Source organism: Nocardia gamkensis NBRC 108242 (assembly GCF_001612985.1).
Classification (GTDB): domain Bacteria; phylum Actinomycetota; class Actinomycetes; order Mycobacteriales; family Mycobacteriaceae; genus Nocardia; species Nocardia gamkensis.
Window position 1 is genome coordinate 1 of sequence record NZ_BDBM01000029.1, and the last position, 114,084, is coordinate 114,084.

A 114,084-nucleotide genomic window follows, 5' to 3' on the forward strand; every position below is an offset into this window, starting at 1 on the left:
TTCGGTGCACTGCCACGGTCGGAAAGAAGCGCACGCGTCCGGACGGACACCGGCTGGAATCTCACCGCGATCCCGCCCGATACCGCGAGTAGGACCGTCAGGACGCCCGCGCGGCGTTGTTGGACGGCGGCTTGACCACGCCGACAAGCGATCCCGCGTTCATGGAATAGCTGTTGGATTTCAGTTGATCGCTGGAATTGCCTTCGATGGTGGTGATCCGGCCGGTTCGCGGATCCACGGACTCCACGATTCCCACATGGTCGGGGGTGCCGTCACCTTCCCAGTCGAAGATGATCATGTCCCCCTTCTGGGCATTCGAGATATTCGAAGCCAACCCCATGTGCTTGGCGTCGTTCCAGATGGACGGCACATAGTTCTTGTTGGTCCAGTCGACGTTGTAACCGGCCTGATCCCACGTCCAAGTGGAGAAGGCCGCGCACCACGCGTCGTTGATGTTGTACGGGGCCTTGTAGAGCTTGCCGTCCGGGCCGCGGAACATGGGGACGTTGTTGCCTCCGCTTTCGGAGACACCGAGCGCCAGTTGCTCTCGTGCCTTCGCGACGATGTCGTCCGGAGTTCCCGTACCTCGGGTCCAGGTGGCGTTGCTCGCGGTCGGCGCCCACGGAGACCGGGACCCGACATCCGGCGCGTTGCCATAGGGGTTGCGCGGGAGGTCGGGAATCATCTTGTAGATATCGCCCGCGTCCCTCTGCATACCGCTGTCCGCGTCCTCGATCGTGTCGTGCACACGGTCCACGCCCTCCAAGATCAGCTGTAACAGCCGATTCTCCTCGGCGGCGGTCAGGTGCAAGTTCCCATCGGGCAGACGGGTCAGCTGGTGCTCGCCTGGTTCGCGACTCAACTCGGTCTTGAGCCCGGCCACAATCCCTTTGACATCCTGGAACGCTTTGTTGGAGGTGTCGAAGCTCGCGATGGCGCTTTCGTTCACACCGTCGTTCTGCGCTTGCAGTTGTGACGTTTTGTCCCGGAACGCACCGCGCTTGTCGTCGTAGTTGTCGACCAGCACCGACGATCCGGGATCGAGCGTCTGGGCGCCATCCTTGGTGAGCTTGCGGCCGTCGGCGCTCAGCAGCTTCTTATCCGCCAGCCAAGCGATCATGTCCGGCTGCCCACCGTCCCACCCGGACGCGAACAGCACGACCGCGTTCTGCATGTACACACTGGCCGCGTCGACAACCGCATTGAGACCATCGCTGGCATAGGCGGGATGTGGAAGGTCTTCGAGATCTATGTCACTCAGAGTAGTCATGCACGCCCTCCACCCGGCGCGGTCGACACGGCCGTTCTCCGCAGGCCGACAAACAGCATCCGTAACCTCACTCGGCCGAGACCGCCGGACGTTGTGGCGGCACACCCATCTCTACGGCCGAGTATCGGGCATTCCCGGCATTGGCAACTCGCGACGCCCTCGGTGGCCGTTTCTCACGGCCGCGAGCACTCAGCTGCGTTTGGTCGCCGAGGCTCGCAGCGCCGCCACCGACACCCAGTCGCGCGATTCGACGTGTCACCGCACGAATGTTCTGTGAACAGCGGGAAGCCCGGCTCAGAGAGTAAGGCGCACCATGTCCGCCGTGCGCGCCAGACCCGGGAAGGCCTGCGGAGTCGACCTCGGGTGCAGCGCGTGCACCGCGAGCCGGAACATGACCGCGCGCAACAACATCTGCGGCCACTCCGGCAGGTCCGCCCAGCGTTCGAGCAACCCGTCGTCGGCGCCACCCCAAGCCAGTGCGTCCACCACGATCACTCCGGCCGCCCAAGGCGCGGGCCGCCAGTACGGCGTGATGTCGGTGAGGCCGGGGATCTGCGGGCCCGCGAACAGCACGGTGCCGAACAGGTCGCCGTGCACCAGCTGCGGCGGGGTCTGCACCGGTTTGCGGAGGGTGGCCAGCTGACCGATCAGTTCGATGCTGCGCCGCCCGTCCGGGGACGTCGAGAGCGAAGCGCCGCCCGCGCGGAGGCTGCGCAGCGGCACCGGCTCCCAGGCGGCGCGATCGGCCGCGACGAACACGTCCACGTCCACCCACGGCACGACCGGGGGCTGCGCGAGGAAGCGCGGGCGCTCCAGATGCGCCGTCGCCTGGTGCAGGCGCAGGGACACCGAGACCACCTCGTCGTGCCGCGGCTCGGGCGCACCCTCGAGATAGGTGTCCGCGCGCCACCCGGACACCACGTAGCGGCCATCCGTCGCCCGCACCGGACGCGCCAGCCGCAGCCCGTCCACCTTCAGCGTCTCGCGGATCTTCGCCGACCACGCCGCGCGCGCGTGATCGGCGACCGGACTGAGCACCACGTCACCGAAGCGCCAGCCACCTTCCCAGTCGCCGATCGGAACCGGGGTCACTTCGCGCAGACCGAACGTGGCACGCACATGCTCGGGAGGTTCCACAGAAGTCACGGCCGTACGGTACGTCGTGTCTGATTTGGCGCGCCTTCGGCGCGCCGTGTTCGCCTCAGTACACCGGCAGCGACTTGTCCACCTGGTTGGCCCAGGCGATCACGCCGCCCTGCAAGTGGGTGGCGTCGGAGAAGCCCGCGCGTTTGAGCGCGGCCAAAGCCTCGGCGGAGCGCACGCCCGTCTTGCAGTGCAGCACGATCGGACGGTTCTGCGGCAGCTCGGCCAAGGCCTCGCCGGACAGGATGCGGTCCTTCGGGATCAGCCTGGCGCTTTCGATGTGCACGATGTCCCACTCGACCGGCTCGCGCACGTCGATCAGCTCGATCGGCTTGCCCGATGCCAGCAGTTCCTCGAGTTCGCGGGCGGTGATGGTGGACCCGGCCGCGGCCGCCTGGCCCTCGTCGGACACCACGCCACAGAACGCCTCGTAGTCGATCAGCTCGGTGATCGGCTGACGCTCCGGGTCACGGCGCAGCTTGATGGTCCGGTAGTTCATGTCCAGTGCGTCGTACACCATCAGCCGGCCGAGCAGCGGCTCGCCGATGCCGGTGATCAGCTTGATGGCCTCGGTCACCATCACCGAACCGATGGACGCGCACAGCACGCCGAGCACGCCGCCCTCGGCGCAGGACGGAACCATGCCGGGCGGCGGGGCCTCCGGGTACAGATCGCGGTAGTTGATGCCGCGCCCGTCCGGCGCGTCCTCCCAGAACACCGAGACCTGGCCCTCGAAGCGATAGATCGAGCCCCAGACATACGGCTTGCCCGCCAGCACCGCGGCATCGTTCACCAGGTAGCGGGTGGCGAAGTTGTCGGTGCCGTCGACGATCAGGTCGTACTCGCGGAACAGCTCGATCGCGTTCTCCGGTTCCAGCCGGATCTTGTGCAACCGGACGTCGATGCCGGAGTTGATCTCCAGGATCGAATCACGCGCGCTGTCGGCCTTGGGGCGGCCGATATCGGATTCGCCGTGGATGATCTGCCGTTGCAGGTTCGAGGCGTCGACCTCGTCGAATTCGACGATGCCGAGCGTGCCGACACCCGCGGCGGCCAGGTAGAGCAGGGCGGGCGAGCCGAGACCACCCGCGCCGATCACCAGCACCTTGGCGTTCTTCAGACGTTTCTGCCCGTCCACGCCGAGATCGGGGATGATCAGGTGTCGGCTGTAGCGGGCTACCTCATCCCTGGTCAGCTCCGCGGCCGGCTCGACAAGTGGCGGCAGGGACTTGGGTGATGACACGTCCAGGACTCCTCGAATCGCTTGGCCGATCGCTGCGGCGGTGTGACGCCCGTGTCGGGCTGGCTCAACTGTGCAACACCGGCGACCGGACCGTTCTTCCCGCCCATCGTTCCGTATACCCAGCGCGCCGCGACAACCACCCTCTCGGTGCGACGAACGCCGCCCTCCCATGCCGACGGTGTCGGGCCGGCCTCGAGTTTCGAGCGAAGCGGAGACCCAGTATCCGCCATTCGCGGCCCGGCGTGCACGCCCGAGTGACTCGCCGCACCCGCGACGAAAAGCACCCGGCCACCAACGACGGCGAAACCCAGATCATGCGATCACCGCCCTACGAGCCCACGAACCGAACTCCCGGTTCCGAGCGAAGCGAGACCGAGCAATCCGCCGTTCGCGGCCCGGCTCGCGTTTGCCGCGGCCGCCGCGTACGCACCGAAGGAGCGGCAGTCGAGCCGTGCCCACAATCGACAATCGGCCATACAACCCGTGCACCGAGCTGGCAAGCTCCGATGCCAACGTGCCCAGCGCTCCCCCACTCCCGGTTTCGAGCGAAGCGAGACCGAGCATCCGCCGTTCGCGACCCGGCTCGCGTTTGCGCGGCCGCCGCGTACGCGACGAAGGAGCAAGCGGCGGCCGCGCAAACGCGAGCCACAAAGGGGCCGCGAACACGCCGCGACGAAGTCGCGGCAAATCGAACACAGCTATCCCCGAGGGTAGGGCCAGGGGTTGAAGCGGCAGTGCTTGCCGTCCATCGGGACCACGCCGTGCGGATCGAGGGAGGCGATGTCGTCGTTCTTGGTGCCGAAGGTCTGCTGCATCATCACCGGAGCCAGCCCACCGTCGGTCTCGCACGGCTGGTGCTGGTGGTAGCCGATGGCGTGGCCGACCTCGTGGTTGATCAGGTATTGCCGGTAGGACCCGATGTCGCCTTCGAAGGCGAGCGCGCCGCGCACCCAGCGGACGTCCGACAGCACCACGCGGCGGTCGTCGGCGTTGTAGCAGGAGGTATCGATCGGGATGTCGAAGCCGCATTCCTTGCGGCTGGATCCCCGGGAGGTGAGCGAGACGCGGAAGTCGGCGTCACCCTGATCGACCCGGCGGAACGCGAACTTGGGGTCGTGCACCCAGCTCTTCGGATTGGCCAGGGTGGAATCGACCATCTTGGCGACGGCCTCGTCACCGCCCAAACCGGAGGTGTCCACGCCGTTCTCGATCTCCACGGTGTAGCGGAAGACGGTGGTGGTTCCGGTGCCGACCTGGGCGGTGGTGCCGGGCACCACGTGCCAGTCGCCCACGCCGGTCTCGGCGAACGCGCCGCCCTCTGGCAGTGCCCCGGCGGGTAGATCGGTGGAGAAGTGCCCGTCGCCCGGCGGGGCGCCGATGATGCCCGCGATGGCGGTGGCAGTACTGAGGCGCCCGAGCCCCGGATCCGAGCCCGCGATGCTGTCCGGGTCGGCGGCGCGGATCGCGTCTACCACGACCAGGACGGTGATCACGACCAGAACGGGCAACGCGTACGCCCGCCAGCCATAGGTCGAGACGAATCTGCCGAGCGCGCTCTGCTTCTTGGCGTCGCGCTCGGGTCGGCCGCGGTCCCTGCCGTCGTCGGGGGAAGTGGGATCCCAGCGGGCGCGCAGCGGCTGATGGGATCGTTCGGCCTTGTGCGAGTAGAGACCAAGCGGGTCGTAGACCTCGACGGCGTCTCGATCGGGCGGCTCCGGATCGGGCTGCGACACAACGGGTTCGGGCGGTTCGCGGCGCTTGCGCTCTTTCTTCCCGCGACCGGGTGACCCGCCGCCTGCCCCCGACCGCTCGGCCGCGCCGGTTCGAGCCGCACCATCGGATCGCGCCTCTGGCCAGGTTCTCGCCATGTGGTCCGACCCTACGGAACCGGACGCGCCGGAGCCAGCCGGGCGGCGCGCACCGCGCCGTCCGGCGGGGGGTCTCTCCGGTCGGTCGGTCACGTTCACCAGCGTCTCACAGCGGCGAATCCCCACTCACGGGCACACCTCGCGGCCCGGTCGGTGCGAGAATCCTTTCCGGGTGGCACCAGTTGCCCGGCCCCGATCCGCGGGCGGGCGACAACCGGGTATCGTTCATGAGATAACCCGGTGCACACCCCTTTGCCGGGGAATCGACTGGGAGAGCCGAAATGACTGACCTCGTGGACCGGATGACGTCCCGTAGATCGTCGTCCGAGGCCATGGCACCCGCCAAACGCGGTACCCGGCTTCCGCGCGACGAGCGACGTCAACAGCTACTCGCGGCGGCAAGCGAAGTCTTCGTGCAGCGCGGGTACCACGCCGCGGGCATGGACGAGATCTCGCAGTGCGCCGGAGTGAGCAAACCGGTGCTGTACCAGCACTTCAGCAGCAAGCTGGAGCTCTATCTCGCGGTGCTGCAGAACTACGTGGACATGCTGGTGTCCAGCGTCCGCCAAGCGCTGCGCTCCACCACCAGCAACAAGCAGCGTGTGCGTGCCGCGGTGCAGGCGTACTTCGACTTCGTGGACAACGAGATGCAGGGCTTCCGACTGGTCTTCGAGTCCGACCTGACCAGCGAGCCGCAGGTGCAGCGCCGGGTCGAGCAGGCCACCGAGGCCTGCGTGGACGCGGTCTTCGACCTGGTCGCGCACGACTCGGGCCTGGACCCCTACCGTGCCCGCATCCTGGCCGTCGGCTTGGTCGGCGCGAGCCAGTTCACCGCGCGGTACTGGCTGGAGGCCGATCGGCCGATTCCGAAGGAGGAGGCGGTCGATACCACCGTCTCGCTCGCGTGGGGCGGCCTGAAGCACGTGCCGCTGCACCCGATCGACTGAGCGGTCACGACGACGAACGAGCCCCTGTCCCCGGAGTTGTCGGGGGCAGGGGCTCGATTGCTTATGGGCCGGACCGGGAATCAGACCGCGGCGAAACCGACGCGGCCGCCGGTGGTGGAACCGATCTCGACGTAGGCGACCTTCGACGCCTGGATCAGGAACTTGCGGCCCTTCTCGTCGGAGAGCGACAAGACGCCACCGTCGCCGCCGCCGAACGCACCGGACACCAGCGCCTCGACCTCGTCCTGGGTCTGCGCGCTGTTGATCACCAGCTCGCGCGGGCTATCCGAAATACCGATCTTGACCTCCACGGCCAACCTCCGAACCTGAGAGTCCTGTGCTGTCGAGTCCAGGCTAGTGGGGGCCGCCGACGACATTCACTTCGGCTCGATGAGCTGGATCTCCAATTCGATCTTGACGGTGTCGCCGAGCATGCCGGGCAGGGGGCCGCCGACGCCGAAGTCGGTGCGCTTGATGGCGCCGGTGGCGGAGAAGCCCGCGTGCCGGTCGCCGGTCGGGCCGAAGTCCTGCACGCCGCCCCACTCGACCTCCAGGGTGACCGGCTTGGTGATCGTGCCGAGCGTGGCCTCGCCCTCGACCTCGAAGGTCTCGGCGACGACCACCGGCCGGGTGGCGCGGAAGGTCAGCGTGGGGCGGTTGGCGACGTCGAGGAAGTCGGCGGTGCGGATGTGGGCGTCGCGGTCGGCGTTGCCGGTGTCGAAGGAGTCCAGGTGGATCGTCGCGCCGATGGTGGCCGCGCCAGATTCGTCGACCACGAATTCGGTCTCGAACCGGGTGAATCCGCCACGCACCTTGGAGATGCCGAGATGACGAATGGTGAAGGCGACCGAGGAGTGCGCGGTGTCGAGTGCCCACGAACCGGTTTTCAACGCGGTGGATTCCGAGGTAGATGTCATACCTCCGACAATGAACGGACCGCGGTCCGCTAGCCAGACCGCCGTTATCCTGGACCTGACAGGGCGCGGATAACCGTCCTCGGACCGGGCACGATGGGACACATGGCTCGAAACGGATTCGCGGAATTCCTCATCGCGCGTCGCGCCGAATTGCGGCCGTCGGACGTCGGCATGCCCGAGGGCGGACGCCGCCGGACCCCTGGCCTGCGTCGCGAAGAGGTCGCCATCCGAGCGGGGGTGAGCGCCGACTACCTGGCCCGGCTGGAGCAGGGACGCGACACCAACCCGTCGGTCGCGGTGATCGACGCCCTGGCCGACGCACTGTTGCTGAGCGGCGACGAACGCCAGCACTTCGGCATGCTCGCACTCACCTCGGGCAACGAATCACGGTGCCCCGGCAACGAATCCGCCGAGGAGGAGGTGGCCCCGACGATCGAGACCATCCTGCGGGCCTTGCATCCGACGCCGGCCTTCGTGGTCGGCCGGAGGCTGAACGTGCTGAGCTGGAACCAGGCGTGGGCCGATTTCGTCGCCCCGCTGGGGCTGCTGGACGGAGCCGACCGGCCCAACCTCGCGTGGTACACCTTCGCGCATCCCGCGGCGCGACGCGTCCTGCGCAACTGGGAGCAGGCCGCCGACGCCTTCGCCGCCGCGCTCGGCCGCGCCAAACTCCACTGGCCGGGCGACAACGCACTGCTGGAGACGATCGAGGCGCTGCGCGAACTCCCGGAATTCGCGCGGCGCTGGAAACCGCATCGGGTCGGCGCCGCGGGCTCCGGGATGCTTCACCTCGACCATCCCGTGCACGGCATGGTCGGGGTACCGTTCGAGACCCTGGCAGCCGACCGCGACCAGAGCGTCGTCGTCTGGCTGGCCGACCGGGCGAGCACACACGCGCCCGGCTTGCGGCTGGTGACCGACCGCGCGGCGAACGCGTAGCCCGCGCTCAGATGCCGAGTACCGCCATGCGCTCGGCGTGACTGTCCTGCATTCGCTCGATCAGGGCCGCGATGCCGTTGAGGTCACCGGTGGCGGTGAGCACCAGGTCGGTGAGTTCGTCGCGCTGCGCCATGACGTATTGGGCCTGCGTGATCGCCTCGCCGAGCAGCCGCCTGCCCCAGAGGGTGAGCCGGTCGCGTTCGGAGCGGCTCTCGGTGACCGCGCGGCGCACCTCCTCGACCACGAACTCCGAGTGCCGGGTCTCGGCGAGCACGTCGCGAACCACCGCGGCGACATCGGGCGTCAGCGCGCCCGCGATCTCGGTATAGAAGTCCGCAGCGATGCCGTCACCGACGTAGAACTTCACCATCGACTCGAGCCATGTCGATGGGTCGGTGGAGGTGTGATAGTCGTCCAGCGCGCGCACGAACGGCGCCATGGCGTCGAAGACATCGGCGCCCCGCGCCGCCAGCGCGGACTCCAGCGTCTTGAAATGCTCCATCTCGGCCGCGGCCATCTTCGCCACCGCCACCTTGCCCCGCAGGGTCGGCGACAGCTTGGCCTCCTCGGCCAGCCGGTAGAACGCGGAGATCTCGCCGTAGGCGAGCACCGCGAACAGGTCGGTCACGCCGGGATGACTCGCGGGGATGAAGAGGTTTGCTGGGTCGGTCGACGAAACACCTGACGCGGCAGGTGACTGTGCTCCCATGTGCCCCAGCGTAATACTCACGGCGGTTCAGGCGGTCTCGGCCAGGAACTTCTCGAGATAACTCCATGTCGTGTCACGCGCGGTCGGTGCGGCCAGGATGCCCAAGTGGCTGCCGGGGGCGCTCTCGTAGCGGACCATCGCCGCTCCGGTGAGCACGCGGGCGCCCGCCTCGACGGCGGGAGCCGGGGTGATCACGTCGGAGGGCCCGCCCACGAGCAGGACCGGCGCGGTCACATCCGCCAGCTCTATCCGGCGTCCGCCCAGCACGACGACACCCCGCCCGATGTCGTTGGCGAGGATGAACCGGCCCCACAGCTGGCCGTAGAAACGGCCGGGGTACCCGGGCATCTCGGCCATGAACCGATCGATCGTCTCCATCTTGGCCAGCGCCTCGGTGCGCGCGATATTGCTCGCGACGAACCACGGCCGGGTCAGCTCGCGGTCCCAGGCGGTGACGCGGTAGCCGATTCGAGTCAGTGTCGCAGGAACGCCACCGGCCGCGCGGATGACGGTGGAGGTGGCCCGGCCGCCGGTGAGTTTCGCGACGGCGCGCAGTTGCGGCACGCCGGTCATCCGGTCGTAGTCCAGCGGTGAGCCGACGGCCGTGATGGACCGGATGGGCAGCTCGGGGTGCGCCGCGGCGGTCAGCAAGGCCAGCGTGCCGCCGAGTGACCAGCCCACCAGATCGACCGCGCGTCCGTCGCGATCGGCGCTGGTGCGCAGCACCGCCTCGGGCAGGATGTCATCGATCCAGTCCTCGAAACCCATGCGGCGGTCGGCGAAGGTGATCTCGCCGTAGTCGACGACATACGGGCTGCGGCCGATCTCCAGCAGGAAGCGGGCCAGGCTCTGGTCGGGCCGCAGGTCGAAACAGTTGGCGGGCGCGGCCAGCGGTGGGACCAGCAGGACGGCCGAATCCCCTTCCGGCGTCGTCGCGTCCGCCCGCTCGAAGCGCCGCAGTTGCCGATGCGGCTGGTCCCACAGGATCGTCGCGGGAGTCGGGTCCGGCGCCTCGATGCCGGAGCCGAAGGTCAGTGCCCACGCGTTGCGTGCGGCGAGGGTGACAGTGTCGGCAAGGCTCACATCGAAGAGAGTCTCATATGCCGGTACCGCCGGTAACAGGCAAGCCCCGGAGCGCGTTACCGCGGGCCCATGCCGACCGGGTTGAGCGGCGGGACCACGGCCTCTTGCACGCTGCGCACCAGCGGCTCGAGCGACGTGGTGAGTTCGGTGATCGCGTCGGCCGACAGCACCGCGAGCGCGCCGGTCCACGCCGCGTCGTCGGTCTCGGCCTCGACTTCGGCGAGCAGCTGCGCGCCGCTGCCGGTGAGCGTGGGCGTGACCGGTTCGCCTTCCACCAAGCCCCTGGCGCGTAACTCGTCGAAGGCATCGGCCCACTCCGCCTCCGACACCCCGCGCGCGGGACGCATCACCGATTCGGGCGCCTTACCCGCGGCCACCTGGGCGACCAGCGCTTGACGTCCACTGAGACCGTGGGTGACCAAGGCCGCGACATGACCGTCGCCGCGGTGCTCACGGAGCGAGGTGCTCAGCTGCCACAGCGCCGCCACCGGGTCGGCCGACAGCGGCAGGTCCGCGTTCGCGGCGAACAGCGCCCGGCCGGTCGGATCGGCCTCCCGCTGCGCGGGCGTGAGCAACTCCACCGCGCGAGCGCACACCGCGTCACCCGCGCCGATGCCGCGCAGCAGACCGGTGGCCAGGTCGAGCCGGGCGGTCAGGCAGCTTTGCGGCGTCGCCCGCTCCCACGCCTCCGGCAGCGCGCGCCGCACCATATCAGGGTGGAATCCGGCGAAGACCGCTTGCACCGTCGCGGGTGTCACCGCGCCCAGCGGCGCGGCGCGGAAAGCGAAGTAGGTCTGCCAGTAGCCGCGCAGGCCGATACCGACGCCCGCCTCCTTGACGCCGGTTCCGAAATAGACCACATCGTGTAGCGGTTCGAGCGTCGCCCAGATTTGCCGGGCCGGATGAATTCCCATGTGGCGCAGCGTACGTGGGCGCGCGATGCGGCGAAAGCACGCGACGGGCCCGGCGGATTTTCGGGAGCGCGCCGCAGTGGCAATTCGAGCGACGCACAATATCACGCTACAATCGCGTCGGACAACGGAAAGTTTCGCTCGACAGAGTTGCCGGACGTCGCGCTCACGCACATCGCGGAGACGCCGCTGCGACCGCTGACCGGTTTCGGGTGCGAAGTTTTCGTTGGACAGGAAAATGTGCGCGCACCAATCCGCGTCACCAGTGCGCCGCGCCGATGTTTTGCGAGGTAGCCGCCGCTTGTCGCGGCAGGCGCCCGGCATCCGGAGCGTGGCCGGGTGAAGTATCGCCTGCGGAGTCGTGGTCGTCGTGGACCGCCCGGTCCGCCCCACCTCGTGCGCGCGGGACGTGATTACGAGGAAGGCACGAACCCTGAGCAAGATCACAGTCGATCAGGAACCAGGTCTGGCGGAGACCCTGTTGACGGCCGAGCTGGACGCAACGCACACCGCCCCGACTTTCACCGAATTGGGCGTGCGCGCGGAAATCGTCCGCGCGCTCGCCGAGATCGGAATCGAACGTACTTTCGCCATTCAAGAACTGACCCTTCCGCTGGCGCTCGCCGGGGAAGATCTCATCGGTCAAGCCCGCACCGGTATGGGTAAAACCTTCGGATTCGGCGTGCCGCTGCTGCACCGCATCGCGACCGCGGAATCCGGCACGACGCCACTGGACGGCACACCGCGCGCACTGGTCATCGTGCCGACGCGCGAGCTGTGCATCCAGGTCACCAAGGATCTGGAGAACGCGAGCAAGTACCTGACCAATCACCAGGGACCGCTGCGCGTCGCGTCCATCTACGGCGGCCGCCCCTACGAGGCGCAGATCTCGGCGCTTCGCGCGGGTGTCGACGTGGTGGTCGGTACGCCCGGCCGGCTGCTGGACCTGGCAGACCAGCAGCACCTGATTCTCGGCAAGATCGGCGTGCTGGTGCTGGACGAGGCCGACGAGATGCTCGACCTGGGCTTCCTCCCGGATATCGAGCGCATCCTCAACATGGTCCCGGACAAGCGCCAGACCATGCTGTTCTCCGCGACCATGCCAGGGCCGATCATCACCCTGGCGCGCACCTTCCTCACCCGCCCCACGCACATCCGGGCCGAGGAGCCGCACGACTCGGCGGTGCACGACCGCACCGCGCAGTTCGTCTATCGCGCGCACGCCTTGGACAAGAGCGAGTTGATCGCGCGCATCCTGCAGGCCGAGAGCCGCGGCGCCACGATGATCTTCACGCGCACCAAGCGTACGGCGCAGAAGGTGGCCGACGACCTCGCCGAGCGCGGGTTCGCGGTGGGCGCGGTGCACGGCGACCTGGGGCAGATCGCCCGCGAGAAGGCGCTGACCAAGTTCCGCAAGGGCACCATCGACGTGCTGGTCGCCACCGACGTCGCGGCGCGCGGCATCGATATCGACGACGTCACGCACGTCGTCAACTATCAGTGCCCGGAGGACGAGAAGACCTACGTGCACCGGATCGGGCGCACCGGCCGGGCCGGGCGCACCGGCGTCGCGATCACGCTGATCGACTGGGACGAGCTCAACCGCTGGTCGGCGATCGACAAAGCGCTCGGCCTCGGCATCCCCGAGCCGGTCGAGACGTACTCGCGCTCGCCGCACCTGTACTCCGATCTCGGTATTCCCGAAGGCGTGACGGGCGTGGTGCGCAAGGCGCAAGTGGAACGCGACGCGGACGCGGTCGTGGTCGAACGCCCGGCCCGCGCCCCGCGCAAGCGCAACCGCAGGCGCACCCGCGCCGGCCAGCCGATCGACGGTACGCCGAACGTCACCGACGCGGCCGAGACCGACTCGCCCGCTGACGCCGAGAGCACGTCTTCGGAGCAGGCGGGGGCCGAGTCCGACGCCGACAAGCCCGCCCGCCGCAAGCGCAGGCGGCGCAAGCCGAGCGGCGACGGGACCGACAACACCGCAGGCGACGAGTCGAGCACCGAGGCATCGGACGAGCACGGCAGCTCGGACCACAACGACGCGGACGAGACCGGCACCGCCGACCGGCCCGCTCGCCGGCGGCGCAGGCGCCGTCGCGCAGGCGAGGGCGACGCGGCGGCGGAGGACGCCGGGAGCGCGGCGGAGCCCGCGACAGCGGCCTCGGCCTGACCGCTCGGATCGGCTAGTCTCGCTTTCGTGCTCGCACCCGAGCGGCGGACGCGCGCCGATATCATCTCCGCAGTCGCGATCGCGGTTCTCGTGGTGATCGCAGGGGCCTTGGTGTGGGTGCGCGGCGACGCGCACGGCACCGAGTCGGTGACCGCGTCCTCCACGGTGCCGACCCCGGCGGCGGCCGATCAACTGCCTGCCGCGCTGCGCGAACTGTGGCACGCGCCGGACGGCGCGAGCGCGCGTGCGCTCGTGTCCGGCGGCGTCGCGGTGACCGGCGACGGCGATACGGTCACCGGCCGGGATCCGCGCACCGGTGACCAGCTGTGGAAGTACCGGCGCGACTTGCCGCTGTGCGGGCTCGAGGGCCAGTACGGCATGGTGATCGCGGTCTACCGCGATGAGCGCGGGTGCAGCCAGGCCACGATGCTGGCGGGCGACAGCGGTGCCCGCCGCACGGCGCGCAGCAGCTACATGGATCGCGACCTGCGGCTGTCGGTCGACGGCACCTACCTGCTCGCGCAGGGACCGCAGCGGCTGGAGATGTGGCGCTCGGACCTCGTGCGCACCGTGGAGTACGGCTTCGTCGACGCCCCGGTGAACGTCAAGACCCAGCCGCGCAGGGGCTGCACGCTGCTGTCGTCCGGCTCCAGCCCGTCCCGGCTCGCCGTGCTGGAACGCTGCCCCGCCGACCCGGCCGAACGGCTTACTGTGCTGAATCCGGCCCCCAACGACAACACGGTGCCGGAGGAGTACGGCTCGCACGTGTTGACCGGTCCCGGAGCGGATTCCGCGGAAGCCCGGGTGATCGCGGTGTCCGACAGCCGGATCGTGCTGTACTTCCCCGGCGCCACCGCCGGTGCGGAGTCGCTGCCGCCACGCCTGGCCGTCTACGACGGGAACGGCAATCCTATTGTGGTGCATCAGCTTTCGGCACCGCTGAGCCAGACGTCGACGACCACCCGCATCGGGTCGGCCTATCTGGTCTTCACCGGTAACAGCGTGATCGCCTTGAACGGCAGCACTTTCGACCCGCTGTGGACCGCGGGCGCGGCGCTGGGCGCACCGGCGCTGATGGCGGGAAAGCTGCTGCTGCCCACCGCCGGCGCGCTCGCCGTCCTCGACCCTGCCACGGGAGCCGAAGCGGGGCGCATCCCGGTCGAGCGACCCGGCTACGGCGGCGGCCCCATCTCCCTCACCGTGATCGGTACGACCGTACTCGAACTGCGCGAGGGCGAACTGCACGCCTTCGCCTGAGGCCCGGCGAACTTGTCGGTGCCGTGGAGCACACTGGGTGCATGAGCGAAACCCCGCCCGCCGCAAGCGAAAACAGCGCTGCTATCACCTCCTACGACGATCCGGACGCGCCGTGGAACCAGCGGTACTCCGACGAAGACATCGCGCACTGGAACGACGGCGTCATCCAGGAGTTCCGCGACAACGCGGGCAAGGTCGGCGGCGCGTACGAAGGCGGTGAACTGATCCTGCTCACCACCACCGGAGCCAAGAGCGGCAAGACGCACATGGTCCCGCTCGGCCTGTTGCGCCGTGGCGAAACCCTTTACGTGAGTTCGTTCATCGAGGACCGATACCCCGCCTGGTACCACAACGTGAAAGCCGATTCCGCCGTCACCGTCGAGTTGGGGACCACCACCCATCGAGGCACGGCGCGGGCGCTGGAGGGAGCCGAGTACGACGAGTTCGCGGCGTGGGCGATGGCGAACAATCCGTTGCTCGCGGACTACCAGGCCAAGGTCACGCGGCCGCTTCCCCTGGTGGTGCTCGAACTGGGGGACCCGATCGAGTCCTAGTCCCGGCGGTGGGCGCGGGTTCGGATCCGGAGGGCGTCCGATCCAGCGCACCGCCATGATCATCGGTGGACCATCATTGAGACATGTCCGCACTCGACGATGCCCGCGTTGTGCTGCTCCGGCACGGCGAGACCAGCTGGTCCACACAGCGGCGGCACACCGGCCGCACCGATCTCCCGCTCACCGAGCGCGGCGAAGAGCAGGCCAAGGCGGCGGGTAGCCTGCTCGCCACACTGAAATTGCGAAACCCGTTGATACGCACCAGCCCTCGGCTCCGTGCGAGACGCACCGCCGAGCTGGCCGGACTCACCGGCGCCGTGGTGGACGACGACCTCGCCGAATGGGACTACGGCGCCTACGAGGGCCTGACCACCCCGCAGATCCGGGAGACCGTACCCGGATGGACCATCTGGACCGGTCCGGTCCCGGACGGCGAGACCGCCCAGCAGGTATGCGAGCGCGCCGATCGGGTGCTGGCCGCCGTGCCGCCGGTGTTGCCGGAGCGGGATATCGTGCTGGTGGGGCACGGCCACTTCTCCCGCGCACTGATCGCCCGCTGGGCGGAATTCGACATCCGGGAGGGCCGCCGGTTCGCCATGTCGACCGGTGCGCTGACCGTGCTCGGCTACGAACACGACGTGCGCGCGATCCGCGCGCACAACCTGGTACCCAACGGAGCGTCACTGTGACCCGAACCGGCCCCGCCGACCCCATCGCCGTCGACCTCGGCGCCGCCGTCCTGCGCCGCGCGGTCCCTTCCGACGTGCCCGCCCTGGTCGATCTCGTCTACGACCTGGCCGAATACGAGAAGGCGCGCCACGAATGCACGGTCACCGCCGAGCAGCTGCGCACCGCGCTGTTCGGGCCGGAGCCGAAGGTGTTCGCGCATGTGGTCGCGGACGAGTCGGGTCTGCTGGGCTGCGCGATCTGGTTCCTCAACTTCTCCACCTGGGACGGCGTGCACGGCATCTACCTGGAAGACCTCTACGTCAAGCCGGAGACCAGGGGCAAGGGCTACGGCAAGGCGCTGCTCACGGCCCTGGCGAAGGAGGCCGTCGACCACGGCTACAGCCGCGTGGCCTGGTCGGTGCTGACCTGGAACAAGCCATCGATCGACTTCTACGAGTCGATCGGCGCGGTGGCGCAGGTCGAGTGGGCGGGCTATCGGCTGGCGGGTGACGCGCTCGGCAAGCTGGCCGCCGAGGCGCGGTAGCGCATGTCCTGGCTCCCGCCGCTCGACCTCGGGGCCTGGCCCACCACCGCCGAATCGGCCATGGCGATGCAGGACGAATTGCGGCCGCTGGTCTCGCCGGTGACGCCGCCGGGCGCGCGGTTCCGGACGGTGGCCGGACTCGACTCGGCCTACGACGACACCGGCGCGGTGGCCGCGGCCGCCGTGGTCTTGGCGGCGGACACCTTGCGCCCGGTCACCTCCGCCGTCGCGCACGGCGTCGCGGACTTCCCGTACCTGCCGGGCCTGCTCGCTTTCCGGGAGATCCCGGCGACCCTCGCCGCGCTCGGAAGACTGGACAGCGCACCGGATCTGCTGGTCTGCGACGGGCAGGGACTGGCGCATCCGCGCCGCTTCGGCCTCGCCTGCCACCTCGGCCTGCTCACCGGGATCCCGACGATCGGCGTGGCGAAAACCGTGTGGGGCGAGTATGCCGAACCCGGTCCGGAACGCGGCGCGGCCACCGACATCACCATCGACGCGGTGGTGGTGGGGCGCGCGTTGCGCACCAGAAGCGGTGTCAAGCCGGTGTTCGTCTCCGTGGGCCATCGCATAGACCTCGACACCGCCTGCGCCCAGGTGCTGGCGCTGACCCCGCGGTACCGGCTACCGGAAACCACCCGCCACGCCGACCACTTCTGCCGGGCGGCGCTGCGCGCGGCGGCCGGGGACTATTCCGGCTCGACCCCGTAGTCCTGGGCCATCCAGCGAGTGGACGCGGGCGCGAACAGCAGCACCAGCGCGGCGACCGCGACGACCCCGAGCGCGGCGCCGTAGACCGGCTGATGCGAGTCGGTGAGCAGCGACCAGGTGACCGGGAGCAGCAGCAACTGCGCGATCACCGCGATCGCGCGCCCCCAGCGTTTCCCCAGCAGCAGTCCCGCGCCCGCGGCCAGCACCGCGCCGCCGAGGATGCCGAACCAGGCCGCGGTGCCGTAGCCGCTGGTCGTGGATTGATCGTGACCGAGCAGCCCGCGCACCACCAGCACGATCGCGACGCCCACCGCGACCACGCCTTCCAGCGTCACCAAGGCACCAGCCGCCCGCACCGTCGTCGGCACCACCCCCGCTTTTTCGTCGCTCACGCCAGCGCCTCGCCCGCACTCGGCTCCGTCGTGCGCGACGGCGCACGGTGTCCTCGCTTCCCTCGCTGACGCTCGTTCACGCGGCAAGCCTACGACCCGCTCGGTGCCGCCCTCGTCCTGGCGTATGCCCGCGCGACGGCAGGCGGGGCGCCGCTCGCCGCTTTTCCGGCGCGGGCCTGCGGCCAACTAGGCTGCCATCGTGCGGACGCTGCTGATCGTGAACCCGAATGCCACCTCCACCACGCCGGCGACCAGGGACCTCTTGGCGCACGCGCTGGAGAGCCGCACCCAGCTGACCGTTGCGCACACGCAGCACCGCGGCCACGCCGCGGAACTGGCCCAATGGGCGGCGACCAACGAGATGGACCTCGTCGTCGTGCACGGCGGCGATGGGACGGTCAACGAGACCATCAACGGCTTCCTGCCGTTGCCGGTCCTCGACGACGGTCAAGCCTGGTTGCCGCGCCTCGGTGTGATCCCCGGCGGCTCGGCCAACGTCTTCGCCCGGGCGCTCGGCATCTCCCCCGACCCGGTGACCGCCACCAATCAGCTCATCGACCTGCTCACGGTGGAAACCGATCGCCGGATCGGGCTCGGACTGGCCGACGACCGCTGGTTCTGCTTCAGCGCGGGCGTCGGATTGGACGCCGACGTGTGCGAGGCGATCGACGCCAGCCGCGCCCGCGGCCGCGCCGCCACCCCCGCGCGATATGTTCGAACGACTGTTCGGCAATTCTTCCGGGCAAAGCGCAACGAACCGGGCGTTCAGGTGGAAATTCCCGGCCGTGATCCGGTGGACGGGGTGCACTACGCCTTCGTAACCAACACCACACCGTGGACTTACCTGAACGCCACGCCGGTGCACACCAACCCCGGCACCCGGTTCGAAACGGGGCTCGGAGTGTTTGCGGTGCGCTCCATGGCCGTCGTCCCCACCCTGCTGCTCGCGCGACAGCTCCTCGCAGCCGACGGAAACCCCAAGTCCCGCAATTTATTTCGTGAAGACGACGTTCCCACCGTACGAATCGAGTCCAAAGAACCCATCGGCCTGCAAATCGATGGCGACTTCATCGGCAAGCGCAACGTGGTGGATTTCACTGCCGTGCCCGACGTCCTCGCGGTCGTCGCTCCGCGGCCGCACTGAGGGCGAAACACCCCCGAAAACATCGCGGGTAGTGCTGCGAAAACCCGGTGGAGCGAGTACAAAGGACCGGGCAGGCTTCCCCCTGTGGGGGCCTTCAGAGCGTGAGCTTCCCCACGGTGCACCGCGTGCCTATTGACATCTACGGTGTTCGTGAAAGCATTCACAAGCAACCGTGCGGAAACATTCGAGTCGCACAAGTGAACGAACCACAAACCCATAGGCGCCTCATGCGGCGCCCAGCAAAGGAGCAGAGGAATGGACTGGCGCCACAAGGCCATCTGTCGCGATGAGGACCCCGAGCTGTTTTTCCCGGTGGGTAACAGTGGTCCGGCGCTCGCGCAGATTGCCGATGCCAAGCTGGTCTGCGCTCGCTGCCCCGTAACCGCCGACTGCCTGTCCTGGGCCCTGAAGTCCGGACAAGACGCCGGCGTGTGGGGTGGTATGAGCGAAGACGAGCGCCGGGCGCTCAAGCGTCGCAACGCGCGCACCCGCACGCGCACTGTCGTCTGAGCCAGACGATCAGCATTACCGGGCCATTCAGCCCGGCCCGGTAACGCATTTCAGCCCGGCACCCATAGGTGCCGGGCTGTGTTGTTTATGCCGCCGGATCACGAACTGGAAATACCCGGTCTCGCTTCGCGGAGGAAACGGGAACCGACCAATGCGGTTGCGTGGAACGGCAATTGCGGCAATTGCGGCCGGGCGGCGATTCGACTCGCGAATGCGCGAGAACTGTGCGAAAGTAGTCGGTTCTCCAGCGCATGGGACGAGTAGCGAATCCGGCCCACACCTCGCATTCCGCGCGATACGGACATTCGGACGAGTACTGCACCCCGAGCCGCCGACCGCACCCGAAAGCGGCCGCCCGCGACCTCCGAGCAACAGGTCCTGGGAGTTCGCACGCGACCGGTGCCGAAGCGGCGGATCCGTCCCGTCGATCGGTCAGCGGCCCGAACGACGGCCCAGCGGGACCCGCAGGACGGCGTCGGTGCCGATGTCGGCGCCGGGATGCAGGCCGATGGAACCGCCGAGTTCGGCGGTGACCAGGGTCCGGACGATCTGGAGGCCGAGCCGATCGGAGGACTCCAGGCTGAACCCGGGCGGCAGGCCGCGGCCGTCGTCGCTGATGATCACGTCCAGCCAGCGCGCCGAACGCTCGGAACGGATTGTCACCGTGCCGTTTTCGCCCGAATCGAAGGCGTGCTCGATGGCGTTCTGCACCAGTTCGGTGAGCACCATCACCAGCGGGGTGGCGCGTTCGGCGGAGAACACACCGAGCGAGCCCGCGCGGCGCACCTTGATGCGCGTGGTGTGCACCGTGGCCACGTCGGCCATGATCGGCAGCAGCCGGTCGACGACCTCGTCGAGATCGACCTCTTCGTCCACCGACATCGACAGCATCTCGTGCACCGACGCGATGGAGGTGACCCGGCGCACCGACTCGGTGAGCGCGACCTGCGCCTCCTCGTTCTCGGTGCGGCGCGCCTGTAGGCGCAGCAGCGCGGCGACGGTCTGCAAATTGTTCTTCACCCGATGGTGGATCTCCCGGATGGTGGCGTCCTTGCTCAACAGAGCGCGATCGCGCCGCTTGACCTCGGTGACGTCGCGGACGAGCACGGCGGCGCCTGCCAGCTCGCCGTGCGGGCGCAGCACGAGGGTGCGCAGCAGCACGGTCGCTCCGCGCGCCTCGACCTCCATCCGGCGGCCGGTCCGCCCGGCCAGCGCGGCCTGGATGTCGCCGACCACTTCCTGGGCGTCGAATGGATCGGTGATCAGGGACCGGGTGGTGACGGCGAGATCCTGGCCGACCAGGTCGGCTTGCAGGCCCATCCGGTGATAGGCCGACAGCGCGTTCGGACTGGCGTAGACGACGATGCCGTCGGTGTCGAGCCGGATGAAGCCGTCCCCGGCGCGCGGGCTGGAATGGGTGGCCGCGCGATCCTCGGTGGTCGGGAAGGTGCCGTCGGCGATCATCTGGCACAGATCGTCCGCGCATGCCACGTACGCGCTCTCCAGCTGACTGCGCACCCGGGAGCGTTGCAGATCGGTGTCCCGGCTCAGCACGGCGATCACATCGTCACCGCAGCGCACGGGGATGGCCTCGCGGATGGCGTGCACCGGACGCGGGTGGTAGACGCCGGATGTCTCGACGTCGCTGTCGGCTCGCACGATATCGCCGCTGGCCAGCGCCTCGAAAACCTGCGGATGTTCGGCCTGCACAGCCGACGTGCCGACCAGATCCTCTTGGTGCACGGTGTGGGCGGTGGTGGGACGGCACTGCGCGACACACACGATGTCCGCGCCCTCCGTCACCGGGCCCGCACCGACCCACAGCAGCAGATCGGCGAACGACAGATCGGCCAGCAGCTGCCAATCGCCCACCACCCGCTGCAGATGGTCCACGGCGACCCCGGGGAGGTCGGTGTGCTCGGCCAGCAGCTCGCTCAGTGTCGACATGCAGATCTACCGCCGTAATCGATCAGGAGATGACCGCGATCAGGTGGCCCGCCTTGATCGCGTCGCCCTCCTTGACGCCGATCGAAGTCACTGTGCCGCTGGATTCCGCGACCACCGGGATCTCCATCTTCATGGACTCGAGGATCACCAGGGTGTCGCCCTCCCGGACTTCGTCGCCCTCCTTGGCGACGACCTGGTAGACGACCGACACCAGCTCGGCGAGCACTTCCTCAGCCATGGCACCCCATTCACTCGTTGGCCTGTATCCGCTGACGGTACAGCCAACCACACGTGAAAGAATGGCCTTCAATCAGAAGGGAGACTACTCATGGGTAAGCGCGGACGTAAGAAGCGTAGCCGCAAGGGGAACGCAGCCAACCACGGCAAGCGGCCCAACGCCTGAGCGCGACGCTCGGCTCGAAAAGCACGAAGCGGCACGCACTTCCAGCGGGAAGGCGTGCCGCTCACGTTTCACCGACCGGCTACTCCGAGGTGTCGACCGAGCTCTCCCCGACGACGAACGTCCGGCGGATCTCGATGGTCAGGCGCTCGCGCAACGAATCGGGCGCGCGATCACCGCCGCATTTGCGGCTGAGCAGGTTCTTGACCTTCTCCTCGATGCCATAGGCCTCGATACACGGACTGCAGTGCTCCATGTGGTGCTGCAACCGCGCCCTGGTCGCCTCGTCGCACTCCCCGTCCAGCATCAACCACACGTCGGCCAGCACCGCCGTGCAGTCGAGCTCCATGTCGGGGTCCCGTTCGGTACTCACTGCTTGACCTCCTGGCGTTCCCCCGAACGGTTGAAACCGCGCTCGCGCGCGACATCGGCGAGCAAACCCTTCAGTTGCTTGCGGCCGCGGTGCAGCCGGGACATCACCGTACCGATGGGCGTGCCCATGATCTCGGCGATCTCCTTGTACGGGAAGCCCTCGACATCGGCGTAGTACACCGCCATGCGGAACTCCTCCGGAAGTTCCTGCAGCGCGGCCTTGATGTCGTCGTCCGGTAACGCGTCCAGCGCCTCGACCTCGGCCGAGCGCAGACCCTGCGAGGTGTGCTCGGCGGTCGCGGCCAGCTGCCAGTCGGTGATCTCGTCGGTCGGATACTGGGCGGGCTGGCGCTGCTTCTTGCGATAGGAGTTGATGTAGGTGTTGGTCAGGATCCGGTACAGCCAGGCACGCAGGTTGGTGCCCTCCCGGAACGACTTGAAGCCCTGGTAGGCCTTGACGTACGTCTCCTGGACCAGGTCCTCGGCATCCGCCGGATTCCTGGTCATGCGCAGCGCGGCGCCGTAGAGCTGGTCGAGCAACGGGAGCGCGTCCCGTTCGAACCGCTGTGCCAGTTCGGCATCGTCGACGGCGCCGACATCGTCGGCCGCCACGTCATCGTCGCTCGTCACACCTGTCCCTTCGATCGCCGTACCTGCCAAATCTACCGGCATCGGCATATCGAAGGAGAATCCGCCGTCCGCCGGGGACGTCTCGGTCCATACCGGGCGGTCGTCGAGCAGCACGGGCACAGGCATCTCCTTCACGTATCCATAGGGCCTGCTCACGCGCTGGAAACCAGTCCGAGCGCGGTGTACCGGCTACAACATGCGCGACCCGTCCGGTGTTCCCGGGTTCCTCCCGTTCGCGGTGAATGCGCAGGAAATCCCGTTGCGGGCCGGGCTACGGCCGCCGTTAAGGTTTGGCCATGGCAGCAGGCTCGACTCCGGCGATCCGCGCGTTGACCCAGGCGAAGGTGTCCCATCGGGTGCACGCCTACAAGCACGATCCGCGCGCCGACTCCTACGGCACCGAGGCGGTCGACGCGCTGGGCGCCGAACTCGGCGTCGCGGCCGAGCAGATCTTCAAGACCTTGGTCATCGAACTCGCCACCGGCTCGCTCGCGGTGGCCGTGCTTCCGGTGCCGAACACCCTGTCGCTCAAAGCCGCGGCCGCGGCGCTCGGCGCACCCAAGGCGGGCATGGCGGACAAGATCAGGGCGGAGAGGACCACCGGGTACGTGCTCGGCGGCATCTCCCCGCTCGGTCAGCGCAAGCCACTGCCCACCGTGATCGACGACTCGGCGCTGCGCTGGGACCGGATGCTGTGCAGCGCCGGACGGCGCGGACTGGAGATCGAGCTGGCGCCCGCCGACCTGATCCGGTTGACCACCGCGGTGACCGCGCCCGTGACATCCGCGTAATTCGTCCACCATCGGCGCGATCTGTGCGTTACTGAACTGGCCAGATCGACCCGACTCGTGAGGATGTGATGCGAATGTCTACGCACCAGCGTGTGCGCACCGTGATCGTCGCGTTGTCCGGAGTGCTCGTCTTGGCTCTCGGTCCGGTAACGCTCCTAGCGCCCGAGGCCGCCGCCTCGCCGGGCACCTCGCCGGTCACGCAGGTCAGCGATTCCGTGTTCGACTTCGACGGTCAGGGATCGAAGAGTGATGACAAGTCCGGAAAAGCCGAGAAACTCAGCGGGAACGTCACCACCAAGCTGATCGACCTGGTCGCCGGAATCATCAAATGCGGACTCAATATCGCCTCACCGAGCGTGAAGTGCTCGCTGTAATTCTGGCCGCGACTGCGTCGCGGCGTGTTCGCGGCCCCCTTATGGCTCGTGTCCGAGCGACCACCGCTGGCGACTTCGTCGCGGACGCGGCGGCCGCTCGGACACGAGCCGGGCCGCGAACGGCGCATGCTAGGTCTCGCTTCGCTCGAAACCGGTAGTTGGGCCGGTGTGGTCGCGCAAGGCGGTCACACCGGCACCTCGGCCCGCGAGATACCGCTGGACCAGTAGTTCCGGCTACCCAGTCGGCCTGCGTAAGTATGCGGCGGCCGGACCGACGCGGGCCGAGGACTCGTTCACAACAGGCTGATCTGCTCGGCGTCCTTCTGATCCTCCACACGGGCAAGCAGTTCCGGTCCGTTGTTGCGCACGCTGTTGACCAGCGCGGGCACCGGACGGGCCACGATATCGGCGACCGCTTCCTCCGACGGCGTCTCGAGCAGGCTCGCGGGCGCCGGGTGGTCAGGATCCAGCCACGCGTCCCAGTGCTGCCGCGGCATGGGCAGCGGCATCCGATCGTGGATGCGGGTCAGGTCGCCGACCGCGTCGGTGGTGAGGATGGTGCACGACAGCAGGGGCTGACTCTCCGGCTGGGACCGGTCGCGCCAAACCGACCACAGACCGGCCATGTAGAGGCGGGAACCGTCCGCGTGGGCCATGTAGTACGGATGCTTGGCGACTTTCCCCTTCGCGCCCTTCTCGCCGTTCGGCTCCACGACCCACTCGTACCAGCCGTCCATCGGTACCAGGCAACGCCGGTACTTCACGGCGTCGCGGAACGAGGGCGTGGTGGCGGCCTTGTCCGCGCGGGCGTTGAACAGCGGCTTGCCCTTCACCGGGACACCGGGCTCGGCGGCCTTGGTCCACACCGGGATCAATCCCCAGCGCATCCGCCGGATCCGCCGCTTCGGGTCGTCGTGCTCGCCGCCGTGATCGTGCCGCTCTACCACGGTGAGGACCTGGGTGGTCGGAGCGACGTTGTAGTTGGTGAAAGAGCTCTGGTCCGCGGAGTCGGTCTCGTCGATCGCATCCAACTCGACCGCGAGCCTGCCGGGGTTGGTCGTGGTCGCATATCGTCCGCACATATCCCGATAGTCCCACTCGCCACCGACAGAGTCGGGGACAATTGACGCATAGCTGGTGACCTGTTGAGAGTTGTGGCATAGCATTCTCTCATCGGAAGGACGGGCTGCCCGTCCACTCGGACACGCGCATCGACCGTCCACCGGAGACGGCAAGAGGAGAACCACTGTGACATCCACCGACACCAAACCGGCCGATCACGACACGGCACTGACGTCGGTCAATCCGGCGACAGGCGAGGTGATCGGCACGCACGTCATCGCCGACGACGCCGCGGTGGCCGCCGCGGTCGCCAAGGCTCGCGCAGCGGCCGCCACCTGGGGCGCGCTGAGTTTCGACGAACGGCGCACGCATCTGCTGCGCTGGTCGAGCAAGCTGGTGCAGGACTCGGAGAAATTCTGCGAGTTGATCCACGCCGAGAACGGCAAACCGCTCGACGACGCCTTCCTGGAACTGATGCTCGCGCTCGAGCACATCGCCTGGGCGGCCAAGAACGCCAAGAAGGTACTCGGACCCAAGAAGGTCTCCCCCGGCGCGCTGATGTCGAACTTCAGTGCCCGGCTCGAGCAGCGCCCGCTCGGTGTGGTCGGCGTGATCGGCCCGTGGAACTACCCGGTCTACACGCCGAACGGTTCCATCGCCTACGCGCTGGCCGCGGGTAACACCGTCGTGTTCAAGCCGAGCGAATACTCCACCGGCATCGGCAACTTCCTCGCCCACGCGTTCGCCGCGGCCAACCCCGAGCTGCCCGAGGGCGTCTTCATCACGATCAACGGTTACGGCGAGACGGGCGCGGCGCTGGTCCGCTCGGAGGTCGACAAGATCGCGTTCACCGGCTCCACCGCCACCGGCAAGCGGATCATGGCCGCCGCCGCGGAACGGCTCACCCCGGTACTGCTGGAGTGCGGCGGCAAGGACGCGGTGATCGTCGCCGCCGACGCCGACATCAAGGCCGCGGCGGACGCGGTCGCCTGGGGCGCCACCGCCAACAGCGGCCAGACCTGCGCGGGCGTCGAGCGGGTCTACGTCGACCGCTCGGTGCGCGAGGAGTTCGTCGCCGAGGTCAAGCGCATCCTCACCGACATCAAGCCCGGCTCGGACGAAAAGGCCGCCTACGGCCCGATGACCATGCCGAGCCAGATCGACATCGTGCGCCGCCACATCGAGGACGCGTTGAAGAACGGCGGCACCGCGGTGCTCGGCGGGCCCGAGTCGGTCAAGGCGCCGTTCATCGAACCGGTCGTGCTGGTCGACGTGGACGAGAACTCCGAGGCGGTGGCCGAGGAGACCTTCGGCCCGACCATCACCATCCGCACCGTCGACGGCGTGGACGAGGCGGTCGAACTGGCCAACAATTCCAAGTACGGCCTGTCCTCGGCGGTCTACTCGAAGAAGAACGGCCTGGACATCGCGCGCAGGCTGCGCGTCGGCGCCACCTCGGTGAACTCCGTGCTCGCCTTCGCCGCCATCCCCGGCCTGCCCTTCGGCGGCGTCGGCGATTCCGGCATCGGCCGCATCCACGGCGAGCCGGGTCTGCGCGAGTTCACACGCCCGCACTCGATCGCGGTGCAGCGCTTCACCGTTCCCGGAATGGCGCTGCTGAGCTACAGCCGCACCGACTCCACGATGAAGCTGCTGCGCAAGCTCGTTCCGTTCCTGCACGGGCGGCACAAGTAAGAATCCGAACGGCCGGGGCCGGGTACTCGACGTCGTCGACTACCCGGCCCCGTGCCATAGGTGGTGCCCCAGCGCCCCGGAACTCCCGGTTTCGAGCGAAGCGAGACCGAGCAATCCGCCGTTCGCGACCCGGCTCGCGTTTGCGCGGCCGCCGCGTACGCACCGAAGGAGCGGCAGTCGAGCCGTGCCCACAATCGGCCATACAACCCGTGCACCAGGCTGGCAAGCTCCGATGCCAACGTGCCCAGCGCACCCCCACTCCCGGTTTCGAGCGAAGCGAGACCGAGCATCCGCCGTTCGCGGCCCGGCTCGCGTTTGCGCGGCCGTCGCGTACGCGACGAAGGAGCAAGCGGCGGTCGCGCAAACGCGAGCCGCAAAGGGGCCGCGAACACCCAGCGCCGCAGGCGCTGGAAAGACCAACACAGCCCGGCTCGCGTTTGCGCGGCCGTCGCGTACGCGACGAAGGAGCAAGCGGCGGTCGCGCAAACGCGAGCCATAAGGGGGCCGCGAACACCCAGCGCCGCAGGCGCTGGAAAAACAACACCGTGTGATGATGGACGAGTGAACTTCTGGCCAGCGCCCCATGTCGAGGTCCCCGTACACGCGACCGTGACCCTGCCCGGATCGAAATCGATCACCAACCGGGCGCTCATTCTGGCCGCCCTGGCCGAGGGCCCGTCCACGATCACCGGCGCGCTGCGCAGCCGTGACACCGACCTGATGATCACCGCGCTGCGCGCGCTCGGCGCGAGCATCGAGGGTGCGGGCGACACGGTGACCGTGACCCCGGCGCCGCTGGGGGGCGGGACGGTCGACTGCGGGCTCGCGGGCACGGTGATGCGCTTCCTGCCGCCGGTCGCGGCGCTGGCGTCGGGCGATGTCGCGTTCGACGGTGACGAACAGGCCAGGATCCGTCCGTTGCGCACCATCCTGGACGCGCTGCGCGCGCTCGGCGCCGACGTCGACGGCGACACGCTGCCGTTCACGGTGCACGGCAAGGGCGCGCTGCGCGGCGGCACCGTGACGATCGACGCGTCCGGGTCGTCGCAGTTCGTCTCCGGCCTGCTGCTGTCGGCCGCGCGCTTCGACGAAGGCCTGGTGGTGCACCACGACGGCAAGCCGCTGCCGTCGATGCCGCATATCGAGATGACGGTGGAGATGCTGCGCCGCGCCGACGTGCGGGTGCAGGCGCCCGCGGACAGCTTCAAGGCGCAGACCTGGACCGTGGAACCGGGACCGATCCGCGCGGTGGACTGGGAGGTCGAGCCGGACCTGTCCAACGCCACCCCGTTCCTGGCCGCGGCCGCGGTCACGGGTGGCACGGTCAGCATCCCGCACTGGCCGCGGCTGACCACCCAGCCGGGTGACGTGATCCGCGAGATCCTGGTGCGGATGGGCGCCGAAGCGCGGATCTTCGACGGCGTGCTCACCGTGCACGGCCCGGACCGGCTGGCGGGCATCGACATCGACCTGCACGATGTGGGCGAGCTGACGCCCACCGTCGCCGCGCTGGCGGCGCTGGCCGATTCCCCGTCGGTGCTGCGCGGGATCTCGCATCTGCGCGGGCACGAAACCGACCGCCTGGCAGCGCTTTCCACCGAGATCAACCGCCTCGGCGGCAAGGTGACCGAGACCGAGGACGGGCTGGAGATCGTGCCCGCCGACCTGCACGGCGGCACGTGGCATTCCTACGCCGATCACCGGATGGCCACGGCGGGAGCCATTCTCGGCCTCCGAGTGCCCGGCATCGAGATCGAGGACATCGGCACCACGGCCAAGACTCTGCCGAACTTCGTCGCCCTCTGGGAGCGCATGCTCGAGCCCGCGCTATCCGACGAAGGAGCGGCGCACTGAGCGGGGGACGGCGCTCCGCGGCCAGCTACGACGAATCCGATGTCCGGGTTCGGCCGGGGCGGAGTTCCCGTCCCCGCACCAAGACCCGGCCGCAGCACAACGACGCCGAGCCGGCCATGGTGGTCTCGGTCGACCGGGGGCGCTGGGGGTGTGTACTCGGTGGTGATCCGGAGCGCCGCATCGTCGCGATGCGGGCCAGGGAGCTGGGTCGCACCCCGATCGTGGTCGGCGACCAGGTGGACGTGGTCGGCGATCTGTCCGGGCGACCGGACAGCCTCGCCCGTATCGTCCGGGTCGCCGATCGGCGAACGGTGTTGCGCCGCACCGCCGACGACACCGATCCGTACGAGCGACTCGTGGTCGGCAACGCGGAGCGGCTGTTCATCGTGGTCGCGCTCGCCGACCCGCCTCCGCGCACCGGCTTCGTGGAACGGGCGATGGTCGCCGCGTACGCCGGTGGGCTGCAACCGGTTCTGTGCCTGACCAAGCACGATCTGGCCGCCGACTCCGAATTCGCCGCCGCCTTCGACGATCTCGATCTCACCATCGTCTACGGCGGCATAGATGATCCACTCGAGCCGGTCCTGGAGCTGCTCACCGACCACCTCACCGCGCTGATCGGCCACTCCGGCGTCGGCAAGTCGACACTGGTCAATCGTCTTGTGCCGGATGCGGAGCGGGCCGTGGGCGTGGTGTCGGGGGTGGGCAAGGGCAAGCACACCTCCACCCAGTCGGTCGCGCTCCCGTTGCCGGATGGCGGCTGGGTCATCGACACACCCGGGGTGCGATCGTTCGGCCTGGCCCACATCACTCCCGACGACGTGATCGCCGCCTTCACCGATCTCGCCGGAGCCATCGAGGACTGCCCGCGCGGCTGCACCCATCTCGGCCCGCCCGCCGACCCCGAATGCGCGCTGGACGAGCTTCCCGGCAAGGAACGCCGGGTGGCCGCCATCCGCCTCCTGCTCGTCGCCCTGACCTCCAACGATCCCTGGTAAGCGGGTCAGTGCCCGTCCGGCTGTCCGGGCGCGAACGGCCACTCTTCGAACCACACACAGCGGCCACCCTGGTCGAAGCGCAGGATCCACAGGTCTCGCCACCGCGCCGGGGTGTCCCGCGCGTATTCCACCTCCACCCGGACCACCGCGGTGTCCCCGTCCACGGCGACGATGCTCGATCGCAGGGCGAACTGCTCGTCGGGCCCGTCTCGGCCGCCTTCCCAGAAGTCGGCGAGCGCATCGAGACCGGTCAGCGGCCGCGCCCACGGCGAGACGAGGTATCCGGCGTCCGCGGCGAACAGGTCGGCGAGTTGTTCGGTGCCCGCCGACCGCCAGGCTCGCTCGTATCCGGCGATCCATGCTTCGACAGCTGCGCGGTCCACGCCAGGAAGATACGCCGGTCCGCCCGGCTGTTCCGGCGCGTTCGGCTCACCGCTCGCGTGTCGTGCTGCACCGGCTGGCGTCCGTGCTGGCGCGCCAGGTCGGTGCTGCCGGAGCCGTGCGAATTCCACGACACGACGAAGGCGCCCGAGGAGACCTCGGGCGCCTTCGTTTTCAGCGGTTCAGTGGCGGCGGCGGGACTTCGGGCCGCGACGGCCCTTCGCGTCCGCGCGAGCCGCCTCGCGGCGCTCGCGCCGGGTGGGCTGCGGGGAACCGTCCGCGCCGTATTCCTCGGCGTCGCTGTGCACCGCGGCCCGGCCGCCCTCGTCGGGGCCGGAGTAGCTGAAACCGCGCTGGCCGGTCTCATCGATACCCCTGGCGCGCAGGGCCGCGGGCGCGGCGTGTCCGTTGGCGACCCGAGCCTCCTCGGTGGGCAATGCCTGCGGGGCGGGCGGGGCTCCGACCGGCGAACGCAGGCCCGGTCCGACGGCGACGCCTTCCGGCTGCGGCTGCTGCACCTCGACCTGCAGGTTGAACAGGAAGCCGACCGACTCCTCCTTGAGACCGTCGAGCATCGCGGTGAACATGTCGAAGCCCTCGCGCTGGTACTCCACCAGCGGGTCGCGCTGCGCCATCGCGCGCAGCCCGATGCCCTCCTTGAGGTAATCCATCTCGTAGAGGTGCTCGCGCCACTTGCGGTCGAGCACCGACAGCAGCACCTGCCGTTCCAGATTGCGCATGCTGCCCTCGCCTGCCAGTCCGTCGATCTCGGCCTCGCGGCGCTCGTACGCGTCGTGCGCGTCGTCCAGCAGCGCTTCGAGCAGTTCCTCGCGGGTCAGCTCGCCCGCCTCGCCGACCTCGGTCTCCCCGGTCAGGTCCCGGTAGTCCAGGCCCACCGGGTACAGCGTCTTCAACGCCGTCCACAGCTTGTCCAGATCCCAGTCCTCGACGTAACCATCGGCGGTGGCGCCGTCCACATAGGCGGTGATCACGTCGGTGATCATGCTCTGGACCTGGCCCTCCATGTCCTCGCCGCGCAGGATCCGGTTGCGCTCGCCGTAGATGATGGTGCGCTGCTGGTTCATCACCTCGTCGTACTTGAGGACGTTCTTGCGGATCTCGAAGTTCTGCTGCTCGACCTGCGTCTGCGCGCTCTTGATGGCCTTGGACACCATCTTCGCCTCGATCGGCACGTCGTCGGGCAGGTTCAGCCGCGTCATGATCGCTTCCAGCGCGGCGCCGTTGAACCGGCGCATCAGCTCGTCACCCAGCGACAGGTAGAAGCGGGACTCGCCCGGGTCGCCCTGACGACCGGAACGGCCGCGCAGCTGGTTGTCGATGCGGCGCGACTCGTGCCGCTCGGTGCCGAGCACGTAGAGGCCGCCCGCGTCGCGCACCGCGTCGGCGTCCTCGGCGGTCTGGGCCTTCACCTGGTCGAGGGTGGGCAGCCAGGCGCGCTCGTACTCCTCCGGCGTCTCGACCGGGTCGAAGCCCTGCTTGCGCAGCAGGATGTCGGCGATGATGTCCGGGTTGCCGCCGAGCACGATGTCGGTACCACGGCCTGCCATGTTCGTCGCGACGGTCACCGCGCCCGGCCTGCCTGCCTCGGCGATGATCTCGGCTTCCTTCTCGTGGAACTTCGCGTTCAGCACGTTGTGCGGGATGCCGCGCTTGGTGAACTGCTTGGACAGGTACTCCGAGCGCTCGACGCTGGTGGTGCCGATCAGCACCGGCTGGCCGTTCTCGTGCCGCTCGGTGACGTCGTCGACCACGGCGGAGAACTTGGCCTCCTCCGTCTTGTAGATCAGGTCGGACTGGTCGGCGCGGACCATCGGCTTGTTGGTCGGGATGGGGACCACGCCGAGGTTGTAGATCTGGTGCAGCTCGGCGGCCTCGGTCTCGGCCGTACCGGTCATGCCGGAGAGCTTGTCGTAGAGGCGGAAGTAGTTCTGCAGCGTGATCGTGGCCAGGGTCTGGTTCTCCGGCTGGATCTCCACCCCTTCCTTGGCCTCGATCGCCTGGTGCATGCCCTCGTTGTAGCGGCGCCCGACCAGGATGCGGCCGGTGAACTCGTCGACGATGATCACCTCGCCGTCGCGGACGATGTAGTCCTTGTCGCGGGTGTAGAGCTCCTTGGCCTTGATGGCGTTGTTCAGGTAGCTCACCAGCGGCGAGTTGGCGGCCTCGTAGAGGTTGTCGATGCCGAGCTGGTCCTCGACGAACTCGACGCCCGCCTCGTGCACGCCGATCGTGCGCTTCTTGATGTCGACCTCGTAGTGCAGATCCTTCTTCAGCAGCGGCGCGATGCGCGCGAACTCGGCGTACCACTTCGAGGAGGCGTCGGCCGGGCCGGAGATGATCAGCGGGGTACGTGCCTCGTCGATGAGGATGGAGTCGACCTCGTCGACGATGGCGAAGTTGTGCCCGCGCTGCACCAGATCGTCCAGCGAGTGCGTCATGTTGTCGCGCAGGTAGTCGAAGCCGAACTCGTTGTTCGTGCCGTAGGTGATGTCGGCGCCGTAGGCCACCCGCCGCTGCGCCGGGCTCATGCCGGACAGGATCACGCCCACCTCGAGGCCGAGGAAGCGGTGCACACGGCCCATCCACTCGGAGTCGCGCTTGGCCAGGTAGTCGTTGGTGGTGACAACATGCACACCATCACCGCTGATCGCGTTGAGATAGGCGGGCAGCACCGAGGTGAGGGTCTTGCCCTCACCGGTCTTCATCTCGGCGATATTGCCCGTGTGCAGCGCGGCGCCGCCCATGATCTGCACCTTGTAGTGCTTCTGGTTGAGCACCCGCCACGACGCCTCACGCGCGACCGCGAACGCCTCGGCCATCAACTGGCCGAGCGGATCGGTCTCGCCTTCCTCGGCCATCTCGGCGTAGCGCTCGCGGAACTCGTCCGTTTTGGCCCGTAGCTCCGCGTCGCTGAGGTCTTCGTAATCCGGTTCGAGGGCGAGGACCTGGTCGGCGAAATGCGCGAGCCGCTTGACCATGCGACCCTCACCAATCCGTAGCAACCTCGTCAGTGTCAGCGCAGGCACGGGTCTCGTCAGTCCTCTGGTCGGTGTGTCAAATCGTGTCGTCGGCCCCCGGGCCGGTGCGGGCCCACGCGGTTGCGCGGAATCCGCTGCATGCTTCATGGTAATGCTCTATCTAATTTGCAGCGCCTGCGGCGCTGCGTGTTCGCGGCCCCCTCATGGCTCGCGTCCGAGCGACCGCCGCTGGCGACTTCGTCGCGGACGCGGCGGCCACTCGGACGCGAGCCGGGCCGCGAACGGCGCATGCTCGGTCTAGCTTCGCTCGAAACCGGTGGTTGGGCCGATGTGGGCGGGTGATGTGGTTCTCGTGCGATCTCGGTGTGCGCGACACGGTGGAGCAGGCGAACGGCGTCGTTCGCGACTTCATCGTCACAAGTGCGACAACCGGTAGGCAGTTTCGACGGTGCGACCCGGTGCGGACTGTGATCAGATCGAGGCCCCAGGGCGAGTGGGCGGCGTGCCACCGAATCCAGGGGTGCGGGAATAGGGTGTACGTGATTCATCGGAAATGCCGCAACGGCCGGGGTAACGGTCGCTGCGGCAGCACAATGAAGCGGGGGACGGCATCGGGAAAAGGAGTACCGGGCAGCGTGATCACGAGACTGACGCCGCAGGACACGGCCTTCTACCGGCTCGAGTCGAGTAGCAATCCGATCCATATCGGCTCTCTCGCGATCCTGCGGAACACCGAACCCGGCGACGGCGCGGACCGGGCGGTTCTGGACTACGACCGGCTGGTCGACCTGGTCGAGAGCAGGCTCGCGCTGGTGCCGAGGTACCGGCGCAAGGTGCGCGAGATCCCGCTGTCGCTCGGGCGGCCGGTCTGGGTCGAGGACAGCCGGTTCGACATCACCTACCACATCCGGCGCTCGGCGCTCCCCGGTCCCGGCACCGACGAGCAACTGCACGACCTGGTCGCCCGGCTCACCTCCCACCCCTTGGATCCGGCCCGGCCGCTCTGGGAGATGTACCTGATCGAACGGCTGTCCGACGGCCGCTGCGCGATCTTCACCAAGTCGCATTCCGCCCTGGTGGACGGGGACACCGCGCTGGAGATCGGTCACGTGATCCTCGACGCGGGGCCCGCGCCCCGCGAACTGGCCGGTGACGATTGGATCGCGCCGCGCGAACCGGGCGAGGTCGAGCTGCTGGTGGGCGCGCTGGCCGATCTCGCCGCGCAGCCGCGTAAGGCGCTGGAAGTGGCCCGCGACGCGAGCGCGGGTGCGTTCGCGGTGCTGGGGACGGCGGGCAAGGCGGTCGAGTCGGTGGTCGCCGCGGTGCGCACGGCGGCGACCGGCGCGCCCGCCAGCCCGCTGAACGCCCGTACCTCGCGCAACCGGCGCTTCGACGTGGTGCGCACCGACCTGGCGGACTACCGCACCATCCGCGGGCGTTTCGGTTGCTCGATCAACGACGCGATCCTCGCCGTGGTCACCGGAGCGCTGCGCAACTGGCTGCTCTCGCGCGGGGAAGCGCTCACCGAGTCGACCGCGCTGCGGGCGGTGGTGCCGATGTCGGTGTACGTCGAGGGAGCCGACGGCGACCAGGCGCAGACGGCGAGCGAGGTGTCGTCGTTCCTGATCGACCTGCCGGTCGGCGAACCGAATCCGGTGATGCGGCTGTCGCACATCGCGCACGCGACCGAACTGAACGGACGCCAGCGGCGCGGCGTCCGCGCGCGCACCCTGGTGCACTTGGCCGGTTTCGCTCCGGCCAGCCTGCATGCGATGAGCGTGCGCGCGGCGAGTACGTTCGCAGAACACACGTTCAATCTGGTGATCACCAACGCGCCGGGTCCGCAGGCGCCGATGTACATCGGCGGCGCGCGGATGCTGGAGATGTACCCGGTGTCGCCACTGCTGCGCAATCAGGCATCGAGCATCGGGATCACGTCCTACGACGGACGGGTGTTCTACGGTCTCAACGCCGACCGCGACGCGATGGCCGACATCGGCGTGCTCGCCACGGCGGTGCGCGATTCCATGGAGGAGATGCTCGGTGCCTGCGTCTGATCAGAACAAGCTGAGGGTCTACATCCCGGCTACGGTGCCGATGCTGCGCGAGCTGGTCGACAACCGGGAACTGTCCGCCGTCGGCGGGACCGCGTTCGCGGTGACGCCCGCGCTGCGCGAGGCCTACGCCTCCGGCGACGACGAGGAGCTCGGCGAAGTCGCCATGAACGAGGCCGCCCGCGCCTCGCTGCGGCTGCTCGCCGCCGAACGCGAGGCGATCGGGTCGTCGGAGGAGTCCGACGACGAGGCCGCGCCGGTCGCGGGCGGCAGTCCCGTCTACCGGCGCGCGGTGATCGCCGCCGACGTGACCGGCGCGAAACTGAGGCCCGACCTCGACGACGCGGTGGTCCGGCTGGCCGGTCCGATCGGCTACCAGCAGATCGCCTCGGTGCACGTCGATCTGGCCGACGCCGAACCGCAGGTGGCCAAGGCCGTCGACGTGGTGGACGCGGCCGATCTCGGCGACACCGACGCGGAGTTCGTCCTCGGGGACGCCGAGGACCATCAATTGGCCTGGTACGCCGCTCAGGAGCTGCCGTTCCTGCTCGAACTGCTCTGATCGCGCCCGCGTGCGCGGGCTCACCCACCGCGATAACCTACGATGCCGTAACCTTGCTGGCGAGGCATCCGATCGGCGAGACGGCGGCCTGCGCATCCGGACGACAGGGAGATCAACGGCAGCGATGGGTTCGAAAATTGGGAGCTTCTCCGTGCGAAGCGTCCGCGCGTGGCTGGAGGCGCCCGCCGCGAGCGTCGCCGAGCGTGGCGGCAAACTGAACGTGCTGCGCGGCGCCGTGGCGCGGGTGACCACGCCGTTGCTGCCCGACGACTACCTGCACCTGGCCAACCCGCTGTGGTCGGCGCGCGAACTGCGCGGGCGCATCGTGGAGGTGCGCAAGGAAACCGCCGACTCCGCGACGCTGGTGATTCAGCCCGGATGGGGCTTCGACTTCAAATATCTGCCCGGCCAATACATCGGCATCGGCCTTCTGGTCGACGGACGCTGGCACTGGCGTTCGTATTCGCTGACCTGTCCGCCGGATTGGTCGGTGCCGGGTCACGCCGGTAAGCGGTTGATCTCCATCGCCGTGAAGGCGATGCCGGAGGGCTTCCTGTCCAGCCATCTGGTCAGCGGCGTGCCGGTCGGCACCGTCGTCCGGCTCGCCGCCCCGCAGGGCGGATTCGTGTTGCCGTACCCGCCGCCGGAGAAGGTGCTGTTCCTCACCGCGGGCAGCGGCATCACCCCGGTGATGTCCATGCTGCGTGCGATGGACCGGCGCGAGCTGTTCACCGACGTGGCGCACATGCACTCGGCCCGGACCGCCGACGACGTGATGTTCGGTGCGGAACTGCGCGCGCTGCACGAGCGCAACCCGAGCTTCGACACCCGTCTGCATCTCACCGCCGAGAAGGGCAAGTTCGCACTCGCCGACCTCGACTCCGAGTTCCCCGATTGGCGCGAACGCCACACCTGGGCGTGCGGCCCGGTCGGGATGCTCGACGAGATCGAGGATCACTGGCGCGAGGCGGGCCTGTCGGACCGGCTGCACGTCGAGCGCTTCGAAATCGAGCGCTCGTCGGTCGGCGCGGGCGGCACGGTCACCTTCGGCAAGACCGGCCGCACCGTCGAGGCCGACGGCGCGACCAGCCTGCTCGAGGCCGGTGAGTCCGCCGGCGTGCAGATGCCGTTCGGCTGCCGGATGGGCATCTGCCAGACCTGCGTGGTCACCTTGAGTTCCGGCCACACGCGCGACCTGCGCAACGGTGAGGAGCGCCGGGAAGGCGACAAGGTGCAGACCTGTATCTCGGTAGCGGCGGGCGACTGCACCCTGGACGTGTAGTCCTCCGGGTACCCTCGAGGTGTATCGAGTAGGGAAAGGACGCCGGTGGCCATCACCGACATCAAAACATTCGCCCACCTGACAGCGGCCGATATCGAGACACTGGGACAGGAACTGGATTCCATCCGGCGTTCGGTGGAGTTGTCCCGTGGCGAGCGTGACGCGAAGTACATCCGGCGCGCGATCGCGGCGCAGCGCGGTCTCGAAGTCGCGGCTCGCGCCGTGCTGTTCGGCAGCCGAAACCGCTGGGCCTGGCTGACCGGCACCGCGCTGCTGTCGGTCGCCAAGATCATCGAGAACATGGAGCTCGGGCACAACGTCAGCCACGGGCAATGGGACTGGATGAACGACCCGGAGATCCACTCCACCTCGTGGGAGTGGGACATGACCGGCCCCTCCGCGCAGTGGCGCCGCGCGCACAACTACTCCCACCACACCTATACCAATGTGCTGGGCAAGGACGAGGATCTCGGCTTCGGCATCCTGCGGATGACCCGCGACGAGCCGTGGCGGCCGATCCACCTGGTGCAGCCGCTGGCGAACCTGCTGCTGGCCGCGACCTTCGAGTGGGGCATCGCGCTGCACGACTGGGACATCGAGAAAGAGCTGTCGGGCGCACCGCGCCGCCTGATGTCGGAGCCGAACCTGGAGTTCGGACGCAAGATCTCCCGTCAGGTGGCCAAGGACTTCCTGTTCTATCCAGCGCTCACCGGACGGGCGTTCAAGCAGACGCTGAAAGCGAACGCGACGGCGAACCTGGTCCGCAATCTCTGGGCGTACGCGGTGATCTTCTGCGGCCACTTCCCCGACGGCGCGGAGAAGTTCACCATCGAGCAGCTGGAGAACGAGACCAGCGGCGAGTGGTACCTGCGCCAGATGCTCGGCAGCGCGAACTTCAAGGCCGGGCCCGCCATGGCGTTCATGAGCGGCAACCTCTGCTACCAGATCGAGCACCACCTGTTCCCCGATCTGCCGAGCAACCGATACCCGGAGATCGCGGTGCGGGTGCGCGAGCTGTGCGACAAGTACGACCTGCCCTACACCACCGGGTCGCTGGGCAAGCAGTACCTGCTCGCCTTCCGCACGATCCACAAGCTGGCGCTGCCGGACCGGTTCCTCAAGGCGACCGCCGACAACGCGCCCGAGACCTCGTCGGAACGCAAGTTCGCCGGTATCACGCTGCCGTCGCTCGGCACGGAGTCCACGCACTGGCTGCGCATCGATCCGGAGACCGGCAAGCGCCGCGGCCTGCGTTCGGCGTTGCACGAGGCGAAGATCGTGCTGAAGGAGAAGGCGCGACAGGAGAAGGAGATGCTGCGCGAGGCCAAGGCGGCGCTGAAGGAGAAGGCCGAGCACGAAGGTCAGGTTCTGCGGGAAGCCAAGGTCGCGTTCCAGGAGCGAGCCCGGCACGAACAAGCGGCGCTGCGCGAAAAAGCTATGCGGGACAGGCGGTTTCGCTTTCTCCGAAGGGCGCGCTAACCTACCAGCCGATAACTGGGATCGCAATAGGGTGATCGACACACCCACGCGGCACACCTCGCAACCTACGCTTTCGTAACTTACGGTAAAGTAACCCGTATGGCGATCTCGGATGTCAAGGAATATGCGCACCTCACCGAGGCCGACGTGGAAGCACTCGGCGCGGAATTCGACGCGATCCGGCGGGAAATCGAAGCCTCGCGCGGCGAGCGCGACGCGAAGTACATCCGCAATGTCATCAGGTTGCAGCGAGCCCTCGAGATCGGCGGCCGGGCGGTGCTGTTCGCCAGCCCGGTGCGCGCCGCCTGGCTGGCCGGCGTCGCCCTGCTCGGCACCGCCAAGATCATCGAGAACATGGAGATCGGGCACAACGTCATGCACGGGCAGTGGGACTGGATGAACGATCCGGAGATCCACTCCAGCTCGTGGGAATGGGACAACACCGGTGCCGCCAAGCACTGGAAGCACACCCACAATTACCTGCACCACAAGTACACCAACGTGCTCGGCATGGACGACGACATCGGCTACGGCCTGCTGCGGGTGACGCGCGACCAGCGCTGGAAGCCGTTCAACCTGGGCAACCCGATCTACAACCTGGTGTTGCAGCTGTTCTTCGAGTACGGCGTCGCCATCCAGCACATGGAGCTGGGCAAGCTGGTGGCGGGCCGGTACAAGCCGGGCTCCCCCGAGCGGGCCGAGTTCGAGCGCAAGCGCAGCGAGGCGCTTACCAAGATGGGCAAACAGATCCTCAAGGATTACGTCATCTTCCCCGCCCTCACCGGCCCGGCGTTCTTCTCCACACTGACGGCCAACCTGGCGGCCAACGCGATCCGCAACGTCTGGTCCAACGCGGTCATCTTCTGCGGGCACTTCCCCGACGGGGCGGAGAAGTTCACCAAGGCCGACATCGACGGTGAGACACACGGCCAGTGGTACCTGCGCCAGATGCTCGGCAGCGCCAACATCTCCGGCGGCCCGGTCATGCACTTCATGACCGGCAACCTGAGCCACCAGATCGAGCACCACCTGTTCCCCGACCTGCCGAGCAACCGGTACGCCGACATCGCCGTGCGGGTGCGCGAGCTGGCCGACAAGTACGACCTGCCCTACACCACCGGCTCGCTGCCGGTGCAGTACTTCAAGGCGTGGCGCACCATCCTCAAGCTGTCGCTGCCGAACAAGTACCTGCGGGCCACCACCGACGACGCGCCGGAGACCGCCTCGGAACGCAAGTTCGGGGGCAGCGCCGCGGCCACCATCGATCCGGTGACCGGCCGGCGCCGTGGTCTGCGTACCGCACTCGCTCAGGGTCGGCGGCGGCTCGCCCGGCGCGGGGCGCCCGCGGCGCGCTGATTCCACTCGCGCGGGGACGTCGGCTCGGTCTCGGAATCCGAGCCGACGGGAGTCACGGGCCGCTCAGCCGGGCCGTGTGCGGTGAGTTCGCCGGATTTGATTGACTCGGACGGTGCATCCTGAGGTTCTGAGCGTCTACGAGGCCATCCGGCGGCGCCGCGACGTGCGCGCGGAGTTCACCGGCGAGGTCGTGGACGAGGTGACGCTGTGGCGGCTGCTGGACGCCGCGCACCGTGCGCCCAGCGTGGGCAATTCGCAGCCATGGGATTTCGTGGTGGTCCGCGATCCGGCGACGCTGCGCACGTTCGCCGACCACGTGGCGCGCAAGCGCATCGAGTTCCGGGACGCGCTGCCGCCCGAGCGTGCCGCCACCTTCGAGCCGATCAAGATCGAGGGCATTCTGGAGAGCGGTACCGGAGTGGTGGTCTGCTACGACCACGAGCGCGGCGGACCGCAGGTGCTCGGGCGGGCCACGGTGCCCGAAACCGGTATCTACTCCGCGGTTCTCGCCATCCAGAATCTCTGGCTGGCAGCCACCGCCGAAGGCGTCGGCGTCGGGTGGGTGTCGTTCTACGATCCCGGCTTCCTGTCCGACCTGATCGGCCTTCCGGAGGGCGTCCGCACGGTCGCCTGGCTGTGCGTCGGGCCGGTGCACGAATTCCAGCGCGTCCCCGATCTCGAGCGCTTCGGCTGGCGCGCGGGCAGACCGCTCACCGAGGCGGTGCACCGCGAAACCTATCGCGGCTGATCTCCCCGTCCCGATCGCGCATCGTTACGCAAATGTGTGGATCGTTCATGGTTCAATCGGATGCCCACTGGGTACGACAAGGGCGAAACTGCCTCTGACGCAGTGTTCTTCACGGAAGTTCGTCGGTTCCAGGAGGTTTTTGCACATGGCCAATGTCGATGCTGTTCGGCTGTCGAGCGAGCTGGGCATCGATCTGGCACAGGCGACGTTGCGCCTGCGTCGGGAAAGCGTCCCCGGCGAGACCAAGCACCAGACCTGTCTGCGGATCCTCGCGGACGAGGGACGCAAGCGGCGGGGCGCCACGGGCAAGTGAGGACGCCGGGGCGACGGTAGTCGAGGCCACCGCCGCCCGGCCCGGGACTATGGCCGGCAGGTGCGGCCACTCCCTCGCGTCAGACGCGTTCGAGCACCGCCGACGCGCCGATGCCGCCGGCGGCGCAAATCCCCAGCAGTGCCGTGTTCTTCCCCGTGCGGGCCAACTCGTTGGCCATGGTGGTCACCATGCGCGCCCCGGTGGCCCCGAACGGGTGGCCGAGCGAGACCGAGCCGCCGTGCACGTTCAGCTTGTCGATGTCCACCGCACCGACGGCGGTGTCGCGATCCAGCCGGGTCTTGGCCCACTCGTCGCTGGCCAGCGCGGTCAGCACCGCCAAGGTCTGGGCGGCGAAGGCCTCGTGGATATCGACGAGATCGGCGTCGCCCAGCGACATCCCGGCCTTCTCCAGCGCCCGAGGCATCGAGATGGCCGGACCGATCAGCACCTGATCGGCCGGATCGACGCTCACGTAGCTCCACGACCGGAACGCAGCCAGCGGTCGATACCCGAGGGCGTGCGCCTTCTCCTCGCTCATCAACAGCACCGCGGCGGCCCCGTCGGTGAGCGGGCTGGCGTTGCCCGCGGTCACGCTGCCGTCCGCGGCGAAAACCGGCTTCAGAGCGGCCAGCTTCGCGATGCTGGTATCGCCGCGCACCAAGCCGTCGCGCAGGATCTCCACGTCTTCGGGAGTGCGGACCCGCAGCACTTCGTCGTCGAACCGGCCGGACTCGATGGCGGCCGCCGCGCGATGGTGCGAGCGGGCGGCGAACTCGTCCTGGTCCGTGCGGCTCACGCCGTGGATGCGAGCCATCTTCTCCGCCGATTCGCCCATCACCTCACCGGTGGTGCGCTCGGCGATTCTGGGCCGGCTCGGCAGCAGATCGGTGAACGGCGCGAGGCGCGCGACCGCGGACAGGTAGTCCTTCGGCTTCGGCTTGCCCAGCGCCAGCGGCGCCGCCGCGTGCACGACCTTCTGCGGCAACTTGACCTCGGCGTTCGAGGTGGAATCGCTGCCGCCCGCGATCATGATGTCGTACTCGCCCCGCTCGATCGCGGCCGCGGCCGAGGTGACCGCCTGCAAGCCGGAGGCGCAGGCCCTGGTCACCGTGTAGCCCTCGCAGCCCGGATCCAGCCGCAGGTCCAGCGCGATCTCCCGGGCGATGTTGGGCGCCGCGCCGGGCAGGATGACACCGCCCCACACGATCGCCTCCACTTGCGCGCCGGGCAGGCCGGTTCGCTCGAGCAGTCCCCGTACCGCGGCGTCGGCCAGCGCGATGGAATCCATCCGCGTGTATCCGGTGAACGCGCGCAGGAACGGCGTGCGCGCTCCGGACACGATCACGGCACGGCGAGCAGCTTTGGTGGCCATGCGATTTCCTTTCGAAAGCCTCGGTCCACCAAACTTACTCTAAAGTAAGTTCACCGTCGACCCCCTTCGCCGACGGTGAACCCGACGTAGCGGCACTCCCCTCCGCCGCCGCTGAACCGGTCCGCCGCGCGCCGTTGAGCGACAGACCGGAGACGCCCGTCCCGGCGAACGCCCCTGCCCGTCCCGGAACCGCCGCAGGCCCTCCCCGGGACCTTCCGACGCAAAGAACCGTAACAAACTTTCGACCGATTTTCCAAATATTTTCTATTGATTTGCCTAAGACCTCCTAGCGGCTTACCATGAACGCACTATGCATAGCCCTTCGGAGCTGTCGCGGCAGAAGAGATTCGGGCGAATCATCAGAGAACGCCGGGACGAGCTCGGCCTCACCCAGCTACAGATCGGCGACCTCGGGGGACCTTCGGCGCCGACCATCCGGAAGATCGAAGACGGCGAGGCGACCATCAGCATGCAGACGCTGAACAAGCTCGACGCCCCGCTGCGATGGTTGCCGGGCAGCGCTGCCCGCGCCTACGCGGGCGGCGTTCCCGCCGCCGACGAACCCGCGAACGCTCCGCGCGGCGCAGGCGAATCGGTCGTGGCGGGCCCGGACGCGATCCGCTTCGAAATCTCCGATCTCACCGGTCTTCTCGCGGCTTCGGGCCGGCTCACCGACGCCGTCGAGAACGGCCGCACCACCGACCCGCAGGTGGTCGCGGCGATCGCGGAACTCAACCGGGTGGTCTCCAAGCTGTCCGCGCGCTACGCGACCGCCATGCTCGAACGCAACGGCGGACCGGGCAGGCAAGTGCATCCGCTGGTGGAGATGGCCTTCGCGCACCTGCTCGCGATCCCCGCGGAGGCCAGCGACCCCGGCGAGCTACAGGAACGCCGGTACCGCCGCTGGCTGGCCGGTCGATCGGAGGATATCGATGCGGCGACCGAAGCCCGATTCCGCGCACGGTGGCTGGCGGCCAACATGGCGACGACAACGGTTCGAAACGGTGAGTGACGAGGCAGCCATGACCGATAACGCGCCCGACCGCGCGGCACTCGCGCTGAGCCGCAAGATCAATCGGCTGTTCGCCGTCGTGCATCCGCGCGACGCACCGGAACGCAGCGTCGAATCCGTCGCCGAGCAGGCAGGCGATTTTCTCGGTCGCCCGGTGCCGCCCGGCCTCCTGACGCGCCTGCGCGACGGCGAGTTCGACGACGAGCACGCGGGCGCGGTCGATCCCGAGATCCTCGCCGCGGTGGCGCGCAGCTTCGGCGTGGCCGCCGACTATCTGCTCACCCGTGGCCCCGCCGCCGACGCGATCGACCGGGAACTCGAGTTGCTCGCCACCATGCGCGACGCCAACGTCGCCAGCATCGCGCTGCGCGGTTCCAACATCGATCGGGGCATGCTCGCCAAGATCATCCAGAGCACGGCAGGGTCGATGCCGCCGAGTCGGTAGCATGCTTTCCTACATGGGCCACTGAGCTTTTGTAGGAGACCGATCGCATGGCCATCCAGGCCCGGTTCCGGAGCTTGACCCGGGACCTCCCGATACCCCACCCATGGGATTTGCAGACCTACCTCGATGATGTCGCGGCGCACCGGGGCCGCAGCATCAGCCTGTTACCGATCGATACCGCGCTGCTCGCGGGGACCGGGTGCGGCACGGGCAGCGGCCTGTGGATCGCGAAGCAGGACAGCGATGTCATCGCCTACGGCGCCGACACCACCGAATGGCACGCCGAGCACATCATCGTGCACGAGCTCGGGCACATGCTGCTCGGACACGGCCCGGAGCAGTCCGAATCCGGTGAGGCGCCCGCGAGCGCACCGACCGTGGCCGCGGTCGCCGATCTGCTGCCCTCGATCTCGCCCGAGTCGATCGCCCACGTGCTCGGCCGCACCGACTACGGCACCCGGCGCGAACGCGACGCGGAGACCTTCGCCGACATGGTGATGCTGCACGCCATGCGTCCGCCGAGCCGCGATTCGCTGCTGCACCGCACGTTCTTCCGCGACCGGCGGCAATGACCTCGCCGGTCCCGGCGCCGATCGCGATTCCGCTGATCGTGTTCGTCGCGGTGGTCGTGCTCGGGCGTCGTCTCGTGCTGCACCACGCCACCGTCGATCGCCTCCTCAACCGGGCCATGCTGTGGGGCATCGCCACGCTGATCCTGCTCGAACGCGGCATCGCACCGCAGATCGGCAGTCTGCTGCACCAGCTTTCGATGGGCACGCTGTTGATGGAGGTGGTCGGCCTGTACGGCGCGGCCCGGCTGTGGTCCGGCGCCGAACCCGCGTCCGCGTTCGCCCGGCAGCGGGTCTACGACCTCGCAGGGCTGGCCGGAGCGGCGATCATCCTGGTCGTGGGGTCCGCGGCACGCCAGGAGGGAGGGCTGGTGGGGCAATCGCCGGACTGGCAGGCGCTGGTGGTGTGGGCGATCCTGTGGTTTCCGCTGCTGGCCGCCGGTCGGCTGTGCTGGCGCGCGGCGGTGCGCGAGCTGCGCTCGGACGAATCGACCGCCGCGGAGCGGACCGTCTATGTCACCCTGCTGGCCACACTGGTCGTCGGGTCCGCTGGCCTGGTCATCTCCGCAATACAGCTCGCAGGGCCCGGCGCGCCGGCCGACCCGGCTCTGGTGCGCTGGGCCGCACCGACTTTCGCCGTCTCGGCGCTCGGCGCGGCGCTCCTGGCCGTGCCGCTGGTCGCCTGGCTGCGGGCCCACACGGGCTGGGACCGCGCCGGGCGATACTGCCGACGCCTGCGTCCGCTGTGGCGCGATCTGACCGCGGCGGTACCGGAGGTCGTGCTCGAGCCGGACCTGCCCGCGGCCGAATCCGACGCGCGGCTGATCCGCATGACGGTCGAGATCCGCGACGCCCTGATGCACCTGCGGCACTATCTGCCCGAGGACGCCGCCGACGCCGACTACGTGGCACAGATCCAGCGCGCCATCGCCGCGAAATCGAGCGGCGCGGCGGTGCGGACGCGGCGGTCGGACCATCCCGCCGCGCCGCCGGTGGGCGATATCGACTCGGATCTGCGGCTGTTGCTCGCGATGGCGCGCGACTGGCCGCAGGGTGCCAGAGGCGTCTCCACATGATTCTCCGGGCATCCGGCCGGTGAGCCGAATGCCCGGAGAAGTGGGACGGATGGTTCGTGCCGTCAGGCCAGGCGGATCAGGCCGTAGTCGAAGGCATGGCGGCGGTAGACCACCGAGGGCCGGTCGCTCTCCTTGTCGTGGAACAAGAAGAAGTCATGACCGACGAGTTCCATCTGGTACAGGGCGTCGTCGACGGACATCGGCGTCGCCGAGTGCACCTTCGTGCGCACGATGTGGCCGGGACCGGCCTCGTAATCGTGCTCGCGCCCTTGCTCGAGGTGGGTGTGCGCGGCATCGGACTCGGTGAGCCGCTCGAAGAGGGAGTCATCCACCAGATCGGCGGTGGCCTGGGCAACCGACAGCGGCGTCTTGTCGCCGTAGTGCACCCGGCGCCGATCCTTGGTGCGGCGCAGCCGGCTCTCCAGCTTCGCGGTCACCGACTCGAAGGCGGCGTAGAAGCTGTCCGCGCAGGCCTCGGCCCGCACGACGGGACCCTTTCCGCGCGCGGTGATTTCGACGCGCTGACAATTCTTGCGCTGACGCCGGTTGCGCTCGTGGAACAGCTCCACGTCGAAGAGGAAGATCGATGGATCGAAGCGTTCTAATCGGGAGAGTTTTTCCGCGACGTAAATACGAAAATGGTCGGGCACCTCGACGTTGCGGCCCTTCACCACGATGTCGCCGCGTGGCGCACGTGGTCGTTCCGCTGCGGGTTGCTCGGGTGCTGCTTCCTGGGTGCCGGAGTCCAGCACCGAAGGAGCGGGATCTTTCACTGAAGGTCGTGAAGAAGTCGTCACGCGTACCTCCCGGATCTGGCCGCACCGACCGATTCCAGTGCGGCGGGATTGAGCCGTGCCGATCGACAATTACTCGGCACAAGTTGTCCGAGGCGCCACCTCCAAACTTGCGGTTCGGGTGTGTGTCCGCGACGCTAGTCCGCCGACGCGCTGATCGCCAGTGTTCACGCAAATTTCCCGGAGTCAAGCAACACACGTAACCAGAACGCCATGTGTCGGCAATCCGATGTGCCGCAGTGCACGCACCGATTCGCGGGCCGTGGCACCGGTGGTCAGCACGTCGTCGACCAGCACTATCTCGGCGTTCGCCGGTATTCCCCGATCGGCGAAACGACCGGGGGCGGTGCGCACCCGCCCCTCCAGGTTGCGAACCCGCTCGGCGGGTGTCAAGCCGACCGAATCACGCACCTCTCGCCCCACTCGCAACAGGGGTACCATGCGGGTGTCCGGTAGCCATTGCGCAGCTACCGCGGCCGAACGCAGCACCGGATCGCCGCCTCGGCGTCGCGCCGCCACGCCCCTGCTCGGCGCGGGGACCAGCACCAAAGGACGGCGCGGCGAACGCAACTCGGCGAGCGCGCCCGCGAGCGCCGCCCCGAGTGGCTTCGCCAGATCCCGCCTGCCGCGTTCCTTGACGGCGAGCACCGCCCGGCGCGCGGGCCCGGCGTACGGCCCGAGCGCCCAGCACGGAACGCCCGGATCGGTGCGCGGCCACACCCGCACCGGCGGGCCGGTCAGGGTGACGGCACAGGCGGCGCACCAATCGGCTCCGGAACGTCCGCAGCCCGCGCAGGCGGCGGGCAGCACCAGATCGAGCAGGGTTCGCATCGACCGAGTGTGCGCCCGTCCCCCGACAAGTTCGCTCGCTCAGGTCGACGGCGATGCCCGGGGGGACGTATGTTTCTGCGGCAGGGACGTTTACGCGCTAGGTCGCCGCTGCTCCGACCCTCGCACCCACCCATAGCGACCCCTGATGAAGCAACCAGCGATCCGGCCGGGTCGTCCCACTGGCGGGCCTCCGGCGGTCCACCATGGCCGCATACCCGGGACCGGACGCACCCTCAGCCGGGCAGGACGGGTATGGCGTTCGCGCCCAGACCCGGAACCTCGCGCCAGTACGGCTGCCCTTGGTCCGGAGCGGAGGTCAGCTCCAGCACCGCGCGTGAGTCGGCGACGTACTGGTGATCCGGGCTCGCGCTCACCGAGCGCACCGGCGCCGTCAGATTCTGTGAGGTCAGCGGGGTCGGCTCCGAGCCGTCGACCGACACCGTGCTGACCGGGTCCACATTGCCCTCACGGGCGATGATGATGGTGTCCGCGTCGAGCCAGTCCACCGAGACCGCGGCCGTGCTGAGTCCGACGCCCACGGGAAGCGCCGAGGTCAGCGCCACCTTTCCGTCCGGCTTGGGCACGACGACCACGACGTAGACCCTGCCGTCGGCGATCATCGCCGCCCGCACTCCGGACCGGGAGATCCGCAGTTCGGTGATCGGCAGCCGAGGCGAGGTGGCCGAGGATGCCGCCGTCAGCCCGGAGATGTCGACGTTCTGCACCGATACGTTGCCGCTGCCCCGGTCATTGACCGCGCGGATCACCCGGTCGCCGTCGACCACCGCCCATGCCGCGCTGCCGTCCGCGGTCCAGGATGGCCGGGTGATGGTGAAGCCCTCGGCCACCGGAAAGGCGTTGCCGCCGTAGGTCCCGACCATCAGCGTGCGCGACGGCACGCCCGGGGGCCTTCCGGCTTCCGCGACGGCGGCGACGAGCTGACCGTCCGGGGACAACGTCGCCGACTGGAGGTTGTTCACCCCGCCGAAGTAGCCGGGAGCGGGGATGATGCCACCGTTCTCGGCGATCTGCACCAATCCCCCGCCGCGCAGCGCGTGCAGCCCGGTCTGATTGCGCGCGGAGGTGGCCGGATTGAATTGCTGCACGTCGGCCACGCTCCACCCGTTCGCGGCGAACCGCTCGTCCAACGGCTTGCCGTCGGCGAGCAGCATGTACGGCCCCAGGATGTCGGCGCTGGACAACGTGAGCACCACCTGCGCGGCCAGTAGTTCGCGCTCGCGCGGATTCAACGCCGACGCGCCCGCCAGATCGATCTTGACGCCGCCGAGCCCGATGCCGACGCCGTCGGGATCACCGTTGGCCTTGGTGATCGCCCCGCGCAGCGCGATCGGCGGCGTCAGCTCGCTGCGCAGCACCGACGCCAGCGCGGGCTGCGGCCCCTCGAGCAACGAGCTGAGCAATCGCTGGGCCAGCTGGGCTTTCGGCACCGCGAGCCAGCGCAGATCCGGGACGGCCATATTGCCGCCCGGATCGATGAAGTACAGCACGTAGCGGCGGTAGGACTTGAAGAACGCGGTGGAGTCCATGACGACGCCGTCGGGCAATTCGTCGATGCGCCACTCACCGTTGATCTTGGTCAGCTCGATCTTGTTCTCGACGTAGGGGATGTCGTCGTTGGGGCGGTACCCGCCGTCGGCGGACAGCTCCCCTACCTTGCGCGCGCGGATCAGGTAGTTGGCTTTGTCTCCGGAGCGCGACTCTCGCAACGTGTCGGGCTTCTCGACGATGACGGTGCCCGCCGCGTCGTCCCATTGGGTGGAAGCCGCGGGGGTCATGTACTGCCGGGCGGCCAGATGCCGGTTGGCGGGATCGGCCGTGGCCTGGAGGAAGTCGCGTAGCAGCAGATCGGGATCGCGGTTGGCGACCGGCGGCGGCGGACCCTCGGAGGTGGGCTCCCGGTTGATGGTGCCCAGCGCCTCCGGAGCGGAGGACTCGGGCAGGCTGGCGCAGGCGGTGAGCGGTGTCACGACCGCGAGGATCGTCGCCACCAGCACTGTCAGTCGCCGCCCCCGCGCAGATCTGACACGCATTCTCATGACTGTACGTCCCCCGGTTCGCGCGTCCCGCCGCCCCCGGCTTGCGCCGATTCCGATGCCGATGCCGATGAGCCGTTCGTTGCGGACGCGTGCGCCTCGTCGGTCGAGGCGGTGTCGGTGGGCCCGTCGCCGTCCGGCTCGTTCGCGTGCTCCGAACGCCCGTTGTCGGGCGCTGTCAAGGAATCGCCCTGCTGCGCACCGGCCGGATCGGAACTGCCCGGCTCCGCGCTATGCGGCACGGCGCTCGTCCCCTGCGCAGCGCCCGGAGCGGTCGAGTCGTAGGTGGCATCGTCCGGTTCGGCGGCGATCGGCGGCGCCTTCTCCGGTTCGACGGGCGGTTCCGGCTCGACCAGGCGCATCGACTTGCGCGCCGGTTCCAGCGGAAGCGGGCTCGGGCCGAGTTTCTTGCCGCGCACCAGCGGCAGCGTCAGGCGGAAGCTGGCGCCCATGCCTGCCTCACCCCAGGCCTCGAGCTTGCCCTCGTGCAGGTTCGCGTCCTCCACGCTGATCGACAGGCCGAGACCGGTGCCGCCGGAGCGGCGCATGCGGGACGGATCCGAGCGCCAGAACCGGTTGAAGACCAGCTTCTCCTCGCCCGGCCGCAGGCCGACGCCTTGATCGCGCACTACGACGGCGACGGCGTTGGCCTCGACGTCGCCGCGCATCCGGATCAGCACCGGCTTGCCCTCGCTGTGATCGATCGCGTTGGCCAGCAGGTTGCGCAGCACGCGCTCCACCCGGCGCGGATCGACCTCGGCGACGAGCGGCTCCTCCGGCATGTCGCTGATCACCTCGACCCCGGCGTCCTTGGCCAGGTGCCGCACGGTGGAGATCGCGGCCCGCGCGCACATCCGCACGTCCAGCGACTCGACCTGCAGTTCGGCGACGCCGGCGTCGTGCCTGCTGATCTCCAGCAGGTCGTTGAGCAGGCCCTCGAACCGGTCCAGCTCGTTGACCAGCAACTCGGCGCTGCGGGCCAGGGCGGGATCGAGGTCGTCGCTGCTGCCGTGGATCAGGTCGGCGGCCATGCGCACGGTGGTCAGCGGGGTGCGCAACTCGTGGCTGACGTCGGAGGTGAACCGGCGCTGCAGATTGCCGAACTCCTCCAGCTGGGTGATCTGGTTGGACAGGCTTTCGGCCATCTCGTTGAACGCCTGGGCCAGCCGCGCCATGTCGTCCTCGCCGCGCACCAGCATGCGTTCCTTGAGCCTGCCGTCGGCGAACCGGCCCGCGATCCGGGCGGCGGAACGAATCGGCAGGACCACCTGCCTGGTGACCAGCGCGGTGATCGCGGCCAGCAACACCAGCAGCACGATGCCGCCGACCAGCATGGTGCCGCGCATCAGCGACAGGCTGCGTTCCTCATTGGCCAGCGGGAAGATCAGGTAGATCTCCAGGGTCGGGATCTCCGCGCTCGGGCTGCCGATGATCAGCGCGCGCCCGCGGTAGCCATCCGCGTCGTCGACCGTGGCGAACTGGTAACTGACCTGGTTGCGCTGCACGAACCGGCGCAGTTCGTCGGGCACCTCTTGGATCGGGCCGCGCGGAATCTGCTGCGGCGGCATCCCGCCGATGACGCTCAGCGCCGAATCGAAGCTGCCCGCCGCGCCGGTGGACTGGCCGGTGCCGCCGCGGTTGGACAGCGCGTTGCGGGCCTCTTCCAACCGCTGCGGTTGGGCGCCGATGTCGTGCACACCCGCCAGCTGGCTCTCCACCGTGTTGCGCGCACGGTCCATCTCCTCGACCGCGGCGTTGATCTTGGCGTCCAACAACCGGTCGGTGATCTGACTGGTCAGCACCACGCCCAGGATCGTGATGACGATCAGCGACAGCGTCAGCGTGGACACGATGACGCGCAACTGCAGCGAACGACGCCACAGGTGGCCTAAGGCAATGCCGACCGCTTGGAACCAGGCCACCACCGGAGCCAGCGATCGTTCCAGACGCGTGATCACGCCATGGATCACGGCGGTCCGGCCTTGTAACCGACACCGCGGACGGTCAGCACGATCTCCGGGTTCTCGGGATCCTTCTCCACCTTCGCCCGCAACCGCTGCACGTGGACGTTCACCAGGCGGGTGTCGGCGGCGTGCCGGTAGCCCCAGACCTGCTCGAGCAGGACCTCACGGGTGAACACCTGGCGCGGCTTACGAGCCAGGGCGACGAGCAGGTCGAACTCCAGCGGCGTCAGCGAGATCTGCGCGCCGCCGCGGCTGACCTTGTGCGCGGGCACATCGATCACGATATCGGCGATCGACAGCAGCTCGGCGGGCTCCTCCTCGGTCCGGCGCAGCCGCGCCCGCACCCGGGCGACGAGCTCCTTCGGCTTGAAGGGCTTGACGATGTAATCGTCGGCGCCCGACTCCAGACCCAGCACGACGTCGACCGTGTCGGTCTTCGCCGTGAGCATCACGATCGGAACCCCGGAATCGGCCCGCAGCACACGGCACACGTCGATGCCGTTCATGCCGGGCAGCATCAGGTCCAGCAACACCAGATCGGGGCGGATCTCGCGAACCGCCGCCAGGGCCTGTGTGCCGTCGCCGACCACGTGCGGGTCGAACCCTTCCCCGCGCAAGACGATCGTGAGCATCTCGGCGAGTGCCATATCGTCGTCGACGACCAGAATCTTCGGCTTCATAACTACTATGTTGTCATCTCCCAGGCCAGGATCGGGCCGCCACGCCAACACTGGTGCGAACCCACGGCACAGCCAACCTTATCGACCAACGATTTCGGCGATCCGCGCGGCCAGCTCAGCCGGACCGTCGTCGGATCGGTATGTCCACCAGGGTCCGCGCCAGTCGCGTTCGGCCAGCTCACGGTACACCGCGCCGGTCCGGTGCTGCAGACCGCCGTCGCGCTCGTAGGCGTCGAGGGCGCGCTCGGCGTCGAGTTCGCCACGCCTGCGGGCACGCTCGGCCGCGAGTTCGGTGGGTACATCCAGCAACACCTGCAGGGCAGGCACGGGCAGGGCGAATCTGCCGAACTCCAATTCGCCCACCCAGTCCACGATTTCACCGTCGGCCGACTGCCCGAGCCGGGCGGCCGAGTAGGCGGCGTTGGAGGCGACGTAGCGATCCAGGAGTACAACGTCGTTGTCGGCCAACAGCTTCGACAGTTCGTCCTGCGCGTCCGCGCGGTCCAGCGCGAACAGCAGGGCCATGGCGCTGACCGAGCCCGCGAGGTCGCCGTGCGCGCCACGCAGCGCTTCGGCGGCCAGATCGGCGTGCACCGAGACGCGGTAGCGCGGGAAGGCCACCGTCGCGACGCGCAGCCCGCGCCCACGCAGATCGGCGACAACCCGCTCGATCAGCGTCCGCTTGCCGGCGCCGTCGAGCCCCTCGACCGCTATCAGCACTCCCATGACCAGGCAGACTACCCCGCCGCCCACATTCGGCTGACATCACCTCACCAGCACATATGCTGGTTACTCGGCCGAGCGTCACGGTCACCGCGCGGCTCGGTCCGGCCAACTGCCGTCAGCCCGCACTCACCGATCCGGGTCACCCCGGGCCCGTCGGCTTGCCCATGGCCTCAGCGAGATGGGCGGAGGCCGCCGACACCTTTCGGTGCCCGCGGCCTCCGGGAGTTCCGCGGATCAGTAGCGGTAGTGGTCCGGCTTGTACGGGCCCTCGACGTCGACGCCGATGTACTCGGCCTGGTCCTTGGTGAGCTTGGTGAGCTCGCCGCCGAGCGCTTCGACGTGGATGCGGGCGACCTTCTCGTCCAGGTGCTTCGGCAGCCGGTAGACCTCGTTGTCGTACTGCTCGGGCTTGGTCCACAGCTCGATCTGGGCGATCACCTGGTTGGAGAAGCTGTTGGACATCACGAACGACGGATGGCCGGTCGCGTTGCCGAGGTTGAGCAGACGCCCCTCCGACAGCACCAGGATCGAGCGGCCGCTCTCCTTGAACGTCCACAGGTCGACCTGCGGCTTGATGGTCAACTTCGTTGCGCCGGAACGCTCCAGCGCCGCCATGTCGATCTCGTTGTCGAAGTGGCCGATGTTGCCCAGGATGGCCTGGTCCTTCATCGCCTTCATGTGCTCGAGGGTGATGATGTCCTTGTTGCCGGTCGCGGTGATGACGATGTCGGCCTCGCCGATCGCGTTCTCCACCGTCACCACGTCGTAGCCGTCCATCAGCGCCTGCAGCGCGTTGATCGGGTCGATCTCGGTGACCTGCACCCGGGCGCCCTGTCCGGCAAGCGATTCCGCGCAACCCTTGCCGACATCGCCGTAGCCGCAGATCAATATCTTCTTGCCGCCGATGAGCACGTCGGTGCCGCGGTTGATGCCGTCGATCAGCGAGTGGCGGGTGCCGTACTTGTTGTCGAACTTGCTCTTGGTGACCGAGTCGTTGACGTTGATCGCGGGGAACACCAGTTCACCCGCCGCCGCGAACTGGTAGAGCCGCAGCACGCCGGTGGTGGTCTCCTCGGTGACGCCGCGCACCGACTCGGCGATCTTGCTCCACTTGCCCCGGTCGGTCTCGAACCGCTCGCGCAGCAGGTTCAGGAAGACCTTGTACTCGGCCGAGTGGTCCTCGTCCTCGGGCGGCACCACGCCGGCCTTCTCGAACTGCGCGCCGCGCAGCACGAGCATGGTGGCGTCGCCGCCGTCGTCGAGGATCATGTTGGCCGGTTCACCCGGCCAGGTGAGCATCTGCTCGGCGGCCCACCAGTACTCCTCCAGCGTCTCGCCCTTCCAGGCGAACACCGGGGTGCCCTTGGGCTCCTCGACGGTGCCGTTCGGGCCCACGACGACGGCGGCCGCCGCGTGGTCCTGGGTGGAGAAGATGTTGCAGGAGGCCCAGCGGACCTCGGCGCCGAGGCTGGTCAGGGTCTCGATCAGCACCGCGGTCTGCACGGTCATGTGCAGCGAGCCGGAGATGCGCGCGCCCTGCAACGGCCGCACCTCGGCGTATTCACGGCGCAGCGCCATCAGACCGGGCATCTCGTGTTCGGCCAGGCGGATCTCTTTGCGGCCGAAATCGGCCAGCGACAGATCCGCCACCTTGTAGTCGATGCCGTTGCGGACATCGGCGGTCAACGACGTGCGTGCGGGAAGTTCTGAGGTGGTCATCAGCCTCTCCTGGTTCGGCAAGTACCGAGGCAAGGCTAGTCGCTCACGGCCGGGTGCGGACTACGCGGCCGTCCTCTTCGCCCGGCCCGGCGCCGACCGGGGTCGCGCCGGGGCACCGATGCGCCCGTTACGCGGTGGCCCCGCGGGCCGCCAGGATGCGGCGGCGCTTGCGCGGCTGGATGTTCGCCAGTGTGATGTCGCCGCCATAGTGGGCGAGGACGCGGTCGTCCATCATCCAGCGCCACAGCGGCGGGATGGCGGCCAGCACGATCATGGCGGCATAACCCGCGGGCAGTTGCGGGGCCTGTTCGGAGGTCCGCAGCGTCTGGTAGCGACGGCCGGGATTGGCGTGGTGGTCGCTGTGGCGCTGCAGGTGGAACAGGAAGATGTTGGTGACCAGGTGGTCGCTGTTCCAGCTGTCGCGCGGCGAGCAGCGAGCGTACCTGCCGTCCGGGCGGCGCGCCCGCAGCAGGCCGTAGTGCTCGACATAGTTCACCGTCTCCAGCAGGCCGAAGCCGATCACGGCCTGCAACAGCAGCCAGGGCAGCACTTGGTAGCCGAACGCCGCGATCAGGGAGCCGAACAGCACCAGCGTCATCGACCAGGCTTGCAGGATGTGGTTGTGCACGCTCCACCAGCCGTTGCCCTTGCGCGCGAGCCGTTCGCGCTCGAGGGCGATCGCGGAGCGGAAACTGCCGGACACGCTGCGGGGCAGGAACTCCCACAGCGACTCGCCCAGCCGGGCGCTGGCCGGATCCTCCGGGGTGGCCACGCGCACGTGGTGGCCGCGGTTGTGCTCGACGAAGAAGTGCCCGTAACCGGACTGGGCGAGCGCGATCTTGGCCAGCCAGCGCTCCATGTGCTCGACCCGGTGCCCGAGTTCGTGGGCGGCGTTGATGCCGATGCCGCTGACGAATCCGAGGGTGGTGGCCAGACCGAACTTGTCGACCGTGCTCAGTTCGTCACCGGCCCACATATAGCTCGCGATGACCAGGCCGATCAGCTGGACCGGGAGCATCAGATAGGTGCACCACCGGTAGTACCGGTCGTTGGACAGCAGCTCGTAGTCCTCGTCCCTGGGGTTGCTCCCGTCCACGCCGACCGCCCAGTCCAGCACCGGGATGACGATCAGCACGATGATCGGGCCGATCCACCAGAAGACCGCGGAGCCGGTGTGCAGCACCAGTTGTGACGGCAGCAATGCCGACGAGGGCGCGAGCAAGCCGAGAACCCACAGATGGCGTTTGGGATCGACCGATCCCATAGGTTTGCCAACCGTTTGCACTTTTGCTCCACTCAGAGAAGACCCGAACACCGTCGCCTGAGAATACTTCTTGACTTGTGGTCCGTTACAACGATGCCGTCGGTTGAAACGTGATCGCTATTACAAGCCGGGCAGTCTGTTTTCAATGTGCTGCATATGCGCCAGGTCGCGAGCCGGTTGCCCGTCAGGGCTCAGCGCGGCACCCGCGCGGCGAGGATCGCTTCGACATAAGGGCTCAGCAGCGCGCTCAGTTCCTCGGGCGCGTCGCGCCCGGGACCGGGCGGAGTGGGAATGTAGCTGAGGGCGATTCGCACCAGCGCGTGTGCGATGACGTCCGATTCGGCCGCGGTCGACGCCACCCAGCTGTGCTGGAAGGCACCCGACAGCCGCTCGGTCGCGTGCTCCAGCAACGGCCCCGCGTCGAGCGTGATCAGGCGCAGCAGATCCAGCTTGACCTCGCCCGCCACCAGCGACTGCACCAAGGGGTCGGACGCCGCGTCGAACAGGAAATTCGTTATCCCGTCGCGGAAAGCCGCGCGGACGTCACCGACGTTGCCGTTGATGGCGGCGTCGACGTGATCGACCAGGAAGTCGGCCAAGCGCAGCGCGTAGGCCTGGGAGAGCCCGCTGCGCGAGCCGAATTCGTTGTACAGCGTCTGCCTGCTCACGCCGGCCCTGGTCGCGACGTCACCGAGCGTGATCTTGGACCAATCCCGCTCGGTGAGCAGCTCGCGCATCGCGTCCAGGACCGACGTCCGCAGCAGATCCCGCGCGGCCTCCTGGTAGGGAATCCTGGTTCCGTTCCGCGGCATACCCGCGACACTGTCACGGGCGCCTGCCGCAGTCAAAATCTCACGACCGTTCGATTTCGACCATGAAGAAATCCGCTTTGGCGGCGCCGCAGTCCGGACAGGTCCAGTCGTCGGGGATGTCGTCCCAGCGGGTGCCCGGGGCGATGCCGTCCTCCGGCCAGCCCTCGGCTTCGTCGTACTCGAAGCCACACTGGATGCACTGATACAGCTTGTACTCGGTCATTTCATACTCCCCATCGGCTCGAAGTCGATCTTCTCCCGCACGCCGCAGTCCGGACAGCACCAGTCGTCCGGCACCGTCTCCCACCGGGTGCCCGGCGGAAAGCCCTCGTGCGGAGCGCCGTTCGCTTCATCGAAGACGTAGTCGCAGACCGGGCAGCGATACGCGCTCACGCCGTCTCCTTTCGGACACAGGCGCAATCCTCCGCGGTGGTCACTCGCCGCCACCTCCGGCCTCGGACGCTCATGCCGTGGCCTTTCCCGCTCGAGCGGCGCCGTAACGCGCCAGCACCTTCTCCCGCTTGCCCGGATCTATGTTGGCGCGGGTGATGTCGCCGTCGTAGTGCGCGAGTACCCGCTTGTCCATGACACGACGCCACAGCGGCGGGAAGTAGGCGAGCAGGATCATGCTGGCGTAGCCGCTCGGCAGGTTCGGCGCGCCGTCCCAGCTGCGCAACGTCTGGTAGCGCCGGGTGGGGTAGGCGTGATGGTCGCTGTGCCGCTGGAGGTGGTACAGGAAGATGTTGGTGACGATGTGGTCGCTGTTCCAGCTGTGCACGGGAGCGGGCCGCTCGTACCGGCCGCTCGCCGTGCGCTGCCGCACCAGGCCGTAGTGCTCCAGGTAGTTGACCGCCTCCAGCAGGCTGAAGCCCACCACCGCCTGCAGGATCAGGTACGGCAGCAGCTCGACGCCGAACACCGCGACCAGGACCGCGAACAGCGCCGCCGACATCAGCCAGGCGCTGAGTACTTCGTTGCGCGGGCTCCACGGCTTCTTGCCGAGCCGTTCCAGCCGGGCCTTCTCCAGATGCCAGGACGACTTCAGGCTGCCCCACACCGTGCGCGGCCAGAAGGCCCAGAACGTCTCGCCCACCCGGGAGCTCGCGGGATCCTCGGGGGTGGCGACCCGCACGTGGTGGCCGCGATTGTGCTCGATGTAGAAGTGCCCGTAGCAGGACTGGGCCAGCGCGATGCGCGACAGCCAGCGCTCCAGGTCGACCTTCTTGTGGCCGAGTTCGTGCGCGGTGTTGATGCCGATGCCGCCGATCATGCCGACGGTGATCGCCAGGCCGATCTTGTCCACCACGTTCAGCCCGCCGTCGATGCCGAGCCAGCTCACCTGGTCGGCGGTGATCAGATAAGCCGCCATCACCAGCCCGGCGTACTGGAACGGCAGGTACAGGTAGGTGAGGTAGCGGTAGTACTTGTCGTTCTCCAGGTACTCCATCACCTCGTCGGGCGGATTGTCGCCGTCCGGGCCGAAGAAGACGTCCGCGATCGGGATCAGCACGTAGATCAGAATCGGCCCGAGCCAGAACGGCACCTGCGCGAGGCGATGCCAGCCGAGCTCGTTCAATGCCCAGATCAGCGGCAGGCCGATGGTGAACAGGCCGGTCGGGGCGAACAACCCCCACAGCCACATATAACGCTTGCGGTCCCGCCAGGCCGGCACCTCGACCGGCTGCGCGGACATGTCGGCGTGCGTCGACATCGTCGTCTCCATTCCGAACGGCGCGTCATCTGTGACGCGCATTACCTCACTTATGGACGATAGAGGCATATTTGTCGCATGTCTATACAAATATGGAAATTTGTAAACTCGCCCGAGTGCTGAAAGCCCCGGCCGGATGTCATCCGGCCGGGGCTCGTCTGGAAGTAACGCGGCTAGGTCACCGCAGCAGGACGTCGGCGTCGGCGGGCAGGGCGTCTACCGGCCACCAGCGCAGGTCGGTGGATTCGTGGCTGCGCACCGGGATCGCGCCCGCGGGGGCGGTGATGCGGAACAGGAGGTCCAAGTGCCTGGTGGGCGTACCGAGCGAACAGGTGATGGGATGCGCCTGCGCGCCGTAGAGGCCCGGATGCAGGCGCAGGTCCGCGATGCCGGACTCCTCGGTCGCTTCCCGCAGCGCGGCGCCCGCGACCGTCTCGTCCCGCTCCTCACAGTGACCGCCGAGCTGGATCCAGCGCCCGACCCGCGGATGCAGGGTGAGCAGTACCTCGCGACCGTCGTGGGAGAACACCACCGCGGAGGCGGTGATGTGCCCGGGCGCGTGCTCACGGAGGCAGCCACGCGGTGCGGAGCCGAGGAAGGCCAGCATCGCCTCGCGCAGCGAGCGCTCCGGATCTGTCGCGGGACCCCAGGTCGCGAGCAGCTCCGTCGCCGAGGCGTGCAGCGATTCCGCGCTCACCGGTGACCCCCCGTGGCGCGGAAGGCGATCCGTCCGATCACAGCTCGACCAGCCCGGAGCCCGCGCCGGGCGCCTGGCGCGGGGTCAGCTCCTCGAGTGGATGGCCGATGGCGACGGCGCCCAGCGGACTCCAGTCCTCGGCCAGGCCCAGAACCTCACAGGTGACCTCGGGCGCGAAGATCGTGGACCCGATCCAGCAGCTGCCGATTCCCTCGGTGGCCAAGGCGACCAGCAGCCCCTGCACCGCGGCGCCCACCGCGACGGTGAACATGGTGCGCTCGTCGGCGCGCCTGCGCTCGTCCGGGTAATCGTGCGCACCGTCCGGCACGCAGAACGGAATGATCACCTCGGGTGCGTCGAACAGGATGCGCCCGCGCGCGACCCGGCGCTCGATCCGCTCCGGCGGCAGGCCGTCCGCGGCCAGATCCGCGCGCCACTTCCGCGCCATCGCCTCGAGCAGTCGAGTGCGCAGCTCCGGCGTGCGCAGCCACACGAACCGCACGGGCCGCGTGTGGTGCGGAGCGGGCGCGGTCAGCGCGATCGACACCGCCGAGCGGATCCGCTCCGGATCGACGGGCGCGTCGGAGAACTGACGGATCGAGCGACGCAGCAGGATCGCCTCCCTGCGACCGCGTTCGATCGCCTCCGCGGTGCCCAGCCAGAACAGATCGTCGGTGCCGCCGCGGAGCAGATCGGTGGCGGCGGAGCCGTCGTCGACGATCGGCAGCCCGCGCACCACGGCCACCGGAACACCGCCGAGCTTGCCCTTGACCAGGTCCGCTGCCCCGGCCAGCTCGTCGGCCACGGCCACCTGGGTGACGAACAGTTCGTTGCCCTGGCCGTCGACCGCGCCCGCGTAGTCGTGCAGCACGCGCAGGCCCGCGGCGCCGATGGCCGCGTCGGTCTGCCCGTTGCGCCAGGCGCGGCCCATCGTGTCGGTGACGACCACCGCGACCGTCACGCCCAGTCGTTCGGCGAGCGCGGCGCGCAGCGCCTTGGCGCTGGCGTCCGGGTCGGTGGGCAGCAGCACGAGCTCGCCCTGTTCGACGTTCGAGCCGTCGACGCCGGAGGCCGCCTGCACGATCCCCAGCTTGTTCTCGGTGATCAAGGTGCGCCCCTTGCGCGCGAGCACCCGTACCGCCTCCTGGTCGATGAGCCCGCGCCGGACGGCGTCGCGCTCCTCGGGATCCAGCGGCGCTTCCACGATGCGCCCCTCCACCTTGGCGACGATCTTGCTGGTGACCACCAGCACGTCACCGTCGGCCAGCCAGGGCGCGCAGCGGGCGATCTGCTCGGCGAGGTCGTCGCCGGGCCGGAATTCGGGCAGTCCGGTGACGGGCAGGATGCGCAGCTCTCCGGCCGCGTGGTCGTTCGGTGTGCTCACAGGGCGACTCCAGCGAGATCCAGCGCCTGACGCACCATTTCGGCGGTGGTGGGCGGGTCGGTCATCAACAAGGGCACGCTGCGTACCTCCACGCCGGGCACCTCGGCGGTGTCGGTGCTGTGGATCAGCCAGCCGTCCAGGATTCCGGTGGCCGAGCGGGCGCCGTAGTACCGGCCGATCGCCTCGGCCGTGGTTTCCACACCGATCACCGACAGGCACTCGTCGGCCATACCGCGTAGCGGCTTCCCGTCGATCACGCCGGACACGCCGATCACCTTGGCCGGGGTGGTGCGCAGCGCGCCGCGGATACCGGGCACGGCGAGGATGGCGCCGATGCTCACGACGGGGTTCGACGGTGCGAGGAGAACCACGTCGGCGGATTCTATGATATCGATCACATTTGGGGCAGGTTTGGCTTCATCGGCGCCAATTGTGGCGAATCCATGGGTGTCGATGTTCGCGCGGTAGCGAACCCACCACTCTTGAAAATGGATCGCGCGCCGTTCGCCAGGGTTGTCCGGATCGGTCACCACGACATGCGTTTCGCAGCGATCGTCGGTTGCCGGGATCAGTTTCACGCCGGGCTGCCACCTGTTGCACAGCGCCTCGGTCACCGTCGAGAGCCGGTATCCGGCGCGCAACATTTCGGTACGGATCAGATGCGTGGCGATATCGCGGTCCCCCAAGCCGAACCAGTCCGGCTGGGCCCGATACTTCGCGAGCTCCTCCTTGGCGTGCCAGGTTTCGCCCACGCGACCCCAGCCGCGCTCGGTATCGATACCTCCGCCGAGCGTATACATGCAGGTGTCGAGGTCGGGGCAGATCCGAAGGCCGTGCATCCAGACGTCGTCGCCGACGTTCACGATCGCGGAGACTTCCGCCTCGGGCAGTAGCTCCCGGACGCCCTGAAGGAAACGCGCGCCACCGACGCCGCCGACCAGCACGGCGACCCGGGGTCCGTTCGCGGGTGTGGCGTCCGCTTGTTGTCCAGTCACATCCGCACAGCCTATGCGCTGGCGTGGCGGCTCCCGTTCGCGGCAAATTTGCTGTTTATTTGCTATTGCAGATCACAAGATCGTCTCGGAATGCGGGTGCGGATAGTAACGGAATAGCGACGGCGGCTTGACCATCGACGCGTCCGGCGTGTCTAATCACAGTCATGTCATTCCGGGTTCGCGCGAGAGATCAACGCGCGAACGGTATTTCGAACACCTGTTCGCATCGGTGTGACAAGCTCGGGGACGTCCGCGGGACAACGTCGCGGGGTATGGCCGTCGGTGCATGTGTTGGTCCGACGGAAAGAATCATTCTGCGCTAACACACAGTGAGGAGGCGGAGCGATGGCCAACGAGATGGTCTCGCCGACCGATTCCACAGCAGGCGCAGCACGTGGCGTCTGCGCAGACAACGGCGGCTGGAAGGACCAAGAGGGGGGTGACGGAGTCACGACGCCCCGGCTCAGCCTGGTCGTGACCGGCTTCGACGAGATGTTCGAATCCATCGAGGAGCAGTGGCAGGAGCGCGCCCTGTGCGCGCAGACCGATCCGGAGGCGTTCTTCCCCGAGAAGGGCGGCTCCACCCGTGAGGCCAAACGGATCTGCATGGGCTGCGAGGTACGCGACGAGTGCCTGGAGTACGCGCTCGCGCACGATGAGCGCTTCGGTATCTGGGGCGGCCTCTCCGAACGGGAGCGCCGCCGCCTCAAGCGCGGCATCGGCTGACAGACGTACGCGGCGCCCGGAGCCGCCCGCCCACCAGGGCGCTCCGGGCGCGCGCGACACGACCGAAGTCCTCCCACCGCCTCGGTGCGGACGGCCGCGGCCCGCTGGCCTAGATTTTGTCTCATGGCACGTTCCCGTAAGCGTCGACCGCCCACCGCGCGGTCGGTGATCCGCCGTGGCCGCGGAGTACGCGGGCCGATGCTGCCACCCACCGTTCCCGCTTGGCGGACCCGCGGCCAGAAGTTCGACCGGCTGGTGCTGGAGGCCTTCGCCCCCTTGGACTCCCGCTGGCACGACCGGCTCACCAAACTCGACATCGCGGTCGACGACGTTCCGAAAATTCGTCCGCTGCACCCCGATTCGGTCACCTGGCCGGACGAGGTGGTCGCCGACGGCCCGGTCCCGCTCTCCCGGCTCATCCCGGCAGGCGTCGACCGGCACGGCGCGGCGACCAGAGCGCGGGTGGTGCTGTTCCGCAAGCCGCTCGAACTACGCGCCAGCGACCCCGACGATCTGGTGGATCTGCTGCGCGAAGTGCTGGTCCAGCAGGTCGCGACCTACCTGGGCGTCGACCCGGACGTGATCGATCCGGAAGCCGAGTGAGTCGCACCCATCCACGCGGCGGCGGTCCTCGAATGCCGTTGCGGGGCAAGCGCGGGCACGTGTAGGCCGGCCGGTCGCCGGGTACCCCTGCACTTCCACTCCGCGACAGACCACTCGCGCGCGCGTCCGGGAAACCGATGCCCGCGCGTCCGGGGGACGTCGTCCACAACGCCGCAGAGCGCGTCGCGCGCACTGCGGAACGCCGTGCTGCCCTCGTTTCGTGGCATGCGGACCGAGATTCCTCGAGCGTGTCTGTCCCCATCGACGCGCCAGGGGGGTTACTCTCATCGGCGTGATTCCCATGCGTCGTTGCTGCCGTCCAGGCTGCAAGAATCCGGCCGTCGCGACGCTCACCTATGTGTACTCGGACTCGACGGCAGTGGTCGGACCACTCGCGACGGTCGCCGAACCGCACTCCTGGGATCTCTGCGAAACGCACGGCTCACGCATCACCGCTCCGAAAGGCTGGGAACTGGTTCGCCACGAAGGCGGATTCTCCTCCAGCACACCGGACGACGACGATCTGACCGCGCTCGCCGAGGCGGTGCGGGAGGCCGGGCTGCGCCGCCGACCGCCGGAGCGCGAGCAGCGCGGCTACCACGACTACTCTCCCCCGCCGCCGCGTACCACGCGAACGGGTCGCCGCGGCCATCTGCGCGTCCTGCCCGACCCGCCGTCCTGATCGGCGAGGACGGTGTCGGACCGGTCCGGCGCAACCACTAGGGTGTTGGGCATGACAGTCGCCCGCTCTGCCGAATTCGTGAACGCGGTGATCAAGGCCTACGATGTTCGCGGTGTGGTCGGTGAACAGATCGACGCGGAATTCGTCAGGGACGTCGGCGCGTCCTTCGCCCGGCTGATGCGCGCCGAGGGCGCGCACCGGATCGTCATCGGTCACGACATGCGCGACTCCTCACCCGAGCTGTCGGCCGCCTTCGCCGACGGCGCGCTCGGCCAGGGCCTGGATGTGGTGCACATCGGCCTCGCGTCCACCGACCAGCTGTACTTCGCTTCCGGCCGCCTGGACTGCCCGGGCGCCATGTTCACCGCCAGTCACAACCCGGCCCGGTACAACGGCATCAAGCTGTGTCGCGCCAAAGCCCTTCCGGTCGGGCAGGACACCGGTCTGGCCACCATCAAGAACGAGCTGATCGAGGGCGTGCCCGCGTACGCGGGCGAGCGCGGCGCCGCGACCGAACTGGACCTGCTGGCCGAATACGCGGAGTTCCTGCGCGGCCTGGTCGAACTCGGCGGCATCCGGCCCCTCACCATCGCGGTGGACGCCGGCAACGGCATGGGCGGGCACACGGTGCCCGCGGTGCTGGGCGCGCTGCCCCAGGTGAAGATCGTGCCGCTGTACTTCGAGCTGGACGGCAACTTCCCGAACCACGAGGCCAACCCGCTCGACCCGGCCAACCTGGTGGACCTGCAGAAGCTGGTCCGCGAATCCGGCGCGGACATCGGCTTGGCCTTCGACGGCGACGCCGACCGCTGCTTCGTGGTCGACGAGAACGGCGAGCCGGTATCGCCGTCGGCGATCACCGCCCTGGTCGCCGAGCGCGAGCTGGGCAAGGAGCCCGGCGCGGTGATCATCCACAACCTGATCACCTCCCGCGCGGTGCCGGAGCTGGTGCACGAGCTGGGCGGGACGCCGGTGCGCACCCGGGTCGGCCACTCGTTCATCAAGCAGGAGATGGCCGCCACCGGAGCGGTGTTCGGCGGCGAGCACTCCGCGCACTACTACTTCCGCGACTTCTGGGGCGCCGACTCCGGGATGCTCGCTGCGCTGCACGTGCTGGCCGCGCTCGGCGAGAAGGACCGGCCGGTGTCGGATCTGATGGCGTCCTACGCGGCCTACGCGGCCTCCGGCGAGATCAACTCCACGGTGGCCGACGCCGCGGCGCGGACATCGGCCGTGGTAGACGCCTTCGCGGACCGGGCGCACTCGGTCGACCGCCTCGACGGGGTGACCGTGCAGCTGGCCGACAACGCCTGGTTCAACCTGCGCGCGTCGAACACCGAGCCGCTGCTCCGGCTGAATGTCGAGGCCCGATCGGCGGAGGAAGTAGACGCACTCGTGACCGAGATCCTGAGCATCGTGCGCTCCTGACTGGAATAGTGGAATCACAGGCCTTGGATTCGCCCGGCTCGGTCTCGGTGTGGCAGCTGGACCGGGTGGGCGCGGGGGCGGAAAAGATACAGCGCGATGAGGGGAGGTGGGACGCCCGATGATCGCTGGAACACCGGTGCTCGACCTCGACGATGCCGCTTCACTCGAGGCCGCCGACGCAGGCGGCGCCCTTCGCTCGGCCGCCTCGGGCGGCGCCCAGGTGCGCGCCACCGCGGCCGCCGTGGGTGAGCACGCGCTCGCCCGATTGGCCGATCTGCGGCCACGCAGCGTGGTGCTGGTCTCCGGTTCCGGACGTGCCGCGCGTGCCGCCGGACTGCTCGTGGCCGCACTCGGGGACCGCGCGGGCCTGCCGGTCGTGCCCGCCGCCGCCCTCCCGCCGTGGGTGGGACCGCTCGACGTGGTCCTGGTCTCCGGCGACGACGCGGGTGATCCCCGCCTGATCGATGCCGTCGACCGGGCGCTGCGCCGCGGCGCCGAGGTGGTCGTCGCCGCGCCGCACGAGGGGCCGCTGCGCGCCGCCGCGGCCGGTCGCGCCGCCGTTCTGGAACCCAGGGTGCAGGTGCTCGGGCACAACCGCCTGTTGCGCTTCCTGGCCGCCGGAATCGCGGTCCTGCGCGCGGTCGACCCCCAGCGCACCGGATCCGCCGTGCCCGAACTCGCCGAACTGGCCGACGTGCTGGACGCGGAGGCGCTGCGCGACGGCCCGCACAACGAGGTCTTCCACAACCCCGCCAAGACGCTGGCGGCCCGCATGCAGCAGCGGGGCATCGTGCTCGCGGGCGATTCGCCCGCCGCCGCCGAACTGGCCGAGCATGGCGCCGAGGTGCTGCTGCAGACCGCGGGCAAGGTGGCCACCGCGGTGGATCTGGCCGAGGCCGTGTCGGCGCGGACCCGGATCGCAGAGGCGGCGGGCGAACCCGCGCCCGGCTTCGACCCGATGTTCCACGACGAGGAGCTGGACGGCCCCGCGCCCGTGGAGCGCATCCGGGTGTTCGTGCTCAGCGCCGATCGCGATCGTGCGGCCGCGCGCCGCCGCGTCGCGATCTTCGGCGGTGGTGGACCGAATCTGGTTGACGCCGACCTGGTGAACGCCGACGTCGATCTGCTGCACACCGAGATGACCGACCCCGCCGCTCCCGCGCAGGCCCACGCCGAAGAGCCCGCGCAGGCGAACGGCACCGAACTCGAACAGCTCGCGGTGCTCGCGCTGCGACTGGAGATGGCCGCCGCCTACCTGCGGCTGATCGGCGCGCGTACCGCCGCGACCGACGGCCAGGGGCAGTACGGGGGAAGCTACTAGTGCACGAACTCGTTGGTGCGCTGCGCTCGTATGCCTGGGGCTCGCGCACCGCGCTCGCTCAGCTGTGCGGCAGGCCGGTGCCGTCGGCGCATCCGGAAGCGGAATTGTGGTTCGGCGCCCACCCGGCCGACCCGGCGTACGTGAAGGTCGGGGACAGCCCCACCTCGCTGCTGGAACTGATCGCCGCCGACCCGGACCGGGAGCTGGGCTCGGCCGCAACCAGGTTCGGCGAGAAGCTGCCGTTCCTGCTCAAGGTCTTGGCCGCGGAGGAGCCGCTGTCGCTGCAGGCGCACCCGAGTACCGAGCAGGCGCGGGCCGGCTTCGACCGGGAGAATCGGGCGAAGGTGCCGCTGGATTCACCCCTGCGCAACTACCGCGACGACAATCACAAGCCGGAGCTGGTAGTCGCGCTGGAGCGGTTCGAGGCGCTGGCCGGTTTCCGCGAACCGCACCGCACCGTCGCATTGTTGCGCGCGCTGGCGGTGGACGGGTTGCGCTCCTACTGCGAACTCCTCGCCGCGCAGCCGGATTCCGCGGGCCTGCGCACCCTGTTCACCACCTGGATCACGCTCCCGCAGCACGTGCTCGCCACGCTGCTGCCCGAAGTGCTGGACGGCTGCGTGCGATACCTGTCCGGCAAGGGCACGCGCGAGTTCACGGCCGAGGCGCGCACGACGCTCGAACTGGCCGAGGCCTACCCCGGCGACGCCGGTGTGCTTGCGGCGCTGCTGCTGAACCGGGTGACGCTGGAGCCGGGCCAGGGCTTGTTCCTCGCGGCCGGGAATCTGCACGCCTACCTGCGCGGGGTGGGGGTGGAGATCATGGCCAACTCCGACAACGTGCTGCGCGGCGGCCTCACCCCCAAGCACGTCGACGTGCCGGAACTGTTGCGGGTGCTGGATTTCGAGCCGATCGGCCTGCCGGTGGTGCTGCCCGAGCCGGCCGGTGACGGATCGGTGCGCTACCGGACGCCCGCCCCCGAGTTCGCGCTGCGCCGCTTCGACCTGGTCGCCGGGTCCGCGCGGGTGCCGCTGACCGCGGCGGGGCCGGGCATCGTGCTGTGCACGGCGGGAACCGTGCGCCTGTTCCGCGACGGCTCGTCGCTGGAACTCACGCGCGGCGGCGCGGCGTGGATCTCCGCCGCCGACACCGATATCCGCGCGCAGGCGGTGGACGGTCGCGTCCAGCTGTTCTGCGCGTGCGTCGGTGCGGCCGGCTGACCGATCCGGAACGCCTATCCCCAGGTGCCCTAGTCTGTTCGCGGGTATCTCGAAAACAGAGAGGACATGCTTCCATGTCGGCTGGCGGTGGCAAGAAGGCGATCATCGCGGCGTTGTCCGCGAACGCGGGGATCGCCGCGGCGAAGTTCGTCGGTGCGGCGATCACGGGTTCGGGGTCGATGCTCGCCGAGGCCGTGCACTCCGTGGCCGACACGGGCAACCAGGGACTGCTGCTGCTGGGGCAGCAGCGCGCCGCGAAGGAAGCCGACGAGCTGCACCCGTTCGGGTACGCGCGCAACCGCTACTTCTATTCGTTCATCGTGGCGCTCGTGCTGTTCACCCTCGGCTCCGGTTACGCCGTCTACGAGGGCATCCACAAGATCCAGCACCCCGAGGAGCTGAGTTCGCCGATCGTGGCGGTCGTCATCCTGGTGCTCGCGATCGCGTTGGAGTCCTACAGCTTCACCACGGCGGTGCGCGAGTCCGCGCCGCTCAAAGGCAACGCGAGCTGGTGGCGGTTCATCCGCAATTCGCGCAGTCCGGAGCTTCCGGTGGTGCTGCTGGAGGACACCGGCGCGCTGATCGGTCTGGTCTTCGCGTTCGCGGGCGTCGGCCTGACCATGCTCACCGACGACCCGGTCTGGGACGGCATCGGCACCCTGGCCATCGGCAGCCTGCTCGGCGTCATCGCGGTGGTACTCATCGTGGAGATGCAGAGCTTGCTGATCGGTGAGGGCGCGACGCCGGAGGAGAACCGGCGGATCCGGACGAGCCTGGTCGACGAGACCCGCATCGATCGAGTGATCCACCTCAAGACGCAGTATCTCGGCCCGGACGAATTGCTCGTGGCCGCGAAGATCGGCGTGGTGCCCGGTCTCGACCTCGCCGCGATCGCCGACGCCATCGATGACGCCGAGTCCCGCGTCCGCGCGGCGGTCCCCGCGGCGCGCGTCATCTACCTCGAACCCGATCTCTACCGCACCGAACTCGCCAAGGGATAAGTCCGCCTAGAGCGGAGACGGTTCCTCGCACGGCGCTCGAGTCCGTGCGAGGACCGGGCCGTTCAGCGGTGCTGGAAAGCGGGGGTGCGTAAGAGGTCGAGCGGATCGGTGCGGATGGTGAAGCGTTCGCGCAGGGCGTGGCGAGCGGCGTGCAGCCCGCTCATGCCGTGCACCCCCGGACCGGGTGGCGTGGCGGACGAGCACAGATAGACACCGGGGATCGGTGTGGCATAGGGATTCCAGCGCGGGGCGGGGCGGAACGCGAACTGACGCAACGTCATCGCGCCCGCGGAGATGTCGCCGCCGATGTAGTTGGCGTTGTGCGAGGGCATTTCCGCGGCGGTGATCACGTTCCTGGCGACGATCAGATCGCGGAAGCCCGGCGCGAACCGCTCGACCTGAGCGATCACGTCCTCGCTGACATCGCGGGTGGAGCCGTTGGGCACGTGGGCATAGGTGTAGAAGGTGTGGCCGCCGGCGGGCGCGCGAGTGGAATCGACCACACCGGGCTGGATGGACAGCACATAGGGCCGTTCGGCGTGCCGTCCCATGGCCACGGCGTGCTCGGCGGCCATGGCCTCGGCGCGGGTGCCGATGACGTGTACCGTTCCGGCCGGCGCGCAACCCTCGGCCTGCCACGGCACCGGCCCGGAGAGCGCGAAGTCGATCTTGCACGCCGCGCCGCCGTACCGGAAACGCCGCAACCGCTTCGCATACCGCGCGGGCAACCGGTGCTCGGCGATCCGCAGCAGTTCGGCAGGGGCGAGATCGAGCAGAACCGCGCGGGCATCGGCGAACTCGTCGATCGAGTCGACCCGGTGCCCGGTGTGCACCCGGCCGCCGAGACGTTCGAGTTCGGCGATGAGCGCGTCCGGAATGGCCTGACTGCCGCCGCGCGGTATCACCCAGCCTCCGACATGCGCCAGCGTGCCGAGCAGCAGTGCGGCGCCCGCGGCCGTGATAGCGCGCGGCGGGATGATCGCGTGGGTGGCGATACCGGTCAGCAGGGCGGGTGCGACCTGCTCGCGGAACCTGATGTCCCACAGCGGCGAGCCCTGCTCCACGGTGCGCAGGCCGAAACGGATCGCGGTGGCGAGCCCGGGGGGGACGCGGCGCAGATCCGACATCGCGATGTCGACCACGTCGGGCCAGTGCCGCACCAGCGGCGCGAACAGTTTGCGCCAGGTCGGGCCGTCGGGGCCGAGAGCCTCGACCGTCCGTTCCAGGTCCCGCCAGGCCAGCCCCGCCACGCCCCCGTCGAGCGGATGGGCGTAGGAGACCTCCGGCGCGAGCAGCTCGACGCCGTGCGCGGGCAGATCGAACGCCCGGAAGAACGGGGAGGCCGCCGCCATCGGATGCGCGCCGGCACAGACGTCGTGCCGGTAGCCGGGAAGGGTCAGTTCCGCTGTGCGGGACCCACCCCCGGCCGTATCCTCGGCCTCGTAAACCTCCACGGCGAGCCCCGCCCGGGCCAGGATCACCGCGGCGGCGAGCCCGTTCGGTCCGGAACCGACCACCACCACATCAGCCATACCCCCACGCTACCGGCCGGCCGGCCTTCGACGTGCTCGCCGACACCACCCCCCTTCGCGACCGGCACGCCGACCCAGCAGCGGTCCGGGCATCGGGTCCCGACTCCGGACAGGGGCTCCCGTACGTGCGTGACCGGTCACCGTGCACGCGCCACCCGCCGCTAGCGCGCACCGACCGCGGCGAGCCACTCCGCCACCAGGAGTTCACATCGCCGGCTTCGCAGCTCCGGTCGAAGACGACCTCCGCGTTCGAGGGTGGCCAGGCCGTGCAGGGTGCTCCAGGCGACCTCGGTGCGGGCGCCGAGGTCGGGTTCGCCGACCAAGGGACGGAACACGGCTTCCAGATCACCGAACGCTTCGCGCAGCGGCAGGGGCGCTTCCGGTCCGAAGGTGAGATCGGTGTTCATCAGCAACACCGCCTCGTAGAGCGCCGGGTTGACCGCGGCGAAGTCGAGGTACGCCCGCGACACCGCGCGCAGTCGGCCGGCATCGTCGGAGTCCTCGGGTCGCGCCCGTCGCACTCGTCGAATGGCTGAAGAACGAGCACGGATTCGGGCACGGCCACGCCACCGCGCTGACCCAGCACCACCTGAATCCGGAGAAATGGGCGGCCTAACCCCGGACGCGACGAAGGGCCCGCGGATCCGTGAATCCGCGGGCCCTTCGTCATTCACCCCGCGGCCGGGCGGCTGCCACGCCTCAGCCCGGCGCTACGGATGACCTCTCCCCCACCGCCGTCAAGCCTTGACCAGATCCACGGCCTCGGCCTCTTGCGTGCGGGTGGCCTCCGGCGTCCCGTGGCCGTCGTCGACCATGGTCCGCTCGTCGAAAGGCACCTTGCGATCGAGCACCTCGCGCACCCGGTCGACGTCGACGGTCTTGGTCCAGGTGCCGATCAGCACCGTGGCCACCGCGTTGCCGGAGAAGTTGGTCAGCGCCCGTGCCTCGGACATGAAGCGGTCGATGCCGACGATCAAGCCGACGCCGTCGAGGAGGTCGGGCCGATGGCTCTGCAATCCGCCTGCCAGCGTGGCCAGCCCCGCGCCGGTGACACCCGCCGCGCCCTTGGACGCGACGATCATGAACAGCAGCAGCCCGACTTGCTCGCCGATGGACAGCGGCTTGCCCATGGCCTCGGCGATGAACAGCGACGCCATGGTCAGGTAGATGGCGGTACCGTCCAGATTGAACGAATAGCCGGTCGGCACGACGACGCCCACGGTGGTGCGCTCCACGCCCATGTGGTCCATCTTCGCGATCAGCCGCGGCAGCGCCGATTCCGACGACGACGTCGCGAGGATCAGCAGGTACTCCCGCGCGAGGTAGCGGACCAGCTTGAAGATCGACACCCGCGAGACGCTCCACAGCAGCACTCCGAGCACACCGAAGACGAACACCAGGCAGGTGAGGTAGAAGGCGGCCATCAGCGTGCCCAGCTTCACCACGGCGTCCAGGCCGGTCTTGCCGACCACGTTGGCGATCGCGCCGAACGCACCGATCGGCGCCAGCCACAGGATCATCACCAGGATCCGGAACACGAGTTTCTGCAGCAGCGCCACGCCGCGCAGGATCGGCTCGCCCGTCGTGCCCATGGCCTGCACCGCGAAACCGACCAGCAGCGCGACGAACAGCGCCTGCAGGACATTGCCCGTGGTGAGCGACGACAACAGAGTGGAAGGGACGATGTTCTGGATGAATTCCCAGGTGCCGCCCGCGCTGTGCGCGGTGTTGGCCAGGTCGTGACCGGCCTTGGTCGACTTGGCGATATTCAGTCCCGCGCCGGGTTGCAGCAGATTGCCGACGACGAGCCCGATCCCGAGTGCGATGGTCGACATGACCAGGAAGTAGCCGATGGCCAGGCCGCCGACCTTGCCGACGGTGGCCGCCGCGCGCACCGAGCCGATCCCGAGCACGATGGTGCAGAAGATGACCGGAGCGATCATCATCTTGATGAGGTTGACGAAGATGGTCCCCAGCGGGGCGAACGACTGCGCGGTGCCGGGCGCCTGCCAGCCGACGAGGACGCCCGCCACCACCGCCACGATGACGGCCAGATACAGCCAATGGGTGCGGTCGCGCCGCGTTCGAGTCGAGTCGCTCATAGCGAGGATTTCCCTTCGAAAGGTACCGACGCGAACTGACTCACGCCTTCCAGGCAGAATGATGGTCGGCCGGGTGATCCCGGTCACTGTTTGGTGCATTACGTTCAGCGGAGGCAGAGCTTGTGAGACGCGGTCGGCTCTCCCTCGCCGGGCAGGCGTTCGTCTTCCAGTTGGTCGTACTCGCGGTGATGATCGCGATCGGTGTGGTGCTCGCGGTCCTGGACGCCAGGCACGACAGCGACGTCACCACCACCAGGGAGGTCACCGACGTCGCGGTGAGCGTGGCCGACGCGCCCTCCACCATCGAGGCGCTGCGCGGCGCGGATCCGACGGCGCGATTGCAGCCGGTGACCGAGGAGATCCGGCACGAGACCGGCATGGACTTCATCGTGGTCATGGCGCCGGACCGCACGCGCTATACGCACACCAATCCGGCCATGATCGGGCTGCCGTTCAGCGGCACCATCGATCGCGCGCTGGCCGGGGAGACCTTCACCGAGACCTTCACCGGCACACTGGGCCCCTCCATCCGGGCGGTGACTCCGGTGCACGACAACGGGCGGATCGTCGCCTTGGTCTCCGCGGGCGTGACGCGGGCGAAGATCGGCGACCAGGTAGCCACCCAGCTCCCGGTGATCCTCGGCGTCGCCGGCGCGGGTCTGTTGCTGGCCGCGGGCGGATCGTTCCTGCTCAGCCGCAGGTTACGGCGCCAGACCCACGGCTTGGCGCCCGACGAACTGCGCGCGATGTACGAACACCACGACGCGGTCCTGCACTCGGTGCACGAGGGCCTGGTGGTGTTCGGGCCCTCCGGCGAGGACGCCGAGGTGGTCAACGACGAGGCGCGCCGCCTGCTCGACCTGCCCCCGGGCGACGTCCGGCGCAGCGATCTCCCGCTGTCGTTGCAGCGGATGAGCTGGGGCACCGTCCGTGACGAGATGCACGTGACAACCGACCGGATCCTGCTGGTCAACCAGGACACCGTGGAGTGGGATGGCCGGGCGATCGGCACCGTGATGACCATCCGCGACCACACCGAATTGCAGTCGGTGATGGGCGAACTCGATTCCGTGCGCGGCTTCGCGGCATCGTTGCAGGCGCAGGCGCACGAATCCGCCAACCGTTTGCACACCGTGGTCACCATGGTCGAGCTCGGCCGCCACCGGGAGGCGGTCGAGTTCGCCACCGCGGAACTCGAACTGTCCCAGTCGTTGATCGACCGGCTGTTCGCCGCGGTGGGCGCGCCCGCCCTGGCCGCGCTGCTACTCGGCAAGGTGAATCAGGCCGCCGAACGCGGCATCGAGCTGACGATCACCGACGACACCGCGCTCGACTCGGTGGACCCGCTGTCCCAGCACGAGACCGTCACGCTCGTGGGCAATCTCGTCGACAACGCCATCGATGCCGCGGCGGACAGTACGTCCGGCTGGGTGGAGGTCACCTTGCGACACCAGCGCGCGGACGCCACGGACGAGTCCCTGCTCTACATCCGGGTGGCCGACAGCGGCCCCGGCATGTCGGAGGAGATGTTCGCGCGCGCGTCCCAGCGGGGCTATTCGACCAAGACCGACCACCACGGGCTGGGACTCGCGCTGGTCCACCGGCTGGTGGCCCGCCACGGGGGAAGCATCCGCACGCAACGGGACCCCGAAAGCGCGGTGACCGTGACGATTCCACGGAAGGAAGCACGATGATTCGTGTGCTGATCGTCGAGGACGAGCCGCTGATCGCCGAGGCGCACCGCGCCTATGTGGAGCGCATCGCCGGATTCACGCCCGTCGGCGTCGTCCATACCGGGCGCGAGGCGATGCGCGCGGCGGCCGACGCCGCGGCCGAGGGCACGCCGATCGACCTGGTGCTGATGGACATCGGCCTGCCGGACGCGAGCGGCCTCGACGTGGCCGCCGCGCTGACCGGCCTGGCGCCGCGCCCGGACGTCATCGCCATCACCTCCGCCCGCGACCTGGCCATGGTGCGCACCGCCGTATCGCACGGGGTCGTGCTGTATCTGCTGAAGCCGTTCACCTTCGCCGCGTTCCGCGACAAGCTCGAGCGGTATCGGGAGTTCCGCACGGCACTTCCGGCCGGTGAGAGCGCCATCTCCCAGCACGACATCGATCGGGCGCTGAGCGCGCTGCGCACCCCCGACCAGCGCGCGGCCACCCCCAAGGGCGTCGCGCCGCAGACCCTCGACGAGATCTCCCGCACCGTGCGTGCGGCCGAAGCCGAGGGCGTGACGGCCGCGGACACCGCGACCTCGATCGGCGTCTCGCGCATCACCGCATGGCGCTACCTGGAGAAATTGGCCGACGACGGACTGGTCGTGCGCCGCTCGGACTACGGAAGGGCCGGACGCCCGAAGACCCGCTACGTATGGAAGACCACGACCGGCTGATCAGACCGGCTCCGCCGCCTGTGCGCGCTGACCGAGGCGCACCGGCATCCGCTCGTAGCCGTGCAGGGTGAACAGCGCCCGGCGCTCGGGCGGACCGTCCAGGCGCAGGTCCGGAAAGCGCTCGAACAGGGCTTGCAGCGCGTAGACGCCTTCCATCCTGGCCAGACCGGCCCCGAGACAGACGTGCACGCCGCTGCTGAAGGACAGGTGCTCCTTGGCATTGGCCCGTCCGACATCGAACCGGCCGGGCTCGGCGAACATGGCCGGGTCGCGGTTGGCGCCGGCCAGCGACAGCACCACCGTGTTGCCCTTGCGCACTGTCATTCCGTCGATCTCCACGTCGGTCAGCGCGGTCCGCGCGGTGGTCTGCACCGGCGAGTCGAAGCGCAGGATCTCCTCGACGGCGTTGGGCCACAGCTCCGGGTCGTCGCGCAGCCGCTCCAGCTGATCCGGATGGGCCAGCAGTTGTGCGACACCGTTGCCGATCAGGTTGACCGTCGTCTCGAAACCGGCGCCCATGAGCAGGCTGGCGGTGGCCTTGAGCGCGTCGGAGTCCAGCTCACCGGCGGTGACCAGGCTGGAGAGGATGTCCTCGCCCGGCTCGCGGCGCAACCGTTCGATGTGCCCGTCGAGGTAGGCGTTCATCACCTCCATGGCCAGCAGTGCTCTGCGGTGCGCTCGCCACGGGATGCCGATGTCCAGCAGGGGCGTCATCCGATCGCCCCAGTCGAGGAATTTCGCCTTGTCCTCGTCGGGGAAGCCGAGCATCTCGGAGATGATCGCAATCGGCACCTGGGCGGCGAACGACCGGATCAGGTCCGCCGAACCGTGCGCGGGCAGCGCGTCCAGCAGTTCCTCGGTGACCGTCTCGACGCGGTCGCGCAGTCTGCGGATCGCGCGCGGGGTGAAGGCGGAGGCCACCGGCTTGCGCATCGCCGTGTGCTGCGGCGGATCGATCACCAGCATGGACGGCGGCTCGACCGGATTCGGCGGCAGCGGAAAGCGCTCGGCCAGCTTCTGTAGCGGCTTGGGGATGTTGAAGCTCTCCGTGGTGCGCACGCCGAAACGGCTGTCGCGCAGGATGGACCGGCACAGCTCGTGGTCGAAGGTCGCCCACGCGATCGAGGTGCGCAGCAGCCTGTGCTGCCCGCGCAACCGCTCGATCAGCGGATATGGGTCGTCGAAGCCCGCGGTCCCGCCCATCAATTCGGCGAACGGGTCACCGCGGCGCGCCTGCATGCGCAGGACGAGCCGAGGCGCGCCCTGCACGGACAACCAGCGGAACCAATACTGTGGCTTCATTGTCCAACCCCGTCGTCGTGCAATGACTCCACCGTACGGAACGCCACCGGGTTGTGGAACGTCCTCAGGTCGGATTCGGCGCTTATACCGTGGTAGGAGTCGCTCAGCCGCGCTGAGCGGTGACCCGCTCCGAGGTGATGCGCCGGTCGCGCAACGCCGGATCGGGGTTGACCACCTGCACCAGCGAGGCGCCCGCGGCGAGCACCGCGAGATATCCGTCGATCAGTTCGGCCGGAGTGTCCCACGGCGTGCTGGACAGCACCCGGTCCCCCTCGGCGAAGCCCTGGCGCATAGCTGATTTCCGCGCTTCGGCGAGCACTTCGGAGACCGGCATGCCGTCCAGCGCGACACCGGCGCCGCGGGGCAGGAATTGGTCGCCGTGCACGCGTACCGAGGTGGCGAAATCGGTGACTCCGATCGGCAGGTCGCGCACCGGGGAGCCCATGGCGTCCAGCGACAGCGCCGCGGCCTCGCCCGCGCCGTCGGCGTCGTCCAGGCGATCCGGGGTGACCAGGGCCAGATCGGCGTCCTCGTCGGGGCGCAGCACCACCTCGGTACCCGCCCACCAGCAGCCCAGCAGCACCGCCGCGGTCTGCCAGTGCGCCGGGAGCAAGACGGCGACCCGGGCCCCCGGGCTCAGGCCGAACTCGTCGCGAATCAGGTTGGCGGTCTTGGCCGCCCAGTTCGCCAGCGTCGCGCCGGACAGCTCGATGCGCGCTCCGGTGGCGTCGTCGTAGTAGGTGACCCGCGGGCCCGCGGGCTCGCGGGCGAGGATCGGATCGAGTACCGCTTCGGTGAGAGTGTGTGCCTGGTCGATATCACGCATGGTTCAGTTCACGCATTTCGGTCCGTTCTGGCCTGCGTCGATCGGTGGAGCGGGTGGGACTGGCGTGGCCGCGGTCGACGTTCCGGACAGATCGAACACCCGGCTCGCCGATGAGCCCGGACCAGAATAGTCGCTCGCCAGCACGACGCTCACCGCATCCGGGGACAGCGCCGGATCCGCGAGCACCGCCAGGCCGCCGAGCGCCTTGGCCACCGCCTGAGCCTTCGGGCTGGAAGTGTCCGCCGCGAGCACCCTGCTGCTGGTCACGCGGTTGCCGCTGTAGTTGGTCACCACGCCTTGACGGAATCCCTTGGTGTTGAGTGCCTGGGCCACCTCGGCCGCGAGTCCGCCGACGCCGCCCGCGTTGTAGACGCTGACGGTCACCGTCGCGGGGTCGAAGCCCGGCTCGGCGTTCCGCGGGGCCGGAGCGTCGCCCACCAGCGAGGCGATATAGGACCGGACCGCCTTCGGCTCGACCTTGACCACGGATTCGCCGTTGCCGGTCTCCCCGTTGAGGTCGGCGACCGGAATGGTCTCGAATTTCACCCGGCCGCCGGACAGATCCTTCAACCGCTGCAGGAACGCCAGCACGTCCCAGTCCTCGTCCAGCACGATGGTGCGCCCCACCGCGTCGCTGAGTTGCTGGAGCTTGAGCGGATTGGCCAGCGTCTTCGCGCTGAGCACCTGCTGCACCAGCTGGGCCATGAACACCTGCTGGCGCACGATGCGGTCGATGTCGCCGCGCGGCAGATCGTGGCGCTGGCGCACGAAACTCAGCGCTCGCGGCCCGTCCAGGCGCTGGCGCCCCGCGGGGAATCTGGCGCCGGACATCCATTCGTCCACCGGGTTCTTCAGGCACACCTCGACTCCGCCGACGGCGTCGGTGAGCAGCGCGAAGCCGAGCAGGCTGACCTCGGCGTAGTGGTCGACGGTGATGCCCGTGAGCCCGGCCACCGTCTTGATCAGCGCCTGCCTGCCCGCCTGCGTGGACTGCCGATCGGCGTCGGCGGCCGAGACCCCTTGATCGGTGAGCTTCTGGATCTGCATCGCCTTGGTCGCGCCGTAGGCCGAGTTGATCTTGCCCATGCCCAGGCCCGGAATGTTGACGTAGGAGTCGCGCGGGATCGAGATGGCGGTCGCCGAGCGCCCGTCGTTCGGCACGCGCAGCAGCACGATGGTGTCGGTGTTGGTGCCGACCTCGTCGCCCGCGTGCAGCATCGCGCGCTCGGCGTCCGACAGGGGGTTGCCGTGTGCGTCGGTGCGGCTGTCCACACCGACCAGCAAGATGTCCACCGCGCCGTCGCGATTACCGCCGAGGCCGAGATCGCCCAAGCGCTCGATGTCGGCGACCAGCGCGTCCACGCTGTGCCAGGCGAAACCGGTGAGCGCCAGCACGATCACGGCGGCGGCCACCGCGATCGAGCGCAGCGGCCCGAAGGCCGGGCCGCCGGATCCCCTCGTCCGCGACAACGCCGATGTGCCCCTCCGCTGCGACATCCCAATCCTCTCGCCGAAACTCGGTGTCATGGCGATGCGTGCGCAACCGATCCGCCACCATGGTTACCGCTCGCCCCGCCCGATTTCGGGATCCCCGATAGCTCAAGGCTATCGAACGGTTATCGCGAACGGCCGCAACCGCGCAATCGGCGGCGTGCCAGACTTGCGCCCGTGACCGACCCCACCGCGCCCGAGTCCACCGTCTCCGTCCGCCTCGTCGTCACGGGGGCGCACGGACAGGTGGGCCGGGAACTGCTGCGCCTGGCTCCGGCCGCCAGCGGCTACGGGCGCGCCGAACTCGACATCACCGACCCCGTCGCCGTGCGCGCGGTACTCGCGCCCGGCGACGTGGTGCTGAACTGCGCCGCCTACACCGCCGTGGACCGGGCCGAAACCGAAGCCGAAGCGGCGTACGCGGGCAACGCCACCGGACCGGCCGTGCTCGCCGAGGTCTGCGCCGACCTCGGTGCCCGGCTGATCCATCTGTCCACCGATTACGTCTTTCCAGGTACCCAGGATCGGCCGTACGACACTGCGGATGTGACGGGGCCGACGTCGGTGTACGGAGCGTCCAAGCTCGCGGGTGAACAAGCGGTGCTCAGCCGCTGCCCCGACGCGCACGTGGTGCGCACCGCGTGGGTATACACCGGGCGCGGTGGCGATTTCGTCGCCACCATGCTGCGGCTGGAGCGCGAACGCGACACCGTCGACGTGGTCGACGACGAGGTCGGCTCGCCCACCTACGCCGCTGATCTGGCCGCCGCGCTGTTGGAACTGGCGGACCGCCCGGATGCCCCCCGGGTGGTGCACGCCACCAATGCGGGGCGGGCCAGTCGATTCGAACTCGCCCGCGCGGTATTCGCGGGTATCGGCGCCGATCCGGGGCGCGTCCGCCCGTGCGACTCGTCCGCTTTTCCCAGACCCGCACGGCGCCCGGCGTATTCGGTGTTGTCGCCGCGGGCCTGGAACGATGCCGGGCTGCGCCCGCTGCGGGATTGGCGGACCGCGCTGGGGGACGCGCTGGCACGACGGTCCGGCTAGCGCGTACCTTCGCCTTCGCCGCGGCCTCGGGCGGACCATCGGCGAACGGAGTCCGGCTGCGCCCACTAGAGTTGCCTGTCGTGAGTGATTCCGATTCCGCGGCGCCCGCGGGCCTGGCCGTCGTCACGGTGACCTACTCGCCGGGTGAGCACCTCGAGCACTTCATCAGCACCCTCGCCGGGGCCACCGCGGAGAAGCCGCAGGTGATCCTCGCCGACAACGGGTCGGTGGACGGTGTGCCGGAGCTGGCCGCCGAGGCGAATTCGCACGTGCGGCTCCTACGCACCGGCGGCAACATCGGCTACGGCGGCGCGATCAACCGGGCGGTCGCGGAGATCGATCCGGACATCGAGTTCATCGTGATCGCCAACCCGGACATCCGCTGGGGCACCGATTCCATCGACAAGCTGCTAGCCGCCGCCAAGCGCTGGCCGCGCGCCGGTGCGCTCGGGCCGCTGGTGCTCGAGCCGGACGGCAGCGTGTACCCGTCGGCCCGCCGGGTGCCCGGCCTGCTCGACGGAGCCGGGCACGCGATCCTGGGCACGGTGTGGAAGTCCAACCCCTGGACCCGCCGGTACCGGCAGGAGAACGAGGAGATCTCCGAGCGGGCCGTCGGCTGGCTGTCGGGCTCGTGCCTGCTGGTACGACGCGCGGCATTCGACTCGATCGACGGATTCGACTCGCGCTACTTCATGTACATGGAGGACGTCGACTTCGGCGACCGGATGGGCAAGGCGGGCTGGCACAACGTGTTCGTGCCGGACGCCGAGGTGACCCACGCCAAGGGCCACGCGGCGGGCCGCCATCCCGAGGTCATGCTGCCCGCCCATCACGCCAGCGCCTACCGGTTCCAGGCCGACCGGCATCCGCACTGGTGGCAGGCTCCGCTGCGGCTGGCGTTGCGGGCCGGACTTGCGATCCGCTCGCGGATTGCGGTTCGATCTGCCCTGCGCCAGCAGGCGCGCGACGCCGGGTAACCGGCGGCGCAGGCGAGAAACGACCTTGTGAACAGGGGAGCTTGATGGCAGGAAATACAGGCACCGACGCGGTGATCCTGGTCGGCGGGCAGGGAACGCGGCTGCGCCCGCTGACCCTTTCGGCGCCCAAGCCGATGCTGCCGACGGCCGGGCTGCCGTTCCTGACCCATCTGCTCGCCCGCATCGCGGAGGCCGGGATCACCCATGTGGTGCTCGGCACGTCGTTCAAGGCCGAGGTGTTCGAGGAGCACTTCGGCGACGGCTCCGAGCTCGGCTTGGAGATCGAGTACGTCACCGAGACCGAGCCGCTGGGCACCGGCGGCGCCATCCGCAACGTGCTGCCCAAGCTGCGCGCGGACAACGTGATGGTGTTCAACGGCGACGTGCTGGGCGGCACCGATCTCGGCGCGGTACTCGACACCCACGAGTCGACCCGCGCCGACGTGACGCTGCACCTGGTCCGGGTCAGCGACCCGCGCGCGTTCGGCTGCGTGCCCACCGACGAGGACGGCCGGGTCACCGCGTTCCTGGAGAAGACCCAGGATCCGCCGACCGATCAGATCAACGCCGGATGCTACGTCTTCCGCCGCGAGTACATCGAGAAGATCCCGGCCGGGCGCCCGGTGTCGGTCGAGCGCGAGGTGTTCCCCGCGCTGCTGACCGAGGGCGCCCGCCTCCAGGGGTACGTCGACGCTTCCTACTGGCGCGACATGGGCACTCCCGAGGACTTCGTGCGCGGCTCCGCCGACCTGGTCCGCGGCATCGCGCCCTCCCCCGCCCTGCCCGGTCAGCGCGGTGAATCGCTGGTCCATCCCGGCGCGGGCGTCGCGCCGGGTGCGGTGCTCATCGGCGGGACGGTCGTCGGCCGCGGCGCCGAGATCGGCGCGGGCGCGCGCCTGGACGGCGCGGTGGTCTTCGACGGCGCGGTGATCGAGGCGGGCGCCACGGTCGAGCGCACCATCATCGGGTTCGGGGCGCGCATCGGCCCGCGGGCGCTCGTCCGCGACGGCGTCATCGGGGACGGCGCGCACATCGGCGCCCGCTGCGAACTGCTCCGCGGAGCGCGCGTCTGGCCCGGTGTGGTGATTCCCGACGGCGGCATCCGCTTCTCCACCGACGTCTGAGGCGCCTTCCGCTCGCCACGCCCAGGTGATCGTCCGGCGAATCCGGGCCGCACACGCCGTCCTGACCTCCACGCACGCGACGGTGCGAGAAGCAGCCGGTCAGGAGAAGCCGACGGCCTGTTGCCCCCAGGCGGTGTGCAGGTCGCGGTCGGGATCCTCGACCACGCGATCGACGCTGTCGATGAGCAGGGTGGCGCGGTCCGCGAGTCGGTAGGGCGGCCAGTGTTTGGAGCCGTCGAGCGCCGCGGGGACGCCGTGGGTGACGAAGGCCAGCCAGCGGCGCATCATGCGCCCGGAGACCTCCGTGGCCGCCTTGCGGCCGCCCAGCCAGAAGGTGGGGTCGCGGTTGATCGTGCCGAAATTGCCGAAGACATACGGCAATTCGGTGGCGTGACCCGCGCCGACCCGGGCCGCCCGCAACATCGGGGTGGCGTAGTCGAAGCGGTACATCCAGGTGGGCGAGTGCTCGGCGTGACCGTCGGCCACCCAGTGCGCGGGCATCCGGAACGCCGCGTCGGTGGACATCGCCAGCGCGCCGCGTGCCTTGTTCAGGTCCGGGTAGGCCGAGGTGATCTCGGCGATCCGCTCCGCGGACATCTCCGGGTGGCCCGCGGCGACGTCACGCAGCATCGCGTTCACCGCGTCCGGCGTCACCGGCATGATCGGCGAGCGCAGCAGCCGGAACAGCGACGCCTCGTCCTTGTTGGTGCCGATGATCAACGGCACCCGGTGCGATCGTCCGCGCTGGAACCGGTCGATCGGGTAGGTCGGCAGCAGATCGCCGTCGACCACGGGGGCCGCCGCCAGTCTGCCCGGCTCCTTCAGCGGTATCTCGTCGAGCAGGACGCCCGCCGCCGCCACGATCCGGTCGATCGGGCATTCCAGCAGTTCCTCGGCCCTGCTCGCGGGCAGTTCGATCAGCTCGAGGAAGCGCTGCGCCACCGTCGCGGCGCGCTCGGGCCCGAACACCGTGGTCGCGGGCGGGCTCTGCGCGATCGCCCGGTGGAACAAGCCGACCGCGCGCGGTGCGGTGAGCAGCGCGGTGACGCAACCCGCGCCGGAGGATTCGCCGAAGAGCGTGACGTTGCCGGGATCGCCGCCGAACGCGGCGATGTTCTCGCGCACCCACTCCAGTGCGGCGATCTGGTCGTGCAGGCCGAGGTTCGGCGCGAAGTCGTCGCCGAGCGAGGACAGGTCGAGGAAGCCGAGCGCGCCGAGCCGGTAGTTGACGCTCACCACCACGACGTCGCCGGTCGCGGCCAGCTTGCGCCCGTCGTAGATCTGCTGCGCTGCGGTGCCGAGGCAGTACGCTCCGCCGTGCAGCCAGACCATGACCGGGCGCGGTTCGGTTTCCGCGACCCGGGCGGGATCGCCGGTCTCGGGCCGCGGTGACCAGACATTGAGCCACAGGCAGTCCTCGCCCATGGTCAGGCCCGAATCGATGGGGACCATGGTGCCCATCGTCTGGGGCGCGATCTGCCCGAACGCGGTGCAGTCGCGCACTCCGTCCCACGGCCGCGGGGGCCGGGGGCGCGCGAACCGGGCCGGGCCGGCGGGGGCCGCGGCATACGGAATGCTGCGCCAGACGGACACCGCGCCCTCGCGCACGCCGCGTACGTCGCCGTGCACCGTTCGCGCGATGGGCTCGGCGGAACCGTCGGGACCGGGCACCGCCTCGGAGAATTGAGCACGCATCGCCGACCTCCTCATACTTCTTTTTCGAGAGTACGTCGAAGATCAGGTAGTCCACGTTGTGTTGCCGAGACATGGCCGCGTCGCCTGCGATTCATCCGCTGTTCAGGCACCTGTCCGGAGCCGCGATGTCGAATCGGTCACTGCGGCGGCCATCACTCGCCGCCGCCCTCGGTAGCCGCAACGGTGCTCCCGCTCGCTCCTTGCCATGATCGCGACGTCGTTCGACCGACGTTCGGATGTGCCGCGCGGCCGCGAACGTTTCGGCGCGGTCCGAGCCGAACGCAGCGCGGCGCGGCGCTTAAACTGAGCGGATGCCGAGTTACAGCTACCGGTGCCGCAGCTGCGGCGACACGTTCGAGGTTTCCCGCCCGATGGCCGAGGCGTCGGCGCCCGCGACCTGCCCGATCGGCCACGACGACACGGTCAAACTGCTGACCACCTTCGCCACCGTCTCACGGGGCGGCGGGAGCGCGCCCGCGCCGAGTCCGGCGGCGCCGCCCGCGGGTGGCGGTTGCTGCGGTGGCGGCTGCTGCGGCTGACTTCCCGGCGCGGTTTCAGTCGCGCCGGTCGGCGTGACCGAGGTCGCGCTCGGGTGCCACCCGGTCGCGCACCCGCTGCTTCAGCACCGCTATGTCGGGAAAGCCGCCGTCGGTCTTGCGCTCCCAGATCTGCTCGCCGTCGACGGTGATCCGGAAGATCCCGCCCGAGCCCGGCCGGAGCGCGACTTCGTCCAGGTCGGTGGCGAACGTGCTGAGCAATTCCTGCGCCATCCAGCTCGCCCGCAGCAGCCAGCGGCATTGGGTGCAGTACTCGATCGCGACGCGTGCCATGCCCGCCGACGCTACCGGTCAGTCGGCGTGCGTGCCGTCCAGGTACACCCAGGCGCCGTCGGATCGGGCGAATCGGCTGGTCTCGTGCAGCGTGCCGCGACCGTCCTCGTCCCGGTAGTGCGCGACGAACTCCACCGTTCCGGTGTCGTCGAACAGGCCACCGCGGTCGGTCCGAGTGACATCGAGGAACAGCCAGCGCTGGGCCGGGTCGAGGGTCAGATCGGCCGGTCGCGTCCGCGGATGCCAGGATCGCAGCAGGTAGGCCACATCTCCCACCGCGAACGCGGTGTAGCGCGAGCGCATCAACGCTTCGGCGGTGGCGGCGGGACGCTCGCCGCGAAGCACCGGACCACAACAGTCGTCGAAAGCCTCGCCACGCCCACAGGGGCAGCGCCGTGCTCCGCTCACGCCACGTCCTTTCCGGTCCGAGCAGCGCCGTCCATGGTCACGTTCGCTACCGCTTGTCCTGATCCGCTCCATCGTGCCGGTTCCGGCCGATCTTGCCGACAGACATCATCGCCGGGTCAATGCCGGCGCGCCTGCACCGCCGCCAGATCCGCCGCCAGGGCGACGGTCTGCTCCCGCCAGCGCCGCAGATCGGTGACGCTGGGCGCGAGCTCGTAGTCGTGGTGGTGTGCGGCGCGCGACAGCGCCGCCCAGAGCACGGCCACGCGCGCCGCCTCGTCCGGGCCCGCGAAGGCGCGCAGCGCGATCAGCTGCGCCCGCATCGGACAGCGGACCAGCGGTGGTGCCAGCCGCAGCCACAATTCGTCCACGGCTTGCTCCAAGGCGATCCGCAGAATCCAGGCCGTCGCCCGGGACCACAGCCCGCCCGCGTCGGTCACCGATCCGGCGAGCAGCAGATCGACCGTCTCCAGCCGCTCGGCGACCGACGGCCGATTCCCGCGCGGCCGGTGCGCTCCGTCGTTCCGCCCGCGCTGCCCGGGCCGGGACGCGCTGCCACCGGCCGCGGGGCCGCGACGTGCGCCGACCGGCCGACGCCGTCCGCTCATCGGCGCCTCACCGGGCCAGCCACGCGACGAATTTCTCGGTCTCGCCGATCAACTCGCGCATGTCGCGCCCGATCGGCACGTGCGCGCCCGCCGTGGCGTCGCGCAGTGCGTCCACCACCCACCGTCCTTCCGCCGCGATGAGGTTCTTGTTCAGATCGTCGACCTTGCTGCCGACCCCGAAGACCGCCAGCGCCACCTTCGCCCTGGTGGACTGCGCGGCGTCGATGTGGCGCTCCACCTCGCGGTGATTCATGCCCGCGGCGAGCAGCGTGCGCCGTGCCCTCGCCAGGCTGGCCGCCTCCACCGCGGAACGGCAGCACGTGGCCACCAGTTCGTCGGCGATCGCCGCGGGCAGCTGCGGGGTGCGCACCAGGGCGCGGGCGTCGTCCAGATAGCGGCGGATCGGATCGCTGGACACCCGCACCTCGACCACCGAGCGGTCGCGCCGCTGCACCTCGAGCACGGTCGCGTCCAGCTGCATCCGCCGCACCGCCTCGGCGAGGCGCTCGTCATGGGTGAAGACCACCACCTGACGGGTCCAGGCCACCGTGGCGAGCACCTGGGCCAAGCCGTCCACCTTGGCCGGGTCCATCGCCTGCACCGGGTCGTCGATCATGACGAAGCGGAACGGGCTCTGCTCCACCGTGGCTCGCGGCAGGAACAGCGAGAGACCGAGCGCGTGCAACTCACCCTGGCTCATCACGCCGAGAGCTGCGCCGTCCACCTCGTCCACGGTGACGTCGAGCAGCACGCGGCGCGCGGTGCCCGCGTTGCCCTGCAATCGGATCGCGCCCAGTTCCACGTTGCTCTGCTGCCGCAGCGTGCGCCACACCCATCGGGCCGTCGTCTCCAGCGGCGTCATGCGCTCGCCGCGCAGGCCCGCGGTGGCCGACTTCAGCCAGTCCTCGGCCTTCTTCACCGTGCGCAGTTCCGCCGCGTGCGCGGCTACCTCGCGCGCGCCCTCCAGCCAGGCCACGATCCGCGGCACCAGCGGCGTCCACACCTCGTCCAGGCGGTCGAGTTCCTTGCGGGTGCCCTTCTGTAGCAGGTCGAGCTCGTCGACCAGCCGCGCGTGCGCGCTGCGCAGCCTGCCGGGCAGGTCCGGGGTGTATTCGGTGGCGGTCAGCGCGGCCCACTCCGCCCAGGCCTCGCGCACCGCCGTGGTGTCGACCGACGGAGGGTTGCGCGGGTCGAATTCCAATTCGGCGGGCACGAGGTCGGGAAGCGCCCGCGCGGCGCGCACGGCGTCGCCGAGTTCGATGCGGGCGGTGGTGAGCGCGTCCACCCGGGCGGCGAGTCGCTCGATGGCGGCATCGGTCTCGCGCACCCACGTCTCGTCCAATGCGCCGCGGCCGCACACCGGGCACGGACATGCTCCGCTCGCCGCCTGGTGCTCGCGGGCTTTGCGCAGCAGTTCGAGCAGACGCAGATCGGATTCGGCGTCTGCGGTCGTGCCCTCGGCGAGGGCCGCGCCACACACTTCCAGCCGGGTGGCCACCGCGTCGACTTCGGCGTCGTCGGGCAGCGCGAGCCGCACGATCGCGCGCAGGCCGTCCGGGCCGGCCGGATCGTCCACCACACCGAGCACTTCGCGGCCCACCGCGGCGAGATCGGGCTGGGCGGGCCGCAGCAAGCCGGCCACCCGGATCGCGCGGTCGTCGGCCACCGACGCGAGCAGTTCCAGCAGTTCCAGCCGTTCCTGACGCGAATCCCGCACGGCGCGTTCCAGTTCCAGGCGGCGCATCCGGATCCGTTCCTGCGCCAAGGTGAGTTCGTCCAGGCCGAGCAGCTGGTGCAGCGCGTCGAACAGATCACTCGGTTTCCCGTCCACCAGCGCGCCGAGTTCGCTGTAGGACAGGAAGGGGCGGTAGAGCTCGAGCTGGGCCGTCCACCGGTCCATGTCGAAATCCGTGGGCGCCGCGGGCGGATACCGCTGGGTCCAGTGCGCGTCCGGCAGGTCGGCGTCGGCAGCCCATTCCTTGGTGATGGTGAGCCGGGGCGCGTCACCGGCGGTGAGCATCTCCAGCTCGATCCGGGCGGCCGTGCCGTCGTGCAGGTTGCGCCAGCCTTCCCGCCAGGCCGCCGATCGCCCGTCCCACCGGCGGTTCCCGCCGGTCAGCGCCAATTCGGCGGCCTCGGCGAAACTGGATTTGCCGCTGCCGTTGCGGCCGACCACGAGGGTGAGACCAGGACCCGGCGGCAGCTGTAGCGTCGTCTCGGGACCTATGCCGCGGAATCCGCACACCCGGATGGCGCTCAGGAAGATCCCGGAGTGATCGAACGCCGTTGCCGCGTCGTCCGATTCGGCGGCGCCGAGGGCGCGCAGCACGGTCCGCGTGACCGAGGGCGTGACCGCCGGATCCTCGGCGAGGCGCCGGGTGACCACCTCCGAGAGCCGGGGCGGCGCGTCCGCGGAGCCGGCGACCTGGACAGCGTCGGGATCCAGGCGCATGCGAAAAATCCCCTCCACCATCGAGCCGCCACACGTCCTCCGACCCCGTGCGCGGCGCCTGTCGAAGCTGTGCGAAACGCTACCCGATGGCATCGGGATCGCCCACCGCACCCAGGCGAATCTGCCCGCGGGGATGGATATGGTCATCGAAACGCCTGCGCCGCGTCTCGATGTCCACCCCTCGCCAACCCCGGCGGGCAGCTCGATGGTGTCAACACCCGTTCCGGGTGGCTCGGTCGAGCCGAACAGGACAGAATGCCAGAGCGCCACGATCGGCGCAAGATTCGTTCGGGTGGCGAATACGGCGCCGGGACAAGCCGTTCCGCGCGCGGCCGGGCACCGGTGGCGGCACTTGTCGGTGCGCTGCGGTAGAAATCCGGTCAACCGAGCAACGAAGGAAGGCGATGAGCCACCACCGAGCTGGAGCCTCCCGATGACGACGCCGTGGACCGAAGACCAGGTCACGGCGCTGGCGCCGGACGCGAATTCACTGTCCGCGGCCCGCAAGCTGGTGAGCCGCTGGCGCGAGTGCGGGCAGCACGGCACAGCGCTGTGGGGGCAGTGCCAGGGCAGCGGCGCCACGCCGTATCAGACGATCGTCGACCTGTCCGGCCCGGCATATCGGTGCTCCTGCCCGAGCCGCAAGTTTCCCTGTAAACACGCGCTGTCGCTGCTGCTGTGCTGGGCCGCGGGTGAGGTCGCCGTCGTTCCCGAGACCGCCGACTACGCGGCGTCGTGGATCGGCGGCCGTGCGGGGCGGGCCACCGCGGCCGCGGACCGGTCGCGCACCGCGAACCCGGCCACCGCCGAACAGCGGCGGGTGCGGGTGACGGCAGGCTTGGAGGAACTCGACGTCTGGCTCGGTGATCAGGTACGCACCGGGCTCGCGCAGGCCGATCGCTCGTATCGCGCCTTCGAGGCCGTGGCCGCCAGAATGGTCGACGCGCAGGCCCCCGGCCTCGCCTCCACCCTGCGCAGGCTCCCGGTCGCCATCGCCACCAGAACCGACTGGCCCGATGTGGTGCTGCGCGAGTACGCGCGGATGCACCTGCTGATCGCCGCGCACCGGCAGCTCGACTCGGTGGCTCCCGCGCTGCGCGCCAGCATCCGAACCCACGTCGGCTATCCCAACCCGGCCGAGGCGGTGCGCGCCGAACCTCCGGCCCGCGACCGATGGATGGTGTTCGGATCGCGGATCACCGAGGACGAGCGCCTCTACACCCGGCGGACTTGGCTGTACGGGAGGGCAAGCAGACGCTGGGCGCTGGTGGTCGACCATTCCTTCGGGGCCCCCGGCTTCCCCGCCGACGTTCCCGCGCTCGGGCAGATGGCCGACGCGCAGCTGCATTTCTATCCGGGCGCCGCACCGATGCGTGCACTGTGGGGGGAACGGCACAGCGCCGCCGAACCTTTCACCACACTGCCCACCGCCGACAGTCCCGCTACGATCGCCGCCGCGCTGGCCGCGCACGCGTCGGCGCTGGGCGCCGATCCGTGGTTGCGTTCCTGGCCGATGCTGTTGGCCGACGTGGTGCCCACCCGCACCGAACAAGGCTGGTACCTCACCGAATCCGACGGCACGGCGCTGCCGATCCGGCCGGGCGAGCAACCGTGGACACTACTGGCCGTCTCCGGTGGTCATCCGGTGACCGTGGTCGGCGAGTGGAGCGCCGACGGGCTGGAGCCGATTTCGGTGTTCACCGCCGGTGCGGTCGTCGACCTGGTGCGCACCGAGATATTCGGATCCGAAGCGTCCCACCCGCCCGTCGGGTCGACCGCAGGCGCGGACCTCACGTCCGTCGCCCTGCTGGGCACCGCACGCCGAGCACCGGATCTCGCCGCGCTCGCGCCGTCGATCGCGCGCGCGGCGAATCGATTGCCGAGCGATCCCGCAGTGCGGCTCCTCGAAACCGCCGCGCTGCAAGACCTTTTCCTCCGTGGCGGCCTCGAACCTGCCACCGCGGCCGCACCCGAGCCCGCCGCGGACGATCCGCGCCCGTCGTTGCCGCGCGCCGCGGCGGCACGCCTGTCCCGCATGCTGCGGGAGCGCTCGGCATTTCTTCCCGAATGGTTCGACGCGGCGCGGCCGCACGATTACCGGGCGCCGGACGCGCTCTGCGAGCAACTGCTCGAGCACGCGAAGATCAACGCCTCCTTGCGCGAGCCGCTGCTCCGGCTCGCGGGCGCCCGCGGCAGCTGGCTTGCGGCCCGGCATCCGGACTGGCGCGACCTGGTCCGGCAGCCGTCCACCGCGTCCGAGCGCCCCGCCGACACCTGGCTGTTCGGCCGGCCGCCCGAGCGCCGCGACTGGCTCGCCGAACTCCGGCGCGACGACGCGGGCGCGGCCAGGGCGGCACTGACCGCGGCGTGGCCGAAGGAAACCGGGCCGCTGAAGGCCGAACTGCTGGCCGTGCTCGCCGACCGGCTCGGCCCGGACGACGAGTCCCTGCTGGAAGCGGCGCTGGACGACCGGCGCGCGGACGTGCGCCGCACCGCCGCCGGACTGCTCGCCCTGCTGCCGGGATCGGCGTTCACCCAGCGGATGCGCGAGCGGGCGAACGCGTGGATCCGCGCCGAGCACCGGATGCTGCACACGAATGTGCTGCTCTCACTGCCGGATACGCTCGACGCCGCCGCACAGCGCGATGGGATCACCGACCGCACGACCGAATTCGCCTACCGCTGGAACGGCGCGCCCGACGTCTCCGCGGCCCGGCTCCGGCAGGTGGTCGCCGCCACCCCGCTCGCGCACTGGGCCGGTGTGCTCGGCACGCCGCAGCAGGCGGTGCGCGCCACGATCGACGACCGATTCCGGCAGCCGGTCTTCGACGGCTGGGTGGATGCCGCGCTGGCGCAACGCGATTCGGCGTGGGCGCGAGCGCTGTTCGACGCGGGTGTGCCCACGGACCTGGCGATGCTGCGCAGGCGAGAGCTGTTCGCGCTGCTGCCGCTGCCGGATCGGACCGCGCACCTGACGCGGCTGGACGGCTCGTGGCTCTCCGAGATCGAGGCGCTGCTGCCCGCGATGGGCCATCCGTGGCCGGAAGCGCTGGCCCAGCACGTGGTCCTGCTGCTGTTCGAGCGGGCGCGGGCGGCGGCGCGGCGTCCCGAGACGCACGGCGCCGCACCGAACGCGCACCGGTCGCTGCTCGCCGCGGCCGCGGTGCACCTTCCCGTCGCCGCCGCGGGCACACTGACCGCGGTGGCCCGCCGATGTGACGATCCCGCCTGGGAGCGGGCCTTCGATCAGCTCGCCCATGACCTCAACCACCGCTCGATGATGCTCGAGGAGCTGCAGTGACCACCACCGACCCGGCGCCGGATCTGCTGCGCCCCCACGCCGAACAGGCATACGCCGACGAGCTGCGCGCCCTCGCCGCCGCCGACGACCGGCCCCGCCCGCCGTCCTGGCGACTGTCGCCCTGGGCGGTGGTCACCTACCTGCTCGGCGGCTCCCTCCCCGACGGCACGGTGATCACCCCCAAGTACGTCGGCCCGCGCAGGCTCATGGAAGTGGCGGTCGCGACGCTGGCCACCGACCGGGCGCTGTTGCTGCTCGGTGTGCCGGGCACCGCCAAGACCTGGGTGTCGGAACATCTTTCCGCCGCCATCAGCGGTGCGTCGACGCTGCTGGTGCAGGGCACCTCGGGCACGGCCGAGGAGGCCATTCGCTACGGCTGGAACTACGCGCGGCTGCTCGCGGAGGGGCCGAGCGAGGCGGCGCTGGTGCCGTCGCCGGTGCTCACGGCCATGCGGGCGGGCTCAATCGCACGGCTCGAAGAGCTCACCCGCATCCCGTCGGACGTGCAGGACGCGCTGATCACCATCCTGTCCGAGAAGACCCTGCCGGTGCCCGAACTCGGCATGGAGGTGCAGGCCGCCAAGGGTTTCAACGTCATCGCCACCGCCAACGACCGCGACCGCGGGGTGAACGAGTTGTCCTCCGCGCTGCGCCGCCGGTTCAACACGGTGGTGCTGCCGCTGCCCGCGAGCGAGGACGAGGAGGTCGCCATCGTCAGCAGGCGGGTCGAGCAGCTCGGCGCCGCACTGGAACTGCCCACCGTGCCCGCGGCGGCCGAAGAGGTGCGGCGGGTTGTGCGGGTCTTCCGCGAGTTGCGCTCCGGCAGCACCGCCGACGGCCGGACCAAGCTCAAGTCGCCGTCCGGAACACTCTCCACGGCCGAGGCGATTTCGGTGATCACCAACGGGATCGCGCTCTCGGCACACTTCGGCGACGGCGTGCTGCGCGCCTCCGACATCGCGGGCGCGGTGCTCGGCTCGGTGATCAAGGATCCGGTGGCCGATGCGGTGGTGTGGACCGAGTACCTGGAGGCCGTGGTCCGTGAGCGCCCCGACTGGGCGGATTTCTACCGCGCCTGCCGTGAGGTCAGCGGGTGACCTCCGGCACCGAAACCGCCGCGACAACCAGGGTTTTCGGCATCCGCCACCATGGTCCGGGGTCGGCGCGCTCGCTGCGGCTGGCCTTGGCGGCCTTCCGGCCCGACATGATTCTCATCGAGGGGCCCGCGGACGCCGATCCGCTGGTGGGCCTCGTCGCCGCCGAAGGGATGTCCCCGCCGGTCGCGCTGCTGGCCTACGTGCCCGACGCACCCGCCAAGGCCGCGTTCTGGCCCTACGCGGTGTTCTCCCCCGAATGGCAGGCGCTGCGCTACGCCGTGGACAACGACGTGCCCGTGCGGTTCTGCGATCTGCCCGCCACCGTCACGCTCGCCACGGAGGACGAGCCCGGCGACCGGTTCGATCCGCTGGCCGCGCTCGCCGAGGCGGGCGGCTACGACGATGCCGAACGCTGGTGGGATGCCGTCGTCGAGACCGTCCCGGACGCCGACGCGTTCGAGGCGATCACCGAGGCGATGGGCGCGCTGCGCGAATCCGTCGAGCACTCGGGTGGCCAGGGCGACATGCTTGCGGACGATTCGGGGCCGGAGCCCGATTCGGTCGCGGAAGCGGTTGCCGAATCGCCGTCGCGCGAGTCACCATCCGAGCCACTCGTGGTCGACGCCCACACGCTGCGGCGCGAGGCCTATATGCGCCAGACGATGCGCAAGGCGCTCAAGGACGGAGCGAGGCGGCTTGCGGTGGTGTGCGGTGCGTGGCACGCACCCGCGCTCACCGGCGCGCTCGGTCCCGCCGCGCCGGACGCCCGGTTGCTCAAAGGTCTGCCGAAGAGCAAAGCCCGGCTCACCTGGGTGCCGTGGACGCATTCGCGGCTGTCCACGTCCTCCGGCTACGGCGCGGGGGTCACCTCCCCCGGCTGGTATCACCATCTGTTCACCGCGACCGAGCGGCCGATCGCCCGCTGGCTGACCAAGGTGGCCGGTGTGCTGCGTGCCCACGATCTGCCCGTCTCCAGCGCGCACGTCATCGAAGCCGTCCGGCTCGCCGACGCCCTCGCCGCGTTGCGCGCCCGGCCGCTCGCCGGTCTGTCGGAGGTCACCGAGGCCACGCGGTCGGTGCTGTGCGGCGGAGACGAGACGATGCTGCGGTTGGTGATCGGTGAACTCGTCGTCGGCGAGGCGCTCGGCGCCGTTCCGGAGCAGACGCCGACCGTGCCGCTGGACGCCGACCTGCGCGCCACCATCCGGTCGCTGCGGATGAAGCAGGAGCCATCGATCCGCACCGTCGACCTGGATCTGCGCAAGGAACGCGAGGTCGAGCGGTCGCGTCTGTTGCACCGGCTGCGGGTCCTGGACATCGAGTGGGGCACGCTCACCACCAGCGAGGTCCGCAGCACCGGCACCTTCCGGGAGACCTGGACGCTGCAATGGCATCCCGAGTACGCGATCTCGATCATCGAGGCCTCGCGCTGGGGCACGACCATCCGCAGCGCGGCGGAGTCGAAAATCCTCGACACCGCGAGCCGCGCCGACCGCTCGGTCGGCGAACTGACCGCCGCGCTGGAAGTCGCGCTGCTGGCCGACCTGGGCGGCGCCACGGACGGATTGATCGCCCGGCTGGAATCCACCGCGGCGCTCGACCACGACGTCACCCACCTGCTTGCCGCGCTGCCCGGCCTGATCCGGACGCTGCGTTACGGCGACGTGCGCGGCACCGACACCAAGGCGCTGGCCCATGTCGCCGACGGGCTGCTGGTGCGTATCTGCGCGGGCCTGTCGGCGGCGGTGACCGGATTGGACACCGACGCCGCCACCGAGCTGCGCGGTCTCCTGGACGCGGCGCACACCGCCATCCACACCAGGGACGACGACTGGGCCACCGGCGAGTGGCTGGCCGCGCTGCGCCGCGTCGCCGACCGCGACGACGTGCACGGCGCGCTGGTGGGGCGTGCCGTCCGTTTGCTCGCCGATGCCGGCCGCATCGACGACGCCGAAGCCGCGCGCAGACTCTCCGCGGCGCTGTCGGTGGGCGCCACCGCCGCGGCCAAGGCGGCGTGGATCGACGGGTTTCTCGGCGGTCGCGGTCTGTTGCTGGTGCACGACCGGGAACTGTTGCGGCTCATCGACGACTGGCTGCGCGGCCTCGGCGACGAGACCTTCGTCGAAACCCTGCCGCTGCTGCGCCGCACCTTCGGCGCGTTCGAATCGGGTGAGCGCCGCGCGATCGGGCAGGCGGTCCGCGACGGCGGATCCGTCGCCGCCGCGTCGGCCGTCGCGGGCGTCGACGTCGACCGGGCCACAGCCGCGGTGCGCACCGCGGCGGAGATCTTGGGGGTGACGGTATGAGAGGTCAGGACCGGAGGCGGCAGCGCAGCTCGATTACCGAGGCCCTCCGGCCCTGGCGGGAAGGACAGAGCATGAGTGATCAGGCAGCGCGGCGAGACGTCCGCGGAGTCCTCACTCGGATCGGGGAGGACAGGGCATGACCGGCGAAGCACAGTCTCGGCGATGGCGATTGGTGCTCGGCGCGGCCGCCGAGGAAGGACTGGGCGGGCTGGGCTCCGGCACGGACGCGGCCATGGATCGGGCGCTGTCGGCGCTGTACAACACCGATGACGAGACCTCGCCCGGCAAGCGCACCGGCGGTTTGCATGGCTCGGCCCCGCGGGTGGCCCGCTGGCTCGGCGACATTCGCAGCTACTTCCCCGCCTCCGTCGTCGAGGTCATGCAGCGCGACGCCGTGGAACGGCTCGACCTCACCCAGTTGCTGCTGGAGCCGGAACTGCTCGAGGCGGTGGAGCCCGACGTGCACCTGGTCGGCACCTTGCTGAGCCTGAACCGGGTGATGCCCGAGACCACCAAGGCGACCGCGCGCATTGTGGTGGAGAAAGTGGTGCGGGAGATCGAGCAGCGCGTCGCGGCGCAGACCGTCGCCGCGGTCTCCGGTGCGCTGAACCGCGCTGCCCGCGTCACCCGGCCGAGATTGCGGGACATCGACTGGGATCGCACGATTCGCAAGAACCTCGCCACCTACCTGCCCGAGCATCGCACCGTGGTCCCCGAACGCCTGGTCGGCTACGGCCGCAAGTCCCAGGCGGTGCGGCGCGATGTGGTGCTGGCCATCGATCAGTCCGGTTCGATGGCCGCCAGCGTCGTGTACGCGTCGGTGTTCGGCGCGGTGCTCGCCTCGATGCGGTCGCTGCGCACCTCGATGGTGGTCTTCGACACCGAGATCGTCGATCTGACCGACAAACTCGACGACCCGGTGGAGGTGCTGTTCGGCACGCAACTGGGCGGCGGCACCGATATCAACCGGGCTCTCGCCTACTGTCGGTCCCTGGTAACCCGCCCGGCCGAGACGTTGTTCGTCCTGATCTCCGACCTCTACGAGGGAGGCATCCGCGACGAGATGCTGCGCCGCGTCCGCTCGATGCAGGAGTCCGGCGTGCAGGTGGTCGTGCTGCTCGCGCTGTCCGACGACGGCGCGCCCGCTTTCGATCACGACAACGCCGCGGCGCTCGCCGCGTTGGGCATTCCGGCGTTCGCCTGCACGCCCGACAAATTCCCGGAGCTACTGGCGCTGGCTCTCGATCGCGGCGACGTCCAGTCCTGGGCGAACGCCAACGCCGCCCACCACTGAATCGGCCCCCACACCGCGACGACGGTCAGGGAAACGGAGGGCGCGCAAGCCGCGGCCGGAACGCGTCAGCCCGGGTAACCCCCGGGGAATCCCCCCAGCAGGGAGAACACCTGGATCGCAAGCGAAGACAGCAGATTCATGATCGTCATCGGCTCCATGGCAACTCCTTGTCCGGGCGGGCGAACAGGACGGCTCCGCGATCGTACGCGCCGCGGCGGGCTTTTCCAGGCATCGCCGCCGGGCGTGTACGCAACCACTACGAGCGGGTCGCGACGGGTTTCTTCGAGACGGGACCCATCACGCCCCACGCGGTGGCCGCGGCGGGAACCATGAAGGGATGCAGGGCTGCGGACACCGCCAGCAACGCGACAGCGACCACGGTGTCCAGCCAGTAGTGGTTGGCGGTGCCCACCACCACGACCGTGGTCAGCACCGGATGGGCCAGCGCGAGCCAGCGCCACGACGTGCGAGTCGCGGCGACCACCGCCACTCCGAGCAGCAGCGCCCAGCCGACGTGCAGCGAAGGCATGGCCGCGAACTGATTGGACAGCCCGCCGGAATCGGCGTCGCCGTAGACGGATTGGCCGTACCGCGCGGCCAGATCGATGAAACCCTGATCGGGCAGCATGCGCGGCGGCGCGAGCGGGACCAGTATGTGCACCACGAGCGCGGCGCCGGTCAGCGCCACCATGAGGTTCCTGGTCCAGCGGTAGTGACCCGGGCGAAACACCCACAGCCACAGCAGGACCCCGACGGCTACGGTGAAATGCGCACTGGCGTAGTAGAAGTTGGCCGGAACGGCGAGGAACTCGCGGTCCAGGAACAACGCCTGAATCGTGCGCTCGTCCGGCAGGCCGAGCCGTCTTTCGAAGCCGAGCAGACCGTGCGCGTTGACCATGGCGCGCCCGGTGTCGTCGGCGGTGACCAGCCGTCCCGCGCGATAGCCGAGGTAGAGCACCGTGATGAGGACGAGCTGCCCGACCGCCTCGCCGCCGCGACCGCGAACCGCCGCCCGCACCCGTTCGACGACTCCGCCCGGCGCGAACTCCAGTCCGGCGCCGAAGTCCACCGCGACCATCGCGCGGCCTCCTTCCCCGTTGAATCAGGCCGTTTACCGAGAATTAAGTGGAGTGGTAACCTCCGTTTAACCTAACACTACGAAACCGACAACTTCAGCAAGATGTGACGGGACAGACACCGGGACGTCGAGGAACGAGTTCGCTTGCGAAACAAGTGAATTCGCGATACATGCCGCCCGCTCGAAGAGTGTCGGCAATGGCGTCACCGGGTATGCGGAGCTGTGCTGAAGCGAGCTATCGCCGTCCGATGCCCGCGCGAAGGGAACTGATCCCTGATGCCGTTACCGACGATCGCGGCGGAGTCCCGGATCGGCGGCGGTCCGGCCGATCGAGAATGTGATCGCCGAGGGACGAAGTCGTCTTCGGGAACACGGTCACCGTGGCACACCCCGGGCGAGTACCCGGACCTCCCACCGACCGGCCGATCCGTCACCGACAACGCGATGTTCCTCGTCCGCTTCGCCGACGGCCGTCGCCGAGAGATCTGGAAGCACGTCGACGTTTTCGCACAGATGCGACACAACTCGGCGGTAAACCGCCCCTGGGTCGGCAACCGCCGCGTGCGGCGCACGGTGGACGTGCGCCGCACTGGCTTTCAGAGGTCGGCGATGGCCGCCAGTGGCGGCGTGCGCGCGGCCCGCACCCCCGGCCAGAGGGCGGCCAGCACCCCGACGACCGCCGAACTGATCAGAACCAGCACCAGCTGACTCCACGGGATGGCGATCTGGTCGAGGCCGAACTCACGCAGCGTGCGCAGGAAACCGACGCCGAGCCCGAGCCCGAGCAGCATGCCGACGATCGCGCCGAACACGGCGATCAGCATCGACTCCAGGTAGATCGTCCTGCGCACCTGGGCGCGCTGCATACCGACCGCGCGCAGCATGCCGATCTCCCTGCGCCGCTCCACCACCGACAGCGCGAGCGTGTTGACGATGCCGAGGATCGCGATCACCACCGCCAAGGCGAGCAGGCCGTACAGGATGGCCAGCAGGGTGTTGATCTGCTTGCCCTGCGCGCCTTTGAACTCCTCGCGGTCCTGCACCTGCACCACCACGAACTGCTCGGTGGCCTTCTCCAGGTCGGCACGCATCTGGGTGAGGTTCGCGCCCGGCTGCGCCTTGATCAGCACCAGGAAGTTGGTCCGGAAGTTGAGCGGGACGACCTCGTCGTAGACCGTCTGCGACACCACCATCGGACCGAGCAGCGGGTTCTTCTTGTACACCCCGGTCACGGTGAGCGGCACCTTCTTGCCGTCCACACTGGTCGGGGTCACCTGGTCGCCGACCTTCCATCCCCGGTCACCGGCCTCGTCCTCCGACACCAGGACGTCCCTGGCGCCCAGAGTGTCACTGCCGCGCACGATCTCGTAGTTCAGCACGCCGGCCAGCGGACCGTCCGGCGAGGTGGCGAACACCTGCTCGTCGCCGAGCTTGAAGCCCGCGCCCCGCATCCCCACCGCTTGCTCCACGCCCGGCACCTCGGTGCGCACGGCGTCGGCCGCGCCGAACGGCACGCCGAGCAATTGCGGTCCCGCCAGCACGTAGTCGGCTCGCACACCCTTGTCGACCAGCACACCGACGCTGGCCTTCGCCGAGGCGCCCAGCATGCCGATCGCCGAGACGAGCATCAGTCCCAGGGTGAGCGCGAAGGCCGTGGCGGCGGTGCGGCGAGGATTGCGCGCCGCGTTGTTGCGCGCCATCCGGCCGATCGGCCCGAACGGACGCACCAGCGCTCCGAGCCCGCCGACCAGCGGACGCGACAGCGCGGGCGCGGCGAGCAGCACGGCGAAGATCAGCCCGAGCGCGCCGACACCGACCGTGGCGGCCGCCGTGCCGCCGGTGCGCTGCGCACCGAGCACGACGAACCCCGCGCCGAACACGGCGAGCACCGCGCCGCAGATCGTGCGCAGACGCAGCGACTCCCCCGCCGACGCGAACTCTTCGCGCATGGCCTGCACCGGCGGAATCCGCGATGCGCGGCGGGCGGGGGCGTAGGCGCTCACCATCGTCACCGCGAGACCGACCAGCAGCCCCACCGCGATGGTGCGCGGCCGCACCGCCATCGATCCGGTCGGCAAACCGAGGTCGAAAGCGTTGAGCACCGCCGACAATCCGAACGCCAGCCCGACGCCGCCGGCCAGGCCGATCGCACTGCCGATCAATCCGATGACGAACGCCTCCGCCACCACCGACGTGCCGACCTGCTGCCTGCTCGCGCCGACCGCGCGCAGCAGCGCCAGCTCCCGCAGTCGTTGCGCGACGATCATGGAGAACGTGTTGTAGATGATGAACGTGCCCACGATCAGCGCGATCGCGCCGAACGCGAGCAGGAAGTAGTTGATGAAGTTCAGCGCGTTGGAGATCTCCTTCTTCAGATCCGCACGCACCTGCTCGCCGTTCTGCACCTTGTAGCCGGTGAGCTCTTTCGCGAGATTGTCGCGCAGTTCGTCCCCGGGGATGCCGGTGGCCGCGAGGTCCACGTAGGCGACGTGCAGTCCGTCGGTGAACAGCTTGCGCGCCTGCGTGTCGTCGAACAGCACCCCGATGAAACCGCCGGTATCGGACGGGACTTCGTAGACACCGGTGAGCGTCACGTCGATGGGATCGGGCTGGGATGGGATGAGGATCTTGGTCCGATCACCGATCTTCAGCCCGGCCCGCTCGGCGCCGCCGGTGTTGAGCGCGACCTCGCCGGGGCGAGCGGGCGGGACGCCCTGCAAAAACTTCTCCGGCTCCGCGACGGCCTTCTCCGGCGGCAGGTACGACTTGCCGAAGGTAGGCGCACCGCCGGTCTGCACCGCTTTCTTGCCCGTCGGGTCGAGCAGCACCACCGGTCCGTTCACGCTGGGCGCGACCGTGCGTACGCCGGGGTACTTCACCAGCTCGTCCACCACGTTGTTCGGAACGCCCTGCGCTTGGCGCTCCTTCGGGCTCACCCGGACGTCGACGCCCTTCGCCTCGTTGGCGAAGATCCCGTCGAAAGTACTCTGCAACGTATCGGTGAACACGAACGAACCCGCGATGAACGCGGTGCCGAGCACCACCGACAACAGGGTCAACGCGAGACGCACCTTGTGCGCGGCGAGGTTGCGCAGCGCGACTTTGCGCATCGGACTTCCGGCCATCACGCCCGCCCCCGATTCTCCCGTGAACGCCCGCTCACGCCTGCTCCAGCGCTTTCATCCGGTCGAGCACGGTGTCGGCGGTCGGATCGCGCATCTCGTCGACGATGCGTCCGTCGGCCAGGAACACCACCCGGTCGGCGAATCCGGCGGCATGCGGTTCGTGGGTGACGATGACCACCGTCTGCCCGAACTCGTCCACCGCGGCGCGCAGGATCGACAGCACCTCCTCCGAGGCCCGGGAGTCCAGGTTGCCGGTCGGCTCGTCGCCGAAGATGATCTCCGGCTTGCCCGCGAGCGCACGGGCGCAGGCCACCCGCTGCTGCTGTCCGCCGGACAGCTCGCTGGGACGGTGGGTGAGCCGATCGTTCAGCCCCAGCCGCCGCAGCACGGTGTCCAGCCACTCCTGGTCGGGCTTGCGCCCCGCGATGTCCAGCGGCAACGTGATGTTCTCCAGCGCCGTCAGCGTCGGCACCAGGTTGAACGCCTGGAAGACGAAGCCGATCCGGTCCCGGCGCAGGCGCGTCATCTGCTTGTCGGACAGACTTGTCAGGTCGGTGTCGCCGATGCGGACGGTGCCCGAACTGGCGCTGTCCAGCCCCGCCAGACAGTGCATGAGGGTCGACTTGCCCGATCCGGACGGGCCCATGATCGCGGTGAACTCTCCCTTCGCGAACTCGGCCGATACTCCGTCCAATGCCCTGACCTGGGTGTCACCCGATCCGTAGACCTTGGTCAGTTCGATAGCGTGGGCCGCGACATCGGTCGATGCCGCCAGGTCGGCGATGTCGGCGCCCAAGGCTTGGGAAGTCATGCCGTCCAGTCTTACCGGCTTCGCGGCCCCACGCCATCAGGGAAGACCCTGTGTTGTTTTTCCAGCGCCTGCGGCGCTGGGTGTTCACGGCCCCCTTATGGCTCGCGTTTGCGCGACCGCCGCTTGCTCCTTCGTCGCGTACGCGACGGCCACGCAAACGCGAGCCGGGCCGCGAACGGAACATGCTCGGTCTCGCTTCGCTCGAAACCGGGAGCGGGCCCGGTGTTGTTGCGTCGAGGCGGATCCACACCACCTGGACTTCGCCGGCATCGTCTAGAAGCCGAGGACGGCCGCTTGCCGAATCGAGGCGAATACCTTCGCCGGTCGACCGTGCACCCGACCTCGACACCTAGTGCTCGAAACCGCCCCGGTCGAACCGTGCGGGTGATCCCAAGCAGCCCGAAACGTGGCAATTACCTGCGACTACCTGCAATACCTCGCATCGCCCTTGATCGGGACTGTCGCTGCCGAGTCCTCGTATGCATGTGCCAGTCGGTTGCAGCCGGGCAGGACGGCAGGGTTTGCCGTACTTCGTTCGCGAACGCTGTGCCGACCGGGCTCGAGAGCTGATCGGGCCCTGTCACTCCCGCTCCCCGCCGACCACCCACTCGAAGGCCGAGGCTTTCGAGCGGGCGCCTTCGAGGGCGCGCGAGCGGTTGGGTTCGCCGAGTTCGGCGAGTAGCTCCTCCGACATGTTCACCAACGCGGCCAGCGTGGCGGGGGTGAACCAGTCCGGTCTGGTGGCGAAGAGGATGTCCTCGGATGCGGTGTTGCCGCTCGCGCCGGGGGCGAAGGGGCAGCCGCCGAGCCCACCGAGCGCGCCGTCGACCATGTCCGCGCCGGCCGCGACGGCGGCGAGGGTGTTGGCCACGCCCATTCCCCAGGTGTCGTGACCGTGGAAGACCACGCGGCGCGGTGGCGTCCGGTCCCGGACCGCGGCGACCAGCGCGGCGACCTCGCCGGGATGGGCTTGACCGAGCGTGTCGGCCAGGACGATATCGTCCGCGCCCTCGGTGCGCGGGTCGCGGGCGATGGCCAGCACCCGCTCCGGATCGACCGGGCCGTCGAACGGGCACGTGAAGGCCGTCGCCAAGCAGAGCTGGATCGACCCGCCCGCCTCGCGGGCCAGGCGCACCGCGTCGGGCATGGCGGCGACGCTGTCGGCGGTGTCGCGCCCGATGTTCGCCCGGTTGTGCGCGTCGGAGACCGAGAAGCAGTATTGGAAATTGCGCACGCCCGCCGCGGCGGCCTTCTCGACATGGCGCGGCGTCGCCACCCACACCCAGCAGCGGCGCAGCTCCTCCGGCGTCAACGCGGCGACCAGTTCCATCGTGTTCGCCATCGGCGCGACCAGGTCCGGGCGCGCCATCGAGCCGATCTCCAGCGCGGGCACCCCGAGCGCGAGCAGGCGGCGCACGAGGTCCACCTTGCGCTGCACGGACAGCAGTTTGCCGGTCAGTTGCAGTCCGTCGCGCAAGGTGACGTCGCGCAGCACCGGCGCGGTCATCGCTGCTCCCGAGCCCGGTGGTGACCGCACATCACGCCGCCCCAGGGCTTCTCGCCCGCCCCGGTCGGATTCGGCTGGACGGCGGGCCTGCTGGTGCCCGGCGAGAGCAGCTCCCGCGCGCCGCGGCCCTTCGGACGCCTCCGGTCGTGCGACTGCGTGCTCATCGCGCCTCCAACGCGTCGATCTCGGCCTCGCTCAGGCCGAGCAGACCGGACAGCACCTCCCGGGTGTGCTCACCCAGGTCGGGGCCGACGGTCCGGATGGGCAGGGACTGATCGCCGATCACCGGGACGATGCCGGGAAAGCCGACGACCTTCGGCTCCGGCGCGCCGACATCCACGGCGAACGGCTGGATCATGTTGCGGGCCCGATACTGCTCGTCGGCCACGATGTCGGCCGCGGTGTAGATCGGGCCGCACGGGATCGCGGCGGCGTCGAGCAGTTTCAGCGCCTCTGCGCGGGTGTGCCGGACCGTCCACTCGCCGATCGCCGCGTCCAGCCGCTCGCGGTGGCGCCAACGGCCCGCGTTGTCCTGGAGTTCCGGGTCCGCGGCCAGATCGGGCCTATCGATGACCGCCATGTAGCGCTGGAAGATGGCGTCGCCGTTGCCGCCGATGATGATGCTGGTGCCGTCCGCGCACGGGTAGGCGTTGCTCGGCGCGATGCCCTCCATCCGCCCGCCGACGCGTTCACGCTGGATGCCGTAGGCGAGATAGTCCGGCACCAGCGACTCCATCACCGACAGGATCGCCTCGTTGAGCGCCACGTCGATCACCCGCTCCCGCAGCGGGACCGGCGCGTCCGGCTCGGCGCGGCGCTCGCGCTGGAACAGCGCCATCACGGTGCCGAACGCGGCGTAGATGCCCGCGATCGAGTCGCCGATCGAGACGCCGGTGCGCACGGGTGGACGATCCGGATCGCCCACCAGTTCACGCAGCCCGCCGACCGCCTCGGCCACCGCCGCGAACCCGGGACGCTCCGACAGCGGCCCGGTCTGCCCGTAGGCGGAGATCCTGGTGATCACCAGGTCCGGATTCGCCTCGTTCAGCACCTCGGGGCCAAGGCCCCACTTCTCCAGCATGCCGGGCCGGAAGTTCTCCAGCAGCACGTCGCAACGGCGGACCAGATCGAGCACGATCCCGCGCCCCGCCTCGGTGCGCAGGTCCAGCGTGATCGACTTCTTGTTGCGGTTGATCGTCCGGTAGAGCATCGAGGTGTCGCCGCCGTAGAGCCGCCAGTTGCGCAGCTCGTCGCCCGCTTTCGGGCGTTCCACCTTGATCACCTCGGCGCCGAAGTCACCGAGGATGCGCCCGGCGGTCGGCGCGGCTATGTAATTGCCGAGTTCCAGGACGCGCACCCCGTCCAGCGGCCGAATACTCATGGCAACCAGTATGGGCTGTGTTGGTTTTTGCAGCGCCTGCGGTGCTGCGTGTTCACCGCCCCGAGAAATCTCGCACCCGAGCAACCGAGACTCGCGACTACGTCGCATGCGCTTCGGTTACTCGGCCGCGAGACGGGCCGCGAACGGTGCCCGTAAGACTCGCACCCAGCGGGGCTGGGTTGGTCTCGGTCCTCTCTGAATGGTGGGGCAACACCCCTTCGTGGTGGCTTTATGACCGCCGCGCCAGCCGATCGCGTCCGCGCCTCGCAGTTCGGTCACTTATGGCGTTTCGTGGGCCCGACCACGCGAAGACACCGCATGGCCCCTCAACAGCCGGAAGATCCGGCAACCATGCGGGGTCCTCGCTCAGGATGCGAGCAGTTGCGTGTCCTCGATGATCGAGTAGTGCTCCGCGTTGCCCGAGATGGTGGTGCTCGTCGAGCCGTCGACGCCTACCGGGACGTCGCCGGCCAGGGTGATGCGGGTCAGCTTGCGCGGCTGGTCGTCGTAGTCGTCGATGGCGTAGTGCTGGGTGGCGCGGTTGTCCCAGATGGCGACGTCGCCCGGCGCCCAGTTCCAGCGGGCGGTGTTCTCCAGCCGGGTCACCCGGTCCTGGAACAGCCGGAACAGCGTGTGCGACTCCGTGCTGGACAGCCCGACGAAATGCTTGACGAAGTGGCCGAGCAGCAGCGCCCGCTCCCCGGTCTCGGGGTGCACGCGCACCACCGGGTGCTCGGTCTCGTAGTAGGTGGACTCGAACTCCGCCCGGTAGGCGGCCGTGTTGGGACGCGGCGTCTCCTCGACGCGGGCGTAGTCGTAGACGTTGGTGTGCACGGCGCGCAGGGATTCGGCGAGCCGCTTGAGCGGCTCCGGCAGCGACTCGTAGGCCGCGACGGTGGATGCCCAGGTGGTGGCGCCGCCGTAGGAGGGCAGCTGCACCGCGCGCAGGATGGACGCCTTCGGGATGCGGTCGACGAAGGTGACGTCGGTGTGCCAGCTGTTGGCCCGGCCGTGCTCGGAATCGATCGCCAGGCTCTTCACGCCGTGCGAGGTGACCGTCGGATGCGGCGTGGTCGGTGAGCCGAGCAGCTCGGCGAACTCGTACTGCGCGTCCTCGGTGAGGTGATCCTGCCCGCGGAAGAAGATCACCTTGTGCTCCAGCAGCGCGTGCCGGACGACCTCGACGGTGACCGGATCCAGATCGCCGCCGAGCCGGACGTTGTCGATGCGCGCGCCGATACGGGCGCCGAGCTTGGTCACCACGGCGGTGGATGGGGTGGCGGGTGCGACCGTCATGAGATCACCTTCGCTGTCGAGATCGGTTACTGCTCCCTAGAGCACATCACCGAGACAACCTCGCTGACCAGGGTTTTCGTCGCGCTGATCGCAAACAGGGCATCGCGAAACGAAGTCGCCCGACCCACAAACGCGGCGCACACCTCACACCGCTCAGCGCACGACCGAGCAAACGAATCCGCAGCGACCGAGCAGACCCAGCCTTGAGAGGTGCGAGTCTTACGAGCGCCGTTCGCGGCCCGTCTCGCGTTCGAGTGACCGAAGCGCATGCGACGTAGTCGCGAGTCTCGGTCGCTCGAACGCGAGACTTCCCGGGGCCGCGAACACGCAGCGCCGCAGGCGCTGCAAATCAGACACAGCGCTGCAAATCAGACACAGTGCTCGCGCAGGTACGCCAAGTCCTCCGCGAGGCCGTCCCCCGGGGTTTCCAGGACCACCGGCGCGCCTGCCGTCCGGCACACCTCGGCGAGCAGTTGCGGGTCGATCGTGCCGTCGGCGAAGTTGGCGTGACGGTCGGCGCCGGAGTCGAACTCGTCGCGCGAGGAGTTCAGGTGCACCAGGTCGATCCGCCCGGTGATCGCCTTGATCCGGTCGACGACGCCGATCAGTTCCTCACCGCCCGCCCAGGCGTGGCAGGTGTCCAGGCAGAAGCCCGCGCCGTAGTCGCCGACCGCGTCCCACAACCGGGCGATGGAATCGAAATGCCTGGCCATGGCGTGATTGCCGCCCGCGGTGTTCTCGATCAGGATCGGCACCGCGAATCCGCCCTTGTCCTGCTGGCGCTCGAACAGTTTGCGCCAGTTGTCGATCCCGGTCTCCAGTTCGGCGTCGGAACGCACGTGCCCGCCGTGCACCACCAGGCCGAACGCGCCGAGGTCGGCGGCCGCCTCCGCCTGCTGCGCCACCGCGTTGCGGGACGGCATGCGCAACCGGTTGTTCAGGCTCGCGACGTTGATCTGATAGGAGGAGTGCACCACCACCTCGATCGGGCTGGCGAGAATCTCCTCGGTCCGCGGATGCGGGGTGGGTTTGTCCCAGCTCTGCGGATCGACCACGAACATCTGGATGACGTCGGCGCCGAGTTCCTCCCCGAAGCCGATCGGGTCGCTGTCGAGCCGGACGTGTGCTCCAATGCGCATGCGGGCCACCATACTGGCAGCTACCGACGACAATCGAAGTTGCGCCGCGACTGTTGCATCCCCATGGCTCGCCGAGATACATGGGTAGTGTTCGCGCGCTCGACTCGAGAAGGGGGTGTAGCGGTGTTGCAGACCGGCGATGTCTTCGCGGGCTACGTCATCAAACGCGTCCTCGGCCGGGGCGGCATGGGCACGGTGTACCTGGCCCAGCACCCTCGGCTGCCCCGCCTGACGGCTCTGAAGCTGCTCGAACGGGAGCTCTACGCCGACACCGGCATCCGCCGCCGCTTCGAGCGCGAGGCCGATCTGGTCGCGGGCCTGGACCACCCGAACATCGTCACGGTGTTCGATCGCGGCGCCGAGCATCAGCAGCTGTGGATCTCCATGCAGTACGTGCCCGGCGCGGACGCCTCCTGCGCGGACGTCGACGTGCTCGCGCCCGGCCGCGCGGTGCAGATCGTCGCCGACACCGCCGCGGCACTGGATTTCGCCCATGCCAACCAGGTCCTGCACCGCGATGTGAAACCGGCCAACATCCTGCTGGCGAAAGCGCCGATCGGACAGCCGGAGCGGGTGCTGCTCACCGATTTCGGGATCGCGGGCATCCGTGGCGCGGAGTCCACGATCGGCTCGTCGGGCACGATCACCGCGACACTCGCCTTCGGCGCTCCGGAACAGCTGATCGGACAGCCGCTGGACGATCGCGCCGATCAGTACTCGCTGGCCTGCACATTGTTCTGGATGCTCACCGGCGCGCCGCCGTATCCCGGCGCCAACCCGGCGGCCGTGGTGAACAACCATCTGTACGCACCCATCCCGGTACCGAGCCGCGTGCGCCCCGCACTGCCGCCCGCACTGGATCCGGTGCTGGCTCGCGCGATGGCCAAGCGGCCCGCGGACCGATTCGCCAGTTGCGCCGAGTTCGCCGCCGCGGCGAAACATGCTCTCGGCGGACACCCCACCGGACACTGGACGGCGCCACCGCACGTCATCCACGGCGACGGGCGCGCGGCCGAGCCGACGCATCGCGCTGCCGCGCCGCCGCCGCGGCAGCGGCCGAGGCAGCCGGAAACCGCTCGGCCGCTGCCGAGTTTCCTGCCGCCGCGCCGTCCCGTTCATCCCGGCCTGATCGAGTTGCCGAACTTGCCCATGCGCCCGGGATCCGCGGTGCGACAGCACCGGCAACCTCCGGACCCCCGGCCACCGCCGGGCGGTCCGGCGCACGCCGATCGCACGGACGTCGCCGTGCTCGACGAGCGATTGGCGGCGCGCGACTACTGCTATGGTTTCGATGTTTTCCGTGGTCGGGCCCATTCCGGCCACGCATTCTTATGCTGTACGCCTGTTCGCCGGTGGGTCCCGGCGGGCGGCGGGAAGTGGAGCAGTCATGCTGGCCAGCGGTGACGTTTTCGCCGGCTATGTCATCGAGCGGCAACTCGGCCGTGGTGGCATGGGCTCGGTCTATCTGGCGAAACATCCGCGGCTGCCGCGGATGACAGCGCTGAAACTGCTGAATCGGGAGATGTGCTTCGACAAGGAGGTGCGGGCGCGGTTCGAACGGGAGGCGGATCTGGTCGCCCAGCTCGATCACCCGAACATCGTCACGGTCTACGACCGCGGGCTCGACGACGAGCAGCTGTGGATTTCGATGCAGTACGTCGACGGTATCGACGCCGCCTCGGTGGAACCGAAGTCGCTGCCACCCGAACGCGCGGTGCAGATCATCAAGGAGACCGCCGACGCGCTTGACTACGCGCACGGCAACGGGGTGCTGCATCGTGACGTGAAACCCGCCAACATCCTGCTGGCCCGCTCCACCGCCGGCCGCGGTGAGCGGGTGTATCTCACCGACTTCGGCATCGCGCGGCTGCGTGACGACACCGGTCATCTCACCCAGACCGGCACCTTCACCGCGACACTCGCCTACGCCTCCCCCGAGCAGCTCACCGGCGCCTCGCTCGACCACCGCTCCGACCAGTACTCGCTGGCCTGCTCGCTGTTCTGGTTGTTCACCGGCACCGGCCCGTTCTCCGCGACGAACCCCGCCGCGGTCATCCAGGGACATCTGCAAGGAGCGCCGCCCGCGCTGAGCGGCGTCCGGGCGGGATTGCCTTTCGCGCTGGACGGCGTCCTGGCCAGGGCGATGGCCAAGCGGCCCGACGACCGGTACGGCAGCTGCGCGGAATTCGCCGCGGCCGCCAAACAGGCGCTGACCGGTTCGAGCGCGCCGTCGATGCCGGTGGTGGGCGGTCCGCGTCCGGTCACCGGGCCGCCGCACCCGACCGCAGGGCCGCGTCCGACGACCGGGCCGCAGATCCCGACGACCGGCTCGCCGTACCCGGTGGCACAGGGTCACTACGTCAGCGGCCCTGGTCACCAGGTGCACACTCCGCAGACCAGCGGACCGAACGCGCTCGCCGCTTCGGCCGTACCAGCGACTCCGCCGCCCGCGCCGGTGGTGAATCCGCGGCCGCAGACCGGCCCCGCGCCGCAGCCGACGGCCACCAACCCCTACAGCCAGCAGCAATCCGGGTTCTCCGGCTTCGCCGCCCCACCGGCACCCCCGCACGGCGCGCACCTCCACCCGTCGGCTCCGCCGCCGCAGCAGCCGAAGAAGAACACCGGGCTGATCGTCGGTCTCGCGGTGGGCGTGGTCGTGCTGATCCTGGTGGTGCTCGGCATCATCGGCGCCGTCGCCGATTCGGGCTCGAACAACGCGGGCACCACGACCACGTCGGCGGTGAAGCCGAACCTCGTCGACGCGACACCGGAGTCGATCAGCGCGGAATTCCCGCGGATGGTGCCCGCCTCCCAGACCGAGGATGTCGGATACAACGGCGCGGAGTGCTGGCTGGCCTCACCGAGCTCGCCGCCCTCGCCGTCCAAGGGCGACCCGGATTTCGGCGACTGGGCCGCGCAGTGGCGCTGCTTCAAGGGCGGCAACAACGATGATCCGTACTACCGCATCTACGTCTACAAGACCCCGGCCGATGTCCAGGCGGTGCTGAAGACGCTGCCCTCGTCGGCCACCAAGTCCAGCGACACCAACGGCGGGAAGACCTACACCAATTACAAGTACGTCGACGAGGGCGCCAAGATGGTCACCGCGTTCACCGGCGACCCGGATCGGACCCAGTTCCTGATGTACACCGACGGCTTCGCCCACACCACCATCGATGAAGCGCTGCGCTGGTGGCGCTCGGCGCCGCTGAACTGACCGATGCTGCACACCGGCGAGGTCTTCGCGGGGTACACCATCGAACGCCTGCTCGGCCGGGGCGGGATGGGATCGGTGTACCTCGCCCGGCATCCGCGGCTGCCCCGGTTGACGGCGATGAAGCTGTTGAACCCGGAGCTGTTCGACGACAAGGAGATCCGCGCCCGCTTCGAGCGGGAGGCGGACCTCGTCGCGCGGCTCGACCACCCGAACATCGTCACGGTGTTCGACCGGGGCGTCGAGGGCGATCGGCTGTGGATCAGCATGCGCTATATCGACGGCACCGACGCCGCCGCGCTGGACGCGTGGACGCTGCCGTCGCAGCGGGCGGTGCAGATCATCGCCGAGACGGCTACGGCGCTGGACTTCGCGCACAGCCGCGGCGTGCGGAGACGCGGCTGGCGTTACTCGAAGACGTAGTGCGCGAACTCGTGGGTCGGGTGGAAGCCGATCGTCCGGTAGATCCGGTTGGCCGTGGCGTTGGCGATGTCGGCGAACAGGCAGACGTCCAGGCTCTCGGCGCGCAGCAGCTCGGCGACATGCGCGGTCAGCGCGCTGGCGTAACCGTGCCCGCGCGCGTCCGGCGGGGTGTAGACCGGCCCGATGCGCGACCAGCCCTGGATCGGAACGTGGTGCGCGGCCAGAGCGACCGGTTTCCCGTAGCGTTCCCACAGCCACCACCTGCCTGTGTCCACACGACGCCGAATCGCGGCCTCGTCCAGCCCGGACGCCATTCCGGACTCCTCGTGCATGGCCCTCAGCCAGTCCCCGCACAGCGCGACATCGGATTCCACGGCGCGGCGCGGCGCTCCGGCCGCGTCCGGAATCCGCAGCGCGCCGAGCCGGTACAGCCGGGTGAGGTAGGACTGGTGGAAGCCTTTCCCCAGCAGGGCACCCCAGTGCTGAGCGAAAGCGGTGGCGTCGGCGACGACGCCCTCCACACCCGCGCTCTCGGGGACGACGTCGGCCAGCGCGCGAGCCACCGCGGGAATGCCCTCGGGCGGTAGCTCGCCGAGATACACGTCGCGACCGGCTACGCGCATGGCGGCACCGACCACCGAGGCGTCCTCGCCACGGACGCAGAGAAATCGCGATACCTCGGCCGGGGCGTCGATGCCCATGACGTGGTTGGCGACGGTCGTGGTGAGCACCGTGTGCCGCAACGGATCGCGGAGCAGGAACGACCCCGCGACCGAGCGGAACTCGGCGGCGTCGGTGGTGATCTCGATCCTCATGGAAATCACGGTAGGCGCCTGAAGTGTTGCGCGCCTTGCTTTCTCGCGGCCGATCCGAGACCGGCGACCGGGCGACCGGCCGGTTCGCCTCAGTCGGCTTCGCCGCCACCCTCGCGCAGTTTGAGCAGAACCAGTCCCGCGGTGCACGCGAGAATGAGTCCGGCGACCGTGATTTCGACGTGCAGTCCGGCGATGCCGAGCACCGCCCCGACGAGTCCGCCGATGAAGATCAACCAGGCGAGCGTCCGTGACACAATCGTGGACAGCGTGCGCCCCTGCTGGTTCGACGCGGGATGCTGTGCCGTTGCCGACACCACATCCTCGGCGGCGCGGGATGAACCACGCCGCGACGCTGTCGAGTAAGCTCCCATCATCAACTCCTCGATGACGCCGGTAAGAGAACCACTATCACGTTCTCACACAACGTGTCTCTCATCCTGAAACCGGCGTCTCACGCGTAACTTTGCTCACACACGCTACGACTCCGGGACGCCGGAAGATAGCGACACGTGCCCACGACACGCCGAAGAGACCAATTCGATATCTGAATTAGTACCGTTTTATATGCGCCGAGCGGCGTATCCCCAGCGACCTCTCGCCTCGCCTGGCCGACGGGCCTCGATTAAGGTGAGTCCACTCGATACACACGAGGAGTGTCACCGTTGGAAAGCAGCAGGGCCAAGATCGCCGGTCCGGCGATCGCCGCGGGAGCGGTTTCCATCGGACTCGTCCTGATCGGCGCCTGTGGCGTCGGTAGACAGGACACCTACGTGCCGCCCCCGCCGCTGAAAGCGGGCGAGTACGCCGAGCCGGTGGTCCACGAAAGCACTACCGGCGGCTCGACGACCCCGAGGGTCGTCATCCCGCCATCCCCCACCTGGCGGATCGCGCCGGCCGATCAGAAGCACCCGACCCCGTTCGCGGGCTTCGTCAGCAGCACCACCGCCGAGCCGTCCTCACGTAATCCGCACGAGGACACCTCGCAGGCGGCAGCACCGGCCGACGAACCGAGGACGAGCACCGCGCGGACGCCCACGAACGAATCGACCGGCGAGGCGCCCACGCAACTGCGGACCACGCCGGGCGACGACGAGTGAGACGCGGTGGTGCGCAAGCACGCACCACCGCGGCACTCCTTACAGTTCCGGCTGCTCGTAGTCGCCGACCCGGGAGCTGAGCACGCGCAGGTGCTCCAGTCCGCTGCCGAGCGTGCGCTCGATCGCGGTCAGCCGGGCCACGTAGTGGCTCACCGGGTACTCCGCGGTGACGCCGATGCCACCGTGCATCTGGATCGCCTCCTGCCCGATGTGCCGGGCCGCGCGGCCGACCTGTAGCCGCGCGCGCGACGCGATCACCGGATCGTCGGCCCCGTCGGCCAGCGACGCCGTGGCGTACAGGCTCATGCTGCGCGCCAGCTCCAGCGAGACGTACATGTCGGCCGCCCGCTGCGTGAGCGTCTGGAACTTCGACAGCGTGACGCCGAACTGCTTGCGCTGCTTGAGGTACTCGGCGGTCAGCCGCAACGCCTCTTCCATCGCGCCGACCGACTCCGCGCACAGGCTCGCCTGCGCGTGCGTCAGCACGGACGCGATGGCCTCGGCCGCGTCCGCCCCGCCGAGCCGCTCGGCGGGCGCGTCGGTCAGCTCGAGCTGTGCCCCGCGCTGGCCGTCCACCGTGCGGTAGGACTTGCGGACCACACCGGTCGCGTCGGGCGCGACCAGGAACAGCCCCACACCGCCCTCGGGCAGCGCGGCGCTGACCACCAGCTCGTCGGCGCTGTCGCCGTGCGGGACGGGGTTCTTCACACCGGTCAGCGTGTACGAATCACGCTGCGCCGCGGCAGTGGTCGCCAGCTCGCTCGACGACCAGCGCACACCGGGCTCGGTGTGGGCGAACGCCAGCAGCTTCGTGCCCGACGCAACCTCGGGCAGGATCCGCTGACGCTGTTCGGCGCTGCCCACCGCGGCGACCAGCCCGCCGGGCACCAGCACCGCGTCCAGGATCGGTTCGGGGGCGAGCCTGCGGCCCACCTCCTCGAGCACCACCATCGTCTCCACGGGACCGGCGCCGACGCCACCGTCCTCCTCGGCGAAACTCAGGCCGAGCACGCCCAGTTCGGCGAACTGACGCCACACGTCGCGACTCCAGCCGAGTTCGGAGTCGACGACCTTCAGCCGTGACTCCGCGTCGTAGTTGCGGGCGAGCAGGTCACGGACCGTGTCGCGGAGCATGACCTGTTCATCGGTCAGATCGAAATCCATGGTGTCGCCTCACAATCCGAGGATCGTGGAGGCGATGATGGTGCGCTGCACCTCGCTGGAGCCTCCGTAGATGGTTGTCTTGCGGTAGTTCAGGTATGCGGGGCCGCTGCGCTGCGCCCACCCGGGCGAGGCGATGTCGTCCGCGCCCACCGGGATGGCATCCGGTCCCGCGATGTCGAGCAGCAGCTCGGTGGCGGCCTGCTGGAGTTCCGAACCGCGCAGCTTCAGCACCGACGAGGCCGGATTCGGCTTGCCGTCCGAGGAGTTGGAGACCACCCGAAGCTGGGTGAGTTCCAGCGCGAGCAGCTCGTTCTCCAATTCGGCGACCCGCGCCGCGAACACCGGGTCCTCCAGCAGCGTGCCGTTGCCCGACTTGGTCTTCGCCGCGTACTGCTTCGCCACGCCGATCTTGACCTTGGTGCGGCCGACACCGGTGATGCCGGTGCGCTCGTTGCCGAGCAGGAACTTGGCGTAGGTCCAGCCCTTGTTCTCCTCGCCGACCAGCTGATCGGCGGGCACCCGGACGTTCTCGAAGAACACTTCGTTCACTTCGTGCCCGCCGTCGATCAGCTTGATCGGGCGGATGGTGACACCGGGCGACTTCACGTCGAACAGCAGGAAGGAAATGCCCGCCTGCTTCTTCGCCGCGCTGGGGTCGGTGCGCACCAGGCAGAAGATCCAGTCCGCGTACTGGGCCAGCGTGGTCCAGATCTTCTGGCCGTTGACGATGTAGGAATCACCGTCGCGGACCGCGGTGGTGCGCAGCGAAGCCAGGTCGGAGCCCGCGTCCGGCTCGGAGAAGCCTTGGCACCACCAGATGTCCAGCGCCGCGGTGGGCGGCAGGAAACGCTCCTTCAGCTCCTGCGAGCCGAAGTGGGCGATCACCGGACCGACCATCTGCGCGTTGAACGTCAGCGGCTCCGGCACCGAGGCCAGCTGCATCTCGTCCTGCCAGATATGGCGCTGCATCGGCGTCCAGTCCTTGCCGCCCCAGGCCACGGGCCAGTTCGGCACCGCGAGGCCGTGGTCGTTGAGGATCTTGTGCGCGGTGACGATGTCGTCGCGGGACAGCTCACGGCCGTCCCGGACGCGCTCGCGGATGTCGGCCGGGATCTCGGTCCGATAGAACTTGCGCAGTTCGTCGCGGAAGGCGACGTCGTCGGGGGACAAGGATAGTTTCATACGCATCTCCCTGCGTGTCTCGTACGTCCGAGTCAAACCTACCCCTCGGTAATCCTCCGTTGTCGAGTGGATCACAGGAGCGGGCCGCCGGGGCCGGTCACCAGGCCGGATTCCCCGCCGCTCCCCGGGACGGCGATAGCGGCGAGCTGGTACGTTGCTGCACGTGGGTCGGGGTCCCACAGGCTTCGGTATCGAGGAGAACGAGTGAACGGCAGGACCATCGCACGCGCCGCGGCGGCCGCGGCATCCCTCGGCATCGGCGCGGTGCTGACGTTCTCCGCGCCGGCCGGCGCGGAGCAGAACCAGGCGCCGGTCGACTCCGGCCTGGCCCATCTGACCGAGATCGCGGGCGCCGACCCGTCCGCCCAGGAGGGCATCGCCGCGCTCACGCGATACGCCGGTTTGATCGACGCCGCGCACCTGCGTGAGGTCTCCAGCGTGTTCACGCCGTTCTCCTACGCCGCACCCACCTTCGGCTGCGGCAGCAACGGGCCGATCACCACGATCATCGCGGCCGCGACCACCGAGGGGACGGGAAACGGCCGGGACCTGAATGTCGCTCCCGGCGAACTGCGGTTCAGCGCGACACCGTCGCACTCCGGCGCCCCCCTGGCTTCCGGGCTCGTCGTCGCCTGGGTGAACGTGAACACCGGCGCCAGCGGCCTCGACCCGCTCGACGACGTGACCGAGTACCACCTGCCGACGCTGTCCAAGACGGTCGAGAGCGGACCGGGGACCGTACTCGCCTCGATGTGGGGCATCATCGACTACCCGTTCGCCCACTGCGTGATGACACCCACCGTCGGCCTGTTCACCGTCCCCGACTTCCCGGCTCCGCCGCCCGCGGCACCCCAGCCGGCACCGGCGGCCCCGCAGCCCGCGCCCGCTCCCTAGCCGGGACCGGCGCGGCGAACGCCGGTTTCGGCGAGACGCCCGCCGCACCGCGACGGGATGCCCGGAAATCGCTGACGCGTGAAGCGCGCGTGATGGTTTTCGTCAACTGCTCGAGTCGATTTCATGCTCCGGTGCCGACTCATGGAGCGGGGACATGAATTCGAGCCGGTTGCCCACACAGTCGAATGCGTAGAACCGACGAAATCCGGGGAATTCTTCGTCCCACGAGAGTTCGACGTCCGCTTCGGTCAATCTCTGGGCCAACTCGTCGAGACGTCCCACGAGAATGCCCGGATGAGCCTTGCGCGCAGGACGGAAATCCTGTTCGACGCCGAGGTGGATCTCGAGTCCGTCGCCACGAACCCACAAGCCGCCGCGAGCCGCGAGCACAGGAGGTTTCCGCACCTCCCGCAAGCCGAGTACCTCGACGTAGAACCGCCTGCATTCCGGCTCACTACCTGGCGGTATCGCCAGTTGGACGTGGTGTAGACCGAGGTGGAAGTCCGTCGACGTCGCCACGGAGTCATACGGGAGAACTGACATGCGTCCAGCCTTTCGTGTCACAGTCCTGCTTGCCCGAGTAACCGGATCCACGTGTCGCGCGCACCCGAGCAACTCGCGAGCGTCGAGTTCCTTCGATTACCCAAGCATCAGTCCGCGGCAGGCGACAGCGGGGCACGAGAGTACGGACCGAGTGAGACCGTGCCGGACCCGTCGGCGGCGACACTCAATCCAGGGCGGCGAAGAACGCGCGGATGTCGGCGACGTGCGCGTCGGGGCGTTCCATCGCGATGAAGTGGTTGC

At 69.3% G+C, this 114,084-nt stretch carries 107 protein-coding genes and 1 pseudogene (1 of these 108 only partly in view); 50 read left to right on the top strand and 58 right to left on the bottom strand.

The genetic code is table 11. The features are described from left to right. Nucleotides 1–97: 97 nt before the first annotated feature. From NG1_RS22195 to NG1_RS22210, 4 genes are all read right to left on the bottom strand, one after another. Entirely contained in the window at nt 98–1,270 is a 1,173-nt protein-coding gene (locus NG1_RS22195) for a CHAP domain-containing protein (protein WP_084499103.1), read from the bottom strand. 294 nt (nt 1,271–1,564) lie between these two features. After that, nucleotides 1,565–2,416, bottom strand: coding sequence for a TIGR02569 family protein (locus tag NG1_RS22200; protein ID WP_062973742.1), 852 nt, complete (start codon nt 2,414–2,416; stop codon nt 1,565–1,567). A gap of 55 nt (nt 2,417–2,471) precedes the next feature. Then, complete coding sequence (moeZ, locus tag NG1_RS22205) at nt 2,472–3,656, bottom strand: adenylyltransferase/sulfurtransferase MoeZ (protein WP_062973744.1); 1,185 nt, start codon at nt 3,654–3,656, stop codon at nt 2,472–2,474. Nucleotides 3,657–4,354: 698 nt separating this feature from the next. After that, entirely contained in the window at nt 4,355–5,524 is a 1,170-nt protein-coding gene (locus NG1_RS22210; RefSeq protein ID WP_084499104.1) for a DUF3152 domain-containing protein, read from the bottom strand. Nucleotides 5,525–5,805: 281 nt separating this feature from the next. On the opposite strand from NG1_RS22210, the gene fasR reads away from it, so the two are divergent. Continuing rightward, nucleotides 5,806–6,471: an HTH-type transcriptional activator FasR gene (gene fasR / locus NG1_RS22215; RefSeq protein ID WP_040869167.1), complete on the top strand. Its 666-nt coding sequence runs from the start codon at nt 5,806–5,808 to the stop codon at nt 6,469–6,471. A gap of 80 nt (nt 6,472–6,551) precedes the next feature. On the opposite strand, the gene NG1_RS22220 is transcribed toward fasR, so the two are convergent. Together NG1_RS22220 and NG1_RS22225 are read right to left on the bottom strand one after the other, a co-directional pair. After that, on the bottom strand, nt 6,552–6,782 hold the full coding sequence (locus tag NG1_RS22220) for a DUF3107 domain-containing protein (RefSeq protein WP_040869214.1): 231 nt from the start codon (nt 6,780–6,782) through the stop codon (nt 6,552–6,554). 66 nt (nt 6,783–6,848) lie between these two features. After that, a complete protein-coding gene (locus tag NG1_RS22225; RefSeq protein ID WP_062973746.1) occupies nt 6,849–7,388 on the bottom strand; it encodes a YceI family protein in 540 nt (179 codons plus the stop codon). 102 nt (nt 7,389–7,490) lie between these two features. On the opposite strand from NG1_RS22225, the gene NG1_RS22230 reads away from it, so the two are divergent. Then, nucleotides 7,491–8,327 carry a helix-turn-helix transcriptional regulator gene (locus NG1_RS22230; protein ID WP_062973748.1) on the top strand — a complete coding sequence of 279 codons (837 nt, stop codon included), beginning with the start codon at nt 7,491–7,493 and terminating at the stop codon, nt 8,325–8,327. Between the two features lie 7 nt (nt 8,328–8,334). On the opposite strand, the gene NG1_RS22235 is transcribed toward NG1_RS22230, so the two are convergent. Genes NG1_RS22235 through NG1_RS36865 form a run of 3 tightly spaced genes read right to left on the bottom strand, consistent with a single transcriptional unit; the run spans nt 8,335 to nt 11,033 of the window. Beyond that, on the bottom strand, nt 8,335–9,036 hold the full coding sequence (locus NG1_RS22235) for a ferritin-like fold-containing protein (RefSeq protein WP_062973750.1): 702 nt from the start codon (nt 9,034–9,036) through the stop codon (nt 8,335–8,337). Between the two features lie 27 nt (nt 9,037–9,063). Continuing rightward, complete coding sequence (locus NG1_RS22240) at nt 9,064–10,119, bottom strand: alpha/beta hydrolase (protein ID WP_062973753.1); 1,056 nt, start codon at nt 10,117–10,119, stop codon at nt 9,064–9,066. A gap of 56 nt (nt 10,120–10,175) precedes the next feature. Next, complete coding sequence (locus NG1_RS36865; protein ID WP_062973755.1) at nt 10,176–11,033, bottom strand: SCO6745 family protein; 858 nt, start codon at nt 11,031–11,033, stop codon at nt 10,176–10,178. 409 nt (nt 11,034–11,442) lie between these two features. Here NG1_RS36865 and NG1_RS22250 point away from each other — a divergent pair, with 409 nt between their 5' ends. The 6 genes from NG1_RS22250 to NG1_RS22275 all read left to right on the top strand — a co-directional run bounded on the left by NG1_RS22250 (nt 11,443) and on the right by NG1_RS22275 (nt 16,941). Then, nucleotides 11,443–13,206 carry a DEAD/DEAH box helicase gene (locus tag NG1_RS22250; protein ID WP_084499114.1) on the top strand — a complete coding sequence of 588 codons (1,764 nt, stop codon included), beginning with the start codon at nt 11,443–11,445 and terminating at the stop codon, nt 13,204–13,206. A gap of 27 nt (nt 13,207–13,233) precedes the next feature. Next, nucleotides 13,234–14,463 (top strand): Rv3212 family protein, encoded by a 1,230-nt coding sequence (locus NG1_RS22255; RefSeq protein WP_062973757.1) that lies wholly within the window; start codon nt 13,234–13,236, stop codon nt 14,461–14,463. A gap of 41 nt (nt 14,464–14,504) precedes the next feature. After that, nucleotides 14,505–15,017, top strand: a complete 513-nt coding sequence (locus NG1_RS22260; RefSeq protein ID WP_062973759.1) for a nitroreductase/quinone reductase family protein — start codon at nt 14,505–14,507, stop codon at nt 15,015–15,017. Nucleotides 15,018–15,100: 83 nt separating this feature from the next. Then, nucleotides 15,101–15,706, top strand: a complete 606-nt coding sequence (locus tag NG1_RS22265) for an acid phosphatase (protein WP_062973761.1) — start codon at nt 15,101–15,103, stop codon at nt 15,704–15,706. Beyond that, entirely contained in the window at nt 15,703–16,230 is a 528-nt protein-coding gene (locus NG1_RS22270) for a GNAT family N-acetyltransferase (RefSeq protein WP_245659995.1), read from the top strand. Before NG1_RS22265 ends, NG1_RS22270 begins: the two co-directional genes overlap by 4 nt. A gap of 3 nt (nt 16,231–16,233) precedes the next feature. Continuing rightward, nucleotides 16,234–16,941 carry an endonuclease V gene (locus NG1_RS22275; protein WP_062973763.1) on the top strand — a complete coding sequence of 236 codons (708 nt, stop codon included), beginning with the start codon at nt 16,234–16,236 and terminating at the stop codon, nt 16,939–16,941. On the opposite strand, the gene NG1_RS22280 is transcribed toward NG1_RS22275, so the two are convergent. Then, complete coding sequence (locus NG1_RS22280; RefSeq protein ID WP_062973765.1) at nt 16,920–17,333, bottom strand: hypothetical protein; 414 nt, start codon at nt 17,331–17,333, stop codon at nt 16,920–16,922. The genes NG1_RS22275 and NG1_RS22280 overlap by 22 nt on opposite strands. 199 nt (nt 17,334–17,532) lie before the next feature. Between NG1_RS22280 and NG1_RS22285 the strand changes: the two genes are divergently transcribed. Then, entirely contained in the window at nt 17,533–18,477 is a 945-nt protein-coding gene (locus NG1_RS22285; RefSeq protein ID WP_062973767.1) for a diacylglycerol/lipid kinase family protein, read from the top strand. Between the two features lie 255 nt (nt 18,478–18,732). Next, nucleotides 18,733–18,987, top strand: coding sequence for a WhiB family transcriptional regulator (locus tag NG1_RS22290; protein ID WP_011211115.1), 255 nt, complete (start codon nt 18,733–18,735; stop codon nt 18,985–18,987). Nucleotides 18,988–19,419: 432 nt separating this feature from the next. On the opposite strand, the gene NG1_RS22295 is transcribed toward NG1_RS22290, so the two are convergent. Beyond that, complete coding sequence (locus tag NG1_RS22295) at nt 19,420–20,934, bottom strand: sensor histidine kinase (protein WP_062973769.1); 1,515 nt, start codon at nt 20,932–20,934, stop codon at nt 19,420–19,422. Between the two features lie 22 nt (nt 20,935–20,956). Further along, the gene (locus NG1_RS22300) at nt 20,957–21,172 is read right to left on the bottom strand and encodes a biotin/lipoyl-binding carrier protein (RefSeq protein ID WP_040869187.1); all 216 of its coding nucleotides are present in this window, start codon (nt 21,170–21,172) and stop codon (nt 20,957–20,959) included. A gap of 90 nt (nt 21,173–21,262) precedes the next feature. On the opposite strand from NG1_RS22300, the gene NG1_RS39245 reads away from it, so the two are divergent. After that, nucleotides 21,263–21,337: a 50S ribosomal protein bL37 gene (locus NG1_RS39245; protein WP_022597109.1), complete on the top strand. Its 75-nt coding sequence runs from the start codon at nt 21,263–21,265 to the stop codon at nt 21,335–21,337. Between the two features lie 79 nt (nt 21,338–21,416). Here the strand turns inward: NG1_RS39245 and rsrA are convergent, their stop codons facing one another. Together rsrA and NG1_RS22310 are read right to left on the bottom strand one after the other, a co-directional pair. Then, on the bottom strand, nt 21,417–21,683 hold the full coding sequence (gene rsrA, locus NG1_RS22305; RefSeq protein WP_062973771.1) for a mycothiol system anti-sigma-R factor: 267 nt from the start codon (nt 21,681–21,683) through the stop codon (nt 21,417–21,419). A 20-nt stretch (nt 21,684–21,703) separates the two neighbouring features. Beyond that, nucleotides 21,704–22,336 (bottom strand): sigma-70 family RNA polymerase sigma factor, encoded by a 633-nt coding sequence (locus NG1_RS22310; RefSeq protein ID WP_062973897.1) that lies wholly within the window; start codon nt 22,334–22,336, stop codon nt 21,704–21,706. A gap of 296 nt (nt 22,337–22,632) precedes the next feature. Here NG1_RS22310 and ybaK point away from each other — a divergent pair, with 296 nt between their 5' ends. Then, entirely contained in the window at nt 22,633–23,127 is a 495-nt protein-coding gene (ybaK, locus tag NG1_RS22315; RefSeq protein WP_062973773.1) for a Cys-tRNA(Pro) deacylase, read from the top strand. Nucleotides 23,128–23,201: 74 nt separating this feature from the next. Continuing rightward, the gene (locus NG1_RS22320; protein WP_062973775.1) at nt 23,202–23,501 is read left to right on the top strand and encodes a hypothetical protein; all 300 of its coding nucleotides are present in this window, start codon (nt 23,202–23,204) and stop codon (nt 23,499–23,501) included. A gap of 293 nt (nt 23,502–23,794) precedes the next feature. On the opposite strand, the gene NG1_RS22325 is transcribed toward NG1_RS22320, so the two are convergent. After that, nucleotides 23,795–24,583, bottom strand: a complete 789-nt coding sequence (locus tag NG1_RS22325; RefSeq protein ID WP_062973777.1) for an SOS response-associated peptidase — start codon at nt 24,581–24,583, stop codon at nt 23,795–23,797. A gap of 166 nt (nt 24,584–24,749) precedes the next feature. Between NG1_RS22325 and NG1_RS22330 the strand changes: the two genes are divergently transcribed. The 3 genes from NG1_RS22330 to rsgA all read left to right on the top strand — a co-directional run bounded on the left by NG1_RS22330 (nt 24,750) and on the right by rsgA (nt 29,110). Then, nucleotides 24,750–26,258: an aldehyde dehydrogenase family protein gene (locus NG1_RS22330; protein ID WP_062973779.1), complete on the top strand. Its 1,509-nt coding sequence runs from the start codon at nt 24,750–24,752 to the stop codon at nt 26,256–26,258. Between the two features lie 561 nt (nt 26,259–26,819). Beyond that, entirely contained in the window at nt 26,820–28,112 is a 1,293-nt protein-coding gene (gene aroA / locus NG1_RS22335) for a 3-phosphoshikimate 1-carboxyvinyltransferase (protein WP_062973781.1), read from the top strand. A 116-nt stretch (nt 28,113–28,228) separates the two neighbouring features. Next, nucleotides 28,229–29,110, top strand: a complete 882-nt coding sequence (rsgA, locus tag NG1_RS22340; RefSeq protein ID WP_062973782.1) for a ribosome small subunit-dependent GTPase A — start codon at nt 28,229–28,231, stop codon at nt 29,108–29,110. 5 nt (nt 29,111–29,115) lie between these two features. Here rsgA and NG1_RS22345 read toward each other — a convergent pair whose 3' ends face one another. Together NG1_RS22345 and secA are read right to left on the bottom strand one after the other, a co-directional pair. Continuing rightward, entirely contained in the window at nt 29,116–29,493 is a 378-nt protein-coding gene (locus tag NG1_RS22345; protein ID WP_062973784.1) for a YybH family protein, read from the bottom strand. Between the two features lie 180 nt (nt 29,494–29,673). Then, complete coding sequence (gene secA / locus NG1_RS22350) at nt 29,674–32,538, bottom strand: preprotein translocase subunit SecA (RefSeq protein WP_062973786.1); 2,865 nt, start codon at nt 32,536–32,538, stop codon at nt 29,674–29,676. Nucleotides 32,539–33,125: 587 nt separating this feature from the next. Between secA and NG1_RS22355 the strand changes: the two genes are divergently transcribed. The 7 genes from NG1_RS22355 to NG1_RS36875 all read left to right on the top strand — a co-directional run bounded on the left by NG1_RS22355 (nt 33,126) and on the right by NG1_RS36875 (nt 40,284). Continuing rightward, nucleotides 33,126–34,547: a WS/DGAT/MGAT family O-acyltransferase gene (locus NG1_RS22355; RefSeq protein ID WP_157114175.1), complete on the top strand. Its 1,422-nt coding sequence runs from the start codon at nt 33,126–33,128 to the stop codon at nt 34,545–34,547. Between the two features lie 10 nt (nt 34,548–34,557). Further along, the gene (locus tag NG1_RS22360) at nt 34,558–35,106 is read left to right on the top strand and encodes a DUF6912 family protein (RefSeq protein ID WP_062973899.1); all 549 of its coding nucleotides are present in this window, start codon (nt 34,558–34,560) and stop codon (nt 35,104–35,106) included. A gap of 124 nt (nt 35,107–35,230) precedes the next feature. Then, nucleotides 35,231–36,388 (top strand): ferredoxin reductase, encoded by a 1,158-nt coding sequence (locus NG1_RS22365; protein ID WP_051175474.1) that lies wholly within the window; start codon nt 35,231–35,233, stop codon nt 36,386–36,388. A 45-nt stretch (nt 36,389–36,433) separates the two neighbouring features. Next, on the top strand, nt 36,434–37,867 hold the full coding sequence (locus NG1_RS22370) for a fatty acid desaturase (protein WP_062973790.1): 1,434 nt from the start codon (nt 36,434–36,436) through the stop codon (nt 37,865–37,867). 99 nt (nt 37,868–37,966) lie between these two features. Next, nucleotides 37,967–39,223 (top strand): fatty acid desaturase family protein, encoded by a 1,257-nt coding sequence (locus tag NG1_RS22375; protein ID WP_062973792.1) that lies wholly within the window; start codon nt 37,967–37,969, stop codon nt 39,221–39,223. A gap of 127 nt (nt 39,224–39,350) precedes the next feature. Continuing rightward, nucleotides 39,351–39,971 carry a 5,6-dimethylbenzimidazole synthase gene (bluB, locus tag NG1_RS22380; RefSeq protein WP_062973901.1) on the top strand — a complete coding sequence of 207 codons (621 nt, stop codon included), beginning with the start codon at nt 39,351–39,353 and terminating at the stop codon, nt 39,969–39,971. A gap of 145 nt (nt 39,972–40,116) precedes the next feature. Continuing rightward, nucleotides 40,117–40,284 (top strand): hypothetical protein, encoded by a 168-nt coding sequence (locus tag NG1_RS36875; protein ID WP_157114176.1) that lies wholly within the window; start codon nt 40,117–40,119, stop codon nt 40,282–40,284. Nucleotides 40,285–40,363: 79 nt separating this feature from the next. On the opposite strand, the gene NG1_RS22385 is transcribed toward NG1_RS36875, so the two are convergent. Further along, complete coding sequence (locus NG1_RS22385; RefSeq protein WP_062973794.1) at nt 40,364–41,656, bottom strand: acetyl-CoA C-acyltransferase; 1,293 nt, start codon at nt 41,654–41,656, stop codon at nt 40,364–40,366. A 310-nt stretch (nt 41,657–41,966) separates the two neighbouring features. On the opposite strand from NG1_RS22385, the gene NG1_RS22390 reads away from it, so the two are divergent. The 4 genes from NG1_RS22390 to NG1_RS22405 are packed head-to-tail and all read left to right on the top strand — an operon-like array spanning nt 41,967 to nt 44,758. Then, nucleotides 41,967–42,668, top strand: a complete 702-nt coding sequence (locus NG1_RS22390; RefSeq protein WP_062973796.1) for a helix-turn-helix domain-containing protein — start codon at nt 41,967–41,969, stop codon at nt 42,666–42,668. A 10-nt stretch (nt 42,669–42,678) separates the two neighbouring features. After that, nucleotides 42,679–43,113, top strand: a complete 435-nt coding sequence (locus NG1_RS22395) for a hypothetical protein (RefSeq protein ID WP_062973798.1) — start codon at nt 42,679–42,681, stop codon at nt 43,111–43,113. A gap of 47 nt (nt 43,114–43,160) precedes the next feature. Beyond that, the gene (locus tag NG1_RS22400) at nt 43,161–43,685 is read left to right on the top strand and encodes a hypothetical protein (protein WP_062973800.1); all 525 of its coding nucleotides are present in this window, start codon (nt 43,161–43,163) and stop codon (nt 43,683–43,685) included. Continuing rightward, nucleotides 43,682–44,758 (top strand): MAB_1171c family putative transporter, encoded by a 1,077-nt coding sequence (locus NG1_RS22405; RefSeq protein WP_062973802.1) that lies wholly within the window; start codon nt 43,682–43,684, stop codon nt 44,756–44,758. The genes NG1_RS22400 and NG1_RS22405 overlap by 4 nt, the downstream gene beginning before the upstream one ends. Nucleotides 44,759–44,820: 62 nt before the next feature. Here the strand turns inward: NG1_RS22405 and hpf are convergent, their stop codons facing one another. From hpf to cofD, 15 genes are all read right to left on the bottom strand, one after another. Further along, nucleotides 44,821–45,435, bottom strand: a complete 615-nt coding sequence (gene hpf, locus NG1_RS22410) for a ribosome hibernation-promoting factor, HPF/YfiA family (RefSeq protein ID WP_245660001.1) — start codon at nt 45,433–45,435, stop codon at nt 44,821–44,823. Between the two features lie 303 nt (nt 45,436–45,738). Continuing rightward, nucleotides 45,739–46,383 carry a ComF family protein gene (locus tag NG1_RS22415; RefSeq protein ID WP_062973804.1) on the bottom strand — a complete coding sequence of 215 codons (645 nt, stop codon included), beginning with the start codon at nt 46,381–46,383 and terminating at the stop codon, nt 45,739–45,741. A 233-nt stretch (nt 46,384–46,616) separates the two neighbouring features. Further along, entirely contained in the window at nt 46,617–48,440 is a 1,824-nt protein-coding gene (gene lpqB / locus NG1_RS22420; RefSeq protein WP_062973806.1) for an MtrAB system accessory lipoprotein LpqB, read from the bottom strand. Further along, nucleotides 48,437–50,359, bottom strand: coding sequence for an MtrAB system histidine kinase MtrB (mtrB, locus tag NG1_RS22425; protein ID WP_373686161.1), 1,923 nt, complete (start codon nt 50,357–50,359; stop codon nt 48,437–48,439). Before mtrB ends, lpqB begins: the two co-directional genes overlap by 4 nt. 44 nt (nt 50,360–50,403) lie before the next feature. After that, the gene (mtrA, locus tag NG1_RS22430) at nt 50,404–51,081 is read right to left on the bottom strand and encodes an MtrAB system response regulator MtrA (RefSeq protein WP_039800350.1); all 678 of its coding nucleotides are present in this window, start codon (nt 51,079–51,081) and stop codon (nt 50,404–50,406) included. 78 nt (nt 51,082–51,159) lie between these two features. After that, a complete protein-coding gene (locus NG1_RS22435; RefSeq protein WP_062973808.1) occupies nt 51,160–51,807 on the bottom strand; it encodes a dTMP kinase in 648 nt (215 codons plus the stop codon). A gap of 234 nt (nt 51,808–52,041) precedes the next feature. Then, nucleotides 52,042–53,526, bottom strand: a complete 1,485-nt coding sequence (ahcY, locus tag NG1_RS22440; protein ID WP_062973810.1) for an adenosylhomocysteinase — start codon at nt 53,524–53,526, stop codon at nt 52,042–52,044. Nucleotides 53,527–53,653: 127 nt separating this feature from the next. Then, nucleotides 53,654–54,790 carry an alkane 1-monooxygenase gene (locus NG1_RS22445; protein WP_062973812.1) on the bottom strand — a complete coding sequence of 379 codons (1,137 nt, stop codon included), beginning with the start codon at nt 54,788–54,790 and terminating at the stop codon, nt 53,654–53,656. Nucleotides 54,791–54,981: 191 nt separating this feature from the next. Continuing rightward, nucleotides 54,982–55,602: a TetR/AcrR family transcriptional regulator gene (locus tag NG1_RS22450; protein WP_062973814.1), complete on the bottom strand. Its 621-nt coding sequence runs from the start codon at nt 55,600–55,602 to the stop codon at nt 54,982–54,984. A 40-nt stretch (nt 55,603–55,642) separates the two neighbouring features. Then, entirely contained in the window at nt 55,643–55,825 is a 183-nt protein-coding gene (locus NG1_RS22455) for a rubredoxin (RefSeq protein ID WP_040869242.1), read from the bottom strand. Next, the gene (locus NG1_RS22460) at nt 55,822–55,995 is read right to left on the bottom strand and encodes a rubredoxin (protein ID WP_062973816.1); all 174 of its coding nucleotides are present in this window, start codon (nt 55,993–55,995) and stop codon (nt 55,822–55,824) included. Before NG1_RS22460 ends, NG1_RS22455 begins: the two co-directional genes overlap by 4 nt. Before the next feature lie 70 nt (nt 55,996–56,065). After that, entirely contained in the window at nt 56,066–57,313 is a 1,248-nt protein-coding gene (locus NG1_RS22465; RefSeq protein ID WP_062973906.1) for an alkane 1-monooxygenase, read from the bottom strand. A gap of 178 nt (nt 57,314–57,491) precedes the next feature. Beyond that, complete coding sequence (locus NG1_RS22470; protein ID WP_040869245.1) at nt 57,492–58,010, bottom strand: NUDIX hydrolase; 519 nt, start codon at nt 58,008–58,010, stop codon at nt 57,492–57,494. Nucleotides 58,011–58,047: 37 nt separating this feature from the next. After that, nucleotides 58,048–59,394 (bottom strand): coenzyme F420-0:L-glutamate ligase, encoded by a 1,347-nt coding sequence (locus tag NG1_RS22475; protein WP_062973818.1) that lies wholly within the window; start codon nt 59,392–59,394, stop codon nt 58,048–58,050. After that, entirely contained in the window at nt 59,391–60,338 is a 948-nt protein-coding gene (cofD, locus tag NG1_RS22480) for a 2-phospho-L-lactate transferase (RefSeq protein WP_245659996.1), read from the bottom strand. Before cofD ends, NG1_RS22475 begins: the two co-directional genes overlap by 4 nt. Nucleotides 60,339–60,881: 543 nt before the next feature. Between cofD and NG1_RS22485 the strand changes: the two genes are divergently transcribed. The 7 genes from NG1_RS22485 (at nt 60,882) to NG1_RS22515 (ending at nt 67,370) form a co-directional block, all read left to right on the top strand. Beyond that, entirely contained in the window at nt 60,882–61,115 is a 234-nt protein-coding gene (locus NG1_RS22485; protein WP_029901515.1) for a WhiB family transcriptional regulator, read from the top strand. Nucleotides 61,116–61,238: 123 nt separating this feature from the next. Beyond that, entirely contained in the window at nt 61,239–61,718 is a 480-nt protein-coding gene (locus tag NG1_RS22490; protein ID WP_168434228.1) for a metallopeptidase family protein, read from the top strand. Nucleotides 61,719–62,019: 301 nt separating this feature from the next. Then, nucleotides 62,020–62,400 carry a DUF3499 domain-containing protein gene (locus tag NG1_RS22495; RefSeq protein WP_040869368.1) on the top strand — a complete coding sequence of 127 codons (381 nt, stop codon included), beginning with the start codon at nt 62,020–62,022 and terminating at the stop codon, nt 62,398–62,400. Between the two features lie 51 nt (nt 62,401–62,451). Further along, nucleotides 62,452–63,828 (top strand): phosphomannomutase/phosphoglucomutase, encoded by a 1,377-nt coding sequence (locus NG1_RS22500; RefSeq protein WP_062973822.1) that lies wholly within the window; start codon nt 62,452–62,454, stop codon nt 63,826–63,828. A 118-nt stretch (nt 63,829–63,946) separates the two neighbouring features. Continuing rightward, the gene (locus tag NG1_RS22505) at nt 63,947–65,149 is read left to right on the top strand and encodes a serine/threonine-protein kinase (protein ID WP_062973824.1); all 1,203 of its coding nucleotides are present in this window, start codon (nt 63,947–63,949) and stop codon (nt 65,147–65,149) included. Further along, entirely contained in the window at nt 65,149–66,369 is a 1,221-nt protein-coding gene (gene manA, locus NG1_RS22510; RefSeq protein ID WP_062973826.1) for a mannose-6-phosphate isomerase, class I, read from the top strand. The genes NG1_RS22505 and manA overlap by 1 nt, the downstream gene beginning before the upstream one ends. A gap of 74 nt (nt 66,370–66,443) precedes the next feature. Next, nucleotides 66,444–67,370 (top strand): cation diffusion facilitator family transporter, encoded by a 927-nt coding sequence (locus NG1_RS22515; protein WP_062973828.1) that lies wholly within the window; start codon nt 66,444–66,446, stop codon nt 67,368–67,370. Nucleotides 67,371–67,432: 62 nt separating this feature from the next. Here the strand turns inward: NG1_RS22515 and NG1_RS22520 are convergent, their stop codons facing one another. After that, complete coding sequence (locus NG1_RS22520; protein ID WP_062973830.1) at nt 67,433–68,902, bottom strand: phytoene desaturase family protein; 1,470 nt, start codon at nt 68,900–68,902, stop codon at nt 67,433–67,435. Between the two features lie 161 nt (nt 68,903–69,063). Next, nucleotides 69,064–69,423 carry a TetR-like C-terminal domain-containing protein gene (locus tag NG1_RS22525; protein ID WP_062973833.1) on the bottom strand — a complete coding sequence of 120 codons (360 nt, stop codon included), beginning with the start codon at nt 69,421–69,423 and terminating at the stop codon, nt 69,064–69,066. Nucleotides 69,424–69,434: 11 nt separating this feature from the next. Between NG1_RS22525 and NG1_RS37520 the strand changes: the two genes are divergently transcribed. Then, nucleotides 69,435–69,518, top strand: a complete 84-nt coding sequence (locus tag NG1_RS37520; RefSeq protein ID WP_084499115.1) for a hypothetical protein — start codon at nt 69,435–69,437, stop codon at nt 69,516–69,518. Nucleotides 69,519–69,639: 121 nt separating this feature from the next. Here the strand turns inward: NG1_RS37520 and NG1_RS22530 are convergent, their stop codons facing one another. Beyond that, on the bottom strand, nt 69,640–71,004 hold the full coding sequence (locus NG1_RS22530) for a cation:dicarboxylate symporter family transporter (RefSeq protein ID WP_062973835.1): 1,365 nt from the start codon (nt 71,002–71,004) through the stop codon (nt 69,640–69,642). A gap of 188 nt (nt 71,005–71,192) precedes the next feature. On the opposite strand from NG1_RS22530, the gene NG1_RS22535 reads away from it, so the two are divergent. Then, nucleotides 71,193–72,698, top strand: a complete 1,506-nt coding sequence (locus tag NG1_RS22535) for a sensor histidine kinase (RefSeq protein ID WP_062973908.1) — start codon at nt 71,193–71,195, stop codon at nt 72,696–72,698. Continuing rightward, the gene (locus NG1_RS22540) at nt 72,695–73,399 is read left to right on the top strand and encodes a response regulator (protein ID WP_040869265.1); all 705 of its coding nucleotides are present in this window, start codon (nt 72,695–72,697) and stop codon (nt 73,397–73,399) included. Before NG1_RS22535 ends, NG1_RS22540 begins: the two co-directional genes overlap by 4 nt. Here the strand turns inward: NG1_RS22540 and NG1_RS22545 are convergent, their stop codons facing one another. From NG1_RS22545 to NG1_RS22555, 3 genes are all read right to left on the bottom strand, one after another. Next, nucleotides 73,400–74,701, bottom strand: a complete 1,302-nt coding sequence (locus NG1_RS22545; RefSeq protein ID WP_062973837.1) for a cytochrome P450 — start codon at nt 74,699–74,701, stop codon at nt 73,400–73,402. Nucleotides 74,702–74,804: 103 nt separating this feature from the next. Next, a complete protein-coding gene (locus tag NG1_RS22550) occupies nt 74,805–75,527 on the bottom strand; it encodes a TIGR03089 family protein (RefSeq protein ID WP_040869268.1) in 723 nt (240 codons plus the stop codon). Between the two features lie 3 nt (nt 75,528–75,530). Further along, a complete protein-coding gene (locus NG1_RS22555; protein ID WP_168434227.1) occupies nt 75,531–77,024 on the bottom strand; it encodes an LCP family protein in 1,494 nt (497 codons plus the stop codon). A gap of 171 nt (nt 77,025–77,195) precedes the next feature. On the opposite strand from NG1_RS22555, the gene rfbD reads away from it, so the two are divergent. The 3 genes from rfbD (at nt 77,196) to manB (ending at nt 80,166) form a co-directional block, all read left to right on the top strand. Next, nucleotides 77,196–78,065, top strand: a complete 870-nt coding sequence (gene rfbD, locus NG1_RS22560; protein ID WP_062973838.1) for a dTDP-4-dehydrorhamnose reductase — start codon at nt 77,196–77,198, stop codon at nt 78,063–78,065. A gap of 80 nt (nt 78,066–78,145) precedes the next feature. Beyond that, on the top strand, nt 78,146–79,042 hold the full coding sequence (locus tag NG1_RS22565; protein ID WP_040869272.1) for a glycosyltransferase family 2 protein: 897 nt from the start codon (nt 78,146–78,148) through the stop codon (nt 79,040–79,042). 44 nt (nt 79,043–79,086) lie between these two features. Then, nucleotides 79,087–80,166, top strand: a complete 1,080-nt coding sequence (gene manB, locus NG1_RS22570; protein WP_040869274.1) for a mannose-1-phosphate guanylyltransferase — start codon at nt 79,087–79,089, stop codon at nt 80,164–80,166. Nucleotides 80,167–80,265: 99 nt separating this feature from the next. Here the strand turns inward: manB and NG1_RS22575 are convergent, their stop codons facing one another. Further along, entirely contained in the window at nt 80,266–81,861 is a 1,596-nt protein-coding gene (locus tag NG1_RS22575) for a carboxylesterase/lipase family protein (protein WP_084499108.1), read from the bottom strand. 311 nt (nt 81,862–82,172) lie between these two features. On the opposite strand from NG1_RS22575, the gene NG1_RS35845 reads away from it, so the two are divergent. After that, entirely contained in the window at nt 82,173–82,400 is a 228-nt protein-coding gene (locus NG1_RS35845; RefSeq protein ID WP_084499109.1) for an FmdB family zinc ribbon protein, read from the top strand. A 15-nt stretch (nt 82,401–82,415) separates the two neighbouring features. On the opposite strand, the gene NG1_RS22580 is transcribed toward NG1_RS35845, so the two are convergent. The 4 genes from NG1_RS22580 to NG1_RS22595 all read right to left on the bottom strand — a co-directional run bounded on the left by NG1_RS22580 (nt 82,416) and on the right by NG1_RS22595 (nt 86,156). Further along, nucleotides 82,416–82,691, bottom strand: coding sequence for an Rdx family protein (locus NG1_RS22580; protein ID WP_040869283.1), 276 nt, complete (start codon nt 82,689–82,691; stop codon nt 82,416–82,418). Between the two features lie 18 nt (nt 82,692–82,709). Beyond that, nucleotides 82,710–83,099 carry a YchJ family protein gene (locus tag NG1_RS22585; protein ID WP_062973840.1) on the bottom strand — a complete coding sequence of 130 codons (390 nt, stop codon included), beginning with the start codon at nt 83,097–83,099 and terminating at the stop codon, nt 82,710–82,712. Between the two features lie 116 nt (nt 83,100–83,215). Next, entirely contained in the window at nt 83,216–83,704 is a 489-nt protein-coding gene (locus tag NG1_RS22590; RefSeq protein WP_084499110.1) for a hypothetical protein, read from the bottom strand. A gap of 7 nt (nt 83,705–83,711) precedes the next feature. Next, nucleotides 83,712–86,156 carry an AAA family ATPase gene (locus tag NG1_RS22595; RefSeq protein ID WP_062973842.1) on the bottom strand — a complete coding sequence of 815 codons (2,445 nt, stop codon included), beginning with the start codon at nt 86,154–86,156 and terminating at the stop codon, nt 83,712–83,714. A gap of 433 nt (nt 86,157–86,589) precedes the next feature. On the opposite strand from NG1_RS22595, the gene NG1_RS22600 reads away from it, so the two are divergent. The 4 genes from NG1_RS22600 (at nt 86,590) to NG1_RS22615 (ending at nt 94,154) form a co-directional block, all read left to right on the top strand. Further along, on the top strand, nt 86,590–89,457 hold the full coding sequence (locus NG1_RS22600) for an SWIM zinc finger family protein (RefSeq protein ID WP_062973844.1): 2,868 nt from the start codon (nt 86,590–86,592) through the stop codon (nt 89,455–89,457). Beyond that, nucleotides 89,454–90,554, top strand: coding sequence for an ATP-binding protein (locus NG1_RS22605; protein ID WP_062973846.1), 1,101 nt, complete (start codon nt 89,454–89,456; stop codon nt 90,552–90,554). The genes NG1_RS22600 and NG1_RS22605 overlap by 4 nt, the downstream gene beginning before the upstream one ends. Beyond that, nucleotides 90,551–92,860: a DUF5682 family protein gene (locus NG1_RS22610; RefSeq protein ID WP_062973848.1), complete on the top strand. Its 2,310-nt coding sequence runs from the start codon at nt 90,551–90,553 to the stop codon at nt 92,858–92,860. Before NG1_RS22605 ends, NG1_RS22610 begins: the two co-directional genes overlap by 4 nt. Nucleotides 92,861–92,996: 136 nt before the next feature. Continuing rightward, nucleotides 92,997–94,154 (top strand): VWA domain-containing protein, encoded by a 1,158-nt coding sequence (locus tag NG1_RS22615; protein WP_062973850.1) that lies wholly within the window; start codon nt 92,997–92,999, stop codon nt 94,152–94,154. A gap of 256 nt (nt 94,155–94,410) precedes the next feature. Here NG1_RS22615 and NG1_RS22620 read toward each other — a convergent pair whose 3' ends face one another. The 8 genes from NG1_RS22620 to NG1_RS22655 all read right to left on the bottom strand — a co-directional run bounded on the left by NG1_RS22620 (nt 94,411) and on the right by NG1_RS22655 (nt 104,491). Then, nucleotides 94,411–95,232, bottom strand: a complete 822-nt coding sequence (locus NG1_RS22620; RefSeq protein WP_084499112.1) for a phosphatase PAP2 family protein — start codon at nt 95,230–95,232, stop codon at nt 94,411–94,413. Between the two features lie 596 nt (nt 95,233–95,828). After that, the gene (locus NG1_RS22630; RefSeq protein WP_062973853.1) at nt 95,829–98,357 is read right to left on the bottom strand and encodes an ABC transporter permease; all 2,529 of its coding nucleotides are present in this window, start codon (nt 98,355–98,357) and stop codon (nt 95,829–95,831) included. Between the two features lie 34 nt (nt 98,358–98,391). Continuing rightward, nucleotides 98,392–99,168, bottom strand: coding sequence for an ABC transporter ATP-binding protein (locus NG1_RS22635; RefSeq protein WP_062973856.1), 777 nt, complete (start codon nt 99,166–99,168; stop codon nt 98,392–98,394). Between the two features lie 580 nt (nt 99,169–99,748). Next, nucleotides 99,749–100,675 carry a hydroxymethylglutaryl-CoA lyase gene (locus NG1_RS22640; protein ID WP_062973858.1) on the bottom strand — a complete coding sequence of 309 codons (927 nt, stop codon included), beginning with the start codon at nt 100,673–100,675 and terminating at the stop codon, nt 99,749–99,751. Then, nucleotides 100,672–100,839 carry a hypothetical protein gene (locus NG1_RS36880; RefSeq protein WP_157114177.1) on the bottom strand — a complete coding sequence of 56 codons (168 nt, stop codon included), beginning with the start codon at nt 100,837–100,839 and terminating at the stop codon, nt 100,672–100,674. Before NG1_RS36880 ends, NG1_RS22640 begins: the two co-directional genes overlap by 4 nt. Next, on the bottom strand, nt 100,836–102,056 hold the full coding sequence (locus tag NG1_RS22645; protein ID WP_062973860.1) for a CaiB/BaiF CoA transferase family protein: 1,221 nt from the start codon (nt 102,054–102,056) through the stop codon (nt 100,836–100,838). Before NG1_RS22645 ends, NG1_RS36880 begins: the two co-directional genes overlap by 4 nt. A gap of 366 nt (nt 102,057–102,422) precedes the next feature. Continuing rightward, complete coding sequence (locus NG1_RS22650) at nt 102,423–103,352, bottom strand: TauD/TfdA dioxygenase family protein (RefSeq protein ID WP_062973862.1); 930 nt, start codon at nt 103,350–103,352, stop codon at nt 102,423–102,425. A 368-nt stretch (nt 103,353–103,720) separates the two neighbouring features. Then, a complete protein-coding gene (locus tag NG1_RS22655; protein ID WP_062973918.1) occupies nt 103,721–104,491 on the bottom strand; it encodes a deoxyribonuclease IV in 771 nt (256 codons plus the stop codon). Nucleotides 104,492–104,614: 123 nt separating this feature from the next. On the opposite strand from NG1_RS22655, the gene NG1_RS39065 reads away from it, so the two are divergent. The 3 genes and pseudogenes from NG1_RS39065 to NG1_RS22670 form a co-directional block, all read left to right on the top strand. Further along, nucleotides 104,615–105,895 (top strand): serine/threonine-protein kinase, encoded by a 1,281-nt coding sequence (locus NG1_RS39065; RefSeq protein WP_309247319.1) that lies wholly within the window; start codon nt 104,615–104,617, stop codon nt 105,893–105,895. Next, nucleotides 105,879–107,708: a serine/threonine-protein kinase gene (locus tag NG1_RS22665; protein WP_062973864.1), complete on the top strand. Its 1,830-nt coding sequence runs from the start codon at nt 105,879–105,881 to the stop codon at nt 107,706–107,708. The genes NG1_RS39065 and NG1_RS22665 overlap by 17 nt, the downstream gene beginning before the upstream one ends. Nucleotides 107,709–107,711: 3 nt before the next feature. After that, a pseudogene (locus NG1_RS22670) lies at nt 107,712–108,104 on the top strand (serine/threonine-protein kinase); the annotation flags it as partial. Between the two features lie 8 nt (nt 108,105–108,112). Here NG1_RS22670 and NG1_RS22675 read toward each other — a convergent pair. Both NG1_RS22675 and NG1_RS22680 read right to left on the bottom strand, forming a co-directional pair. After that, on the bottom strand, nt 108,113–108,943 hold the full coding sequence (locus NG1_RS22675) for a GNAT family N-acetyltransferase (RefSeq protein WP_062973868.1): 831 nt from the start codon (nt 108,941–108,943) through the stop codon (nt 108,113–108,115). Between the two features lie 89 nt (nt 108,944–109,032). Beyond that, entirely contained in the window at nt 109,033–109,257 is a 225-nt protein-coding gene (locus NG1_RS22680) for a hypothetical protein (protein WP_051175497.1), read from the bottom strand. Between the two features lie 348 nt (nt 109,258–109,605). Between NG1_RS22680 and NG1_RS22685 the strand changes: the two genes are divergently transcribed. After that, the gene (locus NG1_RS22685; protein WP_062973870.1) at nt 109,606–110,040 is read left to right on the top strand and encodes a hypothetical protein; all 435 of its coding nucleotides are present in this window, start codon (nt 109,606–109,608) and stop codon (nt 110,038–110,040) included. Between the two features lie 39 nt (nt 110,041–110,079). On the opposite strand, the gene NG1_RS22690 is transcribed toward NG1_RS22685, so the two are convergent. Then, nucleotides 110,080–111,204: an acyl-CoA dehydrogenase family protein gene (locus tag NG1_RS22690; RefSeq protein ID WP_062973871.1), complete on the bottom strand. Its 1,125-nt coding sequence runs from the start codon at nt 111,202–111,204 to the stop codon at nt 110,080–110,082. 9 nt (nt 111,205–111,213) lie between these two features. Then, a complete protein-coding gene (locus tag NG1_RS22695; RefSeq protein WP_062973874.1) occupies nt 111,214–112,386 on the bottom strand; it encodes an acyl-CoA dehydrogenase family protein in 1,173 nt (390 codons plus the stop codon). A 204-nt stretch (nt 112,387–112,590) separates the two neighbouring features. Between NG1_RS22695 and NG1_RS22700 the strand changes: the two genes are divergently transcribed. Continuing rightward, entirely contained in the window at nt 112,591–113,280 is a 690-nt protein-coding gene (locus tag NG1_RS22700; protein ID WP_062973876.1) for a hypothetical protein, read from the top strand. A gap of 102 nt (nt 113,281–113,382) precedes the next feature. Here the strand turns inward: NG1_RS22700 and NG1_RS35850 are convergent, their stop codons facing one another. Next, a complete protein-coding gene (locus NG1_RS35850; protein ID WP_245659997.1) occupies nt 113,383–113,670 on the bottom strand; it encodes a VOC family protein in 288 nt (95 codons plus the stop codon). A 337-nt stretch (nt 113,671–114,007) separates the two neighbouring features. Next, nucleotides 114,008–114,084: the 3' end of an epoxide hydrolase family protein gene (locus NG1_RS22710; protein ID WP_062973880.1), read on the bottom strand. The gene runs 1,060 nt beyond the window's last position; only the last 77 of its 1,137 coding nucleotides appear in the window; its start codon lies off the right edge, out of view; it ends in the stop codon at nt 114,008–114,010.

What these genes read in the sequence shown, in the direction of transcription:
- NG1_RS22195 (WP_084499103.1), bottom strand. Translation starts at nt 1,270, where the DNA reads ATGACTACTCTGAGTGACATAGATCTCGAAGACCTTCCACATCCCGCC.
- NG1_RS22210 (WP_084499104.1), bottom strand. Translation starts at nt 5,524, where the DNA reads ATGGCGAGAACCTGGCCAGAGGCGCGATCCGATGGTGCGGCTCGAACC.
- fasR (WP_040869167.1), top strand. Translation starts at nt 5,806, where the DNA reads ATGACTGACCTCGTGGACCGGATGACGTCCCGTAGATCGTCGTCCGAG.
- NG1_RS22225 (WP_062973746.1), bottom strand. Translation starts at nt 7,388, where the DNA reads ATGACATCTACCTCGGAATCCACCGCGTTGAAAACCGGTTCGTGGGCA.
- NG1_RS22230 (WP_062973748.1), top strand. Translation starts at nt 7,491, where the DNA reads ATGGCTCGAAACGGATTCGCGGAATTCCTCATCGCGCGTCGCGCCGAA.
- NG1_RS22235 (WP_062973750.1), bottom strand. Translation starts at nt 9,036, where the DNA reads ATGGGAGCACAGTCACCTGCCGCGTCAGGTGTTTCGTCGACCGACCCA.
- NG1_RS36865 (WP_062973755.1), bottom strand. Translation starts at nt 11,033, where the DNA reads ATGGGAATTCATCCGGCCCGGCAAATCTGGGCGACGCTCGAACCGCTA.
- NG1_RS22260 (WP_062973759.1), top strand. Translation starts at nt 14,505, where the DNA reads ATGAGCGAAACCCCGCCCGCCGCAAGCGAAAACAGCGCTGCTATCACC.
- NG1_RS22265 (WP_062973761.1), top strand. Translation starts at nt 15,101, where the DNA reads ATGTCCGCACTCGACGATGCCCGCGTTGTGCTGCTCCGGCACGGCGAG.
- NG1_RS22275 (WP_062973763.1), top strand. Translation starts at nt 16,234, where the DNA reads ATGTCCTGGCTCCCGCCGCTCGACCTCGGGGCCTGGCCCACCACCGCC.
- NG1_RS22290 (WP_011211115.1), top strand. Translation starts at nt 18,733, where the DNA reads ATGGACTGGCGCCACAAGGCCATCTGTCGCGATGAGGACCCCGAGCTG.
- NG1_RS22295 (WP_062973769.1), bottom strand. Translation starts at nt 20,934, where the DNA reads ATGTCGACACTGAGCGAGCTGCTGGCCGAGCACACCGACCTCCCCGGG.
- NG1_RS22300 (WP_040869187.1), bottom strand. Translation starts at nt 21,172, where the DNA reads ATGGCTGAGGAAGTGCTCGCCGAGCTGGTGTCGGTCGTCTACCAGGTC.
- rsrA (WP_062973771.1), bottom strand. Translation starts at nt 21,683, where the DNA reads ATGGAGCTCGACTGCACGGCGGTGCTGGCCGACGTGTGGTTGATGCTG.
- ybaK (WP_062973773.1), top strand. Translation starts at nt 22,633, where the DNA reads ATGGCAGCAGGCTCGACTCCGGCGATCCGCGCGTTGACCCAGGCGAAG.
- NG1_RS22320 (WP_062973775.1), top strand. Translation starts at nt 23,202, where the DNA reads ATGTCTACGCACCAGCGTGTGCGCACCGTGATCGTCGCGTTGTCCGGA.
- NG1_RS22325 (WP_062973777.1), bottom strand. Translation starts at nt 24,583, where the DNA reads ATGTGCGGACGATATGCGACCACGACCAACCCCGGCAGGCTCGCGGTC.
- rsgA (WP_062973782.1), top strand. Translation starts at nt 28,229, where the DNA reads ATGGTGGTCTCGGTCGACCGGGGGCGCTGGGGGTGTGTACTCGGTGGT.
- NG1_RS22365 (WP_051175474.1), top strand. Translation starts at nt 35,231, where the DNA reads ATGGGTTCGAAAATTGGGAGCTTCTCCGTGCGAAGCGTCCGCGCGTGG.
- NG1_RS22375 (WP_062973792.1), top strand. Translation starts at nt 37,967, where the DNA reads ATGGCGATCTCGGATGTCAAGGAATATGCGCACCTCACCGAGGCCGAC.
- NG1_RS36875 (WP_157114176.1), top strand. Translation starts at nt 40,117, where the DNA reads ATGGCCAATGTCGATGCTGTTCGGCTGTCGAGCGAGCTGGGCATCGAT.
- NG1_RS22385 (WP_062973794.1), bottom strand. Translation starts at nt 41,656, where the DNA reads ATGGCCACCAAAGCTGCTCGCCGTGCCGTGATCGTGTCCGGAGCGCGC.
- NG1_RS22390 (WP_062973796.1), top strand. Translation starts at nt 41,967, where the DNA reads ATGCATAGCCCTTCGGAGCTGTCGCGGCAGAAGAGATTCGGGCGAATC.
- NG1_RS22395 (WP_062973798.1), top strand. Translation starts at nt 42,679, where the DNA reads ATGACCGATAACGCGCCCGACCGCGCGGCACTCGCGCTGAGCCGCAAG.
- NG1_RS22400 (WP_062973800.1), top strand. Translation starts at nt 43,161, where the DNA reads ATGGCCATCCAGGCCCGGTTCCGGAGCTTGACCCGGGACCTCCCGATA.
- NG1_RS22405 (WP_062973802.1), top strand. Translation starts at nt 43,682, where the DNA reads ATGACCTCGCCGGTCCCGGCGCCGATCGCGATTCCGCTGATCGTGTTC.
- NG1_RS22415 (WP_062973804.1), bottom strand. Translation starts at nt 46,383, where the DNA reads ATGCGAACCCTGCTCGATCTGGTGCTGCCCGCCGCCTGCGCGGGCTGC.
- lpqB (WP_062973806.1), bottom strand. Translation starts at nt 48,440, where the DNA reads ATGAGAATGCGTGTCAGATCTGCGCGGGGGCGGCGACTGACAGTGCTG.
- mtrA (WP_039800350.1), bottom strand. Translation starts at nt 51,081, where the DNA reads ATGAAGCCGAAGATTCTGGTCGTCGACGACGATATGGCACTCGCCGAG.
- NG1_RS22435 (WP_062973808.1), bottom strand. Translation starts at nt 51,807, where the DNA reads ATGGGAGTGCTGATAGCGGTCGAGGGGCTCGACGGCGCCGGCAAGCGG.
- ahcY (WP_062973810.1), bottom strand. Translation starts at nt 53,526, where the DNA reads ATGACCACCTCAGAACTTCCCGCACGCACGTCGTTGACCGCCGATGTC.
- NG1_RS22445 (WP_062973812.1), bottom strand. Translation starts at nt 54,790, where the DNA reads ATGGGATCGGTCGATCCCAAACGCCATCTGTGGGTTCTCGGCTTGCTC.
- NG1_RS22450 (WP_062973814.1), bottom strand. Translation starts at nt 55,602, where the DNA reads ATGCCGCGGAACGGAACCAGGATTCCCTACCAGGAGGCCGCGCGGGAT.
- NG1_RS22455 (WP_040869242.1), bottom strand. Translation starts at nt 55,825, where the DNA reads ATGACCGAGTACAAGCTGTATCAGTGCATCCAGTGTGGCTTCGAGTAC.
- NG1_RS22465 (WP_062973906.1), bottom strand. Translation starts at nt 57,313, where the DNA reads ATGTCGACGCACGCCGACATGTCCGCGCAGCCGGTCGAGGTGCCGGCC.
- NG1_RS22485 (WP_029901515.1), top strand. Translation starts at nt 60,882, where the DNA reads ATGTTCGAATCCATCGAGGAGCAGTGGCAGGAGCGCGCCCTGTGCGCG.
- NG1_RS22490 (WP_168434228.1), top strand. Translation starts at nt 61,239, where the DNA reads ATGGCACGTTCCCGTAAGCGTCGACCGCCCACCGCGCGGTCGGTGATC.
- NG1_RS22495 (WP_040869368.1), top strand. Translation starts at nt 62,020, where the DNA reads ATGCGTCGTTGCTGCCGTCCAGGCTGCAAGAATCCGGCCGTCGCGACG.
- NG1_RS22500 (WP_062973822.1), top strand. Translation starts at nt 62,452, where the DNA reads ATGACAGTCGCCCGCTCTGCCGAATTCGTGAACGCGGTGATCAAGGCC.
- NG1_RS22505 (WP_062973824.1), top strand. Translation starts at nt 63,947, where the DNA reads ATGATCGCTGGAACACCGGTGCTCGACCTCGACGATGCCGCTTCACTC.
- NG1_RS22515 (WP_062973828.1), top strand. Translation starts at nt 66,444, where the DNA reads ATGTCGGCTGGCGGTGGCAAGAAGGCGATCATCGCGGCGTTGTCCGCG.
- NG1_RS22520 (WP_062973830.1), bottom strand. Translation starts at nt 68,902, where the DNA reads ATGGCTGATGTGGTGGTGGTCGGTTCCGGACCGAACGGGCTCGCCGCC.
- NG1_RS22530 (WP_062973835.1), bottom strand. Translation starts at nt 71,004, where the DNA reads ATGAGCGACTCGACTCGAACGCGGCGCGACCGCACCCATTGGCTGTAT.
- NG1_RS22535 (WP_062973908.1), top strand. Translation starts at nt 71,193, where the DNA reads ATGATCGCGATCGGTGTGGTGCTCGCGGTCCTGGACGCCAGGCACGAC.
- NG1_RS22540 (WP_040869265.1), top strand. Translation starts at nt 72,695, where the DNA reads ATGATTCGTGTGCTGATCGTCGAGGACGAGCCGCTGATCGCCGAGGCG.
- NG1_RS22545 (WP_062973837.1), bottom strand. Translation starts at nt 74,701, where the DNA reads ATGAAGCCACAGTATTGGTTCCGCTGGTTGTCCGTGCAGGGCGCGCCT.
- NG1_RS22550 (WP_040869268.1), bottom strand. Translation starts at nt 75,527, where the DNA reads ATGCGTGATATCGACCAGGCACACACTCTCACCGAAGCGGTACTCGAT.
- NG1_RS22555 (WP_168434227.1), bottom strand. Translation starts at nt 77,024, where the DNA reads ATGTCGCAGCGGAGGGGCACATCGGCGTTGTCGCGGACGAGGGGATCC.
- manB (WP_040869274.1), top strand. Translation starts at nt 79,087, where the DNA reads ATGGCAGGAAATACAGGCACCGACGCGGTGATCCTGGTCGGCGGGCAG.
- NG1_RS22575 (WP_084499108.1), bottom strand. Translation starts at nt 81,861, where the DNA reads ATGCGTGCTCAATTCTCCGAGGCGGTGCCCGGTCCCGACGGTTCCGCC.
- NG1_RS35845 (WP_084499109.1), top strand. Translation starts at nt 82,173, where the DNA reads ATGCCGAGTTACAGCTACCGGTGCCGCAGCTGCGGCGACACGTTCGAG.
- NG1_RS22580 (WP_040869283.1), bottom strand. Translation starts at nt 82,691, where the DNA reads ATGGCACGCGTCGCGATCGAGTACTGCACCCAATGCCGCTGGCTGCTG.
- NG1_RS22590 (WP_084499110.1), bottom strand. Translation starts at nt 83,704, where the DNA reads ATGAGCGGACGGCGTCGGCCGGTCGGCGCACGTCGCGGCCCCGCGGCC.
- NG1_RS22595 (WP_062973842.1), bottom strand. Translation starts at nt 86,156, where the DNA reads ATGCGCCTGGATCCCGACGCTGTCCAGGTCGCCGGCTCCGCGGACGCG.
- NG1_RS22600 (WP_062973844.1), top strand. Translation starts at nt 86,590, where the DNA reads ATGACGACGCCGTGGACCGAAGACCAGGTCACGGCGCTGGCGCCGGAC.
- NG1_RS22615 (WP_062973850.1), top strand. Translation starts at nt 92,997, where the DNA reads ATGACCGGCGAAGCACAGTCTCGGCGATGGCGATTGGTGCTCGGCGCG.
- NG1_RS22620 (WP_084499112.1), bottom strand. Translation starts at nt 95,232, where the DNA reads ATGGTCGCGGTGGACTTCGGCGCCGGACTGGAGTTCGCGCCGGGCGGA.
- NG1_RS22630 (WP_062973853.1), bottom strand. Translation starts at nt 98,357, where the DNA reads ATGGCCGGAAGTCCGATGCGCAAAGTCGCGCTGCGCAACCTCGCCGCG.
- NG1_RS22635 (WP_062973856.1), bottom strand. Translation starts at nt 99,168, where the DNA reads ATGACTTCCCAAGCCTTGGGCGCCGACATCGCCGACCTGGCGGCATCG.
- NG1_RS22640 (WP_062973858.1), bottom strand. Translation starts at nt 100,675, where the DNA reads ATGACCGCGCCGGTGCTGCGCGACGTCACCTTGCGCGACGGACTGCAA.
- NG1_RS36880 (WP_157114177.1), bottom strand. Translation starts at nt 100,839, where the DNA reads ATGAGCACGCAGTCGCACGACCGGAGGCGTCCGAAGGGCCGCGGCGCG.
- NG1_RS22645 (WP_062973860.1), bottom strand. Translation starts at nt 102,056, where the DNA reads ATGAGTATTCGGCCGCTGGACGGGGTGCGCGTCCTGGAACTCGGCAAT.
- NG1_RS22650 (WP_062973862.1), bottom strand. Translation starts at nt 103,352, where the DNA reads ATGACGGTCGCACCCGCCACCCCATCCACCGCCGTGGTGACCAAGCTC.
- NG1_RS22655 (WP_062973918.1), bottom strand. Translation starts at nt 104,491, where the DNA reads ATGCGCATTGGAGCACACGTCCGGCTCGACAGCGACCCGATCGGCTTC.
- NG1_RS22665 (WP_062973864.1), top strand. Translation starts at nt 105,879, where the DNA reads ATGCTGGCCAGCGGTGACGTTTTCGCCGGCTATGTCATCGAGCGGCAA.
- NG1_RS22675 (WP_062973868.1), bottom strand. Translation starts at nt 108,943, where the DNA reads ATGAGGATCGAGATCACCACCGACGCCGCCGAGTTCCGCTCGGTCGCG.
- NG1_RS22690 (WP_062973871.1), bottom strand. Translation starts at nt 111,204, where the DNA reads ATGGATTTCGATCTGACCGATGAACAGGTCATGCTCCGCGACACGGTC.
- NG1_RS22695 (WP_062973874.1), bottom strand. Translation starts at nt 112,386, where the DNA reads ATGAAACTATCCTTGTCCCCCGACGACGTCGCCTTCCGCGACGAACTG.